General features: G+C 37.3%; 100 protein-coding genes and 3 pseudogenes (2 of these 103 only partly in view). 70 read left to right on the top strand and 33 right to left on the bottom strand.

What is annotated here, in order from left to right; all coding sequences use genetic code 11:
* Nucleotides 1-165, top strand: partial view of an ABC transporter transmembrane domain-containing protein gene (locus NXS11_RS04520; protein WP_259199334.1) — the end only. 1,626 nt of this gene lie to the left of the window's left edge; the window shows 165 of its 1,791 coding nt (coding positions 1,627-1,791); its start codon lies beyond the left edge, outside the window; its stop codon occupies nucleotides 163-165.
* Nucleotides 149-1,939 (top strand): ABC transporter ATP-binding protein, encoded by a 1,791-nt coding sequence (locus NXS11_RS04515; protein WP_373319376.1) that lies wholly within the window; start codon nucleotides 149-151, stop codon nucleotides 1,937-1,939. Before NXS11_RS04520 ends, NXS11_RS04515 begins: the two co-directional genes overlap by 17 nt.
* A gap of 57 nt (nucleotides 1,940-1,996) precedes the next feature.
* Here the strand turns inward: NXS11_RS04515 and NXS11_RS04510 are convergent, their stop codons facing one another.
* Together NXS11_RS04510 and NXS11_RS04505 are read right to left on the bottom strand one after the other, a co-directional pair.
* Nucleotides 1,997-3,379 carry an alanine/glycine:cation symporter family protein gene (locus tag NXS11_RS04510; protein WP_259199332.1) on the bottom strand — a complete coding sequence of 461 codons (1,383 nt, stop codon included), beginning with the start codon at nucleotides 3,377-3,379 and terminating at the stop codon, nucleotides 1,997-1,999.
* A 658-nt stretch (nucleotides 3,380-4,037) separates the two neighbouring features.
* A complete protein-coding gene (locus NXS11_RS04505; RefSeq protein ID WP_259199329.1) occupies nucleotides 4,038-5,993 on the bottom strand; it encodes a fructose-1,6-bisphosphatase in 1,956 nt (651 codons plus the stop codon).
* Nucleotides 5,994-6,459: 466 nt separating this feature from the next.
* Between NXS11_RS04505 and NXS11_RS04500 the strand changes: the two genes are divergently transcribed.
* From NXS11_RS04500 to NXS11_RS04485, 4 genes are all read left to right on the top strand, one after another.
* The gene (locus NXS11_RS04500) at nucleotides 6,460-7,731 is read left to right on the top strand and encodes a pyruvate MFS transporter (protein WP_259199326.1); all 1,272 of its coding nucleotides are present in this window, start codon (nucleotides 6,460-6,462) and stop codon (nucleotides 7,729-7,731) included.
* A 287-nt stretch (nucleotides 7,732-8,018) separates the two neighbouring features.
* Entirely contained in the window at nucleotides 8,019-8,603 is a 585-nt protein-coding gene (locus NXS11_RS04495; protein WP_259199325.1) for a class A sortase SrtA, read from the top strand.
* 443 nt (nucleotides 8,604-9,046) lie between these two features.
* Nucleotides 9,047-10,192: a glycerate kinase family protein gene (locus NXS11_RS04490; RefSeq protein ID WP_259199324.1), complete on the top strand. Its 1,146-nt coding sequence runs from the start codon at nucleotides 9,047-9,049 to the stop codon at nucleotides 10,190-10,192.
* A 5-nt stretch (nucleotides 10,193-10,197) separates the two neighbouring features.
* Nucleotides 10,198-10,752 (top strand): LURP-one-related/scramblase family protein, encoded by a 555-nt coding sequence (locus NXS11_RS04485; protein WP_259199322.1) that lies wholly within the window; start codon nucleotides 10,198-10,200, stop codon nucleotides 10,750-10,752.
* Nucleotides 10,753-10,832: 80 nt separating this feature from the next.
* Here NXS11_RS04485 and NXS11_RS11170 read toward each other — a convergent pair whose 3' ends face one another.
* Nucleotides 10,833-10,910 (bottom strand): IS3 family transposase, encoded by a 78-nt coding sequence (locus tag NXS11_RS11170; RefSeq protein WP_506005048.1) that lies wholly within the window; start codon nucleotides 10,908-10,910, stop codon nucleotides 10,833-10,835.
* 473 nt (nucleotides 10,911-11,383) lie between these two features.
* Here NXS11_RS11170 and NXS11_RS04480 point away from each other — a divergent pair, with 473 nt between their 5' ends.
* Nucleotides 11,384-12,454 carry a PTS sugar transporter subunit IIC gene (locus NXS11_RS04480; protein WP_259199320.1) on the top strand — a complete coding sequence of 357 codons (1,071 nt, stop codon included), beginning with the start codon at nucleotides 11,384-11,386 and terminating at the stop codon, nucleotides 12,452-12,454.
* 96 nt (nucleotides 12,455-12,550) lie between these two features.
* On the opposite strand, the gene pflA is transcribed toward NXS11_RS04480, so the two are convergent.
* Complete coding sequence (pflA, locus tag NXS11_RS04475; protein WP_259199319.1) at nucleotides 12,551-13,312, bottom strand: pyruvate formate-lyase-activating protein; 762 nt, start codon at nucleotides 13,310-13,312, stop codon at nucleotides 12,551-12,553.
* Between the two features lie 123 nt (nucleotides 13,313-13,435).
* Nucleotides 13,436-15,685: a formate C-acetyltransferase gene (gene pflB, locus NXS11_RS04470; RefSeq protein ID WP_259199318.1), complete on the bottom strand. Its 2,250-nt coding sequence runs from the start codon at nucleotides 15,683-15,685 to the stop codon at nucleotides 13,436-13,438.
* A gap of 317 nt (nucleotides 15,686-16,002) precedes the next feature.
* Between pflB and NXS11_RS04465 the strand changes: the two genes are divergently transcribed.
* On the top strand, nucleotides 16,003-17,145 hold the full coding sequence (locus NXS11_RS04465) for a Rho termination factor N-terminal domain-containing protein (RefSeq protein ID WP_259199317.1): 1,143 nt from the start codon (nucleotides 16,003-16,005) through the stop codon (nucleotides 17,143-17,145).
* 951 nt (nucleotides 17,146-18,096) lie between these two features.
* Nucleotides 18,097-19,200: a hypothetical protein gene (locus NXS11_RS04460; protein WP_259199315.1), complete on the top strand. Its 1,104-nt coding sequence runs from the start codon at nucleotides 18,097-18,099 to the stop codon at nucleotides 19,198-19,200.
* Nucleotides 19,201-19,486: 286 nt separating this feature from the next.
* On the opposite strand, the gene NXS11_RS04455 is transcribed toward NXS11_RS04460, so the two are convergent.
* From NXS11_RS04455 to NXS11_RS04435, 5 genes are all read right to left on the bottom strand, one after another.
* Nucleotides 19,487-19,744 (bottom strand): hypothetical protein, encoded by a 258-nt coding sequence (locus tag NXS11_RS04455; protein ID WP_259199314.1) that lies wholly within the window; start codon nucleotides 19,742-19,744, stop codon nucleotides 19,487-19,489.
* Nucleotides 19,745-20,031: 287 nt separating this feature from the next.
* A complete protein-coding gene (gene sdaAA, locus NXS11_RS04450; RefSeq protein ID WP_259199313.1) occupies nucleotides 20,032-20,931 on the bottom strand; it encodes an L-serine ammonia-lyase, iron-sulfur-dependent, subunit alpha in 900 nt (299 codons plus the stop codon).
* 18 nt (nucleotides 20,932-20,949) lie between these two features.
* Nucleotides 20,950-21,627, bottom strand: coding sequence for an L-serine ammonia-lyase, iron-sulfur-dependent subunit beta (sdaAB, locus tag NXS11_RS04445; RefSeq protein WP_259199312.1), 678 nt, complete (start codon nucleotides 21,625-21,627; stop codon nucleotides 20,950-20,952).
* Nucleotides 21,628-21,641: 14 nt separating this feature from the next.
* Entirely contained in the window at nucleotides 21,642-22,673 is a 1,032-nt protein-coding gene (locus NXS11_RS04440; RefSeq protein ID WP_259199310.1) for a PTS sugar transporter subunit IIC, read from the bottom strand.
* Between the two features lie 1,006 nt (nucleotides 22,674-23,679).
* On the bottom strand, nucleotides 23,680-25,206 hold the full coding sequence (locus NXS11_RS04435) for an SLC13 family permease (protein WP_259199309.1): 1,527 nt from the start codon (nucleotides 25,204-25,206) through the stop codon (nucleotides 23,680-23,682).
* A gap of 329 nt (nucleotides 25,207-25,535) precedes the next feature.
* On the opposite strand from NXS11_RS04435, the gene NXS11_RS04430 reads away from it, so the two are divergent.
* Nucleotides 25,536-25,718, top strand: coding sequence for a hypothetical protein (locus NXS11_RS04430; RefSeq protein WP_259199308.1), 183 nt, complete (start codon nucleotides 25,536-25,538; stop codon nucleotides 25,716-25,718).
* Between the two features lie 49 nt (nucleotides 25,719-25,767).
* Here the strand turns inward: NXS11_RS04430 and NXS11_RS04425 are convergent, their stop codons facing one another.
* Nucleotides 25,768-26,583 carry a formate/nitrite transporter family protein gene (locus NXS11_RS04425; RefSeq protein WP_259199307.1) on the bottom strand — a complete coding sequence of 272 codons (816 nt, stop codon included), beginning with the start codon at nucleotides 26,581-26,583 and terminating at the stop codon, nucleotides 25,768-25,770.
* Between the two features lie 315 nt (nucleotides 26,584-26,898).
* Between NXS11_RS04425 and NXS11_RS04420 the strand changes: the two genes are divergently transcribed.
* The 8 genes from NXS11_RS04420 to NXS11_RS04390 all read left to right on the top strand — a co-directional run bounded on the left by NXS11_RS04420 (nucleotide 26,899) and on the right by NXS11_RS04390 (nucleotide 34,902).
* Nucleotides 26,899-27,441 (top strand): GNAT family N-acetyltransferase, encoded by a 543-nt coding sequence (locus tag NXS11_RS04420; protein ID WP_263009907.1) that lies wholly within the window; start codon nucleotides 26,899-26,901, stop codon nucleotides 27,439-27,441.
* 163 nt (nucleotides 27,442-27,604) lie between these two features.
* On the top strand, nucleotides 27,605-28,354 hold the full coding sequence (locus tag NXS11_RS04415) for a sirohydrochlorin chelatase (protein WP_259199306.1): 750 nt from the start codon (nucleotides 27,605-27,607) through the stop codon (nucleotides 28,352-28,354).
* Nucleotides 28,326-28,787 carry a precorrin-2 dehydrogenase/sirohydrochlorin ferrochelatase family protein gene (locus tag NXS11_RS04410; protein WP_259199304.1) on the top strand — a complete coding sequence of 154 codons (462 nt, stop codon included), beginning with the start codon at nucleotides 28,326-28,328 and terminating at the stop codon, nucleotides 28,785-28,787. Before NXS11_RS04415 ends, NXS11_RS04410 begins: the two co-directional genes overlap by 29 nt.
* A complete protein-coding gene (gene nirB / locus NXS11_RS04405) occupies nucleotides 28,780-31,185 on the top strand; it encodes a nitrite reductase large subunit NirB (RefSeq protein WP_259199302.1) in 2,406 nt (801 codons plus the stop codon). The genes NXS11_RS04410 and nirB overlap by 8 nt, the downstream gene beginning before the upstream one ends.
* A complete protein-coding gene (nirD, locus tag NXS11_RS04400; protein WP_259199301.1) occupies nucleotides 31,185-31,499 on the top strand; it encodes a nitrite reductase small subunit NirD in 315 nt (104 codons plus the stop codon). Before nirB ends, nirD begins: the two co-directional genes overlap by 1 nt.
* Nucleotides 31,490-32,434 (top strand): uroporphyrinogen-III C-methyltransferase, encoded by a 945-nt coding sequence (gene cobA / locus NXS11_RS04395; protein ID WP_259199299.1) that lies wholly within the window; start codon nucleotides 31,490-31,492, stop codon nucleotides 32,432-32,434. Before nirD ends, cobA begins: the two co-directional genes overlap by 10 nt.
* Nucleotides 32,435-32,698: 264 nt before the next feature.
* On the top strand, nucleotides 32,699-33,109 hold the full coding sequence (locus NXS11_RS11065; protein WP_373319375.1) for a hypothetical protein: 411 nt from the start codon (nucleotides 32,699-32,701) through the stop codon (nucleotides 33,107-33,109).
* A 23-nt stretch (nucleotides 33,110-33,132) separates the two neighbouring features.
* On the top strand, nucleotides 33,133-34,902 hold the full coding sequence (locus tag NXS11_RS04390; protein WP_373319374.1) for a 5'-nucleotidase C-terminal domain-containing protein: 1,770 nt from the start codon (nucleotides 33,133-33,135) through the stop codon (nucleotides 34,900-34,902).
* Between the two features lie 342 nt (nucleotides 34,903-35,244).
* On the opposite strand, the pseudogene NXS11_RS04385 reads toward NXS11_RS04390, so the two are convergent.
* Nucleotides 35,245-35,688: pseudogene (locus NXS11_RS04385) on the bottom strand (oxidoreductase); the annotation flags it as partial.
* 238 nt (nucleotides 35,689-35,926) lie between these two features.
* Nucleotides 35,927-36,481, bottom strand: coding sequence for a TetR/AcrR family transcriptional regulator (locus NXS11_RS04380; protein WP_259199297.1), 555 nt, complete (start codon nucleotides 36,479-36,481; stop codon nucleotides 35,927-35,929).
* A gap of 250 nt (nucleotides 36,482-36,731) precedes the next feature.
* On the opposite strand from NXS11_RS04380, the gene NXS11_RS04375 reads away from it, so the two are divergent.
* From NXS11_RS04375 to nreC, 7 genes are read left to right on the top strand one after another with little or no spacing between them, the layout of a single operon-like run.
* Nucleotides 36,732-40,403, top strand: a complete 3,672-nt coding sequence (locus NXS11_RS04375; protein ID WP_259199296.1) for a nitrate reductase subunit alpha — start codon at nucleotides 36,732-36,734, stop codon at nucleotides 40,401-40,403.
* The gene (gene narH / locus NXS11_RS04370) at nucleotides 40,393-41,946 is read left to right on the top strand and encodes a nitrate reductase subunit beta (protein WP_259199293.1); all 1,554 of its coding nucleotides are present in this window, start codon (nucleotides 40,393-40,395) and stop codon (nucleotides 41,944-41,946) included. The genes NXS11_RS04375 and narH overlap by 11 nt, the downstream gene beginning before the upstream one ends.
* Nucleotides 41,939-42,514 carry a nitrate reductase molybdenum cofactor assembly chaperone gene (gene narJ / locus NXS11_RS04365; protein ID WP_259199291.1) on the top strand — a complete coding sequence of 192 codons (576 nt, stop codon included), beginning with the start codon at nucleotides 41,939-41,941 and terminating at the stop codon, nucleotides 42,512-42,514. Before narH ends, narJ begins: the two co-directional genes overlap by 8 nt.
* A complete protein-coding gene (gene narI, locus NXS11_RS04360; RefSeq protein WP_259199289.1) occupies nucleotides 42,507-43,184 on the top strand; it encodes a respiratory nitrate reductase subunit gamma in 678 nt (225 codons plus the stop codon). The genes narJ and narI overlap by 8 nt, the downstream gene beginning before the upstream one ends.
* A 15-nt stretch (nucleotides 43,185-43,199) precedes the next feature.
* Nucleotides 43,200-43,664 (top strand): nitrate respiration regulation accessory nitrate sensor NreA, encoded by a 465-nt coding sequence (nreA, locus tag NXS11_RS04355; protein ID WP_259199288.1) that lies wholly within the window; start codon nucleotides 43,200-43,202, stop codon nucleotides 43,662-43,664.
* Nucleotides 43,661-44,701 carry a sensor histidine kinase gene (locus NXS11_RS04350; RefSeq protein ID WP_259199287.1) on the top strand — a complete coding sequence of 347 codons (1,041 nt, stop codon included), beginning with the start codon at nucleotides 43,661-43,663 and terminating at the stop codon, nucleotides 44,699-44,701. The genes nreA and NXS11_RS04350 overlap by 4 nt, the downstream gene beginning before the upstream one ends.
* A gap of 13 nt (nucleotides 44,702-44,714) precedes the next feature.
* Nucleotides 44,715-45,365, top strand: coding sequence for a nitrate respiration regulation response regulator NreC (gene nreC / locus NXS11_RS04345; protein ID WP_259199286.1), 651 nt, complete (start codon nucleotides 44,715-44,717; stop codon nucleotides 45,363-45,365).
* Between the two features lie 116 nt (nucleotides 45,366-45,481).
* On the opposite strand, the gene NXS11_RS04340 is transcribed toward nreC, so the two are convergent.
* Entirely contained in the window at nucleotides 45,482-46,054 is a 573-nt protein-coding gene (locus tag NXS11_RS04340) for an LPXTG cell wall anchor domain-containing protein (protein WP_259199285.1), read from the bottom strand.
* Nucleotides 46,055-46,068: 14 nt separating this feature from the next.
* Nucleotides 46,069-47,556 (bottom strand): trypsin-like serine peptidase, encoded by a 1,488-nt coding sequence (locus NXS11_RS04335; RefSeq protein ID WP_259199284.1) that lies wholly within the window; start codon nucleotides 47,554-47,556, stop codon nucleotides 46,069-46,071.
* 510 nt (nucleotides 47,557-48,066) lie between these two features.
* Between NXS11_RS04335 and NXS11_RS04330 the strand changes: the two genes are divergently transcribed.
* Nucleotides 48,067-49,227 (top strand): nitrate/nitrite transporter, encoded by a 1,161-nt coding sequence (locus NXS11_RS04330; RefSeq protein WP_259199283.1) that lies wholly within the window; start codon nucleotides 48,067-48,069, stop codon nucleotides 49,225-49,227.
* A 66-nt stretch (nucleotides 49,228-49,293) separates the two neighbouring features.
* Here the strand turns inward: NXS11_RS04330 and NXS11_RS04325 are convergent, their stop codons facing one another.
* Complete coding sequence (locus NXS11_RS04325) at nucleotides 49,294-50,889, bottom strand: M20/M25/M40 family metallo-hydrolase (RefSeq protein WP_259199281.1); 1,596 nt, start codon at nucleotides 50,887-50,889, stop codon at nucleotides 49,294-49,296.
* Between the two features lie 191 nt (nucleotides 50,890-51,080).
* Here NXS11_RS04325 and NXS11_RS04320 point away from each other — a divergent pair, with 191 nt between their 5' ends.
* The 3 genes from NXS11_RS04320 to NXS11_RS04310 all read left to right on the top strand — a co-directional run bounded on the left by NXS11_RS04320 (nucleotide 51,081) and on the right by NXS11_RS04310 (nucleotide 53,834).
* The gene (locus NXS11_RS04320) at nucleotides 51,081-51,437 is read left to right on the top strand and encodes a DUF3139 domain-containing protein (RefSeq protein WP_259199280.1); all 357 of its coding nucleotides are present in this window, start codon (nucleotides 51,081-51,083) and stop codon (nucleotides 51,435-51,437) included.
* A 284-nt stretch (nucleotides 51,438-51,721) separates the two neighbouring features.
* A complete protein-coding gene (locus NXS11_RS04315) occupies nucleotides 51,722-52,792 on the top strand; it encodes a M42 family metallopeptidase (RefSeq protein WP_259199279.1) in 1,071 nt (356 codons plus the stop codon).
* Between the two features lie 139 nt (nucleotides 52,793-52,931).
* Complete coding sequence (locus NXS11_RS04310) at nucleotides 52,932-53,834, top strand: EamA family transporter (protein ID WP_259199278.1); 903 nt, start codon at nucleotides 52,932-52,934, stop codon at nucleotides 53,832-53,834.
* Between the two features lie 62 nt (nucleotides 53,835-53,896).
* On the opposite strand, the gene NXS11_RS04305 is transcribed toward NXS11_RS04310, so the two are convergent.
* Nucleotides 53,897-54,244, bottom strand: a complete 348-nt coding sequence (locus tag NXS11_RS04305; RefSeq protein ID WP_259199276.1) for a DUF4889 domain-containing protein — start codon at nucleotides 54,242-54,244, stop codon at nucleotides 53,897-53,899.
* Between the two features lie 310 nt (nucleotides 54,245-54,554).
* Between NXS11_RS04305 and NXS11_RS04300 the strand changes: the two genes are divergently transcribed.
* Nucleotides 54,555-55,757 (top strand): CynX/NimT family MFS transporter, encoded by a 1,203-nt coding sequence (locus tag NXS11_RS04300; RefSeq protein WP_259199274.1) that lies wholly within the window; start codon nucleotides 54,555-54,557, stop codon nucleotides 55,755-55,757.
* A gap of 31 nt (nucleotides 55,758-55,788) precedes the next feature.
* On the opposite strand, the gene NXS11_RS04295 is transcribed toward NXS11_RS04300, so the two are convergent.
* Complete coding sequence (locus NXS11_RS04295; protein WP_259199271.1) at nucleotides 55,789-57,912, bottom strand: helix-turn-helix transcriptional regulator; 2,124 nt, start codon at nucleotides 57,910-57,912, stop codon at nucleotides 55,789-55,791.
* A gap of 592 nt (nucleotides 57,913-58,504) precedes the next feature.
* Here NXS11_RS04295 and NXS11_RS04290 point away from each other — a divergent pair.
* Nucleotides 58,505-59,953, top strand: coding sequence for a sucrose-specific PTS transporter subunit IIBC (locus NXS11_RS04290; RefSeq protein ID WP_259199269.1), 1,449 nt, complete (start codon nucleotides 58,505-58,507; stop codon nucleotides 59,951-59,953).
* Between the two features lie 66 nt (nucleotides 59,954-60,019).
* Here NXS11_RS04290 and NXS11_RS04285 read toward each other — a convergent pair whose 3' ends face one another.
* On the bottom strand, nucleotides 60,020-60,958 hold the full coding sequence (locus tag NXS11_RS04285) for a magnesium transporter CorA family protein (protein ID WP_259199266.1): 939 nt from the start codon (nucleotides 60,956-60,958) through the stop codon (nucleotides 60,020-60,022).
* 370 nt (nucleotides 60,959-61,328) lie between these two features.
* On the opposite strand from NXS11_RS04285, the pseudogene NXS11_RS04280 reads away from it, so the two are divergent.
* The 4 genes and pseudogenes from NXS11_RS04280 to NXS11_RS04265 all read left to right on the top strand — a co-directional run bounded on the left by NXS11_RS04280 (nucleotide 61,329) and on the right by NXS11_RS04265 (nucleotide 65,565).
* Nucleotides 61,329-62,984 (top strand): annotated as a pseudogene (locus NXS11_RS04280) (Na/Pi cotransporter family protein).
* A 147-nt stretch (nucleotides 62,985-63,131) separates the two neighbouring features.
* Nucleotides 63,132-64,379 (top strand): copper resistance CopC/CopD family protein, encoded by a 1,248-nt coding sequence (locus tag NXS11_RS04275; RefSeq protein WP_259199264.1) that lies wholly within the window; start codon nucleotides 63,132-63,134, stop codon nucleotides 64,377-64,379.
* A gap of 20 nt (nucleotides 64,380-64,399) precedes the next feature.
* Complete coding sequence (locus NXS11_RS04270; RefSeq protein ID WP_259199262.1) at nucleotides 64,400-65,011, top strand: YcnI family copper-binding membrane protein; 612 nt, start codon at nucleotides 64,400-64,402, stop codon at nucleotides 65,009-65,011.
* A 131-nt stretch (nucleotides 65,012-65,142) separates the two neighbouring features.
* Entirely contained in the window at nucleotides 65,143-65,565 is a 423-nt protein-coding gene (locus NXS11_RS04265) for a DUF2871 domain-containing protein (protein ID WP_259199260.1), read from the top strand.
* Nucleotides 65,566-65,846: 281 nt separating this feature from the next.
* On the opposite strand, the gene NXS11_RS04260 is transcribed toward NXS11_RS04265, so the two are convergent.
* Nucleotides 65,847-66,872, bottom strand: coding sequence for an NAD(P)/FAD-dependent oxidoreductase (locus tag NXS11_RS04260; RefSeq protein WP_259199259.1), 1,026 nt, complete (start codon nucleotides 66,870-66,872; stop codon nucleotides 65,847-65,849).
* A 151-nt stretch (nucleotides 66,873-67,023) separates the two neighbouring features.
* A complete protein-coding gene (locus tag NXS11_RS04255; RefSeq protein ID WP_259199256.1) occupies nucleotides 67,024-68,016 on the bottom strand; it encodes an oxidoreductase in 993 nt (330 codons plus the stop codon).
* Nucleotides 68,017-68,146: 130 nt separating this feature from the next.
* On the opposite strand from NXS11_RS04255, the gene NXS11_RS04250 reads away from it, so the two are divergent.
* The 3 genes from NXS11_RS04250 (at nucleotide 68,147) to NXS11_RS04240 (ending at nucleotide 71,309) form a co-directional block, all read left to right on the top strand.
* On the top strand, nucleotides 68,147-68,692 hold the full coding sequence (locus tag NXS11_RS04250; RefSeq protein WP_259199254.1) for a GNAT family N-acetyltransferase: 546 nt from the start codon (nucleotides 68,147-68,149) through the stop codon (nucleotides 68,690-68,692).
* An 84-nt stretch (nucleotides 68,693-68,776) separates the two neighbouring features.
* Nucleotides 68,777-69,409, top strand: coding sequence for a hypothetical protein (locus tag NXS11_RS04245; RefSeq protein ID WP_259199250.1), 633 nt, complete (start codon nucleotides 68,777-68,779; stop codon nucleotides 69,407-69,409).
* A gap of 295 nt (nucleotides 69,410-69,704) precedes the next feature.
* On the top strand, nucleotides 69,705-71,309 hold the full coding sequence (locus tag NXS11_RS04240; RefSeq protein ID WP_259199248.1) for an L-lactate permease: 1,605 nt from the start codon (nucleotides 69,705-69,707) through the stop codon (nucleotides 71,307-71,309).
* Nucleotides 71,310-71,716: 407 nt separating this feature from the next.
* Here NXS11_RS04240 and NXS11_RS04235 read toward each other — a convergent pair whose 3' ends face one another.
* Both NXS11_RS04235 and NXS11_RS04230 read right to left on the bottom strand, forming a co-directional pair.
* The gene (locus tag NXS11_RS04235; protein ID WP_259199246.1) at nucleotides 71,717-72,142 is read right to left on the bottom strand and encodes a hypothetical protein; all 426 of its coding nucleotides are present in this window, start codon (nucleotides 72,140-72,142) and stop codon (nucleotides 71,717-71,719) included.
* Nucleotides 72,143-72,750: 608 nt separating this feature from the next.
* Entirely contained in the window at nucleotides 72,751-73,926 is a 1,176-nt protein-coding gene (locus tag NXS11_RS04230; RefSeq protein ID WP_259199243.1) for a glycosyltransferase family 4 protein, read from the bottom strand.
* Between the two features lie 445 nt (nucleotides 73,927-74,371).
* Here NXS11_RS04230 and mqo point away from each other — a divergent pair, with 445 nt between their 5' ends.
* Nucleotides 74,372-75,865: a malate dehydrogenase (quinone) gene (gene mqo, locus NXS11_RS04225; protein ID WP_259199241.1), complete on the top strand. Its 1,494-nt coding sequence runs from the start codon at nucleotides 74,372-74,374 to the stop codon at nucleotides 75,863-75,865.
* 76 nt (nucleotides 75,866-75,941) lie between these two features.
* On the opposite strand, the gene NXS11_RS04220 is transcribed toward mqo, so the two are convergent.
* Both NXS11_RS04220 and NXS11_RS04215 read right to left on the bottom strand, forming a co-directional pair.
* Nucleotides 75,942-77,312, bottom strand: a complete 1,371-nt coding sequence (locus NXS11_RS04220) for a sensor histidine kinase (RefSeq protein ID WP_259199238.1) — start codon at nucleotides 77,310-77,312, stop codon at nucleotides 75,942-75,944.
* Complete coding sequence (locus NXS11_RS04215; protein ID WP_259199234.1) at nucleotides 77,305-77,982, bottom strand: response regulator transcription factor; 678 nt, start codon at nucleotides 77,980-77,982, stop codon at nucleotides 77,305-77,307. Before NXS11_RS04215 ends, NXS11_RS04220 begins: the two co-directional genes overlap by 8 nt.
* Before the next feature lie 174 nt (nucleotides 77,983-78,156).
* Between NXS11_RS04215 and NXS11_RS04210 the strand changes: the two genes are divergently transcribed.
* The 5 genes from NXS11_RS04210 to tenA all read left to right on the top strand — a co-directional run bounded on the left by NXS11_RS04210 (nucleotide 78,157) and on the right by tenA (nucleotide 83,049).
* Entirely contained in the window at nucleotides 78,157-79,221 is a 1,065-nt protein-coding gene (locus tag NXS11_RS04210) for an ABC transporter permease (protein WP_259199230.1), read from the top strand.
* The gene (locus NXS11_RS04205; RefSeq protein WP_259199229.1) at nucleotides 79,218-79,889 is read left to right on the top strand and encodes an ABC transporter ATP-binding protein; all 672 of its coding nucleotides are present in this window, start codon (nucleotides 79,218-79,220) and stop codon (nucleotides 79,887-79,889) included. Before NXS11_RS04210 ends, NXS11_RS04205 begins: the two co-directional genes overlap by 4 nt.
* Before the next feature lie 425 nt (nucleotides 79,890-80,314).
* A complete protein-coding gene (gene tcaR / locus NXS11_RS04200) occupies nucleotides 80,315-80,797 on the top strand; it encodes a MarR family transcriptional regulator TcaR (RefSeq protein WP_259199227.1) in 483 nt (160 codons plus the stop codon).
* A gap of 72 nt (nucleotides 80,798-80,869) precedes the next feature.
* Nucleotides 80,870-82,267 (top strand): membrane-associated protein TcaA, encoded by a 1,398-nt coding sequence (gene tcaA / locus NXS11_RS04195; protein WP_506005046.1) that lies wholly within the window; start codon nucleotides 80,870-80,872, stop codon nucleotides 82,265-82,267.
* A 95-nt stretch (nucleotides 82,268-82,362) separates the two neighbouring features.
* Nucleotides 82,363-83,049 (top strand): thiaminase II, encoded by a 687-nt coding sequence (gene tenA, locus NXS11_RS04190; RefSeq protein ID WP_259199223.1) that lies wholly within the window; start codon nucleotides 82,363-82,365, stop codon nucleotides 83,047-83,049.
* Between the two features lie 166 nt (nucleotides 83,050-83,215).
* Here the strand turns inward: tenA and NXS11_RS04185 are convergent, their stop codons facing one another.
* Nucleotides 83,216-83,866: a hypothetical protein gene (locus NXS11_RS04185; RefSeq protein ID WP_259199221.1), complete on the bottom strand. Its 651-nt coding sequence runs from the start codon at nucleotides 83,864-83,866 to the stop codon at nucleotides 83,216-83,218.
* Between the two features lie 264 nt (nucleotides 83,867-84,130).
* Between NXS11_RS04185 and NXS11_RS04180 the strand changes: the two genes are divergently transcribed.
* Both NXS11_RS04180 and NXS11_RS04175 read left to right on the top strand, forming a co-directional pair.
* A complete protein-coding gene (locus tag NXS11_RS04180; RefSeq protein WP_259199219.1) occupies nucleotides 84,131-85,033 on the top strand; it encodes an alpha/beta hydrolase fold domain-containing protein in 903 nt (300 codons plus the stop codon).
* A 687-nt stretch (nucleotides 85,034-85,720) separates the two neighbouring features.
* Complete coding sequence (locus NXS11_RS04175) at nucleotides 85,721-86,866, top strand: MFS transporter (RefSeq protein WP_373319377.1); 1,146 nt, start codon at nucleotides 85,721-85,723, stop codon at nucleotides 86,864-86,866.
* A gap of 630 nt (nucleotides 86,867-87,496) precedes the next feature.
* Here the strand turns inward: NXS11_RS04175 and NXS11_RS11035 are convergent.
* Nucleotides 87,497-87,589, bottom strand: a pseudogene (locus tag NXS11_RS11035) (hypothetical protein); the annotation flags it as partial.
* Here NXS11_RS11035 and NXS11_RS04165 point away from each other — a divergent pair.
* Both NXS11_RS04165 and NXS11_RS04160 read left to right on the top strand, forming a co-directional pair.
* On the top strand, nucleotides 87,579-88,529 hold the full coding sequence (locus NXS11_RS04165) for a PTS sugar transporter subunit IIC (protein WP_308445702.1): 951 nt from the start codon (nucleotides 87,579-87,581) through the stop codon (nucleotides 88,527-88,529). The pseudogene NXS11_RS11035 and the gene NXS11_RS04165 sit on opposite strands and share 11 nt — an antisense overlap.
* Nucleotides 88,530-88,805: 276 nt before the next feature.
* Nucleotides 88,806-89,735: a lactate/malate family dehydrogenase gene (locus tag NXS11_RS04160; RefSeq protein WP_259199214.1), complete on the top strand. Its 930-nt coding sequence runs from the start codon at nucleotides 88,806-88,808 to the stop codon at nucleotides 89,733-89,735.
* 58 nt (nucleotides 89,736-89,793) lie between these two features.
* On the opposite strand, the gene NXS11_RS04155 is transcribed toward NXS11_RS04160, so the two are convergent.
* Entirely contained in the window at nucleotides 89,794-90,270 is a 477-nt protein-coding gene (locus tag NXS11_RS04155) for a thioesterase family protein (protein WP_259199212.1), read from the bottom strand.
* A gap of 122 nt (nucleotides 90,271-90,392) precedes the next feature.
* Here NXS11_RS04155 and NXS11_RS04150 point away from each other — a divergent pair, with 122 nt between their 5' ends.
* On the top strand, nucleotides 90,393-91,589 hold the full coding sequence (locus NXS11_RS04150; RefSeq protein WP_259199208.1) for a GTP-binding protein: 1,197 nt from the start codon (nucleotides 90,393-90,395) through the stop codon (nucleotides 91,587-91,589).
* Nucleotides 91,590-91,650: 61 nt separating this feature from the next.
* Here NXS11_RS04150 and gltS read toward each other — a convergent pair whose 3' ends face one another.
* Nucleotides 91,651-92,862, bottom strand: coding sequence for a sodium/glutamate symporter (gene gltS, locus NXS11_RS04145; RefSeq protein ID WP_259199206.1), 1,212 nt, complete (start codon nucleotides 92,860-92,862; stop codon nucleotides 91,651-91,653).
* Nucleotides 92,863-93,299: 437 nt separating this feature from the next.
* A complete protein-coding gene (locus NXS11_RS04140; protein ID WP_259199203.1) occupies nucleotides 93,300-94,148 on the bottom strand; it encodes an AraC family transcriptional regulator in 849 nt (282 codons plus the stop codon).
* 137 nt (nucleotides 94,149-94,285) lie between these two features.
* Between NXS11_RS04140 and NXS11_RS04135 the strand changes: the two genes are divergently transcribed.
* The 4 genes from NXS11_RS04135 to NXS11_RS04120 all read left to right on the top strand — a co-directional run bounded on the left by NXS11_RS04135 (nucleotide 94,286) and on the right by NXS11_RS04120 (nucleotide 96,839).
* Nucleotides 94,286-95,017: a hypothetical protein gene (locus NXS11_RS04135; RefSeq protein WP_259199200.1), complete on the top strand. Its 732-nt coding sequence runs from the start codon at nucleotides 94,286-94,288 to the stop codon at nucleotides 95,015-95,017.
* A gap of 132 nt (nucleotides 95,018-95,149) precedes the next feature.
* Nucleotides 95,150-95,470 carry a PadR family transcriptional regulator gene (locus NXS11_RS04130; RefSeq protein ID WP_259199197.1) on the top strand — a complete coding sequence of 107 codons (321 nt, stop codon included), beginning with the start codon at nucleotides 95,150-95,152 and terminating at the stop codon, nucleotides 95,468-95,470.
* Nucleotides 95,467-96,027, top strand: coding sequence for an HAAS signaling domain-containing protein (locus tag NXS11_RS04125; RefSeq protein WP_259199196.1), 561 nt, complete (start codon nucleotides 95,467-95,469; stop codon nucleotides 96,025-96,027). Before NXS11_RS04130 ends, NXS11_RS04125 begins: the two co-directional genes overlap by 4 nt.
* The gene (locus NXS11_RS04120) at nucleotides 96,024-96,839 is read left to right on the top strand and encodes a DUF4097 family beta strand repeat-containing protein (RefSeq protein WP_259199194.1); all 816 of its coding nucleotides are present in this window, start codon (nucleotides 96,024-96,026) and stop codon (nucleotides 96,837-96,839) included. The genes NXS11_RS04125 and NXS11_RS04120 overlap by 4 nt, the downstream gene beginning before the upstream one ends.
* Before the next feature lie 42 nt (nucleotides 96,840-96,881).
* Here the strand turns inward: NXS11_RS04120 and NXS11_RS04115 are convergent, their stop codons facing one another.
* Entirely contained in the window at nucleotides 96,882-97,490 is a 609-nt protein-coding gene (locus tag NXS11_RS04115) for a DNA-3-methyladenine glycosylase (protein ID WP_259199191.1), read from the bottom strand.
* A 140-nt stretch (nucleotides 97,491-97,630) separates the two neighbouring features.
* Here NXS11_RS04115 and NXS11_RS04110 point away from each other — a divergent pair, with 140 nt between their 5' ends.
* The 10 genes from NXS11_RS04110 to rpiA all read left to right on the top strand — a co-directional run bounded on the left by NXS11_RS04110 (nucleotide 97,631) and on the right by rpiA (nucleotide 104,439).
* Entirely contained in the window at nucleotides 97,631-98,344 is a 714-nt protein-coding gene (locus NXS11_RS04110; RefSeq protein ID WP_259199189.1) for a DUF805 domain-containing protein, read from the top strand.
* Between the two features lie 176 nt (nucleotides 98,345-98,520).
* Nucleotides 98,521-98,724 (top strand): helix-turn-helix transcriptional regulator, encoded by a 204-nt coding sequence (locus tag NXS11_RS04105; RefSeq protein ID WP_259199187.1) that lies wholly within the window; start codon nucleotides 98,521-98,523, stop codon nucleotides 98,722-98,724.
* Between the two features lies 1 nt (nucleotide 98,725).
* Nucleotides 98,726-99,229, top strand: coding sequence for a hypothetical protein (locus tag NXS11_RS04100; protein ID WP_259199185.1), 504 nt, complete (start codon nucleotides 98,726-98,728; stop codon nucleotides 99,227-99,229).
* Nucleotides 99,219-99,734, top strand: a complete 516-nt coding sequence (locus tag NXS11_RS04095) for a hypothetical protein (protein WP_259199182.1) — start codon at nucleotides 99,219-99,221, stop codon at nucleotides 99,732-99,734. Before NXS11_RS04100 ends, NXS11_RS04095 begins: the two co-directional genes overlap by 11 nt.
* 80 nt (nucleotides 99,735-99,814) lie before the next feature.
* On the top strand, nucleotides 99,815-100,714 hold the full coding sequence (locus NXS11_RS04090; RefSeq protein WP_259199180.1) for an ABC transporter ATP-binding protein: 900 nt from the start codon (nucleotides 99,815-99,817) through the stop codon (nucleotides 100,712-100,714).
* Nucleotides 100,707-101,969: an ABC transporter permease gene (locus NXS11_RS04085; protein ID WP_259199179.1), complete on the top strand. Its 1,263-nt coding sequence runs from the start codon at nucleotides 100,707-100,709 to the stop codon at nucleotides 101,967-101,969. The genes NXS11_RS04090 and NXS11_RS04085 overlap by 8 nt, the downstream gene beginning before the upstream one ends.
* 134 nt (nucleotides 101,970-102,103) lie before the next feature.
* Nucleotides 102,104-102,436, top strand: coding sequence for a YnfA family protein (locus NXS11_RS04080; protein ID WP_259199178.1), 333 nt, complete (start codon nucleotides 102,104-102,106; stop codon nucleotides 102,434-102,436).
* A gap of 25 nt (nucleotides 102,437-102,461) precedes the next feature.
* Nucleotides 102,462-103,469 carry an aldose epimerase family protein gene (locus NXS11_RS04075; protein WP_259199177.1) on the top strand — a complete coding sequence of 336 codons (1,008 nt, stop codon included), beginning with the start codon at nucleotides 102,462-102,464 and terminating at the stop codon, nucleotides 103,467-103,469.
* Nucleotides 103,470-103,540: 71 nt separating this feature from the next.
* Nucleotides 103,541-103,744, top strand: coding sequence for a helix-turn-helix transcriptional regulator (locus NXS11_RS04070; protein WP_259199176.1), 204 nt, complete (start codon nucleotides 103,541-103,543; stop codon nucleotides 103,742-103,744).
* A gap of 11 nt (nucleotides 103,745-103,755) precedes the next feature.
* A complete protein-coding gene (gene rpiA / locus NXS11_RS04065; protein WP_259199175.1) occupies nucleotides 103,756-104,439 on the top strand; it encodes a ribose 5-phosphate isomerase A in 684 nt (227 codons plus the stop codon).
* A 63-nt stretch (nucleotides 104,440-104,502) separates the two neighbouring features.
* Here the strand turns inward: rpiA and sdpC are convergent, their stop codons facing one another.
* On the bottom strand, nucleotides 104,503-105,537 hold the full coding sequence (gene sdpC / locus NXS11_RS04060; protein WP_259199173.1) for a peptidoglycan release complex CPBP-like subunit SdpC: 1,035 nt from the start codon (nucleotides 105,535-105,537) through the stop codon (nucleotides 104,503-104,505).
* 438 nt (nucleotides 105,538-105,975) lie between these two features.
* Here sdpC and hutG point away from each other — a divergent pair, with 438 nt between their 5' ends.
* The gene (gene hutG, locus NXS11_RS04055; RefSeq protein ID WP_259199172.1) at nucleotides 105,976-106,905 is read left to right on the top strand and encodes a formimidoylglutamase; all 930 of its coding nucleotides are present in this window, start codon (nucleotides 105,976-105,978) and stop codon (nucleotides 106,903-106,905) included.
* Nucleotides 106,906-107,104: 199 nt separating this feature from the next.
* Here the strand turns inward: hutG and NXS11_RS04050 are convergent, their stop codons facing one another.
* Nucleotides 107,105-108,016, bottom strand: a complete 912-nt coding sequence (locus NXS11_RS04050; protein WP_259199170.1) for a LysR family transcriptional regulator — start codon at nucleotides 108,014-108,016, stop codon at nucleotides 107,105-107,107.
* Nucleotides 108,017-108,244: 228 nt separating this feature from the next.
* Here NXS11_RS04050 and NXS11_RS04045 point away from each other — a divergent pair, with 228 nt between their 5' ends.
* The 6 genes from NXS11_RS04045 to NXS11_RS04020 form a co-directional block, all read left to right on the top strand.
* Complete coding sequence (locus tag NXS11_RS04045; RefSeq protein ID WP_259199168.1) at nucleotides 108,245-109,570, top strand: YjiH family protein; 1,326 nt, start codon at nucleotides 108,245-108,247, stop codon at nucleotides 109,568-109,570.
* Nucleotides 109,571-109,589: 19 nt separating this feature from the next.
* Complete coding sequence (hutU, locus tag NXS11_RS04040) at nucleotides 109,590-111,257, top strand: urocanate hydratase (RefSeq protein ID WP_308445701.1); 1,668 nt, start codon at nucleotides 109,590-109,592, stop codon at nucleotides 111,255-111,257.
* A complete protein-coding gene (hutI, locus tag NXS11_RS04035) occupies nucleotides 111,257-112,492 on the top strand; it encodes an imidazolonepropionase (RefSeq protein ID WP_259199166.1) in 1,236 nt (411 codons plus the stop codon). Before hutU ends, hutI begins: the two co-directional genes overlap by 1 nt.
* 263 nt (nucleotides 112,493-112,755) lie before the next feature.
* A complete protein-coding gene (locus NXS11_RS04030; RefSeq protein WP_259199165.1) occupies nucleotides 112,756-112,986 on the top strand; it encodes a hypothetical protein in 231 nt (76 codons plus the stop codon).
* 149 nt (nucleotides 112,987-113,135) lie between these two features.
* On the top strand, nucleotides 113,136-114,269 hold the full coding sequence (locus NXS11_RS04025; RefSeq protein ID WP_259199163.1) for an amidohydrolase: 1,134 nt from the start codon (nucleotides 113,136-113,138) through the stop codon (nucleotides 114,267-114,269).
* 99 nt (nucleotides 114,270-114,368) lie between these two features.
* Nucleotides 114,369-115,343 carry the 5' portion of a Na+/H+ antiporter NhaC family protein gene (locus NXS11_RS04020; RefSeq protein ID WP_259199161.1) on the top strand. Its footprint extends 324 nt past the window's final position, so 975 of the gene's 1,299 nt are visible here — the first part of the coding sequence; it begins with the start codon at nucleotides 114,369-114,371; the stop codon falls past the right edge of the window.

Raw genomic sequence — 115,343 nt, 5'->3', positions numbered from 1 at the left:
GTTATGCGTGATGGTACGATTATTGAACGTGGCACACATGATGTGTTGCTTGACCAGGGTGGTTGGTATGCAGAGACTTTCCATGCCCAAGCGATGCAAGCCCGTCTGAGGGAAGATTTAACACAGCAAGTAGAGAGGGGTGAGCATGATGGCAAGACTTTCTAATGAAACAGCGAAGCAACTATCTGCAAAGGAACAGCTGCAAGTCTTATTGCGATTGTTACGCTATACATTGCCATTTAAAAAGCTCATTGCCTTTGCATTTATCAGTCTTGGTATCTCAATTGCTGCGAGTATGAGTATTCCGTATATGGTGAAGATTTTTATTGATGATTATTTGTTGAATGGTACGATGACGAGGCAACAAGTTATTTGGCTGTTCATGGGTTTTATTGTCATTCAAATGATAGGTGCCATTACGACTTATTTGAGTGTATATTATTTACAACATCTTGCTTTGAAAGTTATTCAACAATTGCGTATTGATGCTTTTCATGACATTACACGTTTGGGCATGGCATTTTTTGATGAAACACCGAGTGGCAGTATTGTTTCAAGATTAACGAATGATACCGAGGCGATTATCGAGATGTTTACCGGTGTGTTAACATCCTTTTTACAAGCCTTTTTCATGATTATTGCTAGCTTTATTATGATGTTTATTTTAGATATTCGCATGGCGTTCTTTGCGATGATCTTTGTACCGTTAATCGTGGGCGTATTAGCGTTATATCGTCGGCTTGCGTCAGTATACTTTAATGCAACACGTCAACGCTTGTCAGATTTGAATGCCAAGTTAGCAGAATCGATTGAAGGCATGAAGATTATTCAAGTGTTCAATCAACAGCAACGATTAAGACGTGAATTCGGTAAGATCAATGATGAACATTATGAGCAGACAATCAAGACAGTGCGTTTGGATAGTTTAATGTTACGGCCTGCAATGACCATGCTTTCGACTTTTGCGACGGTTATGATTTTAGCGTATTTTGGTATATTGAGTTTTAGTGAAACTGTTACAGCCGGTGTGATTTACGCTTTTATCCAATATATGCAACGCTTTTTTGAGCCCGTCAATCAAGTGAGTCAAAACTTAAATATTTTCCAACAAGCGATTGTATCGGCAAGTCGTGTATTTAATATGATGGATAACGAAACAGCAGCGCCACGCCAACAAGCCGATCAAACAGCAACGATTCAACAAGGACGTATCGAATTTAAAAATGTTAGTTTTAGTTATGACGGTAAGAATGATGTGTTACATGATATTTCATTTACAGTCGAACCTGGGCAAACGGTGGCACTTGTAGGACATACAGGTTCGGGTAAAAGTACGATTGCCAATCTCTTTATGCGCTTTTATGAGTTCGAGCGCGGAGATATCTTTATTGATGGCGTATCGATTAAGCAGTATTCACACCAAATACTGAAACAGAATATTGGACTCGTGCTACAAGACCCTTTTATTTTCTATGGGACTGTCGCATCTAATATTCGTTTGTATCATCCAACCATGACCTTTGAACAAGTTGAAGCGGCAGCAAAGTTTGTACATGCGCATGACTTCATTATGCATTTACCAGATGGTTATGAGCATGAAGTGATTGAACAAGGACGTGCTTTTTCAAGTGGACAACGTCAGTTAATTGCTTTTGCACGTACGATGGCAATGGATCCGAAAATCCTCTTACTTGATGAAGCGACCGCCAATATTGATTCCGAGACAGAAGAAGCAATTCAGCAATCATTAACAAAAATGCGTCATGGTCGTACAACATTGGCAATTGCACATCGCTTATCGACCATTCAAGATGCCGATCAAATCCTCGTATTGAACAAAGGCGTTATTACAGAACGTGGCACACATGATGAATTGCTCGCACAACGTGGCATCTACTATAACTTGTATCAGTTACAGTTGCGAGGAGAGTTAATGTAATAAGAATGCGTACACAAAAACGACCACACATTTAGCGGTGGTCGTTTTTGTATATGCCTATGCTTGATGAATAGACGGTCTGAAATAATCATCTGTTTCTTGCTTAATAACTTTGTATAACAATAAGATACCAATTAAGTTAGGAATCATCATTAATGCGTTTGCGACGTCAGCAAAAAGCCAAACTGTACGTAAATCTGCAACTGTTCCTAAAAATGTTGCGCCAACATAAACAACGCCATATAACATTACGTATTTTACGCCGAATAAGTATTCGAAACATTTTGCCCCGTATACAAACCAAGCAATGATTGTGGAGAATCCGAAAAAGATAACAGATAATGAAACCACATATTCACCTAATACGCCTAAACTAGAACCAAAAGCAACACTTGTTAAGGCACCTGCTTCTAGTTTTGGATCATGTGGGACACCAGACAGTAAGCCACCGCTTGGATCCCAGAAACCTGTTACGAGTAAAACAAGCGCAGTCATTGTACATACAACAATCGTTACAATGAAAGTACCTGTCATCGCAACGAGTGCTTGAATCGCAGGATGCCCTGATTTCGCATTACCTGAGATTAAAGCAACAGTTCCTAAACCAGCTTCGTTTGAGAAAATTCCTTTTGATACACCGTTTTGAACGGCTTGCATAACCATAATACCTGTGAAGCCCCCTGCAGCTGATACAGGTGTAAAAGCATATTGGAAGATTAAACCAAAAGCTGGGATAATCTTGTCATAATTAATAATGATAATTGTTACGGATGCGCCAATATAGAAAATAGCCATCATTGGAACAAAAACACCAGCAACATTACTAATGCGTTTCAAACCACCAAAGATAATCAATGAAATCAAAATGGCTAAAATAATTCCTGTAATAAAGCCATTAATATTGAATGAGTTAGTCATAACATCAGCAATCGTGTTAGACTGTACACTGTTTCCGATACCTAGAGCAGCAAAAGCGCCAAACATCGCAAAAGCGACTGCTAGAAATTTGAAACGAGATCCTAGCCCTTTTTCTATGTAGTACATTGGACCACTTGAGAATTCACCGTTGGCATTTTGTTCACGATATTTCATCGCTAACAGTGCCTCGGCATATTTTGTTGTCATCCCAAGTAAACCAACAACCCACATCCAGAAGACCGCACCAGGACCACCTAGCGTTACTGCAGTCGCTACCCCTGCGATGTTCCCGTTACCAATCATTCCGGCAAGTGAAGTCATCAAAGCTTTAAAGTTACTAATATCGCCTTCGCTTTCGGCATCTTTTTTATCTGGGACGAAAGCAAGTTTGAAAGCATGAAATAGTTTAGTAAATTGCATGCCTTTTAACACAAAGGTCAAAAAGAGACCTGTCCCAGATAACAAAATTAAACTTGGGGCACCCCATAAGAGCCCGTTAATTTTTTCTAGGATTTCTATCACATATAACCCCTCCAGTATATTCACTTCATAAGTAAACGCTTTCGTTATTATAGTACAAATTAAAATAAAATGTAAAATATCATTTCTGTCACACTATTTTCATATAATGATAAATAGTGATTGCCCTTTAAGATGATTACTTTAAGTAGATATATAACATAAAAATAGCAAGCATACGTTTGTTTATGAAATGGTACGATTGATATAGTTTAGAATCGCACTATAAAATTTTACATCTTTTGCTTACAAAAATCTACTCGAATTAAAAAAATACAACAAAAAACAATAAGAAATTCAAAGTAAATGATTTATAAAGTTTTTAAATAAGAAACAAAAAATAGAATAGATGATGATGCTGTTTGATATTTTATAATAGCTTTTGTGTGGAAGGGTTACAAGTGTAGTAAAGAAAAGGGGGGATTATAGATATTTTATTCAAAGTGAGAAAAAGATGTGAAGATAGTCAGTATTCAACAAGCAATATTTTCTCTCCTAGACTTTCGTTAAAATTTTAGGAGCACTATAGAATATTATGCGTTAGCAAATACTTCTATAGTGCTCCAATAAGGCTGCCTTGACGTATGAGAAGTTCACATTAACAATAGCTTTTGGTTTTACGCTATTTTGTGTGAATCTCTCTGCCATTTTTAAACTTTAATTACTTCATATAACGATAAGTCATGAGTTCCTTGAGCATATCAATTTCTTTCTGTAATTCCATTCCTTTATTGGTATCTTTGATGAGTTTGCGTTCTAGTTCTTCATCTACCACGCGGCGAATGGACAATTCATCTTCACCAGTTTTTAAGACGTTTTCTTTAGAATTGAATTCTTGGTGAGCTACAAGCTGCATCCCAAATGAATTATAAAGTAAAGTATAACCAGCGATACCAGTTGTGGACTGGTAAGCTTTTGAAAATCCACCGTCAATAACAAGCATCTTGCCATTGGCTTTAATAGGATCTTCACCATCGCGTTCTTTGACAGGTGTATGACCATTAATAATACGCCCTTGTTCTGGATCCATGTCAAACTCTTTAAGCATAGCTTTTACATAAGATTCTTGTTCACGTAGATGGTAGTATGGATTTTTCTCTTCTTTATGCGTTGCTTTATCTTTAATGAAATAGCGTTCAAAAGTAGTCATCGCACGTTTTCCAAATAAAGATGAGTATTTACCCGTCCATAAATACCATACTAAGTCTGTTGATATATCATCTTGTTCATCTAAATGTTCATATGCGTGACGAACATGTTCTTCAAAAGCATCTACTAATGCACGTCCGGAAGCATACTCTCCATCAATTACCATGCCTTCCATTGCGCCTGTTTCATCAACAGGAATACAGCCATGGATGAGTAGGTTACCATTATAGCGTAAATATAAAGTGCCTTTTTTCATTAAGAAATCTATATGACGACGTAGTTTTTCAGATTCTTGGAATGCGATGAGTAGTCGATCGATGACTTCTTGTTCTTCTTCCAGTAAAGCAGTAGGGTTTCTTGGATCAACCGTTTTGAAACACGTATTTTCTAATGGATAAACAGTTCCGTTGATTTCGAGTGTTTTTTCACGGTAATTAACGCGATCTAATAATAGACGCGCATCCATATCGAACTCTGGGCGGCGTTTAATAATGGGTGCTTCGAGTTTGAATTGAATCATCGCAATTGCCTGATGGATTTTTGTGATTTGAAGTTGTTCTAATGGAGAAGGAGCCTTCTCTGGATGTTTCTTTGGACGAAAAGCAGGATTATCATCATAATATTTCTCTGCCAATGTCAATAACGGACGTAAATTAATGCCATAAGCATCTTCAATAATATCTAAGTTATCGTAACGGGCACAAATGCGTAGTAAGTTGGCGAGACAGACTTTAGAACCCGAGTAAGCACCCATCCATAGCGCATCGTGGTTGCCCCATTGGATATCGACAGAATGATAATCGATCAAAGTGTCAATAATTTTATCAGGATGTGGGCCACGATCATAGATATCACCGACAACATGTAAGTGATCGACAACTAAACGTTGAATTGTATTTGATAAGCCCGTAATTAGCTTGTCGGCCTGATTCAGATCAATTATTTGACGAATAATTGTAGAATAATAGTCGCTTTTGTTGTTGTAGCGATTCGATTTATACAGCAATTCTTCAATGATAAACACATACTGCTCAGGTAAAGCTTTTCTTAACTTTGATCGTGTATACTTCGATGATGTGTAAGTAACTAATTCTAATAATTGCTTAATTGTATCTTCATACCATTGATTGCGTGTGTCTTTTGAGTCAAAGTTTGATTTGATGAGTTTAATTTTGTCTTCTGGATAATATACTAAGGCAATCAATTCATTAATATCCTCTTCAGAGAGGCGATTGTCAAAAATATCATGAATTTTAGATTGGATATTACCAGAACCATTACGCAATACGTGTTGGAAGGCGTGATATTCGCCGTGTAAGTCACTGACAAAATGCTCAGTCCCTTTAGGTAACTCCAAAATTGACGCCAAACTAATCAGCTCTGTTGCCACTTTTTCTTCTGAATCGTATTTTTCAGCGAGCAAGTCAAGGTACTGTCTCTTAAGCTCTGTTTCTTTTGCTGAATGCATTGAATTGCCACCTCTTATAAGTCATATTTTTATTTTTAAGCGCTTCCATATTCTATTAAACCATATTATACACAAGACGTTAATTAACAACATTTATGAATGGTAGAAATTTTATTAACTTTCACGAGAGATGAAGAGAAATATTTAGAAAACAAGTAGCATTGGTAAATGGAATTTCTGTATCACCATGAAGTGATCTCTCATTCCTAAAAGGCGGCATCTATGTATATTATCAAAGTAATTACTATTATAAAATAGTAATTAAACATAAGAGTTCATTACACTATTTGACTTTTAAAAATGATAAAAGATTATGATGACACTATTTTAATTGTGATAAAATGCACAAATAAATATTTGTATTTAAACGTTAAAAATTTTCTTGTAAACGTTTTCCACCTGTGGTATATTCAAATTGCTAATTTTAATGGTCATCAGATGACCTAATGAAAGCGGGGGCAAAATAATGAGCAAGAAAAGAACAAATGTCCGTTGGATGTTTGCAGGGATTTTCTTCTTGATCGGGGTTATTGCATATATGGACAGAGCAAACATCTCATATATCGCAGTACCAATGATGGAAGATTTACATTTAACAAAGACGCAATTCGGATTTTTAGCGTCGTTCTTCTCACTAGGATACGCACTTATGCAAGTGCCTGCAGGTTTCTTGGCAGAGAAGTTTGGACCTAAGAAAATGATTTCGATTGCATTAGTTTGGTGGAGTGCTTTCACAATCTTAACTGGATTAGTGAAAAACCACGGCTTACTGTACTTAGTACGTTTCTTATTCGGTGTTGGGGAAGCACCGATGTATCCGTCACATGCAGTATTTAATACACATTGGTTTAGCAAAAATGAAAAAGGGCGTGCATCAAGTGCGTTATTAGCTGGATCATATTTTGGACCAGTATTAGCACCATTCATTACAGTTGCTATTTATAATACATTTGGCTGGCAAGCAGTATTCTATATTTTCGGTGCGATTGGTTTTATGATTGCATTGTTATGGATCATTATTGCGAAAGACTTACCTGAACACCACAAAATGGTCAATGAAGCAGAGAAACAATTTATTATGGAGAATCGCGATGTGGTTTCAACAGAAAAATCATCAGCGCCATGGGGTATCTTCTTCAGCCGTTTCAGTTTTTATGCCATTGCAGCACAATACTTTATTGTACAGTTTGCGATTACACTATTTTTAATATGGTTACCATCATACTTGATGGAGACATTCCATATTGATAACTTAACAATGAGTAAAATCGCTGGGATTCCATGGTTTATGATGTTCATCGTAATCATGTTAGGTGGCGCAATTTCAGACAAGATTTTAAGTTCTGGAAAATCACGTTTCATCGCACGTGCATCTATCGCTATTGTAGGTTTCGTTGTGTTCGGTATTGCATTGAACTTTGCCGTATCAGCACAAACACTAACAATGAACATTTTCTGGATGTCATTCTGTTTAAGTGGTATCGGCTTATCAATGGTTATGAGCTGGGCATCTGCGACAGATTTAGGACGTAACTTTGCAGGTACAGTATCAGGTTGGATGAACTTATGGGGTAATATCGGTGCGATGTTAAGTCCAATCCTTGCAGGTTACCTTGCAACGATGATAGGTTGGTCAACAACTTTACGCTTAATGTTAATTTTAGTTGTAATTGCGATTGTATTATGGTTCTTCGTTAAACCTGACGAGCCATTAATCAAAGACGAATCAAAAGCATAATAGAGATGTAAGAGCTAGGATACGTGCAATGTCCTAGCTTTTTTTGGTGCGCCCGGCATGGGTAATAACTTGACGGTGAAAGCCCATTTGACGAATTAAAATAATATGATTAGGAAGCGCTACAAAGCCTGATAAAGTTGAGATTGCTGTTATTATTATTTGAGTAGAGCTTTTCGACAAGGCTTGCCTTCTTTTCTTATATATTGTGCAAGGCTTATTTATATAGGTATTTTACATATTGTATGGTAGAATGGTGCTACATATTAAAGAACGGAAGAGGAAAAATCATGGAGCAAGTGAAAAAATTTTTAATTCCATTCATTGGATTGGTGTTAATTCTTGGTGGCCTATATTTAGTGTTTAAGCCAAAGATTGATAGTTATTTTGCGCAGCGTGAGACAGATCAAAAGATTGAACAGTATGAGTCTAAAAAAGAAGTGACTCAAGAAATACCGAAAGATAAGTCAAAAGTGGTGGGTGTGCTGCGTGTGCCATCTGTAAATATTAAAGAAGCGGTATATCCTGGACCGGCTACAAGAGAACAGTTAAGTCGTGGCGTGGCATTTGCTGAGGAAGACGAATCGTTGTCTGATCAAAACATTGCTATCGCAGGACATACGGATTATAGTTTATACAATCAGTTTACAGACTTACATAAAGCTAAAAAAGGTGATGAAGTAACATTTACTGTTGGTAAAGATGTAAGAAAATATAAGATTACATCGATTAAAAATGTAGATCCAAGCGAAGTGCAAGTATTAGATGAGATGAAAAAAGATAAAGACCAGCTTACATTGATTACATGTGATGACTATGATTCGAACACAGGTCAATGGTTGAAACGTAGTATTTACGTCGCTGAAGCAGCATAATGAATAGTCAAGACTTGTGAGCATTAACGTGTTCATAAGTCTTTTTTATTAGCAATTGTTGTAAAATATTACATTTTGTATGTATAACGTTTTAATATGTGATGGAGCAAGGAGATAATAAATCTTAAACTTATGAAAGAAGCTGCATTTTTGATAGGTTTTTGTACTTTGGTAAATTTTTGGTGTACTACAGAAACTTTATACGTTAGTAAAAGTTTATACTGTTTCGCTTAGCTATCGTTAATAGTACTTACAATGATGTTCAATTCCTTCGAGCTCTAACTATGTTTGTCTTGATTGTCAAAATATGCATGTTATGTGAATCAACAACTATCAAATCTAGATGCATATAAGCGATAAAAGTTTTTCATATACAAATTAACTGTAATTTATAATTTTCAACGATATAATTAAAGTAATAAACAACAAAGAGGTGTTGGCTTATGAAACGATTATTAATTGCACCTGATTCATTTAAAGGTTGTATGACAGCGATGGAAGCGGCGGAAGCTATTGAATGTGGCTGGCGTTCGGTTATGGGAGATACTTGGTCTTATCATAAAGTGCCCATGGCAGATGGTGGTGAAGGAACTACACAATCTTTACATGATGCGTTACATGGGACGTGGATTACTACAACAGTAACAGGTCCATTAGGAGAAAGCGTAGATGCTGCGTACAGCTTGGCATTTGGTGGAACAACGGCAATTATTGAAATGGCAGCAGCGTCGGGGTTGAATTTACTGACTCCTGAAACATTAAATCCGCTTGTAGCCACTACATATGGTACGGGAGAGCTTGTACGTGATGCATTGGATCGTGGCGTAACTCGTTTGATTATCGGCATTGGTGGTAGCGCAACGAATGATGGTGGTGCGGGTTTTTTACAAGCACTGGGGGTTAAGTTATGTGATGCACAAGGGCATGAGTTGCCATTCGGTGGTGCGGCGTTACAACAGCTTGCCTACATTGATATGACGCATCTAGATCCCCGTTTAGCGCAAATTGACATTGAGGTTGCATGTGACGTGACGAATCCGTTACTCGGGTCATCGGGTGCAACAGCAGTTTATGGTGCGCAAAAGGGGGTAACCGAAGAAATGTTCCCAATACTCGAGCAAGCACTGACACACTATCATGCAATGATCCAACGTGATGTAGGAAAAGATGTTGCAATGATACCGGGAGCAGGTGCTGCGGGAGGTTTGGGAACGGCATTATTGGCATGCTTACCTGTCACATTACGTAGCGGTGTTGATATTGTGCTAGATGTGACGAACTTTCAACACTATGCGTTAAATTGTGATTTGGTCGTGACAGGTGAGGGACGCATTGACGGGCAGACGGCATTCGGTAAGACGCCTGTGGGTGTAGCTCAGGCGGCGAAACATTATCATAAGCCGGTCATTGCGGTGGCAGGAACGATCGGTGACGGTTATGAGGCAGTATTCGATCATGGTATCGATGCGGTTTACAGTTTGTCATCTGGACCGATGTCATTAGCAGAAGCGCTTGCACAAGGACAGGATGCGCTAACGAGATGGTCAGAAAATATGGCGCGTTTTTATCAAATAACAAGTAAGAGGTGATGGTTATGAAGACGTATCATTATAAGGACAATTTTTGGGATGCATCATCGAAAGAGATGCCTATTTATAACGAACAAGGTGAGCATGTGATGATGTTACGTGTATTACATAAAAAGAATGCACGTAATGTAAAGAAGTTTTTAAGTTCGATAAAGCAAGAGTATGAAGTTACAGATGGGAAAGACCTTTATTACGTTCATCGTCAAAAATCATTCCGTTCGTACTTCTGTCCTATTTGGGAAGTGTATCATAATCACCAATTAATTGGTGAATTTAAAGTGAAGATGAGTTTTTGGCGTCAAAGATTATGTTATATCCCATCACAAGGGGAAACATTGTCGTGGCAGATGGGCGTCTTATCACATAGCATGACGGTAACAGATGAACGTGATGTTGAAGTGCTGAAGTCAAAATCAAGTTACTTTAAAATCAGAACGGAACATACACTCTCTTTAAATCCTGAATCTTATCCAGCAATGTTACTGATTCTCTTATTCCATGTGGCATTTGAATATCATGAAATGACACAAAATGCAGCTGCTTCTGGTGGGGCTACATGATAAAAAATCGTACCTGTAAAAGAAAAAATGAGGTGCACCCAAAAGCTGTACTTTAGTATATTACATTAAAGGTTTGTTTTCTAAGTTTTTTTAGGAGACGAACCTTTAATTTTTTCGTTATTATAAAAATCAATATAATGATGAATTCTTGTTCTAATTGGTTGAAATGTTTAAATTTCGATGTAAAACATTGCTTGTGTGCGTAATCTAAAAAAGTCTTTCATCAATGCGTTATTCAAATAATTGCCCTCTCAGGATATATTTTAGATAGTGCCCTGACAAGACTCAATAGAAGTGTGGAGAGTTTGTTCAGCACATACACATTTCAATCAGCTACTGCCAATATCATTAACAACGCGTGTTCAAAATCTAAACATACTTACTTTTTGGAGCGTACATGGTTTTCAAGTTACACATGTGCGTGTGTTTCTAAAAATTATATACAGTATGCTTCCATTGGCATTTGAAAATCATTGGTTTAATAGCGCAGCCTTTTCTTGAACAATAAATCGTAATTAAAAAATTACTGCGTGAAATTCAGAAATAAATATTTGTTTTGTCAAAATAATCGTAAAAAATAGCGATGAATAGCGTATAATAACGATAAGTAAAAAATTAGGGAGGCGTATTTATGGAAGGTAAAACAAATGAAAAAATGACATTCAAGAAATTTACGTTTAATGTATTAAATGGTTTGGCAGTTGCCATCGTCGTAGGTCTTATTCCGAATGCGGTGTTAGGTGGACTATTTCAATACTTAGGCAAGGATATTGCATTTTTTGGTACATTGCATCATGTCGTACTAGGAATACAGTTTGCCTTGCCATTAATGGTAGGAGTCCTAATCGCATTTCAATTTAAGCTTAATCCAATGGAAACAGCGATTGTTGGTGCAGCAGCTTATGTGGGTTCAGGAGCGGCACAAGCAACCGAAACAGGCTGGCAAATTGTTGGGATTGGTGACTTAATTAATACAATGCTAACAGCTTCTATAGCAGTGTTGATGGTCTTTGCTTTAAAAGGTCGTTTGGGTAGTTTGACGATTATATTGTTGCCGATTATTGTCGGGGGTGTTCCAGGTCTTATTGGTACATTGACGTTACCTTATGTGAGTAAGATTACTTTGGCGATTGGTAACTTAGTAAATACATTGACGACACTACAACCTGTGCTTATGTGCATCTTAATTGCCATTCTGTTCTCTTTTATTATCGTCTCTCCTGTATCAACGATTGCTGTTGGTCTAGCGATTGGTATTTCAGGATTGGCAGCAGGTGCGGCAGCGATTGGTGTTGCTGCAGCGGCAGTTGTATTGTTTATTGGGACATTGCGTGTGAATAAGTTGGGTGTGCCTATTGCTATTATTTTGGGTGGTATGAAGATGATGATGCCTAATATTATTCGCTATCCTATTCTGTTATTACCTATAGGACTGACAGCTGGTATAACGGGTGCAGTAGGTGCGCTTGTTGGTATCCAAGGAACGAAGGAAACAGCAGGGTTTGGTATTGTAGGATTGGTTGGCCCAATCAAGTCATTGGAATTTTTACCGCATGATACACTGACGAATGTATTATTGGCAGGGTTTGTCTTTATCATTATTCCATTAATTGTTGGCTTCATCGTCAATACATTATTCTGCAAAGTACTTAAACTGTACAAACCAGACATTTATCGATTTACTGCGAATGAGGAAGTTTAAAAATAACAACTAAAAACCGCTACACGCACAGGGGATTTGCGTATAGCGGTTTATTGTATTTATAACATAAGTAGGAGTGTATCAATTATGACAGTGTTAGCTGAGAGGTGTTAAGGGGGTAACACCTTTAAAGTTTACCAAACGATATGCTGACTCTACCTCTTCATCTGTTGGAGGGTTGACATCTTCAAGTTCATATGGAATGCCGAGTGCTTCCCATTTATGAACACCGAGTTGATGGTAAGGCAGAAGCTCGAACTTTTCTACATTGCCGAGCTGGTTAATAAATTCGCCGAGTGTACGTAGGTCTTCTGGGGCATCAGTGAGACCTGGCACAAGGACATGGCGTATCCAGATTGGCTGCTTTTTATCAGCTAAGTACTGAATATATTTTAAAATATGGGTGTTAGGTCTTCCAGTTAAGCGTTTATGCTTTTCATTATCAATATGTTTAATATCGACCATTAATAGATCTGTATATGGGAGCAATTGGTCGAAATGTTTTCTAAAAGCTTCTGAGTCATTCGCGCAGCCAAGTGATGTATCAATACATGTATGAATACCTTTGGCTTGTAACTTCTGGAACAACTCTTCAATAAATGGCATTTGGAGGAGGGGTTCACCACCGCTGACTGTAACACCACCTCCAGATGCTTGGAAATAAGGGAGGTACGGTGTAATTTCAGCTACGAGTTCATCAGATGTTGCAGTTCTTGACGGCTCATTTACTTTCCATGTATCAGGATTATGACAGTATAAGCAGCGCAATAAGCAACCTTGTGTAAAGATGATATAACGTAGACCAGGGCCGTCTACAGTACCCAAACTCTCTATTGAATGAATGTGCCCCTTTTGCATAGTAAATCCCTCTATTTCCTATCATTATTAATTATTATCAGTGTTCGAAAAGCAGTAGTGTTCATAGTAAAACACTTTTCTAGTTCTATACAAACACTAACCGCTTTTCTCACAACCTTGTTACTACATTGATTCGTGGAATGTACGAGAAATAACGTCTAGTTGTTGTTCGCGTGTTAACTTGATGAAGTTTACAGCGTAACCAGATACACGAACTGTTAACTGTGGATATTCTTCCGGATGTTCCATTGCATCTAATAATGTTTCACGATTGAATACGTTAATGTTTAGGTGGTGACCATGTTGTAATGCATAACCATCTAAAATACTTACTAAGTTTTGTTCTTGTGTATGTGCCTCTTTACCTAATGATTTTGGTACGATACTGAATGTGTTTGAGATACCGTCTTTACAGCAGTCATAAGGTAATTTAGCTACAGATGATAATGATGCTAATGCACCGTTTGCGTCGCGACCGTGCATTGGGTTAGCACCTGGTGCAAATGGTTCGCCTGCTTTACGTCCATCTGGTGTGTTACCTGTTTTCTTACCGTATACAACGTTTGAAGTGATTGTTAAGACACTCATTGTATGTTCAGAATCACGGTAAGTTTTGTGCTTACGTAATTTTCTCATAAAGCTTTCAACTAATTGAACAGCGATGTCATCAACACGTGGATCATTGTTACCATATTTAGGGAAATCACCAGTTGTTTCAAAATCTACGACAAGACCATTTTCGTCACGGATTGGACGTACTTTTGCATATTTGATAGCAGATAATGAGTCAGCTGCAACAGATAAACCAGCGATACCAGTTGCCATTGTACGATGAACATCTGTATCATGTAATGCCATTTCAATACGTTCGTAACTGTATTTATCATGCATGTAGTGGATAACGTTCAATGAGTTAACGTATACACCAGCAAGCCATTCCATCATTTCATCAAATTGTGCATATACTTCATCGTAATCTAATACGTCAGATTCGATTGGTGCAAATTTTGGTGCGACTTGGTTGCCAGACTTTTCATCTTTACCACCATTGATTGCGTATAATAATGTTTTCGCTAGGTTAGCACGTGCGCCGAAGAATTGCATTTGTTTACCAATCTTCATAGCAGATACACAACATGCGATACCGTAGTCGTCGCCATAGCTTTCACGCATTAAGTCATCGTTTTCGTATTGGATAGAGCTAGTTTTGATACTCATCTTCGTACAATAACGTTTGAAGTTTTCAGGTAAGCGTGTAGACCATAATACTGTTAAGTTTGGTTCTGGCGCAGGACCTAAGTTATCTAAAGAGTGCAAGAAGCGGAATGAGTTTTTCGTTACCATTGGACGTCCGTCGATACCTACACCACCGATAGATTCTGTTACCCAAGTAGGGTCACCAGAGAATAATGCATTGTAGTCAGGTGTACGCGCAAATTTTACAAGGCGTAGTTTCATGATAAAGTGGTCAATGATTTCTTGTACTTCAGATTCAGTAATTGTACCAGCTTGTAAGTCACGTTCAGCATAGATGTCTAAGAACGTAGAAGTACGACCTAAACTCATTGCAGCACCATTTTGTTCTTTGATTGCTGCAAGGTATGCTAAGTATAACCATTGAACAGCTTCTTTAAAGTTTTCAGCTGGACGGCTAAGGTCGAAGCCATAACGTTCACCAAGTTCTTTTAATTCTTTTAATGAACGGTATTGTTCAGATACTTCTTCACGTAGACGAATGACATCTTCAGACATTGTAGAAGAAATAGAATTGAAGTCACGTTGTTTTTCTGCCATTAAGAAGTCTACACCGTATAATGCAACACGACGATAGTCACCGATAATACGGCCACGACCGTATGCATCAGGAAGACCTGTGATGATACCTGCTTTACGGCATGCTAACATTTCTTTAGAGTACGCATCGAATACACCTTGGTTGTGTGTTTTACGATATTCTGTGAAGATATGTTCTGTTTCTTTGTCTAGCTCATAACCATATGCTTCACATGCAGCTTTCGCCATACGGATACCACCAAATGGTTGCATCGAACGTTTGAATGGTTTGTCTGTTTGAACGCCGACAATTTGTTCTAATTCTTGGTTAAGATAACCAGCATCGTGAGAAAGGATTGTTGAAGGGACTTTTGTATCCATATCCCACATACCGCCACGTTCACGTTCTTCTTTCGATAGTTGCATGACTTGATCCCATAATTTTGTTGTTGCTTCAGTAGGACCAGCTAAGAAACTATCATCACCTTGATACCCTGTGAAGTTAAGTTGAATGAATTCACGCACATCTACATTACGTGTCCAACGACCAGTTTTAAAACCAGCCCATGCGTTAGTTTGTTTCTTTGGTTCTTTAATCATATGTTATACCTCCATTTAGTTTTGTTCATCATTTCACAATACAGTATAACAACCTTTGTGAACAAAATCACGCAAACATTGAAAACGTTTTACATTTGTCGAAAATTGTCTTTTATTTAGATATAATTTCGACAAAATTTAATTATTCAATCACATGTATTTATTTGACAAATGATAAAATTTTAGGAATGAATTTTAATATGTGTATAGTATTTGGATATATGCCATCATTCTTTGTGTAATTCACTAAAAATATTTCACAAAAGATAAGCAACTTTGTACAATGAAGATATTATGATAAATGAATAGGTGAGGATATGGATAAAGATTACGATTTCCTAGAAGGCTTATTAGAAGGGCTAGTTGATGAAGAAAGCGCACAGTTTGAACAAGCACTGATGGAACGGGGGATTTTCCCTGAACAACCCGATTCGATTATTGAATTGATGTCAGAGAATACTGTGAATGATATCAAGGAATTGTGTAAAGCACATGGCATTAAAGGTTATTCTGGCATGAAAAAAGATGAAATGCTCATTCATTTTATTGATGAGTTGGTAACAGACACATATATTAAGGAACAAATTGACAAAATGAGTCATGATCAACGCTTAGCATTTGTGTTGGCATATCATTATCGGGAAGAGATATTACCGCTTTTTTCATCAATCACATTCCCAGATTGTTATTTGGTATTTGATGTAGATGAAGATGATGACGGGCTACCTGTGTTAGAAATACCTGTAGAGGTTGCTGAGCGTGTTGGTACTTATATTGAACAAAAAGACACAACGTTACAAGCTTTAATTCGCAAGTATCGAGTGTTTGAAGCGGCAACGAATCTGTACGGCTTATATTCTTACACACAACTTCAAAAGGTCTTTAAAACTTACTTAGATGAAGATAATACATTGATGGACATTGAGCGTTTTGTGAAGCGCTGTGAACGCGTTGCGCCCGAAAATGTTAATTGCCGTATCGTTAATGGTGCAATTGTGTCTTTAGGATTACAATTAGAAGAAGATGAGTTTGTGTATTTCTTAAAAGAGGCGGATTACTATATGCCTGAAACAGTAGAAGATATGTTGTACTTCGAGAAGAACGTTTTCAGCTTAGCAGATGAAGATATGATCGATTTCTTATCTTGGCTAGACCAAAATGTGATTAAAGATAATAAATTTGACGTAACGCCAGAACAATTAAATGTTGAGTTGCTGACGATGATGAAACATGCTATTTCATATGATATGATTACCGATTTGTTGTTGTTGCTTGTAAATGATGGTATTTTACGCAAAGATGTAACATCGACACATCAAAAGAACGTGAAGCCAATCTTTATGAAAATGCGTAACTGGGTCTTCCACGGTCATACATTTGATGAATACATGAAAAAATTAGATAAAGTATATAAACATGATCGTTCAAAAATTATCGATATTAACGATCATAGAAGTTAATAATATATGAAATAGGTAAGTAATACTTGAGAAATATGGATCCTACGTAAGCCTATTAATTTAATAATTCTCCCTCTATGATTGATATAGGAGAAATTAAGGTAATCCAAGCCTGTACTCAAAACTAAGAGTATGGGCTTTTGTTTTATAATTCTTGAATTTACACTTTAAGTACAACAATTAAATAATGACTCATAGTCTTGGTATAATGGTGTTTGCGAAGACTCCAATACCCAAAGAGGAACTATGAGCCATTACAAACACCTTACACCAATGGAGAGAGAAAAGATAGTTCTTCTTTTAGTGTCATTTCTGATAATCTAGGTCTTCCAGAATTTCTTTTCTCATGTTCTGCAATCTTTCAGGTAAGTTTTTCATCACTAGTACACGTTTCTTGAAACTTGGAATATGTGCTCCTAAGATAATTGTATCCAGAATAAGTTAATTTAATGTCCTTGCTTCTATATATTATTCCGAATAATAAAAAAAGATAGATTTTTCAGTTATTTTTTGGTAAATTTGTAACGTTCAATATATAATAAAGTGGCAATACTATGATGGTAGTTAAAGAGATTGAGAAAAACAACGAGAAAATGGCACATGATACTTGTTATGATTAATTTCGAAAAGCGTGCATTTATTTTGGGCGCTTCTTTCTATTTATTCTGACATAATTAATTACTGTGATAGTAAATAAAATGAAAATATATGATAAGTTTTTGCTGGCATTTGAGATATAGCTACCTATAGTCAAAATCAATTGAAAATATTACATAGTATATGTGAGTTGATTTTAGCTCGTTACAGCCATATGAATGATCAATCAGTTTTAAAGATGTAGATAGTGATAATTATTATTTGTATTTATCTGTACAAAAATATGGCAAAGTATATTTATTTGAGAGAGTAAATGAAACACGAATTTATTTAAAAGACTTAGAGGATGTAATGATGAACTTAAAAAAAGTAAAAGGTATTTATCTACTAACAATTTTATCTTCAAGCTTGTTTTATGCTTTTAGTACAACTAAAATAATTTCGTATACTAATCTATCACCATTTACAGTTGTTTTATTAAATGCGCTAATAGAACTCTTTATCTATTTAGATATTAATTATATAAGAAGACTCACAAGAATGAGCACAAAAAATATTAGTGTAATGGGAATGATTTCATTTTTGATAACACAATTATTGTTTGTTATTAAATTTAATGATTATGTTATCTTATTGATAGCTTACGTATTATGTAGTTTTATTTTTAACCTTTATTTATTGTGTTTAGAAAATGTAATAGTTGATTTTGAAAAGAATGCACGAAATGGTCTTGTAAGTATCACATTATTAAGAATTTCATCAAAAGTTGTAGGATTTGGGCTAGGAGCATTTTTCCAATATGTATCTATTTGGCACTATACATTTATACTTTTATTCACATTTTTAATATTATCTACAGTGAATATCGAAAATAAAGGTGCTAATATAGATTCTATTGTATCTATAAAAAGATTAAATAGTAAATATCTAATTTTAACACTATTATTTTTAGGCAGTGTATCTGTATTTACCATTCCTAAGTTGATAAAAGATTTGAATGAACAAGGTATGTCATCATACAGTAGTATAACTTTTATGCTACCAGGTATTTTCGCGATATTATATTTAAAATATTTAAAAGATTCAAAGTTCAACAATAATTTTAAACTTAAAAATATTGCATATATATTATTGATATCTATTTATTTGATTGTTCAGCATTATGAAACTTTATTTTTCTTAAGAATATTTATGATTTCAATGATTATAACAATAAGTATTTCAATTACAATTGATATTAGAGCGTGGTTTATTCAGAGAAATGGGCAAGCAGAACTTAAAAATTTATTGCAATTGATGAACTTAATCTACGTATTGTCAATATTATTTTTTTCCATAACATCATTTTTTATAGTAGATATTACTGTGATAATATTTATGATCAATATCATCTCATCTTTATTTTTATTGTTTGATAAACGGAGAGGAGAAAATTATGAAAATAGGATTATGTTATAGGGATTATATCTATGGGAATGAATTGAAGCAATAGGTGGATTTTATAATCAACTTAGCCATCTATAAACAGAAAAACGCCATGTGAAGTTCATGTCATTATTGAGGTTACCACATCAAATCAATAAAGGACTGAATTTACATGACAAAATCTAAAGGAACACACTTAAGTTATAAAGAACGTATATAAACAAATACAGTCATTTGATATATTTTGATTGATATAAAACAAAAAAGCATGAGGATAGGCGGCTTAATAGTCAGTCTCATGCTTAATGAAATATATCATCTATTGAATAGTTTTATTTTTTTCAAGTATGCCTTTGTGGAAAGGTTCTTCATCGACTTCTTGTTGAACGGTAGCTGATGAGGATGCCTTGTTCTCTTCTAGACGAAATACGACATAGTTATAAATGAAAAAACCAATGATACTGAGTGAAAATGATTGCATGAGCAGATATTGCCATGTGCCTGCAATTAAATATGTCTCAGAGATGGTCGTTGTAATGACGAGTGCCAAAAACAATAGCGCCAACTTTTTAAGCATCTTTCTCAGCTCCTTTTACCAATATTTTAAGTTGATTGAAAAGTCTTAAATCAGTTATAACATTTTTTGAATTAAAAAGATATATTTTTTCAGAAAATTCTGCGCTGAATTTATTTTATGTATGCAGAAGATTATACAATATTTTATAGAAGAAAAGGGGAGAGAACTGACGTAAACAAAATGTAGTTCTTTAAAATTTGTGAGATAGGGAAGGTTCATAGGCATAAAAAAAAGAAGTTTGAGATAGGCTCGATATCTCAAACTTCAATATATGTGACTTGTGTTGTTTATGAGAATACTTCGTCTTTGTTAGAAGTACCAAAGATTTTTTCTTTAATCGCTTGACCTGTTGGTGTACCTGCAAGACCACCGATACCTGTTTCACGTAATGATGCAGGTAAGTTACGACCTACAGTATCCATTGCCATAATGACTTCATCTACTGGGATACGGCTTTCAACACCTGCAAGAGCAAGGTCAGCTGAAATTAAGCCATTACCTGAACCGATTGCGTTACGCATAACACAAGGAATCTCTACTAAACCTGCCACTGGGTCACATACAAGACCTAGTAGGTTGGCTAAGCTGATTGCGATTGCGTGACCTGCTTGAGTTGGTGTACCACCGAATGTTTCAACGGCTGCAGCTGCTGCGATGGCAGATGCTGTGCCAACTTCTGCTTGGCAACCACCAATGGCACCAGCAACTGAAGCGTTATTTGCGATAATCATACCGCACATAGATGCTGAGAATAAGAACTTAATCATTTGTTCATTATCTAAGTCATGTGATTGTTCTAATTTGAATAATACGCCTGGAATCGTACCTGATGAACCTGCTGTTGGTGTTGCACAGATAATGCCCATTGCTGCGTTTACTTCGTTTGTCGCGATTGCACCTTGTACGGCAGTGACCATATCGCTACCAGAAAGGGCTTTATGTGTTTCATTGTATTTACGTACTTTAATAGCGTCTTGACCCGTATAACCTGTTACACTTTTAACACCTTCACCAGTTGATCCTTTTTCAACAGCGTCGCGCATTGTATCTAAGTTTTGTTGCATTAAACCATAGACTTCTTCACGTGTCATTCCACGTGTTTCCATCTCATGTGCAATCATAATTTCGGAAAAAGTTGTGTCGTTTTGTTCTGCATATTCTATTAATTCTTTCATTGAATCAAACATGATTGTTCTTCCCCCTGATTATTCGATGTAAGAGAAATTAAGGCTCGAATATTTCTCTCTTAATGATTCTAATAGTGATGTGTTCATAGATTTATTTAAATGTAATGCAAGCAGGCAACGTTCGCCGCTCATTGTTTTGATTTCTTCGTTAATATCAACGCCATTTTCAACAAGCTCATTGATTAAGTGGTTGACTTCTGAGATACCACATTCACCGTCGATAACGAGTAGATTTGGCGTGTGAGATAATAAGATACACATACCGTTTACGTGAATGCTTTTTACTTTGAAAGCACCACCACCGATTGAGATACCATTTAATTCAACATGGCGTCCGTCTTTTTCAAGAATGATGAGTGCACAGTTTGGATGTTCGCCTAAGCTTGTGCCTTTTTCTTCTATAAATTCATAAGGAATACCTTGTTCTTTGGCGATTTTAGTTGAGGTTTTAATGCGCTCATCAAATGTACTAAACCCGAGTAGACCACCGACAATCGCTAAATCTGTACCATGTCCTTTATGTGTTTCAGCAAATGATTCATAATAATGAACTTCGATAGACTCAGGTGTACCACCTAAGACTGCACGTGCGGCTTTAGCGATTTTAACCGCGCCTGCTGTATGTGAACTAGAAGGTCCCATCATAACTGGACCGATAATATCGAATGCACTTTGAAAGTCTTTCGTACGTGCCATAATGAATTCGCTCCTTAGTTTGTTTGATTGTTTAATTTATTTGATTTGAAGTTAAAGTTAAAATTACGTTTGCTCATAAATGTACCAATGATATAGCTTAAGATAATGCTGATGATTGCAACAACGACGATAGTGATTACTGTTGGAACAGCTTCGTTAAAGCCGAGTGCAACGATTGGTCCAGCAATTGGTGTTGCCATACCTGGTTGGTTTACAACAATACCCATATAAGTGATGAATAAACCATTGATTGCACCTACAATTGCATTTGTTCCATACAATTGAATAGGGTATTTAGCGATGATGTCAATTTGTGTTAATGGCTCGATTGCAACTGCGAAAGCTTTACCTGAGTTACCAATTTTAAGCTTTCTGAATAACACGAAGTTGGCGAATGAGCTACCCATACAACCGAATGCACCGATTGCCATTGGAATACCTGTTAAGCCAAGTAGACTTGTGAATACCATTGAGCTAAGTGGTGTCATACCAACTACTGGTACGATAGCTCCGATAACTAATGCTAATGCGTAAGGGTTATTGTCACCCACAGCTGTTACGGCTGTACCGATTTGCTTCAATACGGCAATAACAGTTGGTGATACGATAGATGCAATACCATATGCAACGGCTGGTGATACTAAAATAACAACGATTAAGTCTAAGCCTTCAGGTACGTGTTTTTCAACTTGTTTTAAACCAAAGGCAACAAAATATGCTGCGATAAATGCTGGTAATAATTTGAAGTCGAATAATACAAGACCTGTTAAAACTGCGAATACAGGGTTAACACCGAATTTTAGACAAGTTAAGATACCAACTGCAACCCCGCTTAAGCTTCCTGCGATTTCACCAATTTTGACGAAGTAATCGATGTGAAAAACGCCCCCAATTGCGTATTTTAAGAAAGCTTCTGGTAAGAATGTGGCACAAGCTGCTCCGGAAAGTGCTTGTAAGCTAACCTTACCATTTGGTGCAAACTTTAAGAATAAAGTCATTGCCAATAAAACTACTAGTAAAGTACCAATACCTAAAATGAAATCCATAAACATTTCCTTCTCTCTCTAAATCTATTTTATTTTTTTACTCTCTCTCGAATGCAACCCCATCATAAAGGGTTTTGAAAGCGTGTGCAATAGGGTTTCAATGAGAATGAATCTCATTGTTCTATAAATAAATTAATTATATAAGTCAATTATATAGATTGTGAAATTATGAACTTTATAAAACACTGATGTGCCGTGCTGCGTTGATGCTGTTTCACATTAAAGTATAAAAGTGATTAAGTAAACAAATATTTTTGTCATAATTGTGAACACAACAAAGTTCTAAGATTGATAATTTTCAGATAGAAACTTTTGATAATTTTATTTAATTAATACACAGTTGTTTGTAAAAAATATTTGTTACCTTGTCATAGAAAACAAAGTGAATTTATAGGGGAGGCTGAAATGTTTAATAGAAAATTATCAGTAAAAGAGAGAAAATATTGTAGGAGATAATATCTATACAACATCGTTCGCTTTTGTTCAAGTCTGTAGTTCACCATATGAAAATGATTATAATTGTGGTAGATTACGACAAAAAGAGTCAGATATGAAGATATATATAGACTGATAAATGTTCAATAGACGGAGAAGTTTATCAGACGGAAGATGTATAAAAAGTTCAAACTCATGTCTGATGTTAAATGATTAAAATCGCGTTATGATGTTATTAGAGATTGAGACACTAAGTTGTCCTCTCTCAAAAATATATGATTTTAGCTGTAACAGATGTATGATGAATAGACGCTTTCTTAATAATAGATTAATACATTTGTTATAAGCTAGGAGACGATCTATTCCCATATGGATCAAGTGAAAGCAGATATAACAATCCCTAAAATTTATACCCAAAACACCTCCTTAACTGGGGACGGGGCATGATTGATGTATAATTTGGAAAATCTATAAATGATATTCCCAAAGCAAGATTTTGTCCCGACCTCGAGATATGAAAAAGCACTAGAATGCTTCCCCCATTCTAGTGCTTTTTTCAATATATTTATTTCTATAGTAGACCCATCCACTGCCAGTACGTCATACTGAAAATAATGACGAGTAAATAACCTATAATTGTGAGTGGTAGACCAATTTTTAAGTAGTCTTTAGCTGTGAATGTTTCGGTACCATATGCCAACATTCCTTGAGGAGAGCTTACAGGTAATAAAAATCCAAAGCTAATGACGAATTGTTGTATTAACACGAAACCAATTGAATGATCACCGAGACTTAATGTTGAAGCCAGTGAAATAAAGACTGGAATCAATGCGGATGACAAGCTTGTTGCACTTGCAAAACCGAGGTGAATCAAAATATTGAAAAGTGAAATCAGCGCAATTGTTGCAATGATAGGCATATGTTCTAAGCCCATTAAACCGAACGTTTTATCACTTAACCATTGTGCTGCTGTCGTTTGTAGCAGTACATTACCTAAAGAAATTCCTACACCAAAGACAATAATAGTCCCCCATGGAATCTTACTTTCTGCTTCTTTCCAACTCATGATACCAATTTTTGGTGTTAGCATGACAGCTAAAGCCAATAAAGTGATAGATGATGAGTCGATAGGGTGAAGAACCTTTTCAGTTGACCATAACACGAGTAGTGCAATAGAAATAATAATTAAGCGCCATTCTTTTGGGGATATTGGGCCCAATTCAGCGAGTTGTTGTTTAACAAGGTTGCTACCGCCTTCGATACTGTCTTGTTCGGGCGGAATAACCTTTAATGCAATGAAGTAAAGAACAATAGACATCAAGATTGACCAAGGAGCTGCATATAAGAACCATTCACCCCATGAGATATCTTGACCAAGCTGATTATTAATAAAATTAATTGCAACAATGTTTTGTGCTGCAGCTGTTTTAATACCAACATTCCATATATTTACGGCTTGAACAGCAGTGATGACAAGTAGTGCGGCTAAGCGACTGTTTTTACTCGCACCAAATGCAGCAACCATTCCTAATAGAATTGGAACTACGGCACCTGTTCTTGCTGTAGCGGACGGTACGAAAAATGCCAAAATAATTGCAACGATAATTGCACCAATAACGATGCGTTTTGTTTTGTTACCTACGAGTGATAGAACATAAAGAGCTAAACGTTTATGCAAGTTTGTAATTTGCATAGCAGTTGCCAAAAATAACGCTGCTGCTACTAACGCTACGGCACTAGATGAAAAACCACTGAAAGCTAACTTGAGTGCATTGCTTGTACCAAAAGCAGCTTCTCCAGTTATTGGTTTGCCACCAGCCTGAGGATTACCAAGTGACTCTGCCAAATTTTGAACTGGGCTAAAACCAAGTAGCAAAATGATTAAACCGATAATAATAGCTGCTGATACAGGGTAACTAACTGCTTCAGTCACCCATAGAATGACAGCGAATGCCAGAATTGCCAGTGCAGCTTTTCCCATGACAGGTAAACTAGCAGGCGCAGGTATTAGCAATATCGTAATCAGTGCCACAAATGCTAGGATAAACCAGACTGGCTTAAATGTAATAGTAGATTGTTTCTTTTGAGTTGTTCCCATTGTTTAACGCCCTTTCTGTTTTGTAAGTGTTTACATTGTATCAGTCAATAAATGAAAAAATAATAAGTTTATATATTGTTCATAAAATGGACACAATTAATTAGAAGTATGCAATTGTTTAGAAAAATATATAATATCATAATGAAGTTATTTATTAGGGTGGAACGATAATAAATATACTATTAGCTTAAGCAAAACAGACTAAATATTATAGTGTTTAGCAAGAATAGTACCACAAAGTAGGCTATTGGGATTCAATGAATTGTCAGAAATAGGGTGAACAGTGAGTGATACAATAATTTTAGTACGCATAATAAGGAGAGGTTGAAATGAACAAACGTTACGTTAAAGTATTAGGTCTATATGTTCTAAGTACAGCAGTGCCTATGTTATTAAATAAATGTTGCAAGTTAGAGGGGTTCTTAAAGTGGGTGGTGCAAACAGCGGTAGGTTATAGTGTTTTTGCATACGGCTTAAAAGTAATGAAACGTCGCAAAAAAGCAGCACAATAAGCACAACAAAAAATCCGACTGAACAATGCGTTCAGCGGATTTTTTGCGCCTATTGTTTTGGTGAGCCGTTCAAGTATGCATATAATAAACCAACCATAATACCGCCGCCGATATAGTTACCGATAAATGCAAAGACGATATTTTTAAGTACAGCTAACCAGTTGAGTGCATCTATATTGTTGAAAAGCATACCAACAAAGAGACCTGCATTGTAGACAACATGTTCATACCCCATGAAGACGAAGATAACAACACCAGCAGCAATAAAGAATGTTTTTGTCATGCCCTCTTTAAACATTAATGATACATAAATACCGATGTTGATAAAGAAGTTCGCAAAGATGGCTTTTACTAAGATGGCATACCATGTAGGTTCGACTGTTTTGGCTGCGACTGTTTTTGAGAGTGCTGCAACCATCTCCGGTGTCATGATGTGTGTGAAGTATAAGAGGCCGAATAATACAAAAGCACCAAGAATATTTCCCAGGAAACATACTGCAAAGAGCCATAATGCTTTGCTAACACTAATTGCACGATAGTACATTCCAACAGTCATATACATAAAGTTACTTGTTAAGAGTTCTGAGTGTGTTAATACAATTAAGACTAAGGCAATACTGAATGCAATGGCGCCCATCAAGTTTACAACCCCTGGTAGTGCACCTGCCATTTGTGTTTTCATGGCTAACATGAAAACTGTGACAATGGCGAGTAAGAAACCAGACATCATAGATTTCAAAATGTAACGTAGTATCGTACGATCAAGCATAGTTTCTTTCATCGCAACACTGCTGATAATCCCTTCCACGATTCCGCGCGATGCATACGTGTCTTCAATTGACTTAGTCGGTTTTTCAATCGACATAGTTAAATCCCTCCACTAAAGCATTTTGTTTGACACTCTAATTGTACTTTATTCTGTATTGGTTACATAGTATTATTTTATATTATTTTTAAATGGACTTGAGGTAGAACAGGTAGCTCGTAAGATAACGTTAGCTTTCTCCAGAATGTTTGACATGAGGCTATAAAAGAGGCGTCTAGAGTTTGTAACAGAATCAAATAATGTTGTTAAGACTATGGTCTTCTGTATCATTTTCGATACTATTTTTTACTAGTGTTCCATACTTATTTGGTAAAATAAGCGTTATGTGAAACAAAGAAGAAAGGGTGTATTATAATGGCAGAACAGTTTCGATTGGCAACACTGGAAGATACAGCGACGTTACATCAATTAATGTATCGCTCATTTACACCGTTGCGTGAAGTGGGAATTGATTGGCCCTCAGTGAATGCTACGCCAGAGATGGTAGAGGATAATATTCGAGAAAATGCATGCTATGTTTTGGAAATAGACGGACAGATTGTCTCAACGTTATCGATTCGTTTTCCTTGGGAGAGTGAAGTGCCAATTTCTAAATATCCATTTATCTGGTGGTTGGCTACAGATCCAGATTACAACAAAAAAGGTTATGGTAGTAAAATGATGCGCTACGTGGAAGAAGATATATTGAGAGATACATTGAAAGCCCCAGCTGTTGTACTTGGGACATCTGCGCGCAAGATGGGATGGTTAGCGGATGTATATGCACGTCGTGGCTATGAAACTTTTTTTGAGATGGAAGATGAAACAGGTGATAAAGGTATTATGATGGTCAAAGTACTAATTCCTGAGCGTTACAACGCTGACCTGCTAACATTGCCGCCATGGTCAGAACAATAGCAACTAAGGCTGTAGAGAAAGTGATAATTTATAAAGTACGATAACAAACTAGGGAATCCCCTTGCGAATTGCATAGGGGGTTCCCTAATTTTATTTGAAGTTGTGAATGTAATCACAAAATCTGTATGAATTAGATTACAATAAATAGTGAGGGGTGAGTGGGTTGCAAAAGACGATTTTAATTGTACATGGCATGCGAAAAGGTAAGTTGAATGAGCTGCTGGAAGATTTTATATATGCATTGTTCGATGAGACGCAGATTGACTATGATGTGGCGTTTTTGGAATCGGAAGCGCGTTCTTTAGAGACGGTTGTAGCTACAACGGTGAGACAAGGTTATCGTGTAGTGAATCTCGTACCATTACTCCTATTTACAGCTTCACATTATTACGAAGATATTGCTGACCAAGTGCAGATGTGGAAAACACAGTATGCACAAGTTCATTTTTTATTGGCAGAACCACTTGGCACACATCCAGCCATGGCTGATTGGGTGTCGCATCAAATGGCACGCTATGCACATGAAATTGATGACGCAACGGGTGTTGTCATTTTGGCACATGGGAATGCACGTTTTAATGAACCGGATATCGCATTGACATATTTGGCACAGCAACAGACAAGTGAACAGTTACAATGTTATCCGAGCATGGTATATGGCAAGTTGAATTTTCAAGAAACATTGCCACCACTTGCAGCAAAATATCAAAAGTTACTAATCGTTCCGTTTTTCTTCTATGATGGTTACTTGGTTAATAAGACGAAACGACAAATTGAAGAATTAAACTTACCAGTGGAAATAACGTATACCACAGCAATTAACTTTGACCCAGTATTAAAAAATATTATTTTAGCGCGTATTGCAGCATGTGAGGAGGCGCATCATGTATCCGATACAGTTGAACTTGTGTAATAAACACGTGGTAATTGTTGGTGGGGGGAAGATTGCTTGGCGAAAGTTTCAAGCGCTTATACATGAAGGATGCACGATTGATGTTGTCAGCCTAGAATTTCATGAAGGCTTTAGCACAACGGCATGGCCAGCAACAGTTCGCTTGTTACAAAAAGCATACGAAGCGGCAGATATTGAAGCGGCAACGCTAGTGATTGTGGCAACGGATGATGCAGCTGTTAATGATCGTGTGGCACGTGATGCCCGTGAGACACAGTGGGTAAACCATACGGGAGATAGAGAACAGTCCGACTTTTTTAACATGTTAACGATTAACTGCGACGATATGATGATCAGTGTGGGGTCATCAGGTCAGTCCATTCATAAAACACAAGCATACGCGAAAAAAATAAAGGCATATTTAGAAACATTAGAGGAGGATATCCATGAGTAAAACAAGATTATTAATGATTGGTAATGGTATGGCAGGGGTCCGTACAATCGAAGAAATCTTAGAACGTGATCCAGATAAATTTGAGATTACAATTATTGGTAAAGAGCCATATCCTAACTACAACCGTATTATGTTATCAAACATCTTACAAAATAAAATGACAGTTGATGAGACAATTATGAATCCGTATGAGTGGTATGAGGAGAACGGTATTCAGCTAATTACAGGCGATAAAGTTGTCACAATTAATCGTGATGCACAAAATGTGGAAACAGAAAGCGGTCGTGTTGTTGAATACGATCAAATGATTATCGCAACAGGTTCGGATTCGTTTATTTTACCAATCGACGGTTCACGTTTGGACGGCGTAGTGGGGTTCCGTACAATTGATGATACTGAAAAAATGATTGAAACAGCAAAAACCAAGGAAAAAGCGATTGTTATTGGTGGTGGATTATTAGGTCTTGAATGTGCGCGTGGTCTTGTCGATCAAGGTATGGACGTAACGATTGTACACTTGGCTGAATGGTTGATGGAAGTACAACTTGACCGTAAAGCGGGTGGCTTACTTAAAGCTGACTTAGAAAAACAAGGCATTAAGTTTGAATTACAAGCAAACACTCAAGAAATTTTAGGGGAAGATCATGTAGAAGGTATTCGTTTATCTGATGGGCGTGTACTTGATGCAGATATGGTTGTTATGGCGGTAGGTATCCGCCCAGTTACAAAAGAAGCACGTGCAGCAGGCTTGGAAATCGGTCGCGGTATCGTTGTAGATGATTTTATGAAGACAAGTGACCCAAACATTTATGCGGTCGGTGAATGTGCGGAACATCGTTCTAAAGTATACGGTCTTGTAGCGCCACTTTATGATCAAGGTAAAGTATTGGCGGATCATATCACAGGACGTCCAACTGATGGTTATCAAGGTTCTACAACCTTTACATCATTAAAAGTATCAGGCTGTGACCTTTTCAGCGCCGGTCGTATTACAGAAAATGAAAATGTACGTGGCATTGAAACATTCAACGGTGTGGATAATATCTACAAAAAAATATTTGTACAAGATAAGAAAATTGTCGGTGCGGTTCTTTATGGTGATACAGAAGAAGGTAACCGTTTCTACAATATGATGAAAAAAGGTGACACAACTGATGAGTACACATTAGTGTCTATTTTGCATAAAGCAGGTGAAGTAGATGCAATTAGTGTTGCAGACATGGATGATGACGAAACAATCTGTGGCTGTAACGGTATCTCTAAAGGTGTCATCGTTAAAGCAATTAAAGAACAAGGTTTAACATCTGTTGCGGATGTAACAAGAGTGACAAAAGCAGGGAACTCTTGTGGTAAGTGTAAGGGGCAAATTGGTGAGCTGTTAGAGTATGCATTAGGTGATGACTTTGTTGAAAGTGCACCAACAGGTATTTGTGCATGTACGGACTTATCACGTGATCAAATCGTGACACAAATTCGTGCGAAAGGTCTTAAAACATCGAAAGAAGTGCGCCACGTCTTAGATTTTAAAGACAAAGGCGGCTGTCCGAAGTGTCGTCCAGCCATCAACTACTATTTAAATATGGTATACCCACACGACCACGAAGATGAGAGATCATCACGATTTGCTAACGAGCGTTATCATGCCAATATTCAAAATGATGGGACGTTCTCTGTAATCCCACAAATGCGTGGTGGTGTGACAGATGCAGACCAATTAATCCGTCTTGGTGAAGTGGCTAAGAAATACGATGTACCGCTCGTGAAAGTAACAGGTTCACAACGTATCGGTTTATACGGTGTGAAAAAAGAAGAATTACCAAAAGTATGGGACGACTTAGGTATGCGTTCGGCATCTGCCTATGCGAAGAAAACACGTTCAGTTAAGAGTTGTGTAGGTAAAGAATTCTGTCGGTTCGGTACACAATATACAACGAAACTCGGTATTCGTCTTGAAAAAACATTTGAATATATCGATACACCACACAAATTCAAAATGGGTGTTTCTGGTTGTCCACGTAGCTGTGTAGAATCAGGTGTGAAAGACTTCGGTATTATTGGTGTTGAAAATGGATTCCAAATCTATATTGGTGGTAACGGCGGTACAGATGTTGTGAAAGCAGAATTTTTAGCAACTGTTCCAACTGAAGATGACGTGGTGAAATTATGTGGTGCGTATATGCAATATTACCGTGAAACAGGTATTTATGCGGAACGTACAGCGCCGTGGTTAAAACGCATGGGCTTTGATCAAGTGAAGTCAGTCGTGTTAGACCCTGAAAAGCAAGAAGCACTTTATGCACGTATTATGGATGCTAAAGCAGCAGTTGCTGAAGAGCCATGGAACGATATCGTAAGTGATGCGCATAAACGTAAAATTTTTGAAGTGGAGAAGGTGTAATGCACATGGCACAAAAAGTAAAAGTGGCACATATGTCAGATTTAGAACCATTAATCGGTAAAAAAGTATTTGTGGAAGATAAACAAATTGGTCTTTTCTTAATGGAAGATGGTGTTATTAAAGCAGTAAACAATGTTTGTCCACATAAACAAGGGCCTTTATCGGAAGGAACTGTCAGCGGGCATTACGTCTATTGTCCACTACACGATCAAAAAGTTGACTTAAACACAGGGGTTGTTCAAGAACCTGACGAAGGTTGTGTTGAAACGTACGAAGTGGAAGTTATTGATAATGAGGTTTATGTATGTCTGTAATAGACAATAAGACCAAAGTGTATTTAGTTGGAGCCGGTCCAGGTAACCCATGCCTGCTCTCAAAAAAAGCAGAACGTTGTATTCAGCAGGCAGATGTTATTTTGTATGATCAACTCGTACATCCATTTATTTTACAATTGTCACGACCAGATGCTGAATGGATACATGTTGGTAAAACGCCTTATACCAAGTACATCAGACAAGAACGCATCAATGAATTGCTTGTGGAAAAGTCACAAATGTATCGTCATGTGGTACGTCTTAAAGGTGGTGACCCTGCCATTTTTGGAAGGGTGGCTGAAGAAGTGGAAACATTGCGTGCACATGGTATTGATTTTGAAATTGTGCCAGGTATTACAGCAGCAAGTGCAGCGATTAGTCAGCTTGGTCGAGGTTTGACAGAACGCCAAATCTCAACGAATATTACTTTTACAACAGGTCATTTTAAAGATGGTGTTGAAAATGATATTGATATTACTACGTTGGAAAATGGGGGAACACTAGCAATCTATATGGGTGTGAAGCGTCTGCCATTTTTGATGGAGGAAATTATCAAAAAAGTTGGGATTGATTACCCTGTTGCAGTTATTTTTAATGCGACACGTCCCAACCAACAAATTATCGGTGGTACGGTAACAACAATTGCTGAGAAGATTGCACAATTGTCAGAGAGACCGGGACCGGGTGTGACTATTGTTGGAGAAGTCGTACGTGATGTTGAAGCAATCAAACCGGTGATGAATCCAGAACCACAAATGTTATTGTTAACTGGAAATCGTACACGATGTATTGATGTCGCTTATGAGATTTTTGAAGCAGGTGGTGCAGCATTGATTGATGATCGTGCAACATCGGACTTACACCCAAGCCAACACGAGATTTTAACATCATGGTTGGAACAATATACATTCACGGAACAGCGCATAATTGAATAACGTGAAGAAACATCGTACAAGGAGAGAAGCAGGCAGTAACTCTTTATATGATGTTTTTTTGCACTTATTATCATAACGCTTACAATTTTTACTATTTGTTAATAAAATTATTGGAAAAATTGATAAAACACACGATTTATTTATGCTACGATATAAGTGTTAGACATATTTAAAACGTTGTGAGAAAGGCACTTTGGATTTGAGTAAAGCTGTATGTAATGACAAGAATCCTGCATTTCTAGCACGAATAAAAGGAGATTTCAAATGAAGCAGACAGTTTTTCGATGGGTTGCAGTATTTGCATTAATTTTAGGTTTTTGTGGTATGATCAGCCTTGGCAATGTTCAGGCGGAAACAACTGATGTGTCGTCAACTGAGCCGAGCCAAGCAACGGGAAAGGCGACTGCTACAACAGAATCAGCACCAACTGTGGACAAACAAACCGTCCCAGCAGATGTTACAACGTCAGAAGCTAATGTTGCTACAGAACAATCGGGAGACAAGATGGATGAAGTAGTAACTGAGGCCACAACTGGACAAGATGAAGCGAAAGCTACTGAAGCACCAAAGACCATAACATCGACCCAACATACGATTTTACACACGAACGATATGCACGGACGTATGATTGAAGAAAATAATCGTGTGATTGGTATGGCGAAGTTAAAACGTTAAAAGAACAGCAACAACCAGATTTAATGGTGGATGCTGGGGATGCATTTCAAGGTTTGCCAGTTTCTAACTTGTCAAAAGGTGAAGAAATGGCGAAAGCGATGAATGAAGTAGGCTATGATGCGATGACGATTGGTAACCATGAATTTGATTTTGGTTATAATCAACTGAAAAAATTAGAAGGTATTTTAAACTTTCCGTTACTAAGTGCCAATGTATACAAAGATGGCAAGTTAGCATTCCTACCTTCTGTTATCGTTAATAAAAACGGTATAAACTACGGTATTATCGGAGTGACAACGCCTGAAACGAAAACAAAAACAAGCCCAGAAGGTATCGTTGGTGTCACTTTTGCAGATCCTCTGGAAACAGTGACACGTGAGATGACAAAGTTAAATAATCAAGTTGATGCATTTGTCATCCTTTCTCATCTCGGTATCGATCCGTCAACGCAACAAAAATGGCGTGGTGATTATTTAACACAACAATTGAGTACGATGACAGCGTATAAACATCCGATTATCATGATTGATGGTCATTCTCATACAGTCTTAGAACAAGGTCAAATGTTCGGCACAGATATTTTAGCGCAAACAGGCACAGCGTTAGCGAACGTAGGTAAAGTAACGTTTGAAGAGAAAGATGGCAAGTTAAGCAATGCAAAAGCGTCATTAATTAACGTAAAAGATGTTGCAGACGTAACACCGAATGCAACTTTAAAAGCACAATTAGACAAAGCAAACGAAGCCTATTTGAATGCAACATCTGAGGTGATTATTCCGAATAATACAGTGGACCTCAAAGGTGAACGTGATGATGTGCGCACACGAGAAACAAACTTGGGAGATGCCATTGCTGATGCGATTGAAGCATACGGACAACATGGTTTTAGCACACCATCAGACTTCGCAGTGACAAATTCTGGTGGTATTCGTGCGTCAATCACACAAGGGACAGTGAAATTAAGCGATGTTATCACGGTATTGCCGTTTGGTAACACGATTGCACAAATTAAAGTGTCAGGTGAAAATGTGTTGAAAGCATTTGAACATAGCTTAAGTGCCCCAACACAAATGGTAGATGGCAAAAAGCAATTCACAGCGAATGGTGGTTTGCTACAAATTTCAAAAGGTGTGCGTGTTTATTACGACATCAACAAAGCACCGGGACAACGCGTGAATGAAATACAAATATTGAATAAACAGACAGGTCAATATGAACCACTAGACTTAACACGTATTTATAACGTTGCGACGAATGATTTCACAGCGTCAGGCGGCGATGGATTTGATATGTTTGGTGGATCACGTGAAGAAGGTGTGTCACTCGATAAAGTCATGGCGGATTACTTAAAAACGGCTGACTTAATGCAATATGACACAACGGAACCACAACGTATGATTATGGGGCAACCTGCTAAAGGGGAGGATACAGTAACAGTGCCACCTGCAGCGAAGCCACAGGGTCAACAGCTAACACCACAGCCAGCGACAACAGGCAAAGTCGTTCAATTCCCAGTGCCGCATCAACCGGCTGCAACGGGTAACAACAGTGCCACGATGGTTGGACATGCGGGTACGATGGCAGGAAGTCATGTGACAACAATGTCAACGACTGCAGTGATGTCAACTGTGGCAATGCAAGGTACATCTGCAGCGACGAATGGACAAGTGGCAGATGGAAATGAAAAAGGAACGTTGCCTGCGACAGGTGGAACGTCAGCAGGGGCGATTGCACTTGGTTACGTATGCGTCGGCGCAGGTCTGTATATGATGCGACGTAGACGTGCGGCGTAAGCGTGACAAAATAGATTTAAGTTATAAAAGTAAAAGCCCGAATAGAATGTTGATGTCATTCTGTTTGGGCTTTTTTCTAGCCGTTTATTTTTTCTTTAAGTGCAACAATTCTATCCTTTCTTACACTTTGGTTTTTAGCCGGGAAACCCCCGAAATAAGAACGCCTTCTTAGAGGTTCTTATTTTGAGGGTGTAACATAAAAAGTGGGCAGTGTTTCCTTAAAACGAGGAAAGCTGTCCACTTTTTTTCGTGGTGCGCCCGGCATAGGCAATGATTTGGCGGTAACACCTTGCTAGTAGGAGCTTTTAGCAAAAGGCAAGGGTGTCCATTGTCAAATTTATTCTATTGTAAACCATGTACCTGAATTTTGAATAACGGTCCAAAGTTTTGTAATAAAAAGCCGTGAACACCGTGGAGTTCGATACCGTCAAAACCTGCTTCAATCGCACGTCGAGTTGCTTCTCCAAAAGCATGAATCACATCTTCAATCTCTGTTTCAGATAATGCTTTAGGTGTGACAGAAGGTGCAAAAGTTGTTGCTTGTGTTGGTACAGCACTTGAACTTACCACGGGTCTATCAATTAAATCAGGACGTGCTTTGTTACCTGCGTGATTTATTTGTAAAATTGCTTTTGCGCCATTTGCTTTTAAAGTAGACGCTAATTTTGTAAGACCTGGTAAATACTTATCGTCAGAAACGCTGAATTCATTTGTAAAGCTTATGCCGTTGTCTTGGATGTGTGCACACCCTGTAATAATCATACCTGCACCACTATTACGGTATTGATAATAAGTTAATTCTTCCTAAGAGACACTGTAATCATCGTTGCTCGACCAAGTCGTCATCGGTGACATGACAATGCTGTTTTTTAAAGTTACACCATTATTTAAAGTTGTTGTTTTTAGTATATTTGACATATTCATTCCATCTTTTTTTATCATTTTATTAACGAACGTTCATTCATCTAATTCTCAAAATAAAAGCCTCTGCATGAAGAAGCTCCTATTTCAAAGCGATAGCATCTCAACATATTGACACTACTTCATTTATTTCCTCATCAGTACCTGTTACGAGCTCTTTATGAAACAACTTAACATATTCCATTGCAATGCTAGACGTTGCTGTTGACAAAGCAATTAAGCTGACTGGTTTAAGCAATTTTTGATCAATACCTTCTTGATATAAGTTAGATAGTGTCGAAAATAATTCGTCTGATGCTTGTAATGTTTCGTCATCAAGTACAGGTGCATTGTGGAGTTGTTCTAAAAATAAGAATGCCTTCTTGTTTTGCATAATGAACGTAATAAAGTTCGTTAGTATTTGATAATATTGTATTTTTAAATCTTGTTGAGAGTCAATCGAATCAAATACTGCTGTACTCATCGTTTCTTTTGTACTGAGATAGAGTTTGTTAATCAAATCCTCCTTGTTCTCGAAGTAAATGTAGATTGTTGCAGGAGATACATCAGCTGTTTTTGCTATTTTAGACATGGATAACTTGGATAATCCTTGTGTATATACGAGATCTAACGTAGCATTTAATATTTTTAACTTTTTATTGCTGTCCTTTTCTCTCATAGTGTGATTATAAATGAATGTTCATTCACTGTAAGGAAAAAAGTTTCTAGCATCAATTGTTATCATTCTAACTCGATGTCATTGAGAGGCGTTATCAACTAGGTAAAGCATGGATTACAGTAGTTTGTGATTTTATGAACAAATAGGGAATATGACGCTATAAATAGGCGATTCCCTAGTATCGTGAAAAATTGAACAAAAGTAAAATGAGGATAATAAGGAAAGTCTATGTCTATTGAGGAGGATGAATATGGCAAAATTTGGATTAAACTTTTTTAAGCCGACTGAAAAGTTTAACGGTAACTGGTCAGTTTTGGAACATAAAAGCCGTGAATGGGAAAAAATGTACAGAGAAAGATGGAGTCATGACAAAGTTGTGCGAACGACACATGGTGTTAACTGTACAGGGTCATGCTCATGGAAAGTATTTGTTAAGAATGGTGTTATTACTTGGGAAAACCAACAAATAGACTATCCAAGCTGTGGACCAGATATGCCAGAATTCGAACCTCGTGGTTGTCCACGTGGTGCATCATTTTCTTGGTATGAATACAGTCCATTACGCATTAAATATCCATATATTAGAGGAAAATTGTGGGATCTTTGGACACAAGCTTTAGCAGAGCATCAAGATCCAATTAAAGCGTGGGCTTCTATTGTTGAAGATGATGAAAAAGCACGCATTTATAAATCAGCTCGTGGTAAAGGTGGGCATGTGCGTGCGAAATGGAAAGATGTTGCGCAGTTAATTTCAGCACAGTTAATCTACACAATCAAAAAAGACGGTCCAGACCGTATTGCAGGTTTTACGCCAATCCCAGCGATGTCTATGATCAGCTATGCAGCGGGTGCGCGTTTTATTTCATTACTTGGTGGAGAAATGTTAAGTTTCTACGACTGGTATGCTGACTTACCGCCAGCGTCACCACAAATATGGGGCGAACAAACAGACGTACCTGAATCAAGTGACTGGTATAACGCATCTTACATTATGATGTGGGGTTCTAACGTGCCATTAACGCGTACACCAGATGCGCACTTTATGACAGAAGTACGTTATAAAGGGGCTAAGGTTGTCTCTGTTGCACCAGATTACGCAGAAAATGTTAAGTTTGCAGATAATTGGTTAGCACCAAATCCAGGTACTGACGCTGCGATTGCACAAGCGATGACGCACGTTATTTTACAAGAGTTTTATGAGGACGAACCTTCTGAAATGTTCATCAACTATGCGAAACAATATTCAGACATGCCTTTCGTAATTCGTTTAGACAAAGATGCGAACGGTTATAAAGCTGGTCGCTTCTTACGTTCAAGTGACTTCGGTAGTACATCGGAAAATAGCGAATGGAAACCAGTCGTATTCGATACGTTAACGGATACGATTCAAGTACCCAACGGAACAATGGGGCAACGCTGGGAAGAAGGTAAGAAGTGGAACCTTAAGTTAGAAAACGAACAAGGTGAAACAATCGACCCAGCAATGACAGTGGCAACTGGTGAATACGCACTTGTGACAATTCAATTTCCATACTTCGATAATAAAGGTAATGGCGTATTTGAACGTCCAATTCCAGTGCGTAAAATGACATTGGCAAATGGCGAAGAAACACTTGTTACAACAATTTATGACTTAATGACATCACAATATGGTGTGAAACGTTTCGATCACGAATTAGAAGCAAAAGGCTTTGAAGATGCAGCATCATTCTATACACCTGCATGGCAAGAAAAAGTGACAGGTGTGAAAGCGAATGTTGTAACACAAGTCGCACGTGAGTTTGCACAAAATGCGATTGATACAGGTGGACGCTCAATGATTATCATGGGGGCAGGTATCAACCACTGGTTCAACTCTGATACAATCTACCGCTCAATCTTAAACCTTGTTGTGTTATGTGGTTGCCAAGGTGTTAATGGTGGCGGTTGGGCACATTACGTTGGTCAAGAAAAATGTCGTCCTATTGAAGGATGGAGCACAATTGCTTTTGCGAAAGACTGGCAAGGGCCGCCACGTTTACAAAATGGTACAAGCTGGTTCTACTTTGCAACTGATCAGTGGAAATATGAAGAGTCTGGTGTAGATCGTCTTGCGTCACCACTTGCCGAAAATATTAAATTACAACATCCTGCAGACTACAATGTTCTTGCAGCACGTAATGGTTGGTTACCATCATATCCACAATTCGACCGCAACAGCTTGTTATGGGGCGAAGAAGCGCGCGATGCTGGAGAGTTTACAAACGAAGCGGTATTAGCACGTGCATTAAAAGATGTGAAATCACGTAAAACAAAATTTGCAGTTGAAAACCCTGGCTTGCGCCGAAACCATCCGAAATCATTATTTGTATGGCGTTCAAACTTAATCTCAAGTTCTGCCAAAGGACAAGAGTACTTCATGAAACATTTATTAGGTACAAAGTCTGCATTGATGGCTGAACCGAACGAACGTGAAAAACCAAGAGAAATTGAGTGGAGCGAAGACACAGTGGGCAAGTTAGACTTACTCGTATCTTTAGACTTCCGTATGACAGCAACACCGTTGTACTCAGATATCGTGTTACCAGCAGCAACTTGGTACGAAAAGCATGATATCTCATCAACAGATATGCACCCATTCATTCACCCATTTAATCCGGCAATCGACCCGTTATGGGAATCACGCTCTGACTGGGATATTTTCAAAACATTGAGTAAGACATTCTCTGAGATGTCACGTGTTCATTTGAATGGGACATTCAAAGATATTGTGACAGCGCCATTAGCACATGACTCAAAACAAGAAATTTCATTATCTTATGGTGAAATTAAAGACTGGACAAAAGGTGAAGTTGAAGCCATTCCTGGTAAAACAATGCCAGGATTTGCAGTAGTAGATCGTACGTATACAGATGTACATGATAAATTCATTTCTGTAGGGCCATTATTAGAAAATGGCAAAGTTGGCGCCCACGGTGTTAGCTTCTCCGTTAAAGAAGAATATGATGAATTACGCAGCATGGTTGGTAAATGGGAAGATGATACAGTGAAAAATAATAAACCACGTATCGATACAGCACGTAAAGTAGCAGACGTTATCTTAAACGTATCTTCTGCATCAAACGGTCGCGTGTCTCAAAAATCATATGAAGATCTCGAGCGACAAACAGGCATGGAGCTGAAAGATATCTCTGCAGAACGGGCATCTGAAAAGATTACATTCTTGAACATTACATCACAACCACGTGAAGTCATCCCAACAGCGGTATTCCCAGGTTCTAACAAACAAGGTCGCCGTTACTCACCATTTACAACAAACATTGAACGTCTCGTACCATTTAGAACATTGACAGGTCGTCAAAGTTACTACATTGACCATGAAGTATTCCAGCAGTTTGGTGAGTCGTTACCAGTCTATAAACCAACATTACCGCCAATGGTATTCGGTACGAAAGATAAAGAAGTTAAAGGTGGCGTAGATGCACTTGTATTACGTTACTTAACACCACACGGTAAATGGAATATTCATTCAACTTACCAAGATAACCAACACATGTTGACATTATTCCGTGGTGGGCCAACAGTTTGGATTTCTAATGAAGATGCAGCACAACACGATATTAACGATAACGACTGGTTAGAAGTTTATAACCGAAATGGTGTTGTCACAGCACGTGCGGTTGTCTCACACCGTATGCCACGTGGCACGATGTTTATGTACCATGCACAAGATAAACATATTGAAACGCCAGGATCAGAAATTTCTGGTACACGCGGTGGTTCACACAACGCACCGACACGTATTCACCTAAAACCAACACAACTTATGGGTGGTTATGCACAAATCAGTTACTCATTTAACTACTACGGACCAATCGGTAACCAACGTGACGTATACGTTGCCGTGAGAAAGATGAAAGAGGTGGATTGGCTTGAAGATTAAAGCACAAGTAGCTATGGTATTAAATCTAGATAAATGTATTGGATGTCATACATGTAGTGTGACATGTAAAAGCACGTGGACGAATCGACCTGGTGCGGAATATATGTGGTTCAACAACGTAGAAACCAAACCAGGTATTGGCTATCCGAAACGTTGGGAAGATCAAGAACAATACAAGGGTGGTTGGACGCTCAATAAAAATAGTAAGTTAGAATTGAAATCGGGGACACGTATTAACAAGATTGCATTAGGTAAAATCTTCTACAACCCAGATATGCCAATCATCAAAGATTACTATGAGCCATGGACATACAACTATGAGCATTTAACAACAGCTAAAGATTCTAAACATACGCCAGTTGCCAAAGCGCATTCAGTGATGACAGGTCAACGTATGGATATCGACTGGGGACCAAACTGGGAAGATGACTTAGCGGGTGGTCATATTACAGGACCACAAGACCCTAATATTCAAAAAATTGAAGAAGACATCAAGTTCAACTTCGATCAAACATTTATGATGTATTTACCACGCCTATGTGAACACTGTTTGAATCCGAGCTGCGTGGCATCATGTCCATCAGGTGCAATGTATAAGCGTGATGAAGATGGTATCGTACTTGTTGACCAAGAAGCATGTCGTGGATGGCGCTACTGTATGACAGGTTGCCCGTACAAAAAAGTATACTTCAACTGGAAAACAAACAAAGCTGAAAAATGTACATTTTGCTTCCCACGTGTTGAAGCGGGTCTGCCGACAGTATGCTCTGAAACATGTACAGGTCGTATGCGTTACTTAGGCGTATTGCTTTATGACGCAGACCGAGTACAAGAAGCAGCAACAGCTGAAAACGAACAAGATTTGTACGAAAAACAATTAGATTTATTCTTGAACCCATTTGATCAAGAGGTCATTGAACAAGCTGAAAAAGATGGTATTGCACAAGAGTGGATTGAAGCCGCACAAAACTCACCAATCTATAAATTGGCTATTGAATATAAATTGGCATTCCCATTACACCCAGAATATCGCACAATGCCAATGGTATGGTATTGTCCACCACTCAGTCCAATCATGAATTACTTTGAGGGGAAAAACACTGCGAATAATCCAGACGCTATTTTCCCAGCAATTGAAGAAATGCGCTTACCAGTTCAATACTTGGCTGAATTATTTACAGCAGGGGACACAACAGCGGTTAAAGGTTCATTACAACGTATGGCAATGATGAGAAGTTACATGCGTGCACAAAATACAGGGCGTGCGTTCGATGTATCACGCTTAGAACGCGTTGGTTTAACGGAGCGTCAAGCGAAAGATATGTATCGCCTACTTGCCATTGCAAAACACGAAGATCGTTTCGTAATTCCAACATCTCACAAAGAACAATATATGGATACGTATGTGGCACAAGGTAGTCAAGGTTATGGAGGCGAGTATTTCGGTTCTAACTGTGACGGTTGTAGCGTATCAGTAGGCGCAGGTAAATCAGGTCAAGAAATTTATAATGAAAGTTTCTATGGAGGGATTTTCCGTGATTAATCTTGAAATGCTGAAATACTATAAAGACACATTAGGATTTATGAGTCAGCAATTAAGTTTTCCGGAGAAGTTAACGTTCCATCCAAAGACATTTGAAGAAGTCTTCACTGAGGATCACCCAGCGTATCCTCATGTGAAAACTTATCGTGAATTGATGTATGAAAGAAGCTTGTCAGACATTCAAGCATTGTATACTGATACATTTGATTTCAACAAAAAAACAACGCTCTATATGACGTTTAATAAGTTTGATACGCAAAAAGAGCGCGGTCAAATGTTGGCAAAACTCAAGGTCTTATATGAAATGTTCGGTCTTGAGATGCCATCTAATGAGTTATCGGATTATCTCCCATTAATGTTGGAGTTTTTATATGCAGCCAATATGGATGGTGATGATCGTGCGCAAGAAAATATGCAACTGCTCATTATGATTATTGAAGATGGTACGTACCCAATCATGAAATATTTAGAAGAAAAAGGTAATCCATACAGCCATTTAATCCGTGGTCTTCGCGAAACATTAAAACGCTGTATAGTAGAAGATGATGAGGTGAAACAACATGTTTAATCAGTTTTTATGGGTAATCTTCCCATATCTTTGCCTTGCAATCTTTGTCATTGGTCACATCGCACGTTATAAGTTTGATCAATTTTCGTGGACGGCAAAGTCGAGTGAGTTTATTGAAAAAAAGCAGCTGAAATGGGGAAGTCTCTTATTTCACTTAGGGATTATTCCCGTATTTTTCGGGCATGTCGTTGGATTGTTAATCCCAGCACATTGGTTGGAAAGTGTAGGGGTCAATAACCACCTCTATCATATCGGTGCAGTGTATATTGGTAGCATTTTTGGTATAATGACATTGATAGGGATGTTGCTATTAACGGCAAGACGTGTAACAAAACAAAATGTTCGTCGTCTAAGTTCAGCATCAGATATTTTTGTGAACTTTTTACTATTAGCCATTGTATTTGTTGGCTGTTACGCCACATTAGTTACGAATGCAACAGTGCCAGATTTTGATTATCGTCAAACGATTTCTATTTGGTTCAGAGGGGTATTTACACTTAGCCCTGATTCAAGTTTAATGATGAACGTACCACTTGCATTTAAATTGCACATCTTACTTGGCTTTACGATTATGGCTTGTTGGCCATTCACTCGTTTGGTACATGTATGGAGTGTGCCGTTGACTTATGCCAGCCGTAGTTATATCATTTATCGTAAACATAAAATTTAATATGGAGTGATGACCGTGAACCAGATTGATTTTTCACAACATGATTATCAAAGAGAGTTGGATGGATTACGTCAAAAATATCAATTTGACTTTGCTGGTATCGCATTATCTACAGAAAATCATGTTGGCACGAAGATCAAATGGAGATACGTGTCAGGCAACTTGAATGAAAGATATCGACGCATCGAGCTACGTTATGGACGCGGTGTCGCGGGTAATGTTATGAAAACAGGGAAGCCAATGATGATTCATGATGCGAGTGAACAGCAAATTCAAAGCACGTTGTTTAATTATCCAATACTGATTAGTGAACAGCTTACTTCGATAATTGCAATACCACTTTGGCATCATCACCGTGTCAAAGGTGTGTTGTTATTCGGTCAACGTGATGGAACCCCGTTACCCAAGATTGCGAGAGACATCTCTCAAATTAGAGGAATTGGTAGTTTAACAAGTGAGGATAAGGTGATGCCATCATGACACAACAACTAAGTGAGCTTTCAACATTTTTAAATGCATATTACCATCAAACATCTGAAATGATTATTTTTATAGATGCTGATGGTAAGGTGATTTATATGAATGAAGCTGCCGAACGTGTCATATCACCGGAGAATGATTTAAGTGGTATTTCGAACACGATTTGTGGACATTGTGAAGGTTATACGAATGAGCATGCGTTACAGACGTGTAATAACTGCTTTCTAAAATCAGAGGATATTGATAGTACAGCATTTCAAGTATTTATGAAAACAACAAGTAATAAGGTAGAACCATTCACTGCGACATATCAAACGATTGATGAAGAGAATCAGATCAAGGCGTTTACCTTGCAAAATGTGACACCGCAATTACAGCGACAAGAGAAGTTATATCAGCGCAATATGATACAAAAAACAATTGCTGCACAAGAGAATGAACGCAAACGCATTTCACGAGAGTTACATGACGGCGTCGTTCAAGAATTGATTAATGTAAATGTGGAGTTGCGTCTACTAAAGTACCAACAAGAGATGGGGACATTGCTCGATGGTGCGAAAAACATCGAAAGACTAATGACGAAACTGATTGATGATATTCGTAACTTATCGTTAGAACTTAGACCCTCGTCACTTGATGATTTGGGGTTAGATGCAGCGTTTAAGTCTTATTTCAAGCAACTCGAACTGAACTATGGATTGGTCGTGAACTATCACTTTGATATGCTGCCACAGCGTTTCGACAGTGAGATTGAAACAGTTGTGTATCGTGTTGTACAAGAAGCGGTATTCAATGCGATGAAATATGCAGGTGTGGACGCTGTGGATGTTTCCGTCAGAAGAACAGCAGATACTTTATATGCTGAAGTGTCTGATCAAGGGTGTGGATTCGAGCCAAGCGATTCACCAAAAGGTTCTGGACTAGGTCTTTATGGCATGAACGAACGAGCTGAACTGGTTAATGGGCACCTAGATATCGAAACACAAAAAGGCAAAGGTACAATTGTGTCACTTGATGTACCGATTAACCAAAAGTGAGGAGAATAAGCGCATGAAAATTGTAATTGCAGATGATCACGCGGTAGTACGCACAGGTTTTTCGATGATTTTGAACTTTCAAGAGGATATGGAAGTCGTTGGAACGGCTGCAGATGGGGTAGAAGCATATCAGAAAGTGATGGAGCATGAACCTGACGTACTGATTATGGACTTGAGTATGCCGCCGGGAGAATCAGGATTAATTGCAACGAGTAAAATACGGGATAGCTTTCCTGATACCAAAATATTAATTCTCACGATGTTTGACGATGAAGAATATCTGTTTCATGTCTTGAGAAGTGGAGCGAATGGTTATATTTTAAAAAATGCACCGGATGAACAGTTATTATTGGCAATCAGAACTGTCTATAAAGGGCAAACATATATTGATCCAAAAATGACGACATCATTGGTGAAAGAATTTGTACAGTCTTCTAGTGACGATGCTTACTCAAATGATCCCTTTAAAATACTGTCTAAGAGAGAACTAGAAATTCTCCCATTGATTGCGAAGGGTTATGGTAATAAGGATATTGCTGAAAAACTTTTTGTATCTGTTAAGACTGTCGAAGCGCATAAAACACGTATCATGGATAAGCTTGATTTGAAATCTAAACCAGAGCTTGTCGAATATGCGTTGAAAAAGAAATTACTTGATTTTTAAATAGATAAAAGCGATTTTGGGAGTGGTCACACAAGCGAGATTGCTTTTTTATTTACGCAAAAACACCCCGACATAACAAGTAGAAAGCATCGACTTGCAACATTGGGGTGATGATATTATTTTGATTTTGATAAGGATGTAACTGGACGATAAGCTAAAAGTGCGCCGCCCAATAGAATGAAACCAAAGATAGCAAGTGGTGATGTCTGTGTATCAGTTCCTGTATTTGGTAATTCTTTTAATTTTGTGTGTGATGACGAAGGTGATTGAGTAGGTTCTTGTTGAGATATATTATTATCTGTTGCAGGTGTCACTTGTTGTGCAGGTGTCTGAACGGGTGTCTTTGGTACAACATGATTGGTTGCTGAATTTTGTGGGCTATTAGAATCGGTAAAATCTGTTGGTGGATTCATAGACCATTTTTTAGGAGTTGTTTTAAAAACAAATCCATTACAATGATCGAATGGAACACCTTGAACAGTTGTAGTGTCATTTTGTGTAGAAGAAGGTAATTGCGTGTTTGCTATATTATCTGTTTGTAATTCATCCTCGCTTTCAATAATACAAGCGCCATTAGCGTCTGTTGGTAGATTTGATAAAGGATCAAAATTATCAGCAAAAGTATTACTTGCTATTCCGGCAAAAGTAGCTGTTGCTAATAAAGAGACAGCAATTGTTTTTTTGAACATCATTTTCACTCCTTTTATTTAGTAGCTTGACTATTAACATAACCAATCCACTTGTTGTTTCTGTCATACAAAGAATAATACTTAGCACCATTTCCAAGTGTGTATACGTATTTTGCTTTTAGCGTCTGGTTGTAGTATTTTGAGGTAAGCCCTAGATTCTTATTCCAGAAAAAGTTTCCCCAGACTGCATAATTTTTTGAAACGATTCGTACATCTTTGTCTAACTTTACAGCGATTAAGTCTGTTGTATCGACTTTATTAAAATAGCCGAGGAAGTTATCACGATGATCGAATAAAGATAAATATCTTTGCCCATTTGGATGAATGTATTCATTTTTAGCAATACATACTCTACCTAATGTGAGACTTTTATCGTTAACTCGGTCATGGATTTTTAAGTCTTTCCATACGATAATTTTAGATTTTGAAATAGTGACCTTTTTATCGTACTTTAACTCTTGTATCTCACCAATCCATTGTTTGATAAGTGCTAATTTTTCTTTATTTATACGTGTGCCCAAGTTGTATTCATCAGGTCCAGCAGACCCAGCAGTGTGAACACCTATAATCAAATTTTGATCATTTAAAATAGGGCTGCCACTTTCACCATTAAATGTATCCACATCATAATAAAGGTTATGTTGTGTGGTTTTTAATAGCCTGCCTTTTCCGGAATATAGTGTATTAGATTCTTTATCACCAGGATAACCGGCAATTTGTAGTGTCTGATTGAGTGAGGTATCTTGAGAAAAAGAAAAAAATCCAGTTTTATTCCCCAAATCATTATTTAACTTTAATACAGCAAAATCATATTCTTTAGACGCAGAATTTATCCACTCTTTTGGAACAAACTTTTGAATAACTGTTGCTGTTCCTAAAGGGAGTTTTCCTTGAGCACCAGCAATGACAGTTATTTGTTCAGCAAAACTCTTAGTTGCAAAATCATAAACATTATGTGCCGCTGTTAAAACTGTATTTTTATTAATCATTGCCCCGGTACCCTTTGCAGAGAAGTTATTAAAATGCATTTTTAGAAGTACGATTTTTTTGTAGGGATCAGCTAAGTAATTTTTAACAGCTATTCGACTGTCTTGACCAATAACTTTTTCATCAGATAAAGAAGAGTCATTTGTTGTAAAGATAGGTTGTACTTCAGAATTTTCCGTCGCTACAGATGAGTCACTAACAGTATATATTTCTGAATTTTCTGTATTTTCGATTATATTAATTGCTGATGTAGTACTGTCAGTAGCTTCAACTACTTCAGGGATATCATCATTTGTTTCAGTGTCTTTTTCTGCTACTTCTTCAGGAATATTATAATTTGTTTCGCTGTCTTCTTCCGTGGCTTCAGGAATGTCATGATTTGTTGGTGTTGCAATAACTGTTGTTTCAGTTGATTCTAAAATAGTATCATCTTGCTCTGCATAAGTGATATGTCCAGTATTGAATAAGTAAAGTGTTGTAAGAATGCTCAATGTCGTAAATACTTTTTTGAACATGGTTAATCCTCCTTTCTTGAATATTACTCATCTCTCTATGTAATTGAGTTGTTAACAATAAAATAGCATGTTTTATCTGAAATGTACATTTCTTTTATAGAATATTTTTTACAGCTAAGCGTGCTATTGAAAAAATAACGGTAAAAATTGATGTGAAAAGATATATAACTTATTATCTCTAGTGATTTATAGTTTTAGAGTATAACGATTTTATTTCAATGAATTATATGGCGTTGTGTTTACAATTGTTTGCATGCACATGAATAAGCAAAACATCTCGTTGTCCATGACATAGCGCATGGATAGACTTTTCCATTTTGAAATAGCCTAAAAATGTTCTATTTGTGTCTGTTTTGTGTTAGGGGATACTCCTTTAGCGGTATAGGGTAAGTCCTTATGTTATGTATTTCACAATCACGTTACACTGAGAATGAACAAACGTATCAAAAGTAAATAGTAGAATAATTCTTTTGATATCAGAGATCTATTAAAGAAAAAGGTGAATCAATTATGGATAAATCAAAGGCTGGTTTACAGTTGGGACTTCAAACACTCAGCTTAGTTGCTGGATTCATGGCATGGACAATTATTGCACCGTTAATGCCGTTTATTTCCCAGGACATTGATATAACAAGTGGTCAATTATCAATTATTTTAGCAATTCCGGTTATTTTAGGTTCGGTATTGCGTGTGCCGTTTGGTTATTTAACAAATATCGTCGGTGCGAAATGGGTGTTTTTCACAAGCTTTATCGTATTGCTTGTGCCAATCTTCTTATTAAGTCAAGCAGCGACACCAGGTAACTTGATGTTTGCTGGGTTCTTCCTAGGTGTCGGCGGTGCAATTTTCTCAGTGGGTGTAACGTCTATTCCTAAATACTTTGCAAAAGATAAAGTGGGGCTTGCAAATGGTATTTATGGCATGGGGAACTTAGGAACAGCTGTATCAGCGTTTTTAGCACCACCAATTGCTGGTATTATCGGTTGGCAAAACACTGTTAGAAGTTATTTGGTCGTGATGGCCGTATTTGCAGTTATTATGTTCTTACTTGGTGACGGTAATGAACCCAAATTAAAAGTACCATTAGTAGAACAATCACGTAAACTATTAGGTAACTACAAGTTGTACTACACAAGTTTCTGGTATTTTATTACATTCGGTGCGTTTGTAGCATTCGGTCTATTCTTACCTAACTTCTTAGTAGAACACTTCGGCGTAGACAAAGTAGATGCTGGTATTCGCACGGGTGTATTTATCGCATTAGCAACGTTCTTACGTCCAGTCGGTGGTATGTTAGGTGATAAATTCGACGCTGTTACAATGTTAAAAGTATTCTTCTCATTAATGATTGTCGGTGCTTTAATTATTGGTCTATCTAATGGTATGGTATTATTCACAGTTGGCTGTTTGACAGTAAGTGTTTGTGCCGGTATCGGGAATGGCTTAATCTTTAAGCTTGTACCACACTATTTTGCGAAAGAAGCAGGTGTGGCAAACGGTATTGTTTCAATGATGGGAGGTCTCGGCGGATTCTTTCCACCACTTGTTATTTCAGCAGTGACCTCAATGACAGGAAGCAGTAACATGGCATTTATCTTCCTAGCTGTCTTCGGTGTCATTGCCTTATTCACAATGTTTAATTTATCAAAACGTGAAAAAACAGTAGCATAAAATAATAGAATGTAAAAAGACATTGTATTGGTCAAAATTGTAGTCAATACAATGTCTTTTTGATACTTATAAAAAGTGCTGTTTAATGATAGTTGACAAAATAACAGGTAGTTCTTCAAAAGCACTTTTTGTATGAATGCGTTCTGTCACTTTGTGTGCGTCTTTACCAATAGGACCACAGTTCATCATTGGTGCCTGAATAGCTTCAATCGCTTCGAATGGAATTGTGTATGTTTTATTAAAAACAGGGGTATTATCTGCATAAGCTTCAAAGCCCGATCCATTAGGTGATGGTGCGACATAGCTTAGATCACTAATACCATTGAAGTAATGAATGCGCTTTGATTTACGATTGAACTGCGCTTGTAATGTAGCATCAATGGTCTCACTAATGCGCTCAGTTAAAGGATGATAAGAGGCATTAGTCGCCGGATAATATGGGGGTGCAAAGAATGTTACAACTGTTGGACCTAACTCACGGCATAAACGCATTAAAGCATCGACCACTACGATAGATTGCATATGTGGTTCCGCTTCAATCTGAATATGTGTATGAATGATTTCATTCACTTTCTCTTGACCATAATGTTCAATGGCATATTGCAACAGCTTATCATAGGTTATTAACTGCATATCAAATGCTGTACCACCTGTTGTTGCAATACGTTGTTGATAGGTGGATAGACCTTTATTCATACCGTCAGTCACCGCATTATTGAAGTTAGCGAAAAGTTCGTTCGCATTACGTTTAAACAAGAACATATTGAAAAGTGCAACCGAGCGGAAGGGTGTTTGCACATCATAGTGTTGCTTAATATCTGTAACTCGTAAACTGACGGGCAGAGGTGTTTCCTCTATTTCAAAATACTCTTGAAAACGTGTGTGATATTCTATTTCCTGTTGAATATAACTTAAAATAAAATTTGAACTCAATCCATTAGCAGGCGTACCTACATGTGTTTCGCATCCATAAACGAGTACGCCCGGCATAATCTTACCGATAGATCCTGTATAGTGATAATGATTCGTATCATGATGTGCTTGTTGGAAAGTTGGCTCACTGTTCAGATGTAAAGCGATAGACAAGTCATATCGGTCACAGAGTTGAGCTAAATACGTAACAGCAGCATGCATGCCTTTTGAAGTGACTTCCTCGTCTGGGACTGTCATCAAAATAAGGTTGACTTCCCATTGTTCAATGATAGCTTGTTCGATAAGTGACATATGTAACATGAGACCTGGCTTCATGTCCATAGAGCCACGACCAAATAAATAGTCACCTGAATGCAAATCATCTTGACTCATTTGATCTAAATAACGCATATCTTGTTGAAATTTTGTAGTGAGTTGATCCATATCAAATGCGTAGGGTTGAAAGGGACCGTAGTCCTCAATTCCAACAGTATCATAATGGCTAATCAATGTAATTGTTTGAGTGGCTTGTGGTGAATGGTAAAATGCCATGACTGCATGACGGGCATCATCTGTTTCCACAAGAGATATGTATTCGGAATGTTGTTGAAAGTATGGGAGTTGCATCAGTAAGTCACGAACCATCATTGGAAAAGTTGTTTCACCATGAGAATGTGTGACGCTAGGATGTGCTACAAGTTGTTTAAGTAAAGCTGCGCGACTATCAGGTGTCTGCCAAAATGTGTGCATCAGCAGTCCCCCTTTCTTAAATGTAGTAAAATAATTACTATCATTATTGTAAAGGTTTTCATCATTGTTGCACAAATGATTTGATAACATGATTGAGTTCTGACGATTATGTGACGTGGAGAAGAGTTAATACTGAAAACGTTTGAATTATGGTAAGATGTATCATATATATCAAGTTGGAGGCGTGCGCCATGTTTAAAAAAATTATGGGGTTTATATTAGCAGCTATTGTATTATTTATTCTCGTTGGGGCAGGATTTTTTGGTTACAAAGGCTATCAAAAGAGTCAAAATTTAAAGTTAATCGACCAATATTTAACAGAGCAACATTTAGATAAGAAAATAATTAAGGAAAAAGAAGAATATGATCCGCGTAAAGGTATTTTCTATAAAGAACTTACATTAGAAGGTGATGAGAAAAACACATATATTGCCCAACCGATTCATTTAAAGCGAGGGCTTTTCTTACAAGGATTCAATACAGAGACGAAAAAGCACGATAAGAAGGCAAAATATAACTTCTTTGATGATAACTATAAAATGAAATAAACATCAGAAAATCTTAACGAGACATTTGTTCGGCATGTTTTGTTGAGATTTTTTGTATCTATTAGACAGTGGGGCATTAAATAGAAAATACTGTTCAAAGTGTGGGGAATGACGTAGTAGCAGAAGTTGTCGTAAAATATGTTTTTTTCATAACTGCTCAGCTTTGTTGAGGTGGGACAACGGTATTTTTTAGCAACATGAGATTTCTGTTTCACTCCCTAATATACAAAATATTATGTCTTTTGGTATCATAAAAAGAAAAGAATATAAGGGGTGTATAAATGATGACAGAAACAAAGAAATTATTAAAGCACTTAACCGATCTTGATGGTATTGCTGGCCATGAATATGATGTCAAAAAGGCAATGATTGCGTTGCTTGAGCCAAATAGTGATGAGATGATTTATGATAATCTTGGCGGTGTCTTTGGGAAAAAAGCTTCTCAAAAAGGGCAACGTACGATTATGATTGCAGGTCATTTAGATGAAATTGGTTTTATGGTGACAAAGATTGACGATAACGGTTTTATTAAATTCACGCCGATTGGTGGTTGGTGGAATCAAGTAATGTTGTCGCAAAAGGTGACGATTACAACGGATGAGGGTAAAAAAATTCGTGGTATTATCGGTTCCAAACCACCACACGTGTTAGGGGTGGAAGAGCGCAACAAACCTGTCGATATCAAAAATATGTTTATTGATGTTGGTGCGCACGATAAGGCAGAAGTCGAAGCGGCAGGTATCGAGATTGGTAATATGATTACACCGTATTCTGAATTTGAAACATTATTAAATGATGATTATATGACAGCGAAAGCATTCGACAATCGTTTCGGCTGTGCACTTGCAGTTGATGTGATGGCAGCATTGAAAGAGGACACATTAGATGTCAACTTAGTGGCAGGTGCCAATGTTCAAGAAGAAGTCGGTTTGCGTGGTGCACAAGTTGCTACACATAAAATTAAACCTGACCTTGCCATTGCTGTTGATGTTGGTGTTGCATATGATACACCGGGTATGACAGATGGCGATGTAAAGTTAGGTGAAGGCCCATTAGTATTAAATATGGATGCAAGTAACATTGGTCATGTTGGATTGATACGACATATCAAAAAGGTTGCTAAAGCACACGGCATTCAATTGCAATGGGATTCATTACCAGGCGGAGGCACAGATGCAGGCAATATTCATAAATCACTAGACGGCGTCCCATCTGTTGCATTATCCGTGCCACTTCGTTATATGCACTCAAACGTTTCAGTTATGAGCCAATCAGACTATCAACAAGCAGTCAAACTTGTAGCTGAAGTCGTTAAATCTTTAACGGATGAAGTAGTTGAAAATATTATTTGGTAAGTTATTGCTGGGAAAACTTTGTTGTGTGGTTAAAAGACACAGCAAGGTTTTTCTATTTATGATAGCAGAAAATAAAGATTGTATGATATAGAAAAAACATGTTAGATTGATAAAAATGGCGTAGAACGGGAGGAAACATATGACGTTACAACATCAAAAGCGCTGGATTGGTTATATACTCGTGATTATTAGTGCTACATTTTGGGGTGTAGGTGGGACTGTGTCACAATGGTTATTTCAACAGGAAAACATCGACGTCACCTGGTTTGTAGCGGTAAGGTTAGCTATATCTGGCTTGTTGTTAATAATGGTGTCCTTTATAACGCAAGGTAAGAAAGTCTTGTTGATTTGGAGGGATAAGCGTGCAGCGATACAAATCATTATTTATGGTATTTTTGGTATGCTAGCTGTTCAATATACCTTTATGTCAGCAATCAATTATGGAAATGCGGCAGTAGCGACATTGTTACAATACATAGGCCCTATTTTTATTATTGCTTATTTAGTTATAAGGAAAGTAACAAATTTTGGTGTCAAAGAGGCATTAGCTATTCTATTCGCATTATTAGGCACATACTTATTGTTAACCAACGGGCATGTTGAAAACTTGCAAGTCCCAAAGCGTGCTATTATTTGGGGATTATTATCAGCCATTGCATTGGCGTTTTACACAGTTTATCCAGTTAGATTACTTGCACGCTGGGGGTCATTGAATGTCGTTGGTTGGGGAATGTTTATTGGTGGGAGTGCATTGAGTTTTATTCACCCGCCATGGCAAGTTTCATTAGCAGAATGGTCATTTCAGACACATGCACTTTTTTGGTTTGCGATAGTTTTTGGAACGATGATTGCCTTTTGGTTTTACATTGATAGTTTGCATTATTTATTTCCACATGAAGCGAGCTTGTTAGGCACGATTGAGCCACTGATGGCATTACTTACATCAATCGTGTGGCTAGATGTATCTTTTGGCGCGTGGCAACTCTTAGGTGTCGTATTTATCATTCTCATGGTTATCGTCTTGTCCGTAGTAAAAAAATAACAAGAATCGGTTAAGTAATCGATTCTTGTATAAAATATTAATATTTGTTATTTACGTATGTTTTAGTGATTATGCATATGCATTTCATGAATTTTCATCATGAGACCATGTGGAACATCATCGTGTTCTACAATTTCTTGTTTGACGAATTCATGATCTCCACCTTTTTTAGCAGTGAGCATCACGAAGTCTCCTTTATGTGGTTTGAAATGCTCGTCTGGTGTAAGTGTTACATGCTCTTCAACTTCGCCTGTTGAAGCGTTAACGATCTTCTCAGCTGTTGTATCATCCATCATGTAGCCATAGTAAGTTTCTTTTTGGCTAGACACCATAATAGCGATAACAATGCCGACTGTTACAACTAACATCACTACAATAATAGCAATACCCAATGTTTGTTTTTGTTTCATCTATTTATAGACTCCTTTATGTAAAGATACCTTTATTGTAACTAAAGAAAACGGATACAGAAAGTAGAAAATCAAATGAATTCGTGACAAAATTGTGACGAAAGATAGAAGATTAGCAGAAAAATAGACATAAAGTGAGAAAAATAAGGTGGAAAACAATACCTGTCTTAGGTGGCATAAGGACATATTATTGGGTAGTTATCTTCGTATATTATAGGAATTATAGTGGATAGATTGTATGTAACTTATGCGTAAAAGTGACGATTGATTATGATAAGATAAAGCTATATATGAACTGGAGGATTTGTTAATGACCAACCAATTGCAAGGAAGACGTATTCAAGATCAATGGCTGTTAGTAATTGGTATTGTGCTTATTGCAGGAACGTTGCGTGCCCCCTTAACAGCCGTTGGGCCCGTTATCGATAATATTAAAGCAGATTTACATATTAATAATGGTGTGGCAGGGTTAATCACGACGATACCGTTGATTATTTTTGGCATTTTTTCACCATTGGCTTCCAAAGTATTGGAGCGCTATGCGATGCCGCACGTCTTGTTCTATGCTGTATTGCTGACGATTGTTGGACTTGTCTTACGTGTGAGTGGTGGCGTTGTAACCTTTTTTATTGGAACAGTCGTCTTAGGTATTGCGATTGCATTTGGCAATGTGACGTTGCCCGCATATGCCAAGTGGCGTTTTCCATTACAGATTGGTTTGATTACAGGAATTTATAGTGCAACGATGAACTTTACAGCAGGACTGGGTGGTGGCTTGAGCTATCCATTATCAACATTATCTTCCTTATCTTATCGGTTGTCGTTAGCATTTTGGGTCGTGATAGCTGTAAGTGCGGTGTTGGTATGGTTACCACAACTTAAGAAAACGGATGAGAGTATGGAGACTATAAGTTCCGATACAGAAGTCAATCAGAAATCTGTAAAAATCTATCGTTCTAAGATGGCGTGGGCAGTTGCATTAATGATGGCTTTCCAATCTATGATGTTTTACAGTATTGTTGCATGGTATCCATCTATTTTAGTGGGTAAAGGGATTGCGCCTGAGTCAGCAGGATATTTTTTAATGCTGAATCAATTTGCACAATTGCCTATGACGTTTACATTCCCAATTATTGCGGCGCGCATGCAGAGCCAACGTGTGCTGGTCTATATTATTGTAGCGTTGATGGGGATAGGATTTAGTTTACTTTTTACGGAGCAATACTGGTTGCTAATCTTTGCGATGGTTTTCACTGGGATGGGTATTGGCGCATGTTTTAGTGTGTGTATGACATTGTTTTCAATTCGTGCTAAGACAACGCAGGTTAGTATGGCACTCTCTGGATTTGGTCAATCTGTAGGTTACTGGATTGCAGCTGTCGGTCCATTTTTAATTGGTATTGTTTACGATCTATGTCATACATGGTCTGTTGTGATTATGATGATGTTGACAATGAATGCCATGGTCTTAATATTCGGCTGGTATGCAACAAAAAATGAATATATCGAGTAAATAAAGGTGGCTTGCACGAGTGAGCCACCTTTTATAATATATGAGTCTTTTTCGTTGCTTTATGTTTATAGATTTTAATCAATTTAATTTGTTGAGGCGGTAATGAGATATGCAATATTTTGTTGAAAAAATTATGCACAGTTACATGCGGTTGTAGTTGGAATGTTTGGTGAATGAGTTCAACATCTTTTGACGGTAAATAATATAATTCCATGTCTTGGGAAATGCCATTTGTTACATTGGAGTGAACCTCATCATAAGTATATGTCACAACTAGTTGTGTTGAGAGTGTATAGGCACTTAGCACTTGATAGTTGTATGTCTGTGGTGCATAGGATGTGATATTGCTTTGAGAGAAATAAGGGTCAAATAATAACAATAAGTATGCATCGTCTGTATCATGCAATAAGTAATGTTCCGTTTGACTATTTAGCCTGCCAGCGAAGTGCTGATAGAGTTGATTGATATAGCCATAAGGTAGTTGATGACTATATTGATTGTAATATGCAATGGCATTCTTAGGTGATGATGTCAGTGCAAAACCAATGCCTGAGACGATACTAGGAAGTGCTAATAATAGACTTAAAAACTTATTTGGATAAGAGATGGTGGATATACGCCACAAATTTGCCATTGTTGTTTCATCTAAGTCAGTAAGTACAATCGGTGTGTAGCTATCATCCATGCTCAGCTGAAATCTGTTCAACACATTGTCGATAAGTGATGGTGTAATTAGTGTTGAAGTTGATTCGATAAGTGCAGCAAAGGGGATACAATAATAGTCGAATGAAACGCCTTGTTGACACATTGTATGGATTGTTCTTTGATGCTTGGAAGAGAATGGTGTTTGAACAAACAATGCAACTTGACAATGTGGTAGGTATTTGCACATGTGTTGTTTAATATAGATCATCTCTTGAGCCGAAAAATAATGAGACATGAGAATGAGAGACACCTTGAAGTCTTCAGGTTGGATAATGTATGGATTTATAGACATGACACGCAACATCGGCTTCAAAACGAACTGATCAAATGCTTCAAATTGCTTCATATTATGAATTCGAAAGGCATATGAAAGGTTGATTGACTTGATACACTGACAAAAGTGATTGAGTTCGATAGTGTTATTAAAACGCATCTCTTTGGCGGACAAGTCTTGAAAGTAAAGTGTTAAGTTGGCTGGTGCTGTCGAATCAACCAACTGTGTATGCATCTGTTGTATTGCATCGTATATATGAATGTTCGATACTTCGAGATAGAGTTGCCGATTGTGGGTATAGCTCGGTTGTTCTAATTCATTGAAATCAATTGTAATGTTCATGGCTGAATGGGATAGATTGTCTGGTGTAAGGTAACCAATGAAATGTTCATAATCAAAAGGTTGTACGGTCAACATAACATCCATATTACCTGCTTGTGTGCGATAATCTGCAGGACTTATCTCAATATAGGACTTGAATATTTTTGAGTAATTGCTATAGTTCGAAAAACCATATTGTGCAGCAATACTCTGAATTGTATCGTTGGTGGTTAAAAGTGAATGTAAAGAATATCCTACTTTTAAAGTAAGAAAGAATGTTTTAAAACTATAATTCAAATACTTATTGAACAGTATAGAAATGTAAGATTGTGAAACATAAAAGTGTTCGCTTAAAACTTTAAGTGAAACGCGTGTATCTAGATGGTCATACATATACTGCAAAATGTTGTTTAACAACTTGTTATTAACACATATATCAGGTGTATAAAAATCTTTTATTTGAACATATGATTCTTCAAATAAAATCTTCAAGATATCATACATAAGTGCTTGACTATGCTTGTTTTGGTCATCCTTAATAATACGTTTTAACAAAGAAATGACTTTGGTATGCGAAGAGAAGCGATCTTGGCTGAAGTAGCCCGTATGATTATTTGCATGATATTTTGAGAAAAAATGCATTGGAATACATACTTTTAGCATTGATTGTGCGTTCGAAATTTGAACGATATCCAAGTTGTTAATAATCGCGATATGGTTATAGCAATGACGACTTCTGCCATTGTGTTGTATATCAAGAATGCCATCTAATGACACTAGTAATTGTATCTCGTCAAGTACGCGATACGTTTCGGACTGGCACTGTGTCAACAATTCAATTGTAATTCCTCGCATAGCTAACCTCTTCCATTCTCAAAATACGTAATAAACAACAATAAATATGATTAATTATATAGTTGTCGAAATGGCAGTAACAATGTGTTTGAGGTAATTGTATATTTCTGTCTTATATAGAAAAGTTTTGACATATTGGTAGGGTGAAAAACATTAAAAAAATGCTAAATAAGTATAAAAATGAAGTAAAAAACTAAAAAAATAAGACCAAAGCATAAAAAATGTGTAAAAAAATGACGCATTAAGTTAAAAAATCAGGAGAGCTGGAGGAAGTGTCAAAGATAGTACGATCGATGTGCATTGCATAACGAATAAGACTGCATAAGTTCTTGAAGAGAGGAAATCAATTAAAAGATAAGTGTTATTAATATAGCACATATGTTCGTATTTTTGAATCGAGAATATGTTTTTTTAATGACTTTAAAATGAACTTTGAGAAAAAATTGTGAGAAATTTTATAAATGCCATTGATTCTACAACACAAAGTAAGTAAAATATAATCAAGTAGTTTTGGTACCGGTTCCATTTGCGTTATTTAGGCATTAAACAATATAAATAAAAGTAGTTTTAAGGGTTATTGAGGAGGGATTATATGGCGTTTGAAAAAGAGTCAAAGGTAATTTTGGAGGCGATTGGTGGCAAAGAGAACATTGAAGAGATGGGACACTGTGCTACACGTTTAAGATTATCTTTAAAGGACGAAAGTATTGTAGATGAGAAAGCATTAAATGATTTGGATGTTGTAAAGGGAACTTTTTCGACAGCAGATCAATATCAGGTTATTATCGGTTCAGGTACGGTCAATCAAGTATATGCGCAGATCGATCAACTGATTGGTGGTACTTCACAATCGGAAGCACAGACAGAAGCAATTGAAAAGAAAACGAAGAAAAAAGGGAATCCATTGCAACGCTTTGTGAAGATGTTGTCGGATATCTTTGTACCAATTATTCCAGCAATCGTAGCTGGTGGTCTGTTAATGGGACTCAACAACATTTTTACGGCCAAAGGTATTTTTGCTGAAGGTCAATCATTAGTTGATATGTATCCACACTTTGCACAATTTGCTAATATGATTAATATTTTTGCAAGTGCACCATTTGCCTTATTACCTATTCTCATTGGATTTAGTGCAGCCAAACGCTTTGGTGGTAATGCTTTCTTAGGTGCAGCATTAGGTGCGATTATGGTGCATCCAGATCTTATGAATGGCTATGCTTATCCTGAAGCACTTGCGAATGGCGACCCGATTCCTAAATGGGAGTTTTTAGGTCTATCCGTTGCGCAAGTTGGGTACCAAGGTCAAGTGTTACCAATTTTAGTATCATCTTATATTTTGGCAATGATAGAACGAGGGTTACGACGTATTATTCCAACAGTTTTGGATAACTTATTAACACCATTATTTTCAATCTTCATTACATCATTTTTAACATTTTTGTTTGTAGGTCCTTTAACGCGTACGATGGGGTACTGGTTGACTGATGGCTTAACATACTTGTACGAAGCGGGTGGCGCAATCGGAGGTTTAATCTTTGGTCTATTCTATGCGCCGATTGTTATTACAGGTATGCATCATAGTTTTATTGCCATCGAGACATCTCTCATTGCGGAACATGCAACAACAGGCGGTTCATTTATTTTCCCTATCGCAGCAATGTCAAATATGGCACAAGGTGGGGCAGCACTGGCAGCATTTATGTTAATTAAACAAAACAAAAAACTAAAAGGTGTAGCGTCTGCAGCAGGGGTGTCTGCCGTATTAGGTATTACAGAACCAGCAATGTTCGGGGTTAACTTGAAGTTACGTTACCCATTTATTGGTGCAATGATTGGTTCAGGTCTTGGAGCAGCCTATGTGTCATTTTTCCAAGTTAAAGCAACAGCATTAGGAGCAGCAGGGATTCCTGGTGTCATCTCAATTGCAGCCGGTTCTTGGACACACTACATTATCGGTATGTGTATTGCATTTGTAACGAGTATTGTTGTGACATTTGTACTATCAAAACAGAAAAAATATCGTAACGCTGAAGAATTATAAATATAAGTAAAAAGTGAGTCGACTTCTATTTGAGAAGCGCGACTCACTTTTTTGACGTCTATATGGTCACAACTTGTTACTACGCCATAATACAGTAAACATAACGACAACAAGTGCAAAGGAAATTACGATAATGATAACCCATGACAATGCACTATTTGTATCAATTGGCAATGGTACATTCATGCCGAAAAAGCTAAAGACAAGTGTCGGTAGAGTAAGCAACACAGTAAAAATCGTCAAAGTTTTCATTGTAGTATTGAGCTGGTTTGATAATAAGGATGCATAAGAGTTAGACATGCTTTCAATAATCCGTAAATATAATTCAGTGGTTTCCACGGCTTGTTGATGTTCATTCTGCAAGTCTTCCAATAACTCTTCATCTTCGTCAAAACGTTTAATGGCAGGTAAACGAAATAAATGCCGTATTGTTGAAGCATTCGTTTTGAGTGATGCCAAGAAATAAACTAAGCTTTTTTCAATCTCGCTTAATAAATAAAGGTGTGTATTTGTGACACGCTGTTGTAAGTTCTGTTCAACTTGTCGTCTTTCTTTATTTAGGAGACGTAAGCTTCTATTATATTGTGCTGCCATATCATACATCAGCTTTACAGCAAATTGACTTTTATAACTAAGATTTACAGGCTTCTGTGTGATATGTTCTAAATATGGAAAGGATTTTGCACATACTGTTACGATAATATTTTTCCCGAGGATAATGCCAAGAGGTAAAGTTGTAAAGCTTTTGAGTTTGTATTTTCCAGACTTTGTAATCGGTAAGTCACTGATAATCAATGAATAGCCACTATCATCGTCATATTCAATACGTGAGCTTTCTTCACTATCTAAAGCATCTTCTAGAAAGTCTTTGGGAAAACCATAAGTGTGAATCAAAGCTTGAATCTCTTCTTGCGTTGGTTTTACAACATTCAACCATTGAGCTGATTCCCAGTTTTCAGTTGTTTCTACATGCAGGGAGGCATTGTTTTTGTAAGCTGTAATCATACATAGTCTCCTTTAGTTCATAAATTAGCGTCAGATTTTATAGTTATATCATACCCGTTTTCTTGAAATAACGTTACCTATTGTATGAATTTTTTTGTTATTAACGATATGAGAATAGTGTTTGAGATATTGTTTATCGTTTTTTAAGTGTTGTCGCCAGTGCTGCTCCTTGAACACGCCAGGCAACAAATGTCTTTTATAAAACTTTTCTCATATTTGACAGTGCTTTCTATCAATATCCTAGCTTTTTGTTAATTAAAGTAAAATTCACCTCAGATTAACATTAAATTTACAATGATGCTTCATACTTTGAAGTACGTACGATACGAAATACATAATAAAAATTATTGTTAGAGGTGAAGTCATGGAAGTGTCTATTACACAAATCATCTTCTCATTTTTGGGTGGTTTAGGTATATTCCTATACGGATTGAAAGTTATGGGTGATGGTCTGCAAGCTTCTGCAGGTGAACGTCTGCGTGATATTTTGAACAAGTTTACATCGAATCCACTTCTAGGTGTTTTGGCGGGGATGATCGTGACAATTCTGATTCAAAGTAGTTCGGGAACAACGGTCATTACAATTGGTTTGGTTACAGCAGGATTTATGACGTTGAAACAAGCAATTGGTGTAATTATGGGTGCCAACATTGGTACAACAGTCACTGCATTTATTATTGGGATTGATCTCGGTGAATATGCGATGCCGATACTAGCAGTTGGTGCGTTCCTTATTTTCTTTTTTTAAAAGTCTCAGATTAATAATATTGGACGTATTCTTTTTGGATTTGGTTCGCTCTTTTTTGGTTTAGAATTCATGGGTGGTGCGGTAAAGCCACTTGCAGAACTTGAAGGTTTTAGACAATTAATGTTAGATATGTCGGAAAATCCACTTTATGGCATCTTAGCAGGTGTTGGTTTGACTGCACTCGTACAAAGTTCAAGCGCAACAATTGGTATTTTACAAGAGTTCTATGGACAAGGCTTAATTGAATTGCATGGTGCGATTCCTGTATTGTTAGGTGATAACATCGGAACTACTATCACAGCTGTTTTAGCAAGTTTGGCGGGTTCATTAGCAGCGAAACGTGCCGCTTTTGTTCACGTTATCTTCAATGTTATTGGTGTCATTATTTTTTCAATCTTCTTACCAGTAGTTGTACATTTAGTTGGCATGTTACAAGCATCATGGCATTTAAAGCCAGAGATGGCGATTGCATTTGCACACGGTGCGTTTAATGTGACGAATACAATCATTCAATTGCCATTTGTAGGGGCACTCGCATGGTTAGTCACAAAAATTGTGCCGGGTAAAGATGTGACAGAAGATTATAAGCCACAGCATTTGAATAAAGATCTTGTGTATCATGCGCCTAGTGTAGCATTACAAGAGACACAAAAAGAATTGCAAAATGTAGGTCAAATTGTCCAATCTATGTTAGAAGATGTTCGTGGTGCAGAACAATTTGATAAGAAGTTATTAAAGAAAATTGACCAGAAACATCAGGCAGTTAAAACGATTAATGACGGTATCCGAAGTTATCTGGTGCGGATATCTACGAAAGATGTGAATCAAAAGGATGCTGAACGCTTAGCTGTTATGCTTGATGTCAATCGTAATATCTTAAAAGTATCGAACCGCGTTAGAGAATATATTGAATTGATTGAGCGACAAAAACGTAAAGAGATTGCGATTACGGAAGATGCACATCATGGAATTGAGAAACTCTTTAACTTTGTGATGGAATCATTTGATAAATCTTTGGAAACGTTAGATGTTTATGATACGACGAAGAAAGATGAAGTCGCACAGCGCAGCCAAGAGGCATTTACGATTGAACATAAATTGCGAAAAGCACATATCAAACGTTTGAACAAAGGTAAATGTTCAACAGATGGCGGTTTGTTGTATGTCGATATGATTGCTGTATTAGAGCGAATCGGCTACAATTCCCGTAATATTTCAGAGTCTATGGTGGGCTTGAACGATGATGTTATCCATGATGAAGAACTGATAACAACTTAACAAAGGAAATCTAGGGCACCTTTTGTGGCGACTATAATCGTCATAAAAGGTGTTTTTAAGTGTCTGATAATTTTTGTTGTATTTCTGTTGGGTTTTGATAGAATATTATAGTATATGGGAGAATATACAATATATGGGAGTGGGGATATGGGGATTTCAAAACGTATCATTTCGTTTTGGGTGTTTTTGCTTATATGCAGCGTAGTCATCGGAGGTCAATTTAATAAAGCATCTGCACATGTTTCTTTAGAAGGACAACGACCTCAAGCAGAGGAAGTATTGTCGACAGCACCTAATGAACTGGAATTGGCATTCAGTGAACCAGTGAATGTTCGATACGTTGAGGTGAAGCTTTACAATGATCAGGGACAACAAGTTGAAGTATTACGTTCACAAGAGACGGGCTATTCTAACACTGTGACATTCAAGACACAACAACATCACGAAGGAACGTATGCAGTCGTTTGGCAAGCAGTGTCACCAGATGGGCACGAGGTGTCAGGACAATATCATTTTTCAATTGGTCATCAGACTGTTACAAAGATAGAAACGACGAAGCCTTTTTATACCAATTCTTTTTGGTGGCTGGGTGTCATGCGTTTTTTTATGCAAGGAAGCGTACTGATATTAACTGGATTATATATGGTGAATCGTTTGATGGCACGTCAAGATATCCCGACATATGACGTTATTCCGAAATGTCGTCGTGTGATATGGTTGCTCATAATACTTGTTGGACTCACTGGTATATTGTACTTAATGACATTACCTAAAACTGTGATGAAGGATCTTTTACATCTCGATATAACGACATGGTTGGCATTTCCATTTATGTTATCAACAGTTGCTTTGATTACAACATTGATATTATTTTCGCTTAAAAATATGGAACGTATCTGGTATCATGCTATGCCACTGTGCATTTTTATCAGTTTGGCAATATCAGGGCATGTATGGGCGCAAGATGTACCGTTATATGCTTTGACCATCAGAACGTTACATTTAGCAGCGATTGCTTTATGGTTAGGTAGCTTCGTATATCTTATCTGTTACTTAAGGGCTCGTGAACGTCATTCCTATGTTTTAATACTGCGGGATGTCTTGCTGAAGTCTAACTTGAGTGCTGTGTTTGTGATTGTTCTAACCGGGATTTTAATGACTATTGATGCGACTTCAATTCAAGCGTTGGTGACACAACAAACGATTTATAGTGGGCTATGGTTCGGTAAGCTGTTATTTACAATCGTTCTTGTTGTGTTAGGTGGCGTACAGTCAATATGGGCGATGCAGAAAAAGAGACATATTAGTCAATCATTGTTATACATTGAATTGTTAATCGGTCTATTTCTTATATTAGCGGGTGTGACGATGAGTCAAATAGTAATTCCTTTATAAGCAGAAAAGGTGGTAAAAAAATGAAATTCAATAAATTATTCGCAAGTTTGGCTTTGTTAATCGTAATATCACTTGGTGCAGTAACTGTAGCAGAAGCACATGTAACTTTGAATCCACGGGTTAGTGAGCCGGGCTCATATGAGGAATATAATGTGCGCGTGCCGGTAGAGCGTAATGATCAAACAGTGAAGTTAGAATTAGAGGTGCCTAAAGGCGTTTCATTGTCTACAGTTCAGCCTGTTTCCGGATTTAAGCATACTTTTCAAAAGGATAGTAAGGGAAATATAGAGAAAGTAACATGGACAGCGACAGATAAAGGAATCGGACCAAATGAACATATGGATTTTCCGATAGTTGTAGCGAATCCAAAAGAAGAGGGTACCTTTATATGGAAAGCAACACAGACATATAAAGATGGAACCGTTGTAAGTTGGACAGCTGAAGATGAGCAGAGTGAAACGCCTGCCCCGCGCACTAAGGTGAAGTCGAGTCAAGTGAATGAGGAGCAGACAGAGGGCGCTTCAAAAGCACCAGTAGGTCAGACAGTGTTATGGATTGTGTCAATTTTGGCGTTAATCGTATCAGCAATTGCCTTGTTCAAGCGCAACGATTTTACGAAATCTGACAAGTAATGGTTATTGACACTACTCGTGTAAAAAAGGATAATGAGGGGTGGAATAATGTAGAAACGGGCAGGATGATTTTGCAGAGAAAGTAAGTTGTCTTTTGCAAATATGTCCAATTCGAGGAGTGTACGTAATACATGAAAAGAATTTTATATGCATTTATGTTTTATACGGCGCTAGGTTTGTTTAGTGGGTTTACATACCGAGAACTAACACTGCATTACAACTTTACAGGAGAAACGCAAATGAGTGTGATGCATACGCATCTGTTGACACTCGGAATGTTTGTCTTTCTGATATTAATCTCTATTGAAAAACTTTTTAAGATTAGTAGTTACTATTTGTTTAATTGGTTTTTTATCATTTACAATATCGGTGTTCTTCTAACTGTTGGTATGCAGTTTGCGAAAGGGTTTATGCAGGTTTCAGGTCAAGAAGTCCCAGCGTCGTTCTCAGGATTTGCAGGAATGGGTCATGTGACTGTTACAGCAGGATTTATTCTATTGTTCTTCTTGTTGAGACAAGCTATTATTAAAGAACCGAGAGATACAGAAAAATAAGTGTAACGCAAGGGAATGGATAGGACTCTCGATTTTCTAAAAAGGTTCTATTGTCCCAGACTTTGTTCTGAATGCTAAAGTAAGTTGAGATATACTATACTTTTTATGAATATAAAGCACTCCTATTTATTGTTTTTGTCGTTATTAACAATGATACGGGAGTGCTTTATTTAAAAAACTAATATCTGTTAAAAACCTTGATTAGATGTTTTTCTACATTTAATCAAGGTTTTTTAAGTGGGGAGCTGGATAGTTGTGTCCTAGCTTCTTTTTCTACATTTTTATGGCAAATATTTTTTGTTTGCTTCTCTGAATATGTCGTTATGGCTCGAAACAAAGCCATTCTTTGGTGCTTCTGGTTCAATATATTGCTTTGCGCTGTTGGCCGCATGAGCGCCATCGCTAATGGCACTGGCAATAAGGTGGACTTTAGCTGGATGTTGCACAACATCACCGCAAGCATAAACACCAGGAACCGTAGTATGTGAATTGCCTTGACCAGCAATAAAATAGTCGTTAGCTAAATCAATGTCTAAGTCAACCTTTTTAAGCAGACTAAGATCACGTTCGAAGCCATGGCCAATAACGACTTCATCTACATTGACATGTGTCAGTTCACCTGTTTCGGTATGCTCAAGGATGACCTCGTCAATTGTATTAGGATCATTATCTGTATTTTTAAGTTGGATAATTTTGTTATTAGGCATTTTTTGAACGTTTAATTCATTAAGCACTTTTTCCATTGCTTCATGCCCTGAAATATCTTTTTTACGATAAACAAGCGTAACACTTTTGGCATAGTCAGATAAGTCACGTGCCCAGTCTAGAGCAGCATTTCCAGCCCCTGAAATGAGCACATTTTTCCCTTTGAAGCGTTCATATTTTTGGACGACATAATGAAGGTTAGTCAGTTCGAAACGTTCTGCACCTTCAATGTTTAGCGTTTGTGGTTTAATAATGCCGCCACCAATTGCAATGATGACTGATCGTGAACGATAAGATGTACCATCTTCAGCAATGACTTCGAAGTTCTGTTCTGCATGTTTTTTAATATCAACTACTTTAGTATTCAGACATACTTTTGGATTGAAATGCATACCTTGTTGAATCATGTCTTGAATAATTTCATAGCTTGTTTTAGGCGCAACACCACCAATATCCCATACAATTTTTTCTGGGTATAGTTGCATCTTACCGCCTAAAATAGGTTGAACATCAATGAGTCGTACAGACATTCCTCTTAAACCCGCATAAAAACTAGCAAAAAGCCCAGCTGGGCCACCGCCGATGATTGTTAAATCTTGCATTCTCAGACACCTCTCCCAAAATTGATAACTCTATTATCTAATAAATGATAATGAATATCAATATCGTTGTTATATTATACGACAAAAATATTTTTAATTTGGGAAACGATGAAATATGCGTATTCAATGATAAGTGGAATAACGCTTAATATTACATTTCGGCTTGCATATCAATAACAATACGTCCGTGATGTGTTGCTTGTTGCATTGCATCGAGCTCTTTAGGTAACTCATCAAAAGAAACGACTTTCTTAACCGTATGTAAGTGAAGCGGTTTGAGATCTGTAGCAAGGCGCTTCCAGATATATTGACGGTATGACATAGGTGTATAAACGGAGTCAATACCGATGAGTTTTACACCGCGAAGAATGAACGGGAATACCGTACTATGAAAGTCAGCGCCACCCGTATTGCCACTTAATGCCATCGTTCCAAATGGTTGGATGTGTTTCAACACTTCTTCAACTGAATCACCACCAACCGGATCAATCACTGCTTGCCATTGTGGTTTGTGCAAGGCTTTGGGAGTGATGTCATCTATTCGTGGGATCACGTCTTTAGCACCAATTTGTGTAAGGATGTCTGCATAAGCGGTATTACCAGAGCTTGCAACGACAGAATAACCTAATGCATGTAACATCATGGTTGCCATCGTCCCAACACCTCCTGAAGCGCCGCGGACGAGTATAGGGGTTTCGTTACGGGAGAGACCATTGCGCTCTAAGGCGTCTACGGATAAAGCAGCTGTATAACCTGCCGTACCGATAATCATTGCTTCTTCTAATGTTAGATTGTCGGGTAACGGTACAAGCCATTCTCCTGGTAGGCGTGTAAGTTCACTAAAACCGCCATCATGTGCTACGCCTAAGTCATAGCCTGTTGCAATGACTTTATCGCCGGTATGAAAGTCAGGGTGTTGCGAGTGGATAACAGTCCCAGCAAGGTCTATGCCAGGGATACATGGATAGTGCCGAATAATTTTATTGTTAGGCTGGGTGGCAAGCATATCTTTAAAGTTAACACTAGAGTAATGAATGCGGACAGTAACGTCTCCGTCTGGTAAATCTGTAGTTGTCAATGTTTGAAAGGTCTTTGTGAAAGTACCGTCTTTTTCTGATACAACAAAGGCTTTGAATGACTGCATTAAAATACCTCCTCAATAGGTGTGTTTTTGTGAAGCAATCAATTTAAATATAACAAGGTCAGAAAGTATGTTGCAAACAACACGGTGCCTGCGTTATAACTAAGGTGATAGGGCAAGGAGGGAAAATGAGATGGATTACCGTTTTGAGCGAGTGACACCAGATCAAGTACATCTTTTACGTCGTGTGAGTATGGAAACATTTGAAGATGCGTATCGTGAAAATGGCGAAGAAGACCAACATTTTCAACAATATTTTGAAACTGCTTTTAGTGAGGAGACGCTGACTAAAGAGATTGAGAATAAAGAGTCACAGTTTTATCTATTAGTAGTGGAAGGAAGGCTTGCTGGTTATTTCAAGTTGAATATTGGCAACGCACAAACAATTGATAAAGGGAATAACTATGCTGAGATACAGCGCTTTTATCTGTATGAAACTTACCATGGTCAACGCTTAGGCCAGACGATGTTTAATCAGGCTTTGACAATAGCTCGGACGTGGGGGAAAACAGATGTTTGGTTAGGTGTATGGTCGGAAAATCGTCAAGCATTGCACTTTTATCGCAAACAAGGAATGAAGAAAACAGGCACATTAGATTTTATTATGGGTGGGATAGTTGATGTAGATGATTTAATGGAGATGCCGATTGATGCACATGCTTCTCAAAATCATAATTAGTTAACTGGAAGATAATTGGTTATACTTGTAAAAAAGTGTAATATAAAGATAAGTAGTGCATTTTAAAATTTGGAGGTAATAATGATGAAAAAATTATTGGCCGGTCTTTTTGCATTAGTACTTGTATTAGCAGCATGTTCTAACGATGAAAGTTCTAAAAATGCTGACAAAGAGAAACAAGCTGAGACGAAGACAGAACAGACGAAACAAAAAACATCATCGGACAAAGTGACGACTGCGAAGAACGATAACAAAAAGGAAAATACTCAGCAAGATAAGACAGGTAATAATACTGATAATGCGGCACAGAAAGATACAACGCAACAGCATCATACGTCTGCACAGGTAACGCATAATACAGCACAACAAAATAACACACAGCCAGATCAGCAAACTGCAGGAACAAATAGTACAGAACCATATCAAGGACAAAATGTTGTACCTGTTGCTCAAAATTTAGTACGTCAACCAATTAGTGCACAACAAGCACAGCAAGTATTACCAGATTTCCAAGTGGCATTAGAACGGGCAAATGCTGAAGTCAATCAGTTTAACGGTTATCAGAACCCATACAATGACTATGCGATTGAAGGGGAAGACGGATATAATATGTACGTCTTTAGTTTCTTGAATCAAGCGAATCCAGGAACATATACGATAGTAACAGTAGATGCAACAGGACAGTCTAAAATCGTAGACCCTGCATATCGTCAATAATAAGGAAAAGGATTGAGGCAATAGAGTCTCAATCCTTTTTGGCGTGTCATTTTTATGTTAAAAGTATTTTGATTTTTTTAGAAATAAATGTTAGTTTATTAAAAGGAATATAGGCTTTTATATGTTTAAATGTAGTTTGATTCAATGTGTAATTTTATCTTTTATCTATTAATAAAAAAATTACGATAACATATTGATTTACTAAAGGATACATGGTATATTCTTCATGTGAAATAAATCACAAATAAATTTGTTTCATAAGTAAGTAAATAAATATTAAAGGTAGATGAAAGAGATGTTAGTACATTCATTTGATCCATTCCAAAATCTTGCACTATCTGCATTAGTAGCAAGTATTCCAATCATTTTATTTTTACTTTGTCTAACAGTTTTTAAAATGAAAGGAATTTATGCAGCGCTGACAACTTTAGGTGTTACTATTGTAATTGCGCTGTTCGTATTTAAGTTACCAGTAGGAATTGCAACTGGTGGCGTTGTAGAAGGTTTTTATCAAGGTATTTTACCAATTGGCTTTATCGTAATGATGGCTGTTTGGTTATATAAAGTAACAGTTGCAACAGGTCAATTTTCAGTGATACAAGATAGTATTACAACAATTTCTGAAGATCAACGTATTCAACTGTTATTAATCGGTTTTTGTTTCAACTGTTTCTTAGAAGGTGTTGCTGGTTTCGGTGTACCAATTGCTATCTGTGCTGTGTTATTAATTCAATTAGGCTTTGAACCATTAAAAGCTGCGATGCTTTGCTTAGTAGCGAACGGTGCCGCTGGTGCATATGGTGCAATCGGCTTACCAGTAGCAGTTATCGATACATTGAACTTACACGGTAACATTACAGCATTGGAAGTTGCGCGTTCATTAAACTATAGCTTACCAATCTTAACAATTTTTATCCCATTTTTATTAATCTTTATTTTAGATGGATTTAAAGGGATTCGTGAAACATTACCAGCGATTTTAGCAACAATTATTCCTTATGTAGTATTACAAATTTTATTTAGTTATATTCAAGGTCCAGAGCTAATCGATATTTTACCACCATTGGCATCAATGGGTACGTTAGCACTTGTATCTAAACGTTTCCAACCAAAAAATATCTTCCGCTTAAACGCTGAAGAGCCAAAAATAGAAGTAACACGTCACAGTGTCAAAGAAGTGATTTATGCGTGGAGTCCGTTCGGTATCTTGACAGTCCTTGTGTTAATCTGGAGTACTAAAGCATTCAAAGGATTATTCATGGAAGGTGGCGCTTTAGAGTTCTTAACGGTTAAAATTCCACTTCCAGGCACAATGAATGATGTATCGGGTCAACCAATTACATTATTATTTAACTTATTGAATCAAACGGGTACTGCATTATTAATTGCCGGTGTGATTACAGTTATCTTATCTAAGAAAGTAGATTTCAAACGTGCAGGTCAATTACTTGCAGAAGCATTTAAAGAATTATGGTTACCAATTTTAACAATTTGTATGATTTTAGCAATCGCAAAATTAACAACTTATGGAGGCTTAACAGCTGCTATGGGTGAAGGTATTGCTAAAACAGGTAAAGTATTCCCATTCTTATCACCTATTTTAGGTTGGATTGGTGTATTTATGACAGGATCTGTTGTAAATAACAACGCATTATTTGCGCCAATTCAAGCGTCTGTTGCCCCTCAAGTTGGAACAAGCGGTGCGCTTCTAGTCGGGGCGAATACAGCAGGTGGTGCCATTGCAAAACTTATCTCACCACAATCTATCGCTATCGCAACAGCAGCTGTTAAACAAGTAGGTAAAGAATCAGAACTCTTGAAGATGACATTGAAATATAGTGCAGGATTGCTAGTCATCTGGTGTATCTGGACATTTGTCTTGTCATTAATTATTAGTTAGAATAGCTTAATAAAGCGTGCATATGTTCATTAGTTTGAGCACAATGCACGCTTTTTGTTGTTTACTGTTCAGTTTTTATGGTGGAAAGATAATAACAAGTCCCTAGTTTTATTTATAATGTCGTTCCAGTTGAGTTGTCTAGTTCGTTGGGATTGTTAAACGTTCAGAGATTCAACGTCAATAAAGTAATTGGAATAAAATTAGGTGTTTTGTTTCTTATTATATTTAATGAATTTAATTAAATATAATATATAAGCGATAAATATAAATGAATTAGCTATTAAGACTTGAGTCGTGCTAATATTACTAAACTTTATACTAACTATTGTCCATGATGCTATTATTAAAGACAATAACAAACATATTCTTATATTAAAGATTGTTTTCATGGAATCACTCCTAGATTATTAGCAGAAAGTTGCACCTCCAGTTAGTCCACCACCAACGGCACCACCAACAGCACCAACGGCACCACCAACAGCACCAACGACTCCACCACTAACTGTTCCAACGATTGGTAAAGTAACCGTTCCAACGCCTGCCCCTGCAAGACCTAAAGTAGTACCTCCTGTTATTGCACCACCTGCTATACCAGATACGCATTTTCCGACTCCTCTAGTTTGTACAGAGCTTTGAGCATGTACTCCTAAATTTCCATCATCTTCAAAGTATATCAAAGAAACATCATTTCCATTTTTATCTTTTGCATGATTTGGCAAAACTTCTGTTTTATTTGTATTTTTGTCTTTTAAGGTTGCTTGTCCGTTTTTATCGATACTATAATTCACATTTTCACGTAAATCGATTCTAGCAGTATTATCATTAATTTTCACTATTTTACCTGATTCTTGTTGTGTTGATGATACTTCATTATTATCAGCTGCATTTGCATAATAATCAGTAACTCCTGAACTTATTGTAATACGACTTACGATTGCTATTGCTGCTAACCCCTTAGTAAGTTTTGTTGTATGTTTTTTTTATTTCCCCCTAAAAATAAGGAATTAAACATTTTTTGAATACTTTTTCTCATATTGATAATAAGGATAGCTATTATAGAGTGGAATGGTTATTCTTAAAATATAAAAGGTTACTTTTCGGGTTGTTTATCTTTTGGATTAACAAGTCCCTAGTTTGATTCATAATGTCGTTCCAGTTGAGTTGTCTTCATTTAGCGTACAGTCCATAGTGATTGTGTGTTCTTTACATACTAAAAAGGCGGAAAGGCTCATCATGCCATTCCACCATAAAAGATAATATTTTGTCTATTATTGTTATGAAATAGACGGGGTAATAACAGTGTTCAAGTATCAGGAATTTCGATAGAATCTAGATGTTGAAACATGGTTGATTTATGTACTTGGATTGGGATGGGAATCTCATTTTTAAAAGATTCCGTTGCCCATTCTCTGTAAAATTGTCTAAAAGTATGCCCCATTCGTTATGAGCGACGTTGCGCCAATGTTGCCAACATGTGATTAAATTGCTGGTAGATTTGTTCGGGTGCATGAGCCATCACTGTGTTATATCCAGCCTGTTGAATCGTCTTGAGTCGTTGTCCATGTATGTTTTGTATCACTTCTAGTAATTGCAAACCAAGTTGTTTGACATCACCGTATGGGGCGAGAAAGCCATTTTTTCCATGGTGAATTAACGTTGAGGGTCCCACGTTATCATCAAAGCTTACTACGACGCTGCCCTGATTCATAGCTTCTAATATGGTCATGCCAAAACCTTCATTGCGTGATGGGATACACGTTATTTTACTTTCCGCAATGTAACTATTGAGTTGTTGTGTTGTTGGGTGGAGGAAGATTAAATCTTGTAAACGCAAATAGTTAATCGCTTGTGACAGCGCTTCTTTTTCTTGACCATCTCCAAAAATATGTACTGTATAGTCTTCTTCTCTCAGATCTTCTTGAATATAATAAACAGCTTCTATTAACAAATCGAATCCTTTTTCATATTCAAAGCGCCCAGCTGCGATAATTTGATGTTTCTTCATCATATTGTAGCGCTTTTCGGCAATCATATTCGTAACAATAAAAACAGGTGTTTGTGGCAACACTTGTCGATAATGCATTTGGTCTACAGACGTGAGTGTTGTTATGGCATCTAATTGCGCATAATACTGTACGATTTCATTGCGGTACGCTTCAGAGTGTGCTGTAAAATTCATATGCTCCATACCAATACGCCATTGTTGTGGCTTCGCATAACGTGCAATTAAAATATTGTGGCTTGCGCGAGTTCCTATAAGAACATCAGATGTATCTTGTTGTATCGCGCGCAAAAGCTTACGTTCTACATAGCTTGAGTATTGACGATATCCTGGTTCATGTTGAGATAAGTACTTAGGTTGTAATAGTGGGGTGAACTTACGAATACGGTTAGCCAACAGCGAGACAATATTACCCACTTTCAATCGATAATCTATAAGAGATACGACTTTTACTCGAGAATCCAGTTTGAAATATGGTTGGTTTTGTGATTGGAATACAGAAATAATTTTAACAGGGTGGCCTTGTCTTACAAGTTCATTAGCTAAGTTGCTGATTGTTTTGACTGTGCCCCCCATTGCATAGATGTTATGTATTAAGAATGTGATTGATTTCATGGTGCATCCCTCAATTTGTTTCTTTTAGCTTATTATAGCACTGTTAGTAATGAGAGAGAACTGGGGTTTACGTGATTCATATATGTTTATGAGTTTTCTAGTTATATCAGAGAATAGAAAGAAATAAGGTGAGTTATTTTATCAGTCAGCTGAAATTTTAGACGAACTTGATAGATTAACTGAATTTTTATGAGGGAAGCGCTTTTTTCTTAATCTTTTTAGCGTTATAATTAATGTGTTAAGATGTTTTACAATCGATTAGCACAAAGGGTTATACAGAGACGCATAAATAACGCTACGTTTCATAGCGTATCACGTGCAGCAGTAGCAAAAATAGTATGTTATAAACGTTATTTTTGTCGGGGAGACAGCGAAATTTTTAAACGGGCGCATTTTTTGTGTCAATACTAAATATGAACAAACGAAAAGGGGGGACTGGATTGTTATGAATAACTTGCATAACAAGACAGATGTAGTGCTCATTGGTGGCGGTATTATGAGTGCAACGCTAGGTATGTTGTTGAAGGAAGTACAACCTGATTGGGAGATTAGTATTTTTGAACGTCTTGGAAAGTGTGCGGAAGAAAGTTCGAATGCTTGGAACAATGCAGGAACGGGGCACTCAGCATTGTGTGAGTTGAACTATACGAAAGAACAAGCGGACGGTTCAATAGATATTACGAAAGCAATTCACATTAACGAACAATTCCAAGTATCAAAGCAGTTTTGGGCGCATTTAGTTAAAACGGGTCAACTAACTGAGCCAGAAAAATTTATTCGTTCTGTACCGCATATGAGTTTTGTGATGGGGACAGATAATGTGCGATTTTTAAAGGCGCGTGTGGAAGCGTTAAAGGATAATAATCTCTTTAAAAATATGACGATTTCAGATGAGCCAGACACATTAAAAAAATGGGTGCCGTTGATTATGGAAGGACGCCAAAATTTATCGACACCTATTGCAGCAACGCGTGATTATTCAGGTACAGATGTGAACTTTGGTGCGTTAACAAAACAGCTACTTAAGCGCATAGAAGAACGTAAAGGTGCTGTTTATTATGAGCATGAAGTGCTGGATTTAAAGCAAAATAAAGACAAGACATGGACAGTTAAGATACGTGATATTCGGGAAGACAAAGTATTTACAGTGGTTTCTAAATTTGTGTTCATTGGTGCAGGAGGCGCGAGTTTACCATTATTACAAAAGACAGGTATTCCGGAATCAAAACATATCGGTGGTTTCCCGGTAAGCGGTTTGTTCTTAGTCTGTAAAAATCCTGATGTCGTACAGCAACACCATGCGAAAGTATATGGCAAAGCGAAAGTAGGGGCACCACCGATGTCTGTGCCACACTTAGATACCCGCTATATTGATGGTGAACGTACATTATTGTTCGGTCCATTTGCAGGATTTTCACCTAAGTTTTTGAAGCAAGGCTCGTATTTTGATCTTATCAAGTCCGTGAAACCAAACAATGTCTTGACGATGCTTGCGGCAGGTGCGAAAGAAATACCACTTACAAAATATTTGATCCAGCAATTGATGTTATCAAATGATGAACGCATGGACGATTTACGTGAGTTCGTACCTAATGCTAAAAATGAAGATTGGCGTGTCGTTGTAGCAGGTCAACGGGTACAAGTCATTAAAGATACTGATAAAGGTAAAGGGACATTGCAATTTGGTACGGAAGTCATCACGTCTCAAGATGGTACGTTAGCTGCACTCCTCGGCGCATCTCCTGGTGCATCGACAGCTGTACCTGTTATGTTGGACGTGTTACAACGTGCATTTGGCGAAGAATTCCCACAATGGGAGCAAAGCATTAAAAAGATGATTCCGTCGTTCGGCAAAAAATTGAGTGATGAAGATGCGTTATATGACAAAGTAAATGAAGAAGTTGTCAAATACTTGCAGCTTAATCCAGAAAATAAGTAACAGTAAAAGCCATTGGCAAGAAAGGTTTGTAATACCTATTATGAGTAGGTGTTCTTCCTTAATGCCAATGGCTTTTTTATGATGCAAGAGGCAATCTAATCGTGAATATTGTTCCGACATCAGGTGTGCTATGTACGCTGATTTGTCCATTATGGCGTTCAATGATTGATTCTGTAATCGCCAAGCCCAACCCGTTACTATCAGTATGAGATGTTGCTTTGTAAAAACGCTCAAAGATATGTGAGACTGTTTCAGCGTCCATGCCAGGACCATCATCTTCTACAGTAATCAATAGCTGATTGTCTTGTTCATATAAGTTAATGTCAATTGTTCCGTACATGGGTGTATATTTAATTGCATTGCGAATGATATTGCCAATTGCTTGTGTGAGTAGACGTTGGTTACCAGTGTATGGAGTTTTTGGTAAGTCATAGATAATGCTCAGTGATTTCTGTTCAATCGTATAGCCTTCATTGGCAAGAATATCTTGGATGAGTTGATCGACTTTGAAAGTCTCATCGAATTGTAAGTGGTCACCATTGTCCATTTCTGATAACAGTAACAGTTGTTGTGTAAGATGACTCAAACGATGTGTTTCATTGTAAATGCGTTGAATATAGTGCGTTTGTTGGCTTGAATCTTGTTCGTTTTGCAGTTGATTTAGTAAATGGTGAATATGTGTCAATGGTGTTTTGATTTCATGTGAGACATTTTGTACAAAGTGCTGACGCATATCATCCAATTGTTTTAATGCAACACGCATTGTATCAAAATGATATTGCAAAGTACCAATCTCGTCAGAACGTGTAACAGCGATAGGCGTATTAAAGTTCCCTTTCATCATCTGTTCTGTCGCTTTTTTCAATTGTTGTACAGGCTTTACAAGTGCGTATGTAGACCAAATGACTAAAAGAATTGAGAAAATGACGAGTAGCCCAATCAATACAATCAAGAAATAGCGAAATTCTGCTAATAAGTAGTTGATATCTGGACGCATAAAAACAGCGTAATTACCAGATGTTGTTTGGAAGCGTGTGCCTACCGTATTGCGTGATTCATTATCAAAAAAACCGGTGATGAGGGGATTGAATGGTCGATTACGAATACCGTGGTAATCTTTACCATCGAGCACTTGGTCAATAGCCCGCTGACTTAGATTATATTTACGGAAGGATGCGCCATAGTGATGTACTTTGTGCTGTTCGTCAATCGCAATCACTTGATAATTCAGATTGCCTAATAACTTTAGATATTCCGTGAGTGTTTCATCATTATGAACAGATTTGTATGTGTCTGCACGTTTTAGTGTCGTCATGACTTTAGTATCATTCTGTTCTTTCAAGGTGAAGTGATAGTAGACATTGGTAATTAAAAAACTGGTAATAGCACTAATCAACATAACAGTAAGCGTATAAACAGCGAGGCGTGTGTATAATGATTTAAACATCGGCACTCACCCGATAGCCTACGCCACGCATTGTCTCAATATGAACATTTGCACCAAGTTTTTTTAATCGCGCGCGCAAACGCTTGATATGCACATCAACAGTGCGCGAATCCCCCTCATAATCAAAACCCCAAATTTTAGTGATTAATGTTTCACGTTCAAATACTTGTTGAGGATAAGCAACGAGCAAGTTTAGTAGCTCGAATTCTTTATTAGGAAGCATGAGTACTTTAGATCCCACTTTCGTTGTCCGCTCTGCTTGATTGATGGTGAGGTTGCCTAATTCAAGTAGGATGTCAGTTTGAACTTGATAACGGCGCAGCACCGCTTTGATACGAAATATTAACTCAGCTACTTCAAAAGGTTTGGTCACATAATCGTCAGTACCTGCCAAAAAAGCACGTTCTTTGTCACTGAGTGCATCGCGTGCTGTCAACATAATCACTGGATAATTATAGTCATATTTCAGTGTTTGACATAGTTCAAAACCATCCATACCATCCATCATGACATCTACAATTGCAATATCAATGGCATGATCCGCTACATAATCAAGTGCGTCCTCTGCATTGGGATATGTAATAGCTTGGTAACCTTCTTTTGTAATATGCGTAGCAACATAGGTCAAGATTTCGGGATCATCATCGACAATTAAACAAGAAACGGTCATAAGCTTTCCTCTTTTCAAAATAAGATACGTCCATTTTATCATAGTCCATATTGTCGTGAATTGTAGTGGCAAAAATATCATATAAAACGATCAAAAAGTATTTGCGTTCATATTCTGTTCATATAAGCACTATATATTATAGGTACGATATGAAGCAGAAAGGAGTTTGCGACGATGAAGTTGGCAATATCAGAATTAAAATTTTATAAATTTCGTTATGCATTGATTTTATTTATCGTTATATTATTAGCGAGTATGGTGCTATTTATTACTGGATTAGCACAAGGGCTAGCACGCGAAAATGTGTCGATGTTAGATGGTTTTAAAGCAGAGCAGTATGTTATACAGAAAGATGCAGAAGAAGTACTGGAAAAGTCGAGATTTTCTCCGGCTACACAAAAAGAAATTGAAGGGGTTATTACAGATAAGCCTGTAGAAATAGCCAAAGTTTCAACGCAATTCGACAATACGAAAGAAGATATGTTATTCGTGAATTTGCCAGATAATGAACGTCCGAAATTGAAAGAAGGGCATTATCCGCAAAGCGCACAAGAAGTCGTTTTGAACAGTAAAGTCGCTGCTAAAGGCGTTAAAGTAGGCGATAAGATTAACATTCAAGAGCAAAATCAAAAATTACAAGTCGTTGGTTTTTTTGAGCACACGATGCATTCTCATGCTAACGTGGCATTGATGACAGAACAAGGATTGAAACAGGTGGCTGCTCAACACGTTGCGACAGCACTTTACCCATTACATGATGTGAGTGATAGTCAAATTCATGACTTAGAGCATATTGATGGAATAGAAGTGACAACCAAAGATGCATTAAAAGCAGCTATTCCAAGTTATCAAGCAGAACAAATGCCATTGAATATGATGGTAATTAGCTTGTTTGTTATAACTGCTATCGTTTTAACTGCGTTTTTCTATGTTATGACGATTCAAAAAACATCTGAAATCGGTATTTTAAAAGCAGTAGGTGTTAAAACAATTCATTTGTTATCCGCATTAATATTTCAAATTTTGTTCGTTACAATGTTAGGCGTATTGATAGGTATTGGGATAGTTATTACACTTTCTATGTTCTTGCCTGGAACGATGCCTTTTGTTGTAACACCGATGATTATTGTACTGACAATTGTTATTTTTATTATTGTTGCATTAGTTGGTGCATTATTATCGTTTATACGTGTCTATAAAATTGATCCGATAGAAGCGATTGGAGGTGGCTTTGCATGAGTTTGAAGGTAGAAAATTTAGTGAAAACATTTGGGCAAGGGGAAGCAGCCACAGATGTATTGAAAGGTTTGAATTTTGAAGTACAGCCAGGAGAATTCGTTATATTAAATGGCGCATCTGGTTCTGGTAAATCAACACTCTTAACAATTCTAGGTGGTTTATTGACACCGAGTCAGGGCAAAGTGCTATTAGATGGACAAGACTTTACACAATTGTCAGCTAAAGAACGAACAGAGAAGCGCTTAAAAGACATTGGATTTATTTTCCAAGCCTCTCATCTATTACCGTATCTAAAAGTGAAGGAACAGTTGATGGCAGTGGGGCAAGAAGCGGGAATGTCAAAGAACGAGGCTTCAGCACGTGCGATTACTTTGCTTGAACAGATAGGTCTTGGACATCGTCTGGACGCCTATCCGCATATGTTGTCAGGCGGCGAAAAACAGCGTGTAGCAATAATGCGTGCTTGGATGAATCAACCCACATTATTGTTAGCCGATGAGCCGACAGCAAGCTTGGATGCTAAGCGTGCTACAGATGTGGTAGAAATGATTAAAGCGCAAGTGCGCGATGAAAATGCAATCGGTATGATGGTTACGCATGATGAGCGCTTATTTGATTATGCAGATCGCATGCTATATCTTGATGGTGGACAATTGACACAAAAATAACATGTGAAAAAGACGATGCAAATGTGTGATGTAAACATTTGTATCGTCTTTTTCGCGAATAGATGTTAGAAGTTGTAATACAATTAAGATGACTGTTTATATAATAGGTAGTACATAAGACTTATTGTTTGTTATGGCACGCTATGCATATGTTTACTGATTAATAACGTTATTAAGTGACAAAACAACCTGAAATATTTAGGAGATGTTTTTTCACCACGCTATATATTTCGCTATAATTATAAGAATAAGATATAATAATGGAATAATTGAGAGTAATCCTCCCATATTTATTCTCCTTTATCAAATAATATACTTCACGATACTAGATTTTTTTAGTATTTGAGGAATCCCAAGTTTCTTTACAAAAGAAAAGTTGGTAGGATAGTAAAGTATATGTGATGAAAAATAAAGAGGTGCAGAGCATGTCGAAAAATGACACAATGAATCAACACATTCGTTTTATGGGTGAATTTATAACGAATATGAATGCGTTAACGGCTGGTTTATTAAGAGATTTACGTACACAATATGGTATTTCTAATGAGCAATCAAGTGTACTCTTAATGTTATCACACGAAAAAGCATTAACACTCACTGAGATTACGATACGACAAGGCGTGAACAAAGCAGCAGTAAGTAGACGTGTCAAGAAGTTATTTGATTTAGAACTTGTTCAATGTGCATATGCTAATTCTGATTCAGATAAACGATTAAAATATATCGAATTGACAGAACGAGGTATGGCTTATGTGAATGATTCACGGAGTCTGATTGCAGACTTAGCAACAGAAGTACTGTCTGATATTCCACATGATGAGATAGAAGAAACACGATTTGTCTTAGAAAAGATTAATAGTCGCTTAAAAGGATCGGGTCAAAAATCAACAGCAGTGATACAGCTATAGTCATTGACCTACACTAAGCACGCTGTTGACGGCTTAAAAGCGTTAGCGAGATGTCTTAAAGGAGATGAAGTTATGAAACGGTGCCCATATTGCCATAAACATTTAACACAAAATAATCATTGTTCAAATTGCTGTCTGCAAGTGCATTATTCTGTGGATCCGTCTCACAAAAGAATGTCGTCTCAAAAAAATACAGATTTACAAGATGAGACATCAGCGGCTTCCATGAACGTCTTAAAAAAATGGGTACCTGTCATCATTGTTAGCTTTATTATAGTATTGTTGCTTATTTTATTTTTATTATTACGCAATTTTAACTCTCCGGAAGCACAGGCTAAAATTTTTGTGAATGCAGTGCAAAATGATGATGCTTCCAAAGTAGCTACTTTGATTAGTACGAAACAAAATAAAGTAGGACGCAAAGATGCAGAACGGTATATCCAATTTATTAAGAATGAAATGGGTTTTAAAGTATTAAAAAAAGAAGTTTACACACATGTTGAGAAGTTAAATGAAGATTCGCCAGTTGCTTATGAGATTAAAACAGCTGATAATCAAACAATTCTACGTATCAGTAAAAATGGACGACGTTATTTCATTTTTGATAACTTAGGGTTTCAAGCACCAACTAAAAATGCAGTCCTCAAACTTGATACAGATGCAACATATGAATTTTCTTCTGATGGTAATAAGAAGAAAATTGTCGGAAGTAAGGGGGAAATGATGACGTTAGGTCAATTCATTCCTGGTGATTATACAATAGATGCGACAAAAACGACTTCACGTGGGACATATGAAGGGCAATTGAAATTTAATACTGGTTCAACAGAGCATGATAGCGTTAAAGTAACAGAAGCTTTTAAAGAAGCACGTGTCAAAGTGGATTTAAAAAATAGTAGTCAGCTAAGTCAAGATTCTGTGAAAGTGATAATTAATGGTGAAAAATTTGATGTAGCAGATAGTAAGATTTATGGCCCATTTCCTCTTAACAAAGATTTGACAATATCAGCGGAAGGTACATTGCAAGGCAAAACATTCCAAGCAGAAGAAAAGAAAATTTCACAATCTGATGTGACTGAAACAAATGAAGTAACTGTGTCATTTAATCAGCAAGCCATTGAAAAATATCAAGAAGAGCAAAAGCAAAATCTTACTAAAAAAATTAGTGAGTTTGTTAAAAAGTATACATCTGCATTAAATGAAGCTTATCAATCACATAATATGTCGGCGATTGAATCTTATTTGTTGAAAGACACAGAGTTTTATAAAACGATGATAACGGATGTTAAGAAACAGGAAGCAACGCAATATCAAACATCACAAGTGACTAATGTTGATCGAACAAATGACTTCTATTCAGTCCTTGTTCAAACTGAAACAGAGGATGGTCAAACCATTCAGGCACATTATTTGTTACAAGGTGATGAAGCAGCGAAGAACTTAAAAATCGTTAACTACCAATCTTATTAAGTGGGTAGTTGGCGATTTTTTGCTGTCACTTGCAATTTGTCGTTATCTTTGAGATGTTTGCAGTGATATATACAAAGAAGGGAATGGGAATCATGATGACATTTTCTGAAAGATTGTTTCGACGTGTCGAGCCGATATGGCAAAGTTATTTGGAACATCCGTTTGTTCAAGGTATTGGTGATGGTACGCTAGATAAAGATAAATTTAAACATTGGATGAAGCAAGACTATTTGTATTTGATTGATTACACACGGTTATTTGCATTAGGAGTTGTGAAAGCACACGACCTTGAGACAATGGGATTATTTGGCACACTTGTTCATGAAACATTACAGACTGAGATGCAATTGCATAGAGATTACGCGGCTCAGTTCGGCATTTCTGAGCAAGAGCTAACAATGACAGAACCGGCAAGTACAACGACAAGCTACACAAGTTATATGTTAGATCATGCGCAACGTGGTGGTATCGAATATGTCGTTGCAGCTGTACTCACTTGTACTTGGAGTTATAATTTTATTGGACGTGCTTTAAATGAAATAGAGGGAGCGGCTGCACATCTATTTTATGGAGAATGGGTGCGAATGTATAGTTCTGATGAATTTAGTGCATTGACGAATCAGCTTATTGAGATGATGAATACTGTAACAGCAGGTAAAAATGAAGTAGAGTTACAGGCATTGGAGGATATCGTTGTCCGAACAAGTTACTATGAATACATGTTTTGGGATATGGCTGAACATAAAGAGATGTGGTCTATACCAGTAGGAGAGGGACGTTAAGAGAAAACTTTATTTAAAAATTTGGGAGCATGATAGAGAATTTTGTGCGTCATTAAGATTTTTTAGTGATTTGCAAGGTTGGCTAGAAGTGTGAAACGTTGTTTAAATATGTCCACACCTCTAGTCAGCTATTAACAACAGTATTTAATTTTGCTCAAATTCTAATCTATTTTGCCAGAATCTGTTGTGTTTTTCTCTGTTTTGAGCCCGATATGCTATAAATATTTTTGACTTTGCGATTGCGGAAGAATAGACTGATGAAGTATAGAAATGTTGCAATACCTGTAAAAATGATAGCATTATGAACAGCGTTAGATTCTGCAAGTAAAGATGTCGTCTCAATTGTACCTACTAGTGATTGAAGAGGTGCTAATGCATCAGATAATTGTGTTGCTATATCACGAATAATTAATAGCAGTCCAACCGGTATGAAGAAAATACCTAACGATACAAGAAAATTGAGTACTTTGAGTAATGTTCGATTAAAGACAAGTGTTAATATCGCTAAAATCACATTAACAATGCACAATATAAAAAAGGTATTAATCACCCATAACAAACGTGTTAATGACTGTTCGAAATCAGATAAGTCGACGAAGGTCTGGCTACGCAATTGTTGTGTGAATTGTTGAAACTGATGATAGTTCACTTCTTGATTCAAAAAATTAGAACTAAACAAAGGCTCATGATACATGCCGTATGCAGCCATAATTGTCATGACCATTGCAATAAGTGTTAAAATAAGGCTTACCCAAGAACGACGTTTTTTTATTTGACGGTAGACCATATGTGTTTCTTGCTGAGTAGGTTGATTCATAAAGTGCCTCTTTTCTGTTTATATGAGAGTTTAACTTAATTGTTCATTATATTATAAGATGTTTATCTTTTAAAGTATGTATGTTAGAAATATTCAATAATAAGAGGTGTAGGTATTAACAGAAAACGTTATTCGAAGTGGGGAGGAATCTTGTTAGAGAAATGAGAAGTCTGTGCTGTATTCTAAAACGATAAAATCTTTCAATTATAACATTGTGTCATTATAATAGATTTATGTTAAAAAGTTAAAAAGTGAGGGATCGTATTGAAACGAAATATTATGAGTAAGTTAATGGGGCGTTACTTGTCTCATCAACGACATATGAAGTTTAAGACAGAGCCAGAAATACAAGCTTTTTTAGATAAACGTCGTGTACTGAACGAAGAAAAGCATAAACAACCAGATCAAATTAATGTTAAGTCAAATCTTGTTAAAGACATGTTCGATGAGATGCAAGTATTTCGTTTTAACTTCGGTCATCATATCAAGAATAAAATTTTATATATTTACGGCGGGACGTTTGTCTTGCAACCATCTGCATTCCATTGGCGTTTTATGGACAAATTAGCATATGAGACGTTACATGAAGTAGTTATGCCAATCTATCCGAAAGCACCCGCACATACGTATCGTGATACACATGCAGCTATTGAAGAAGCATACCGTCGTCTGTTAAAAGAAACAGAGCCAGAAAATATCGTTTTAATGGGCGATGCATCAGGCGGTAATATGGTATTAAGTTTTGTTCAAAATTTACTAAAACAAGATGAGTTGCCATTACCTGGGAAATTATATTTGATTTCGCCATGGTTAGATTTATCACTTTCTAATCCAGACATTACAGAACAAGTACAAAAACAAGATCCGATTCAAAATATCTTCACGTTACAACAAATTGCCAAAGTGTGGGCAGATGATTTAGAACGCAAAGACCCACGTATTTCGCCAATGTACGGGAGTGTTCGCGGCTTACCACCTGTGTACATGTTTGGTGGAACGAGTGAAATCTTCTATCCCGATATGTGCGAATTGAGCAATTATTTCGATGCAGAACAACAGCCGTTGCATTTTTATACATACAAAGATATGGTGACGGCATTTCCGATTTATCCAATTGTTGAATCACATAAAGTATTGAAACAAATTCGTAAAACGATTGATCAATAGTGCTAATATAGAGCTGACAACAGTGTACATGCTGTTGCGGCTCTATTATTTATGCGCTCGGCATGGGGAATCATTTGACGATAAAAGTTCGTTATACGATTGGTAGTAGGGACTATTAGCGAATGGAAAGGGTGTCCATTGTAAAGTGGGAGACGAAGGAAGTCAGACGCAAATACTCGCACTGACGAATAGAAATATATATAGAATGGACGATACGACAAAGTTTAATACTATCCGAATTCTAGATAGTAAATGATGCTAGTGATGTGAGGAGCAAGTAATTGGGATTCATCAGTGGTAGAAATCATAGCAGGTAGAAATGCTGATTATAGATTTACAATGTAAAGAATACGGAGCGACATCTTATAGAAAGATGAGTAGTGGAAGGTTAAAAATACATAATGATAAAACAGAAGAAAATATATTTCTATTATTCAAGTGTTCAAAATAAACGAATTAAAATATTTTGAAAATATTGATTATTAAAAATCTGGTTGGTATAATAACTTCAAAAAAGGGTAGATTTTTATGAAGTTGATTAAAAAGTCAAAAGTTAAACATATTAATTTCTCAGTAATGTATAGGTGAAAAGCTAATAGAGGTATTTTCCAAAGCTAGAAAGGGGTTATTAAAATTTTTAAAGCATTGAATAAATATAAATCCGCTAGAACTTTTTTGATATTCAGTGTGTTTTTCTATGTATCCATGTATATTTCTAAGACGGTGCATGCACTATGGTTTGATGAGAATAATTCGCTTGTTTTATTTGGTGTTTCGTATACGATGATGGCTATAGCAGGTACGTTTTCTTTTTTTACTGGTAAGATAGGAGATATTGTATCACCGGGTTTTGCATTAAAATTAGGTGTTATGGTTTACTCAGTAGGTATGTTTTTAAGGATCTTTACGCAATCTATGTTAATAGCGGGTACTTCGGGATTCATTGCGGGATTAGGCGCGTCATTAGTTATTATTTCAATGCGCTATTGGATATTATCTATTGGAACAGAAGAAGATAGACCCGCGATTGTGGCTGTTAAAGAGATGGGCTCTAATGTAGGTAGGACAATTGGGACAGCTGTTTCGGGGCTCCTTATTGTAGTTTTTGCATATTTTTTTAATTCTCCATTATTAAGTGTATTAGTATTTTCAGCAGCGTTATGTTTTTTATCAATATTACTTATTCCCAATTTTCCTAAAGTGAATAATGAAAGTATTGATAAGAAGTCAAATTCCCAAAATAGACCTGCTAATAAATATAAATCACTTATTGTTGGAATTATTGTATTTGGAATGGTTGCAGGATTATCGGTTAGTTTAATTAATCCTTTTATTCCAATCATTTTAAAAAATCAAGGTGTATCTGTATCTTTAATTGGTATTTTTATGACCGTAACAAGTTTGACAGGGATAATAGTAACCCCCTTATTTGGTAAACAAAGCGTAAACAAACATAAGCATTGGATTTTCTTAATATGTGAATTGATGACAGGTGTGGTTATTTTACTTTTTATAAAATCATACGTGGTTTTTATTGTACTTGCAATTTTGATTTTAAGAGCGATACTCCAAACAGGCTCTGTTATCATGCAAGAACTGATGGAGTTAGAAATTTACCCCAAGGAATATTTAGGCTTTTTATTCGGTCTTTCTCAGTCAGCTTTTTTTGTAGGAGATGCACTAGGAGGAGTCATGGGAGGATATATATACAATTTAAATATTAACTATGCTTTGATTATTTGTGCTTCCTTTTTTATATGTAATTCTTTAGCTTTTCCATGCTTCTTTAAATATATTTTAGCTAAAAATAAGAAGGAGAGTAATGCTTTATAGTGGCGCTCATAATTATTTTAATGGAGGAAGTTTTGGTGCTACTTTATCTTTACTCATATCCGAGCACTTAAATATTAAGATAGGTAAAGTGATAGCTATTGCGCCACTAATGGGTCTAGAAAATCACATAAAAAAAGTGTCAATTGATGCGTTGAATTGATTTAAAGAGAGGTTTATCAATCGTATAGATTCAGAGGTTCATATGATTCAAGGAGATAAGGATGAAGTATTAAATTTTAATGACACATTATTAGCAATGAACTATGCATAAACATTGGTATCTATATAAAGCGTTGGATGGGAACCATGTACCTCACACATACTATCAAAGAAAAAGAAGGTATCATTTAATTTTGAAATGAATGATTATTTGAGAGTTGACAGGTAAAAACTGGACTCTCTTTTTTTTACGCTTATATTAAAAAATCAAAAAAAATACCGTGCAATCAATTAATGTTTTTAGTAGAATACTTGTTATATATAATTTTGAATTTTGAAGTAAGGGAATAAACAGTGAAAAGATTGTCAAAGGATATTTTCACTTTAGTTGATGGTTGCGAAGTCGTCTTGATATACAGGTTATGTAGGGAATAGACTGCAATCTCAGTTGATTACTAAAAGGAGAGGTTCCATGGATTTATTGGTTGGTACACTATTTTTGATTTTAGTCCTCGTTATTTTCACATTATTTACTTACAAAGCGCCGAATGGTATGCGTGCGATGGGGGCATTAGCAAATGCAGCAATTGCGACGTTTTTAGTGGAAGCATTTAACAAATACGTTGGCGGTGAAGTATTAGGCATTAAGTTTTTAGGTGAGCTTGGTGATGCTGCAGGTGGCCTAGGCGGTGTGGCAGCTGCTGGATTAACAGCACTTGCGATTGGTGTGTCACCGGTCTATGCATTAGTTATCGCAGCAGCTTGTGGTGGTATGGATTTATTACCTGGCTTTTTTGCGGGTTATATTATTGGTTATTTAATGAAATATACGGAAAAATATGTGCCAGATGGTGTGGATTTAATAGGTGCAGTGATCGTCGTTGCACCACTTGCCCGTTTAATTGCAGCAGGTTTAACGCCAGTGGTTAATAACACACTATTAAAAATTGGTGATATTATCCAAAGTTCTACAGATGCAAATCCAATTTTCATGGGAATTATATTAGGCGGTATCATTACAGTAGTAGGTACAGCCCCATTAAGTTCAATGGCACTGACTGCATTGCTTGGACTAACCGGTGTTCCTATGGCAATTGGTGCAATGGCAGCCTTTAGCTCAGCGTTTATGAATGGCGCATTGTTCCATCGTTTACGTCTTGGTGATCGCAAAGCAACGATCTCAGTGAGTATTGAGCCATTATCACAGGCAGATATTGTATCAGCGAACCCGATTCCTGTGTATTTAACGAACTTTGTTGGTGGTGCGGCAGCAGGTCTAGTTATCGCACTATCTGGATTAATTAATGATGCGACAGGCACAGCAACACCAATTGCAGGGTTTCTCGTAATGTTCGGCTTTAATGATTGGTTAACAGTTGTATTATATGGTGTTGCAATGGCGGTGATTGGCTTGATTGCTGGTGTATTAGGTTCAATGGTTTTCAAAAATTATCCGGTTGTCACAAAGCAGGATATGATTGCACGTGGGGCAACAGATGCATAATATAACCAAAAAAACGATTGGGAGTGGGGCAGGAATCTCAGTTTTCTAAAAAGATTCTGTTGTTCCACCCCGGCAAGGCTGATCAGGGGTGAAAAAACTTGGGAAAGCGTATTTTCACTCCGGTCAGCTACTGTTTTTTACAACATTTTCTTACTTTGGATAGCGTTTTTGAATCATTTTATAAAAGTCTTGTACTTGATATAGCTTAATAGATAAGATGAACGTACAAAGATAATTTTTAGAATTTTCTTAAATATAATAGATGGGGAGATGACAATGATGAAACTAGGTTTAATAGGTGTTGGTAAAGTAGGAAGTCAGATTTTGACAGATATTCAATATTTGAATCTTTTTTCAGATATTGTGGTCATCGATACGAATGAAGCATTAGCAAGAGGGGAAATTTTGGATCATCAACATGCACAGGGCTTGAAAGCGACAAGTCATATTCGCATCAATTGTGGTGATTATCAAGATTTAGTCGATGCGGATGTAGTTGTAGTGACAGCGAGTATTGCGACAGATCCTAATTTACCTGATCGAACGGCATTAACAAAAGGAAATGTGGAAGTCGTGACAGATGTGATGAATCGTATTAACGCAGTGACTCAACAACCACTTATCGTTATTGTATCGAATCCAGTGGACACGATGACGTATGTAGCAACACAAGTGAATGATTATCCGAATGAGAAAATTATGGGGACTGGAACGTTACTGGAAAGCGCACGTTTCAGAACACTGATTGCGAACCATTATGATATTGATCCGAAAAGTGTAGAAGCTTTTGTAATTGGAGAACATGGACAACATGCGGTACCTGTATGGAGTAAGGTAACAATTGCTGGTATGCTGTTGGATGAGTTTGAAGTATTGTCAGGGAAGCCACAAATTGACCGTAAAGTGATTACGCAACAAATTGACAAAGTATCCTTTGATGTGTTCCGAGACAAAGGGTGGACGAATGTTGCAATAGCAAAGACGACAGTCGAATTAGTGAAAAGTCTTGTGTTGAATGAAAAATCCATTTTACCACTTACATCGCTTACTACAGATGGACGTTTGGCAATTAGTCTGCCAACATTGGTTACACGACAAGGTATTGGTCAAGTATACAATATTTCTTTGGATACGACCGAGTTCCAGCAATTTGAACAAGCACAAGCATATATTCAAAAGACGATTGATACGTATTATCACAAATAATAATCAAACACCGTATAGATGGGAAGTATGTCCGTTAAATACGGTGTTTTGTGTGTTGTTATTTTTGAGGTATGCTCATGCGATGACCGAGTTGTTCTGGCCATTGTTGTTGACCTTGTGATGTAAAGTAATGTGCGAGTTGTCTATAAATATCATCTGGATAGGGGGCAGAACGGCGTGTATTGCGGTCAATGCCCATCATCATTGTTTCACCAGTGGCGCACAATGTGTTTGTTTTTGTATCGAATAATTCCATAAAAAAATGTGTACGCTTGGCATCATAATCATAAATACGGACTTTGATACTGATTGTATGTCCACGTTCAATTTCCTGCAAATACGTGATATGAGTCTCTAGTGTGAAGACGGTATAATTGCGCACCTCACGTTCTGCAGTTGTCAATCCAATCTGGTCATGAAAATGATCGATTGCTAGACTAAAAACACGTGCGTAAGCAGCATCATTCATATGCCCATTTCGGTCAATCCAAGCATTGTCTACTATAGTATGATCACTAAAAGGGTAGCTAAGCATTGTCATCACTCCTCGCAAGTCAATCTCTTTCTAATATAGCATAAAATGTTGCGACATGACCTAAGGGTATTATATACTTTAAAACGTAATTGTTACGATTTGAGAAAAGCGAGGAATTTTATATGACGAATAAGATACCAGTTACTGTGCTCAGTGGCTATTTAGGTTCAGGAAAAACGACGCTATTGAATCATATATTGAATCATCGTGAAGGGCGCCGGATTGCAGTGATTGTGAATGATATGAGTGAAGTGAATATCGATAAAGACCTTATTGCAGAGGGTGGGGGTCTGTCACATACAGATGAAAAGTTAGTAGAGTTATCTAATGGCTGTATTTGCTGTACGTTGCGTGAAGACTTACTACGAGAAGTAAAAGCGATTGCTGAACGTGGTGGTATTGATCAAATTGTTATTGAATCGACGGGAATTTCAGAACCTGTTCCAGTTGCACAGACTTTCTCCTATATTGATGAAGAGATTGGTATTGATCTAACTGAATTATGTCGGCTGGATACAATGGTTACGGTAGTAGATGCGCATCGATTTATGAGAGATTATTGCTCAGAAGAGTTATTAGTAGATAGAAACCAAGGTGTGAGCGATGAAGACGAACGTACGATTGCAGACTTGTTAATTGAGCAAATTGAATTTTGTGATGTGCTAGTGTTAAATAAAGTGGATTTGGTTACTGAAGATGAAATGAATCGATTAGAAGCGATGTTAAGAAAGCTACAACCCTCTGCCAAAATAATCAGAGCGCATCAAGGACAGGTTGACTTGAATGAGGTATTAAATACAGGCTTATTTAATTTTGAACAAGCTAGTCAATCTGCGGGGTGGTTACAAGAGTTAGAGGCAGGTGGCCATGTGACACATACGCCAGAAACAGAAGAATATGGCTTTTCGGCGTTTGTCTATAAACGTCGACGCCCTTTTCATGCGCAACGTTTCAATGACTGGCTAGAAAATATGCCACAAAGTATTGTACGTGCCAAAGGGATTGCTTGGCTTGCACAGTATAATGAGGTGGCGTGTCTGGTGTCTCAAGCAGGGAGTGTAGTTGCTATTCATCCTGCTACTTATTGGATAGCGACAATGCCTAAAGCAGAACGTGCGGCGATTCTTCAAGCACGTGAGGATGTACGCGAAGATTGGGATCCAGAGCATGGAGATCGTCAAACACAACTTGTGGTGATTGGCATAGATTTGGATGAAGAAGCGATGACACGCGAATTAGATGCATGTTTAGTGAATGAGACAGAAATAGAGGCAAATTGGTCTCAGCTAGAAGATCCCTATGGTTGGCAGATTAGATAACAAACTAAAAAGAGTACAAAAACACGGTACGCATATGGTTACGGTACCGTGTTTTTCTGTATTATGGTCTGAAAATTTCTATAAATGTTGTAATGATCGGCACACCAAGTAGGTCAACAAGGAAGGCACCTACTATTGGCACAACTAAATATGCACGTGGTGAGTCACCAAATTTTTTCGTTATAGCATCTAAGTTCGCCATTGCATTTGGTGTAGCCCCGAGTCCATGACCGATAAAGCCACCAATCATAACTGCAGCATCATAGTCTTTGCCGAGTAAGCGGAAGACTACAAATATTGAGAAGAGCGATACAAACACAATTTGGAATAAGACGATAATAACGAGAGGTAAAGCAAGATTGTAAATTTCTGTTAATTCGATACTCATTAATGCGATAGATAGGAAGACGCTTAATGAAATATCGCCAATTTCATTTGTTAATTTTAAATCAATAATATTTAAATTCAGTAATTCTGATATGTTACGAATAATTACAGCTACAAACATTGAGGCAACGTAAAGCGGAATGTTAAAGCCTGTTGCTGAGCTGAATTGTTCCCCAAGATAAGTTCCTACTGCCATACAAAATAGGATGATTGCCATTTGAATAAAGAAGACTTCATTAAGTGTGAAATGTTTATGAAGACGCTTGTTTAAGTCTACTTCAGAATAGTCTTTTTGCATCATATCAGTATTGTTAGGTGCTAAATCATAGCGTTTAATAAGGTAGCGCACGATAGGTCCCCCTAATAGACCACCAGCTACGAGTCCTAATGTTGCTGCAGCAAGTGCGGCTGCAACAGCTGAATCCACACCATAGTCTTGGATAGTTTGTCCATACGCAGCTGCATTACCATGTCCACCTTCCATGGACATAGCGCCAGCTGTCAAGCCGAGCAATGGATCAATGTGTAGAAGTTTGGCTACGGAGACACCAATCACGTTTTGGAATGTCGCTAAAACACCACAGAGTAACCAATAAATGATTAAAATTTTGCCACCCATTTTTAATAATTTGAAAGATGCGCCAAGCCCGATTGTTGTGAAGAATGCTAACATGAAAAAGTTTTGGAAAAATTTACCATCTAATTTAATCGTTACGACACCTGTTGAGGCTAAAATGGCTGAGATAATTGCAAAAATTAAGCCACCGATTACAGGTGCTGGAATACTTAAACGATTGAAAATTTCGACCTTATTGATAATTGCTTGTCCGATAATGAGTAGGAGACATGCAAGGAATAATGTTGTAATACTACTAAGTTCAATCATATTTTGTTCCCCCTTATTAATTGATTGAGAAAAGTTTTATACGCCCACATTATATAATTATACTTTTTATTTATAAAAAATTCTATATTGTAATGAAGATTTTTTGCTAGTATGTTATTTATTGATCGAAATTTATACTTTTTACACAAAATATCATTATTAACACATATGTGTTTTGAAATATAAATGTTATACATAGGGAAAGGAGAAACAATGATAGATACATTAAGTTGAATGAGATTAGACTGGAGAATAGGGAGCTCATGTTTCTAAAAAGACTTCTATGTTTCACCACAACAAGCCTGAATAGGATTGAAAAAGCTCAGAAAAGCCATTTCCAATCCAGTCAACTATTGCTTTTTATAACATTTGCTTACTTTAGGTAGTATTTTCTATCCATGCTTGAGATTTGTTAAAAAGTGATGATGTAATGTGGCTCAATCCCTAAGTGCATCTCTGACAACTTCATTTTTACGACGATATGTTGTAGGGCTATCACCAAAGAATTTCTTGAAAGCTTTTGAAAACATCAAGGGATCTTTGTAGCCCACACAAGCAGAGATTTCTTGGCTTTGTAAAGAGGTTTCTTTGAGTAGTTTTGCTGCTTGAAACATGCGCAATTGTATCAAATAACTCTGTGGTGATTGATCAATATTTTGTTTGAACAGCTTATACAGATAGTTTCTACTCATATTGACATGGCGAGCAACTTGTTCAATTGTAATTGGCTGCATATAGTTTCGATTCATAAAACGAAGCGCCTCTCTGATATTTGAATAGCTTTCATTCTCCCGTGGTTGGAAATACTTAGGTGCAACCTGACATAGCGCAAATAATAAGTGGTATAAATCACGCATATGTTGAATGTCATCAGCATTTTTAAGGTTATAGTTTTGAGCGGTGATGCACATCTGTTCAACGAGTTGTGAGACAGCGTGTGTATCAGTATTTTGTACAACTGGGACATCGATAAGTTGTGTGCGCTGTAAATAATCGTTGGCGACGTGTCCGCTGAATCCAACCCAATAGTATATCCATGGGTCGTCTAATGAGGATTGATAGCTAACTTCCATACCACGTTGCAGTAAGAAAAGGTCACCTGTTTGTAAATGATAACTTTCACCATTGTACGAAAAAGTCCCACTACCAGACATCACAACATGGAGTACGGCGGATTTCGTTACTTTATATTGATAACCTGTGTGAGGAGAGCCAATCTCTATACCACATTCATCAATATTTGCTTCTATATAACGCTTTTTAAATTTTTTCCATAACAATTGCATAATGTTTTTCATCCTAAAATGTTCATAATATGGAAACATTTTAACATGTTTTTTCATGATAATTGAATATGTCTTTTAATTGATATGTGCTAAATTTCTAAAGTAAAAAAATAAATTATAGAGCAGGAGATAATTTGATGTTTACAAAAAATATTAAAGAAGAAATAAATCGATTTAATAAAAGAATGACGTGTGTAGAATATGCGCTCCCTTTTAGTAGCTATGAAGAGTATAAGGTGGCACCGTCCATCATGTATCGACATGCGATTACAATGCTGAGAGATGGATGGGATTGCGATTATGATCAGCTATCACAATCCATCTTTTATACGAAAAATTTTGAGATAACTGATTATGATGGAAGTAAAGATTATCTGATTGATATGCGTCAATTAGATGTATCTGGAACATTATTAATAAATAATAGGGCAGTAATGATATCTAAATGTTTAACTGGTGTGCATGATCTCACACAGTACATATCTGAGTCAGAGAATACACTAATAATGATTGTAAAACATGATGATATGAGCGAACAGCTAAAAAGACAACTGAATACGCTCTATATTGTTGAACGTGCGAATGATCGTATTGTAAGTTATGATGTCGCGACTGATTACAATGTGAACAGTGAAAGACTAGAGGTACAATTGAAAATTACAGATATCGAAGGGGCGCCCATTCCAACATATATTCTTATGGATTCACTCGGTCAGACAGTGGCTACAGGGGATATATGTGTGGATCAGCTCAATCATTTTAGTTGTACGCATTCTAATAATTCGTTATTGAATCGTAGTTATTATCAATTGTTAATCGATACGGAAGATGAAACGCTTGTTCAAAATTTATATATAGATAATGACTAGAAAGTTTTATGGATAGAAATATAAAAAATTATAGTATAGTACCTTGTAATGTTTAGTACTCGGTGATATACTATAAACGAATCAACTACTATATATTATTTAGTACTAATCCATGTATACTGAGGTGAAGATATGAATGTACAATTTAAAAAAGGTGCTTTAGAAATGATTGTGTTGCTTATTATTAAGCGTGAAGCACAATATGGTTATTCATTAGTGCAGAATATTTCAAGACACATGACCATAGCAGAGGGAACGGTATATCCTATTTTGAGAAGACTTGTCAAAGAAGGAAGCCTATCTACGTATTACCAACCGTCGAATGAAGGACCGGCACGTAAGTATTATCAAATGACTGAGGTTGGAAATGAGCGCTTAAAAGAATTGCGTCAACAGTGGGAACAATTTTCGGACATTGTATCAATATTTATTAAGGAGAGTGAGGCACAGTGACGAAGAAAGATTACTTAAATACGCTATACTACCACTTGAAATATATACCAGAACAAGAGAAACAAGATATCGTAGCGGAGTATGATAATCATTTTATCGAAGGCTTAAGGGATGGTAAAACAGAATCGGAAATTATTGAGACACTTGGAGACCCTAAAATCATTGCTAAAGAGCTTGTAGCTGATTCGGCAGTTAATCAAGCGGAAGAAACAAAAAGCTTTCGTAATTTGCTAGCGGCGATTTTCGCTGTGGTGGCTTTAAGTTTTCTCAATATCATGCTTGTTTTAGGTCCTGTCTTCATCGTATTGGGTATATTATTTGGTCTTGCCATTTCAAGTATTGTGATGATCGGTGCCCCGTTATTGTTGTTGTGGGTACATTTCTTCTATGACAATATTCAATTGGTTACGCCTGATTGGTATGCGGCATTTGGATATTTCGGGTTAGGACTTGTACTGTATGTCATATGTTTTTATCTGACAAAATGGACTTTTATCTTGTTAGTAAAATACCTAAAATTCAATGTTCAATTGATTAAAAGGAGTGCAAATGTATGAAAAAAATCAATATTATCATATTAGTTGCAGGACTTGTCTTTGCATTAGTCGGTATGACAGGCGCTTTCTATTACTCAAAGATAGACAACAAATATCAAAAACAAGAAATCAAAATTTCTCAGACGTTTGATGCAAATCGTATCAAAAACATTGAACTTAGTCTGAAAAAAGCACAGCTAAATGTGGTTGTAGGAGACACATTTAAATTAGAAGGAAAGGGTAACGCCGAACAACCTAAAATCACAACACAAGGTGATACTTTAAAGCTTCAATTAGAAGGAAGAGAGAATGAACAAACAGTGATTAATGTGAATCCGTTCTATTATAAAAAGAATGTTCGATATACATTGACTGTGCCTAAGTCTGAGCTTTCTCGCCTTAATATTAATAGCAACTGGAGTAGTGTAGATGTTCATGATGTTAAGGTCAAAGATATGATAATCAAAATGGAAAAAGGTGCTTTAGATATGGAAGGGGCTCATATTGGTTCATTGGAAGGTAGTATGCGATATGGCGCATTCGATGTCGAAAAAACACAATTTAGTCAGGTCGCAATGACTGTTCGTAAAGGAGGCGCAACTTTTGAAGACGTGCCTGCTGATATTCCGATGATGTTAGATAATCACTTAGGTACCATCGATGTCTCATTTGCTCAACCGCTTCAAAATGTTAGTCTTAAAACAGATAATAGTAATGGATTTATTGATATGGAAGACTTAAAGAATTATGTGCAAATTGAGCAACGTGATATCACAACAGATTCAGTTATCAACATTAAGAATCGTGAAGGTACGATAACTTTAGAAGATTAATTGAAACCCCATGGAGGCTAAAAGACCTTCATGGGGTTTAAGTTAGCACCATGTTTCGTCGGGGTGTTGACAATCACGCACGCGCATATGTGAAACGAAAGGGTTGCCTTTGACTGTGAAACGCAAAGGTGCTTCCGTCCATTTACCTTTATTTGGAATGCCAATACGTGGACTAGAGACAATCGCCCTTGGATATTTACGATGTAGCGTATCAATTTTCAGTCGTCCTTCATTAAGGCGTGTACCATCAATGGTTCTTGGGATATCCATAGCGATAGTAAGCTTACCCGGACCATTGGTTACGTCATAACCGGCTTTACCACGATTGCGAACCATGGCGTCTAAACCTTCATTAGGTTCTATAGCACGAATTAAGACGCCTTCTGGAATGCCTTCCGGTTGTGTCACAACATTGATAAGCAAATATCGATGCATCATATGAGCGTAAATGGTTCCCCCTTCGCAATAAAGAGAGTTAACCCGTGGTGTATGTTTGCCGCGATAACTATGTGCTGCTTGATCCATTGTACCAAGATAAGCTTCAGTTTCAACGATATAGCCTGAGTAGGTGTGTTCAGGTGCTTCATAGATTAGTTTCGCTCCGAGTAATGACTTGGCGATGTCTGTTGTTTTCCATGTAATAAAATCCATAGCTATCTCCTTTCATAACGTTAACATTGTATCGAAAAGGTCAATATTTGCCAATGTAAAGATTCTCATTGATTATAGTTTTAATAAGAAGAAATATGATAGAATTTGAACTGTACTCGTTATAAAGGAGGAAATAGCATATGTATGAATATCCACAAGTAGGTTTTGTAGAGGCATTCAAACTGTTTTGGATCAACTATGTGAACTTTAAAGGGCGTAGTCGACGTAGTGAATATTGGTGGGTGGTACTATGGCATACGATCATTTCACTTTCAGCTACATTGATATCAATCATGTTTATTTTTATCCCTCTAGTCGGCCCATTTATCGCAATCATTTTATGGATTTTAATAGGGTTATATGGTTTAGCGACTGTTATTCCAAACTTGGCATTACTTGTACGCCGTTTTCATGATCGAAACATGACGATGTTCTTGCCGGTTTTTTCATTTGTATTATCGTTTATTTATAATATTGTTTATTTCATTGGTATCTGGCAATCAGGTGAGTTGATGTCAACAGATCAGTTTAATGAAACAGCACCTGTATTCAATGATGCATCATCAGGTTGGTTGATTGCATCGGGCATTTTAGGTATTGTCATTTTAATCATACAAATTATCATATTTATTATCACTCTATTAGATAGTAAAGAAATGGCAAATAAATATGGGCCATCACCAAAATATACGTCACATTCAGTACAAGGGAATAATCAACAGGGACAGTCGACAATGTCTCAGGATGTCCCAACAGAAGATGACACACCTGTACAAGATGATTCACATCTGACGGATTTGGATGCATTGGAGACACAAGAGCGCAAACCACAAGACGACCCGTATAAATATTAATAAGCATTCAAAAGAGCAAGTTTGCAAACAGTATCGTTTGACTTGCTCTTTTTTGCGATGTGACATGTCATGTATATTTGACACGTTAGGGGTATGTCGTGTATATTTGACATAAGGGATGATAGTAATTATGTATTTGATATGGCGACAGTTTGTCGTTAGATTGGGAGGCTGCGATGACAATACCAGTAAACAAAGTAAAAGTATACCGTGTAGTAAAAGGTGTATCACAATTGGAACTTGCACGGCGCGTGGGCGTTTCGCGTCAAACGATTAATATGATAGAGAATGACAAATATAATCCAACACTTAATTTATGTATTCGTATTGCGCAGACATTAGGTGTTACACTCAATGATTTATTTTGGGAGGGAGATTAATATGCGTATGTATAAACGATTTGTAGGGATTAAAGAGCCTGATGAATATCAGCAAAGTAAAATTGATGAAACATTGGCATTGGTGAGTATTATCGGTGTGATTGGCTTGTTTGCACTGACACCACTATCTTGGATGATTGATTTAGAATCTGAACAACTTTCTGTATTTTCGATTGGTGCTCTAATCTTATTATTTGTTATAGGAGCACGTACTGTCACATTGACGAACGATAATTCGATGCGTAAGTTCTATGTGGAAACAGAAGAAGCAGCACATCAATTACGTCGTAAGCTGACATTCAAGTATATCGTATGGATGTTATTAGGGAACGGATACTTATTACTTGTTACCAATGTGTTAGCGCCGCTGTTCAGTGGGAAGTCTCCTTATTGGTATGGTTCAGAAAGCGTAAATTTCTTCTTATTGTCCATTCCAATGATTATTTTTGTTTTATGGTTGAGAAAACAAGTACAAGTGAGAAAGGATGAGGACAATGGGTATTAAACAAGAATTGTTGGATACATTCAATGGTGAACGACTGAAGGATGAATATGAAATTCAGCAGTCAAGACATGTCTTGGCAGGCAACTGTGTCTGGTTGTTTTGGGGATTGATTATACTACTGAATCTTTCAATCTGGCCTAAAATTTTCTTGCATCAAAACTTTATTGTTGAGGCATTCGGAATCGTATTGTTTCTTGGTATGGCTATGACAATAGAAATTAGATTGTACAAGTATCGTGTCAATCAAACAGAAGTGGATGATCAACAGAGTTACGCCCAAATGATAAAGCAGTTGCGTCGAGGGGCTGTTAAATTTGGAAGTGTTATGTTCATTGTGATGGTATTAGTGAATGGTGTTTTATCTTTTGCATTAGCTAGCGATAAGTCCGTTATCGAATTCATTGTTGTGAATGTTAGCGTTGTAATGGGGACAGCACTATTAAGCGGATTCGCAATTTATTTTATCGGTAAAAGGAAAATTGAACGTACTTATAAAGATAAATAATATACTTTTTGAAAAGTATATTTGTCAAAAGGTCGCCTTTTGGTTATAATGAGAATGACTAAACAAATGGAGGTAACAATATGTCATTGAATATTGAGCACGTATCTAAAAAATTTCAAGACTTTACAGCTGTTGATGACATCAACCTAACATTAGAAAAGGGGAAAATGCTAGGATTCCTTGGGCGTAATGGTGCAGGAAAAACGACAAGCTTCCGTATGATTTTGGGTTTGATGGAACCTACAGAAGGACGTATTACATACAATGGACAGCCGATTACATCGGAATTGTATGATGTTATTGGATATTTACCTGAAGAGCGTGGTTTACATCCAAAACTTACTGTCAATGAAGAATTGACATATCTTGCCACTTTAAAGGGAATGAAACCGAAAGCGATTAAGGCAGCGATTGATGAATGGCTTGCCCGTTTTGAAGTGACTGAAAATAAAGATAAAAAGATTGAGTCACTTTCAAAAGGGAATCAACAGAAGATTCAGCTATTGGCAAGTATTATACATGAACCGAAACTGTTAATTTTAGACGAGCCGTTTAGTGGTTTAGATCCAGTCAATGTTGAGTTGCTGAAAAGTGCTGTTAAAGAATTGAATGCAAAGGGTGCTACAATCATCTTCAGTTCACATCGCATGGAACATATAGAAGAACTTTGTGATGATATATGTATTTTGAATGCGGGTAAAATGGTCGTTCAAGGTGCAATTCAAGAAGTTAAAGAAGCGTTTGGTTATAAACGAGTAGCAATTGAAGCGGACTATGATGTATCTGAGCTTGCGACATTACCAGGTGTTGTGAAGTATGATCAACAGGGGGCAACAACGATATTGACGATCGATGATGTGGCAGTTGCATCTACAATATTTGAATACATCCAACAAAAAGGTTTTGTCCGTCGTTTCCAAGTTCTAGAACCGACTATTAATGAGATTTTTATTCAAAAGGTAGGTGAGCAACATGTCTAAGTTTTGGGCAACATTTCGACTGACATATTTAAAGAAGGTTAAAACTAAGTCTTTTCTAATTACTACGCTTTTAATGATATTGTTAATTGTTGGTATGGCAAATATAGATAAAATTGTCGATTTATTCAATGGCGACGATGATGATAGTCATCAAGTAGCAATTGTCACTAAAAATGATACATTGTATGACACGATTAAAGCACAAGGGCAAGCCATTGATAAAAAAGTCAAATATCAACATTTGTCTAAGGAACAAGCAGAGCAAGCACTGAAAAAAGATAAAGTTGATTATTTTGTGGAAGTGACACAGAATCAACAACAGCAGCTAAAAGGGACATTGGTAGATAATAAGCATGTGTCAGATAAAGATAAAATGGCTTGGCAAACATTGTTATCACAAGTACAAAAAGGGATGATTGCGCAAAGTCTTGATTTATCACCAACAGAATTACAACAGCTACAAGCTGAGAGCCAAGTGACAGATAAACTAATTGGCAATAAGAATAAAGATGGTGATAGTGATGAGTCTGAGATGGAAGACTTCTTGGCAAACATTATGGTATCAGCTGTTAATGTTATAATGTTCTTTATCGTGATTAATTATGCGAACCAAGTGGCGATGGAAGTGGCAACAGAAAAGACATCACGTGTTTCTGAAATGATTATTACCAGCGTTAAACCCGTTACACACATCGCATCTAAGGTGTTAAGTGTTATCGCTGTTGCTTTCACACAGTTGGTAATTTTAGGGGTGGCGATAATTGCAAGTTTCTACGTATTTGATTTACATCAAAAGCTTGAGCAAATCGACTTTGAATGGACGCCCCTCTTAATGCGTTTATTGATATTCAGTCTTGTTTTCTTCGTGTTAAGTATTGTTGCATATATTATTTTAGCTGCGATACTTGGTAACATGACAACACGTATTGAAGATATTTCGCAATCAATTATGCCTATGACGATTCTAATGCTTGCGGCATTTTACTGTAGTATCTTTGGTGCAGCGAATCCAGATCATATCATTGTACGCGTAATGAGTTATGTGCCATTCTTTTCACCGTTTGTGACAGTGACACGCTTGTCACTAGAAAGTACACCAACGATGGAAGGTGTCATAGCCGTTATTATTCATATTGTTTTAATCTTTGTATTAGCTTGGTTAGCTGCGAAAACATACAAAAATGCGGTATTGACTTTTGAAAAAGGTATTGTTGCTTCATTCAAGCGAGCTTTTCAAAAAGAACGTCACAATTAATAAGTAATAAATAAGTTGAAGTATCGACACTCGTGATTGCCTAACAAGAGGCATTTTCGAGTGTCTTGTTATTTCAGGATATTCCAAATACGCAGAAGCTGATATAATAAAAGTAAATAATATGAGGTGATTGAATGACTTTTGTGTATGCGACAGTGATATTTGTGTTAGCTGGTCTGTGCGAAATCGGTGGTGGTTACCTCATATGGTTATGGCTGCGAGATGATCAATCGATGTGGCTAGGTTTCTTGGGGGGCGCTGTATTAATCCTATATGGTATCGTTGCAACGCTGCAAACCTTCCCAACATTTGGTCGTGTCTATGCAGCATATGGTGGTGTGTTTATTGTAATGAGTCTGTTGTGGGCGTATTGGGTAGACAAAGAGCCACCAGATAAGTTTGACATTATTGGCGCAGTTATTTGTGTAATAGGTGTGTTAGTGATGATTCTACCATCGAGGGGTTGAGGAGCGAAAAGGAGTACGATGCTGAATGCATGTCATTATTGAACAACAAACCAATGGTATTGAATTGATTAAGATTAGTACAAAGCAAGGGAAAATTGTTTTTACAAATTATGCTGCGAGTATTATTAGTTGGCAAGTCGATGATAATAATATTGTACTGGGTAATGCGGTAGAAGCAGATGAGTTTTATCCCACACATCCATTCTTTTTTGGTGCAGCGATAGGGCGTTATGCAGGGCGTATTGCGGACGGACAGTTCACAATAAATGGTCGAGCATATCAAGTTGAACAAAATGATACGCCACATCATTTGCATGGTGGATGCAATGGTATGTGGCAAAGGCTATTTGATTATGAAGTAGTCGAGGGAGACGATCAAGTTCAAGTGGTATTTACAACGCAAATGTGCAGTGCAGAGGATGATTTCCCGGGTAATATGGATGTGAAGGTTGTTTATACGTATGATGTGACGAATACATGGACGATAGAGTATTTTGCTGAAGCGACAGCAGATACCCTATTCAATCCAACCAATCATGTATATTTCAATTTGAATCGTGACAATAAAGTGGTAGACAACCATCAAATTATGAGTGATAAGCTACAAATGTTTCCGTTAGATGAGTCAGGAATGCCTGAGTTGGAAACTATCGACTTGGTGGAAATGTTTGGTACAAAGGCAGTTACACTTGATACACTCTTCACATCAACAGAACCAGACATAGCGCAACAAATTGCCAAGGTGGGGGGCTTGGATCATCCATTTGAAGTTGCAGAAGGTAAACTGATTGTATCGAATCGTGATTATGAACTTCATGTGACAACTGACATGCCCCAAATGGTTTTATATACTTTTAACACACCAGGAGATTGGGAACATCAAATGAATATTTATAAACCACATTCAGGCATTACGATTGAAACGCAAAGTTTGCCGAATGATATTAATATTTTTGGAGATAAGGCTGCATCTATTTTACGAGCGAATACGCCTTTCTATTCAAAAACAACGTATCAGCTTAAAGTAAAATAAATAGGTGTGGTTGCAATCAAGGCGTTGGGTAGTTTGAGATGAAGTTGGATAAGAATGAAAGAGGTGACAAGATGCGCAATCGACTGAAAGAATTGAGAGCAAGAGATGGTTATAATCAAACACAGCTTGCACAAAAAATAGGGGTTTCACGTCAGACTATTTCATTAATAGAGCGTAAGGAATTAGTGCCATCTGTTGTGACAGCTATGAAAATTGCGCGTGTTTTTAATGTGCCTGTAGAAAGTGTTTTTATTTTTGAGGAAGACTTGGAATAAAGGAGGATGACATGGACACAAAACAATTAAAGCTGATGACTTTAGACGAAGCCGTTTCACGAATTAAAGATGGTATGGTATTGGGAATAGGGACAGGGAGTACCATTGAATTACTGGTACCAGAGATTGGAAAGCTTGTGAATGACCAAAATTATCAAATCATTGGTGTTTGTACATCTGAACGTACAGAAGCGCAAGCCAAAGCTTTACATATTCCAGTGATACATGTGAATGATGCGACACATATTGATTTGGCGATTGATGGTGCAGATGAGATTGATCCACAGTTGAATTTGATTAAAGGCGGTGGCGCAGCATTATTCCGTGAAAAGGTCATTGATGAAATGGCGACAGAATTCGTTGTGTTAGCAGATGAGACGAAGTTAGTTGACTATTTAGGTCAGACTTTTAAACTTCCCGTTGAGGTGGATTGTTTTAACTGGCGATTAGTGATGAAGCGTATTGCCGCACATATCGAAGGTGAAGTAACACGACGTATGGTTGATGGGGAGCCGCTTGTGACAGATAATGGCAATTATATTTTGGATGTTCATTTAGCACAGCAGACAGATCCATATGCGTTTCATGAATTTTTGATTCATTTAACAGGTGTTCTAGAAACAGGATACTTTTTAGATTTAGCAACGGAAGCAATTGTAGGGACACAGCAAGGCGTCAAAGTATTACATCACTAAAAAGAGGGAGTGTGACAGGAATCTCATTTTTCTAAAAAGATTCTTGTCACACTCCTTTTTAAACTAGGTTCTATGGATATTTCGGTTAATTGGCTGTTTGTTAGTTGTGTCAGAGTCAGGTTCAACCTTATCAGTTGAATTTTCAGATGTTGGGGATATGACATTTTCACCGTCTACCATTTTATCAGATGTTACTTCATTGTTAGTTTCATCAGGCTTAGTCGGTGTATCCGTTACTTTTTCTTCGGTATCTGTAATCGGCTGGTCGGTTGACACAACTTTTGTTTCAGTCGTAGCTGTAGACTTCTCTTGGCGTTTACGCTGGAAGTAATGAATGATACTAGCAAAGAGGCCGAGTGTTACAACAACTACTGCAACGGCTGCAGTTGAATACGCAAGTACCTTCATTGAGAAGACATCCCCCAGCTCTTCACTAAAGAAGAAGACTTTGGCGAAAGTCATAGTTGCATGGAATACCGTGACAATGTAGATAGCACGCCCACCTGTGCCACGAATAAGTTCGCCTATAATCATAGAGAATGCAAAGACATAAATCGCACTGTACATGGTGTATGGCATACCGAAAGATGTATTAATATCCCAGATGAGGTACAAAAAGCTCACAAAGATATTGGCAAAGAAGTGTGGGATTTTAGACTCAACAAGGTTAAATAAATACAAACGGAAGCCAAATTCAATGAAGAAGGCCATCAATAAATGACCAATCAAAATAGTCCAGATTGTTTCAGATAAATCTTTTGATTGTAATAGAATAAAGCTATCAGCATATGTATTGAACATATACATACCGCCGATAAAAATAATCATTGGTAACGTCACTGCAAGCAATAGGCGTTCGATGACTTTAAGATTTATTGTCAGTTTCAGACCTGAGAGTTGCTCACGCTTATGTTTGAAGATAAGCAAACAGATTAATGCAGCAATAAAAGGTCCTAAGCTATTAAGCATAAAGACAAAAGGTTTGAGCCCGGAAGCTTTTTGGAAATCTTGTAAAATCAAAGGGCTTGCATAGGCGATGACAAAGAAAACAAAAATCGATATCGCCCATTGAAAGCCTGATATACGCGATTGTTTCATATTTAATCCTCCGTTTAAAGTTCGCTAATAGTAATCAATACGAATCAGTATATTTTTAGCATATCAACTGAGAAGCTAAAGATAGTGTGTCTTGAAATATTAAAATCATTATTCTAAAAAAGAACCACAATGAAGCATTAGAACTATTGATAAAGAAGACAAGCACACGATGCATATGTTTCCCAATCGTAATCTACGCCTCATTATACCTATAACGATATGAGAAATAAATTGTTTCATAATATTTATCATCTAATTGTAATAAAATAGTAGTGCACTTGATATACAAAAGATGTATCGATAAATAATGTATGTGCATGAATAAGGAGTAGATGTGAAAAAATTAAACATGATGTGCCTGTCTCACTTTCCATGAAATATTGAAATGAATAGATGAAGAAACGTATACTAGAGAAAAAGAAGAAGGAGTGAGTAGACATGTATCAACAACCAGAGAAGTCGTTGTGGACAGGGCGCTTAGATAGTGAAACAGACCGTTCGGCGTTTCGTCATTTTCAAACGATTGTTTTCGGCAACTTAGCAGAGGATGTCGATGTGCATGACAGTGTTGCGCTACTTGGCTATGCGGTTGATGAAGGTGTTGCCTTAAACAAAGGACGTATTGGTGCACAAGAAGGACCTGATGCGATTCGCGGCGCATTTGCGGCAGTACCTACTATGTCAGAGCAAGTGATTATAGACTATGGTAATGTACGACATTGTGCATCGACCTTATACGAAACGCAACAGGAATTTGGACAATATGTCACACAATTATTACAGAGACACCAACGTACGTTTTTATTAGGTGGTGGTCATGATATTGCATATGCACAATATTTAGGTGTACGTGCAGCAAATCCAGGGAAGTCTATTGGCGTGATTAATATCGACGCACATTTTGACAATCGCTGTGCAGCGTCTTCTACATCAGGGACGAGTTTTCGTCAAATGTTAGAGGAAGATGATCGCTTGGATTATTTAGTTTTGGGCATTCAACGAGCGAGCAATACGCAAAGCTTGTTTGATTATGCTGATAAGACACGCACAGAATATGTTCTTGCTGATGAGTTAAAAGGGCGTATTGATCCACGAATTAAAAATAAAGTAGAGAACTTTATACATGCGCATGATGTGATCCTTTTTACGATATGTATGGATGTGATTGATAGTGCCTATGCACCTGGTGTGAGTGCACCAGCTGTATTAGGTTTAACACCGACAATCGTATTGTCTTTGGCCGAGCGTATCTTGCAATCGGATAAAGTAACGTCATTGAGCATTGCTGAGATGAATCCGAATTACGATATAGATCAGCGCACGGCTAAACTCATTGCGCATATGCTGACGTATTTAATTCATGACTAAAAAAGCATTTTCCTTTTAAAGAATAAGATTGATTCCTAGACAAAGTTGAACAAGGAGCAGTCAATGGCTAACTGAAGGGGCGACAACAAAATATTCTTTACAAATTTTACTGAAATCATGGGCGTTCTGCGGAAACGATGCGCGCCCAACACTGACCGGCGTGAAATCTCCATTTCACGCCGGTCAGTTACTTTCTCCTTTATTGATAAATCATATTATGTGCTTTTCCATCTTGATCTGTAGCCCAATATTTTTGGCAAGTTGCAACGAGATTACGCACATGTTTGCTGTATTGACGGTTTCGTGCGAAGTTAATGTAGATGTGTCGCTTAATGGTTGGTTTGATTGAAAGCGCACTTAGCTGTAGATGTTGTTGCTGAAGTGACTGATAGTATACGTGTGGGATAACAGCATATCCCATACCTTGTTGAACGAAATTAGCCGCTGTCCCGAAGCGCTCGACTTCCATGACGATATTCGGAGGCTCTTCTAGATGGGTAAAATAGTCATCGATATGTTTGCGCACTTGATAGGGTCTATTCGGTAATATAATGGGTAAACCTTTGATTGAAATGGGTGTTTGTTGTTCAAAAGCATCATCAGGTGCAAGCAACACGTAATCCTCTTCATATAAAGGAATGGAAACAACATCTTCATGACGAATTGGGTCGTTAGAGATACCGAGATGAAGCTCGAAACTTGTCAGCTTTTGTGCTAGTATTTCTGGGTTTAATATTTCAGTAATCTGATAATGTTGATCAGGGTGTTGCTGATGGTGTTGACGAATTACATCGGATACCCAGTAAGCTGTTGATTCAATAATTGACATCTTAATCTTAGGTGTTTGACTGAGTTTTAGGTCATACATTTGTTCAATGGTTTGGTGATATTGTTGGACGAGGTAAAGCGCATGATTATAAAACTGAATGCCTTTTTCTGTAATAGTGATTTCTTTAGTGCTTCGCTGTAACAACTGATAGCCTAGGTCATGTTCCATTTTTTTAATAGTTGTAGTGAGTGAAGGTTGACTGATGTGCAACGCTTGGGCAGCTTTAGTAAAACTATTGTGGTTGACGACAGCGATAAAGTATTCAAGTTGTAAAATCTTCATAGCAACAGCCTCCTATACTTATAGTTTAAAGTTATAAATAATTAGTTTATTTATATTTGTTGCCAATATAGTAACATATTATAATAAGTGCAAGGGCGCTTAAAATGTAATATAACAACAAAAAGATAGGTTTATTTACTTTTATCTAAATATTCTGAATGATAATACTGTTGTGATTTTTAGAGTTCAGAATCTAGGTAGATGCCTCGCAAAAAAAGGGGTGATGTGATGAAAACAAAAAGGGCAATACAAAGCAGTCAGAAAGTGCAGGGCAAGCAGATGTGGAGGTTCTGGTTATACAGTACGATAGGGATTATTTGTTTTTTTATTCCAGTCAGATTGAATCATAATGAAACGATTCTTGTCGACCACGTACATTTAGGGTTTAGGTCATTGATAGGAGATGGGATGCCATATCTTGCTTTATTGATGATTTTACTTGGAGCTATTTTACCACTCAAAAGGCAAGACTATCGTAAATCTATAACAGATGCGATACTGGTTCTGTTCAAGGTGTTAGGTGCGATAATGGGTGTGATGTATGTATTGAAGATAGGTCCTGCTATCTTATTTCGTGACAATTATGGGCCGTTCTTATTTGACAAATTAATGATGCCTTTAAGTGTCTTGATTCCGATTGGTGCAGTTGCGCTATCGTTGCTTGTCGGATATGGACTGTTGGAATTCATTGGTGTACTCATGCAGCCGATTATGCGACCTATTTTTAAAACACCTGGTAAATCAGCTATTGATGCCGTTGCGTCGTTTGTTGGTAGTTATTCATTGGGCTTGTTGATTACGAATCGTGTATATAAGGATGGTATGTATAACAAGAAAGAAGCAGTGATCATCGCAACTGGATTTTCGACAGTATCTGCAACATTCATGGTCATTGTTGCTAGAACGTTAGATTTAATGGATTATTGGAACCTGTACTTTTGGCTTTGTTTGATCATTACTTTTATCGTAACGGCAATTTCAGCACATTTGCCACCGATTTCGACTGAATCAGTGGAATACTATGGAGGGCAGCAAGGTGAACAAGAAGTAAAGGTTGTCGGCAGTCGAGTTGCTGCAGCATGGCAAGAAGCCAAAAAGCAGTCGCATCAAGCAATGCCATTAATCCAAAACATCTGGGTGAATATTAAAGAAGGTTTAGAGATGACAGTTGCCATTTTACCATCTATTTTATCCATTGGTTTTATAGGTTTGTTATTGGCGGACTATACACCTATTATTGATTGGCTCAGTTATATTTTTTATCCAGTTGTTTATCTATTTCCCATTGCAGATCAAGCATTATTAGCGAAAGCATCAGCGATATCCATCGTTGAGATGTTCTTACCATCATTATTGGTAACCAAAGCGGCAATTGAAGTGCGATTTGTAGTGGCTATTACGAGTGTTTCAGCGATTATTTTCTTCTCAGCTTTAGTACCGTGTATTTTAGCGACTGAGATTAAAATACCAGTGTGGAAGCTTGTTGCTATCTGGTTCATTCGTGTCGTACTTACGTTGTTAATTGTAATTCCAATCAGCTTATTTATTTTTTAAAACAAAGGAGAGATGTGGCATGTCTAGAATTGTCAAAGCTAAAAAGGGTATGGATATAGAATGTAAGGGATGGGAACAAGAAGCGGTATTACGCATGTTATACAACAACTTGGATCCCGAAGTAGCAGAGCACCCAGATAAATTGGTTGTTTATGGAGGCATTGGTAAAGCAGCACGTAACTGGGAGGCATTCGATGCGATTGTTGAGACTTTACGTCGATTAGAAAACGATGAAACAATGCTTGTACAATCAGGTAAACCAGTGGCGGTATTTAAAACACATGAAGAAGCACCACGTGTTTTATTATCTAATTCCGTATTAGTACCTAAATGGGCGAATTGGGAACATTTTCATGAACTGGATCGTAAAGGTTTAATGATGTATGGGCAGATGACTGCGGGGAGTTGGATATATATTGGATCACAAGGTATTGTCCAAGGAACGTATGAAACATTTGCAGCACTTGCCAATCAACATTTTGGTGGCACATTGAAAGGGACAATTACATTGACAGCTGGTCTCGGTGGCATGGGAGGTGCACAACCTTTAGCCGTGACGATGAATGAAGGTGTGGTTATCGGTGTAGATGTCGATCCAACACGTATTGAAAAACGAATTGAGACTCGTTATTGCGATATGATTACGTATTCATTAGACGAGGCGCTTGAACGTGCACAGTCTGCCAAAGAGAATGGAGAAGCGCTAGCGATTGGATTAGTAGGTAATGCAGCAGAAGTACATCATGAAATTTTAAAACGGGGATTTAAAATTGATATTGTGACAGATCAGACGTCTGCACACGACCCATTGAATGGTTATGTGCCTGAGGGATATACGTTATCAGAAGCGGCATCATTGCGTGAAACTGAGCCAGATCGCTATGTAAAGTTATCTAAACAGTCGATGAAAAAGCATGTTGAAGCCATGTTAGCTTTTCAACAACAAGGTGCGATTGCCTTTGATTATGGCAATAATATTCGTCAAGTTGCTTTTGATGAAGGATTGGCAGATGCGTTTGATTTTCCAGGTTTTGTGCCAGCATATATTCGTCCTTTATTCTGTGAAGGTAAAGGTCCTTTCCGTTTTGCGGCGCTGTCAGGAGATCCAAAAGACATTGAACGTGCTGATGAATTGATGCGTGAATTGTTTCCTGAAGATGAAAAATTAATGCGTTGGTTAGATATGGCAGCTGAGAAGATTGCCTTTCAAGGATTACCGTCACGCATTGCTTGGCTAGGCTATGGTGATCGCGCCAAAATGGGGGTAGCACTTAATGAATTGGTGCGCAAAGGAGAAATATCTGCACCTATTGTTATTGGACGTGACCATTTAGACGCAGGTTCTGTTGCATCGCCGAACCGTGAAACGGAATCAATGCAAGATGGCTCGGATGCAGTTGGCGATTGGGCAATCTTAAATGCACTTATCAATACAGCAGCAGGAGGTTCTTGGATTTCTGTGCATCATGGTGGCGGTGTAGGCATGGGTTATTCATTACATGCTGGTATGGTAGTTGTGGCAGATGGGACAGAACGCGCTGAACGTAGATTACAACGTGTTTTAACGACTGACCCAGGTATGGGTGTTGTTAGACACGCAGACGCTGGGTATGATATTGCAATTGATACAGCACAACACAAAGGTGTAGATATTCCAATGATTACGAATAAAGGTGAGGATAAATAATGAACGACTTAATCATTCAAAATATTAAGCAGTTAGTACTACCAAAATCAACGGAACGCCCATTAAAAGGAGCAGAACTTGATGAATTAACAATTATTGAAAATGGCACAGTCGTTGTAAAAGATGGCAAAATTGTCTACTCGGGACCTTTTACAGATGCTTATCATGCGACAGAAGTTATTGATGCCTCGCATAATGTTGTCTCACCAGCGCTAGTTGATGCGCATACTCATCTGGTGCATGGGGGATCTCGTGAACATGAGATGGCATTGAAACGTCAGGGGTTATCATATCTTGAAATTTTAGAACGAGGTGGCGGTATCTTATCAACAGTCGAAGCAACAAGAACTGCGACAGAAGACGAACTATTCTATAAAGCAGAGCGTGACTTGTTGACGATGATTCATCATGGTGTATTAGCGGTGGAGAGTAAGAGTGGTTATGGTTTGGATAGAGACAATGAACTGAAACAATTGAAAGTATCGCATCGCCTTCAAGAAAAATATGGTCTTGAAATGCGTCATACGTTTTTAGGACCTCACGCTGTACCGAAAGAAGCAGCGTCGAATGAAGCGTTCTTACAAGAAATGATTGACTTACTGCCTGAAGTTAAGCAATTTGCTGACTTTGCGGATATATTTTGTGAAACAGGTGTATTTTCTATTGAGGCATCGAAACGATATATGCAAGCAGCAAAAGCACAAGGATTCCGTGTGAAAATTCATGCTGATGAGATAGATCCGCTTGGTGGATTGGGGTTAGCAATCGAGGAAGATGCGATATCAGCAGATCATCTTGTTGCAGCAAGTGAGAAAGATAAAGCAAAATTGTCTGATTCGGACACGGTAGCAGTATTATTGCCAGGAACAACGTTTTATCTTGGGAAAAATGATTATGCAGATGCGCGTGGCATGTTAGAGCATAACGGTGCTATAGCGATAGCAACAGACTTTAATCCAGGGAGCTGTGTGACAAACAACTTGCAAATGGTAATGGCAATTGCAGCACTAAAATTAAAATTGTCACCAAATGAGATTTGGAATGCGGTAACAGTTAATGCAGCGAAAGCAATGGCTGTTGAAGCTGGTACAATTAACAAAGGAGATAAGGCGAATATTGTCATCTGGCATGCACCAAATCATGCGTATATACCGTATCATTATGGCGTTAACCATGTAGATACGGTCATTCATGAAGGCAACATTATTGTGAAAAAAGATTTAGCATTAAAATAAATAACTGAAGCACGTATGTACTATGATAGGCATGCGTGTTTTATTTTTTTGAATAGTTATATGACTTCTTTTGAATTTGTTTGCTAGAATAGAATATAACCAACATAGATAAAAGCGTACGGGTCTATACAAGAATGGTGGCAAGCTTATTATGAGGACTACTATGGCAATATTGTCTGTGTGGCTTGTGGCATTAACAATGTTGTCAGGTGCCATAGCATATAGTTTTACTGCTGGTGTAAGTCCAATCATGAGCTTTGTTGTTGCACGGACACTTAGCAGTTGTATATTTGCTGATAGGTCTGTTCGGTAGTCTTGCAGGTTGTGTGCTGATAGGTCAGCTGAAATTCATGTGTTTAAATGGCACAACAAGCCGTTTGGCGATGTGGGTTGTTGATGTTATCATAGGATTATTCGTCAGAGTCAATGGTTGGACAACGTCCGATGATCGTACGAGCAACAGTATGTATCCAAGTGGTATTCAGGGCATTTGAATCAAACACTAAAACATTAAAACACAATACTAGCACGATTTGGTGATTATGCGATTAACACTCGAGTTGACAATTATAACGAGCGATTAGCATTAGGCGTGTTGATTGAAACAGTATGCTATTACTTAATTAAAAGGGGTTGAACGAATATGGAGACATTAACTGAACGATTGATAACATGGCGACGCGCCTTTCATCGTACGCCGGAATGTGCAAATACAGAATTCGAAACAACAAAACAATTGCGTCAAATTTTACAAAATTATGAGATTACTGTTTTAGATACCCCCTTGAAAACAGGTCTGATTGCAGAGATTGGACACGGCGATACAATTATTGCTGTGCGCTCAGATATCGATGCATTACCGATTATTGAGCAGACGAACTTACCGTATGCCTCTGAGAAAAGAGGAGCGATGCATGCTTGTGGTCATGATATTCATATGGCTGCAGTGCTCGGTACTGCCATTTTATTGAAGGAACGTGAGTCACAGTTATCAGGGCGTGTACGTTTGATTTTTCAAGCAGCTGAAGAAGTGAGCCAAGGGGCTGATGCAGTGGTAGAAACGGGTATTTTAGAAGGCGCACAGGCAATTGTCGGCTTCCATAATGACCCGACATTACCTGTTGGGACATGGCGTGCTAAAGCAGGTTATATGACTGCCAACGTTGATTGCTTCAAGATTGAGATTAATGGTGTTGGTGCGCATGCTGCAATGCCACAAGATGGCGTTGATCCTCAAATTATATTGAGCCAACTGATTAGTGGTATTCAAACAATTGTAAGCCGAAATGTTGCGCCGTATGAAGAAGCAGTTGTGACGATTGGACAAGTACATAGCGGTGAGACGTGGAACGTTATTCCGAGTGAAGGGATGATTGAAGGTACAGTGCGCACGCTAACACCTGAAGTGCGTGATTTAGTTGAAGTACGCATGCAGAAGTTATGTGAAGGTCTAGCGTTACAATACGATGCATCTGTTGTGCTCGACTATCAGCGTCTAACAGATGGGGTTCATAACGACAATACATTGCAAGATATGGCTTGGCAGGTTGCTAAAGAGACGGGTTATGACGTACAACAACAACCACGTGCACAGATGATTGGTGAAGATTTTGCTGCTTACCGACAGATTGCGCCTATTCATTTTGCGATGATAGGATCTGATAGTGAATATCCATTACATCATCCAAAATATGCACCCAATGAAGCAATACTCGACAAAGCCCCATTGTATTTTGTAAACTTTGTAGAGCGTCTATTAAAAGAATACGAGTCATGAGATATAACATTTGTGATGGATAATGTAACAGCAAGCATGTTGTAAATATGTGTTTGCCGTTGTTATAACCGTCATTTAATTTATAAAGGAGTATTAACAATGCAAAAAACAGAGAGAGAAAACGCATGGGCACTTATACCGTTAATTGTTTTTATCGGGTTGTTTTTAGGTGCAGGCATTATAACCAAAGATTTTAGCTTTTTACCACTTAACGTAGCTGCGTTAATCGGTGTTATCGTTGCGTTAGTGATGAATCCTAAAGAAAAATTCACACATAAAGTAGAAGTATTTGCGCGTAAAGCAGGACATCCCAATATCATCTTAATGATGTTGGTATTCGTGCTAGCCGGCGCTTTTTCACAAACTGCGAAAGCAATGGGTGGTGTATCATCTATTGTGAGCTTAGGATTATCTCTGATTCCACAACATTATTTAATTGTCGGTATTTTTATTATATGTATGTTTATTTCCATATCAATGGGAACATCCGTTGGTACAGTAGCTGCGATTGCGCCAGTTGGTTTTGGGATTAGTGAAGCTACCGATATTTCAGCTGCATTAGCGATGGCAACTGTTGTTGGTGGCGCCATGTTTGGCGATAATTTGTCCATGATTTCTGATACTACGATTGCGGCAGTACGCACTCAAAATACGCGCATGGCAGATAAATTTAAAGTCAATTTTCGGATTGTCGTTCCTGGCGCATTAGCGACGCTTGTTATTTTGTGGTGGCTCACACAGGGTAACCAAATCAATGAAGCCGCAAGCTATGATTACAATATGATCAAAGTCATTCCGTATTTATTTGTATTGATTTTGGCGTTGTTAGGCGTGAATGTCGTTATCGTTTTGATGGGGGGCATTGCATTAACAGGCGTGATTGGTGGTCTGGATGGGTCATTCGGTATGAAAGGCTTTTTAACTGCTGCATCAGAAGGTGTCATTGCGATGGAAGATATTGCGATGATTGCATTATTGATTGGTGGAATGATCGGTTTAGTAGAACACTATGGTGGTGTAACATGGCTATTGAATTTTATCAAACAACGCATTCATTCACGTCGCGGTGCGGAA

This window comes from Staphylococcus americanisciuri, assembly GCF_024814435.1.
In the GTDB taxonomy this organism is placed as follows: Bacteria; Bacillota; Bacilli; order Staphylococcales; family Staphylococcaceae; genus Staphylococcus; species Staphylococcus americanisciuri.
The sequence above is the reverse complement of the archived record's forward strand: the minus strand, read 5'-3'. Positions and strand labels throughout refer to the sequence as shown.

Bases quoted from the DNA above. Each gene is read 5' to 3' on its own strand.
- NXS11_RS04515 (WP_373319376.1), top strand. From the start codon at position 149: ATGGCAAGACTTTCTAATGAAACAGCGAAGCAACTATCTGCAAAGGAA.
- NXS11_RS04505 (WP_259199329.1), bottom strand. From the start codon at position 5,993: ATGCATTCAGCAAAAGAAACAGAGCTTAAGAGACAGTACCTTGACTTG.
- NXS11_RS04500 (WP_259199326.1), top strand. From the start codon at position 6,460: ATGAGCAAGAAAAGAACAAATGTCCGTTGGATGTTTGCAGGGATTTTC.
- NXS11_RS04495 (WP_259199325.1), top strand. From the start codon at position 8,019: ATGGAGCAAGTGAAAAAATTTTTAATTCCATTCATTGGATTGGTGTTA.
- NXS11_RS04490 (WP_259199324.1), top strand. From the start codon at position 9,047: ATGAAACGATTATTAATTGCACCTGATTCATTTAAAGGTTGTATGACA.
- NXS11_RS04485 (WP_259199322.1), top strand. From the start codon at position 10,198: ATGAAGACGTATCATTATAAGGACAATTTTTGGGATGCATCATCGAAA.
- NXS11_RS04480 (WP_259199320.1), top strand. From the start codon at position 11,384: ATGGAAGGTAAAACAAATGAAAAAATGACATTCAAGAAATTTACGTTT.
- pflA (WP_259199319.1), bottom strand. From the start codon at position 13,312: ATGCAAAAGGGGCACATTCATTCAATAGAGAGTTTGGGTACTGTAGAC.
- pflB (WP_259199318.1), bottom strand. From the start codon at position 15,685: ATGATTAAAGAACCAAAGAAACAAACTAACGCATGGGCTGGTTTTAAA.
- NXS11_RS04465 (WP_259199317.1), top strand. From the start codon at position 16,003: ATGGATAAAGATTACGATTTCCTAGAAGGCTTATTAGAAGGGCTAGTT.
- NXS11_RS04460 (WP_259199315.1), top strand. From the start codon at position 18,097: ATGAACTTAAAAAAAGTAAAAGGTATTTATCTACTAACAATTTTATCT.
- NXS11_RS04455 (WP_259199314.1), bottom strand. From the start codon at position 19,744: ATGCTTAAAAAGTTGGCGCTATTGTTTTTGGCACTCGTCATTACAACG.
- sdaAA (WP_259199313.1), bottom strand. From the start codon at position 20,931: ATGTTTGATTCAATGAAAGAATTAATAGAATATGCAGAACAAAACGAC.
- sdaAB (WP_259199312.1), bottom strand. From the start codon at position 21,627: ATGGCACGTACGAAAGACTTTCAAAGTGCATTCGATATTATCGGTCCA.
- NXS11_RS04440 (WP_259199310.1), bottom strand. From the start codon at position 22,673: ATGGATTTCATTTTAGGTATTGGTACTTTACTAGTAGTTTTATTGGCA.
- NXS11_RS04435 (WP_259199309.1), bottom strand. From the start codon at position 25,206: ATGGGAACAACTCAAAAGAAACAATCTACTATTACATTTAAGCCAGTC.
- NXS11_RS04430 (WP_259199308.1), top strand. From the start codon at position 25,536: ATGAACAAACGTTACGTTAAAGTATTAGGTCTATATGTTCTAAGTACA.
- NXS11_RS04425 (WP_259199307.1), bottom strand. From the start codon at position 26,583: ATGTCGATTGAAAAACCGACTAAGTCAATTGAAGACACGTATGCATCG.
- NXS11_RS04420 (WP_263009907.1), top strand. From the start codon at position 26,899: ATGGCAGAACAGTTTCGATTGGCAACACTGGAAGATACAGCGACGTTA.
- NXS11_RS04410 (WP_259199304.1), top strand. From the start codon at position 28,326: ATGTATCCGATACAGTTGAACTTGTGTAATAAACACGTGGTAATTGTT.
- nirB (WP_259199302.1), top strand. From the start codon at position 28,780: ATGAGTAAAACAAGATTATTAATGATTGGTAATGGTATGGCAGGGGTC.
- nirD (WP_259199301.1), top strand. From the start codon at position 31,185: ATGCACATGGCACAAAAAGTAAAAGTGGCACATATGTCAGATTTAGAA.
- cobA (WP_259199299.1), top strand. From the start codon at position 31,490: ATGTCTGTAATAGACAATAAGACCAAAGTGTATTTAGTTGGAGCCGGT.
- NXS11_RS11065 (WP_373319375.1), top strand. From the start codon at position 32,699: ATGAAGCAGACAGTTTTTCGATGGGTTGCAGTATTTGCATTAATTTTA.
- NXS11_RS04390 (WP_373319374.1), top strand. From the start codon at position 33,133: ATGGTGGATGCTGGGGATGCATTTCAAGGTTTGCCAGTTTCTAACTTG.
- NXS11_RS04380 (WP_259199297.1), bottom strand. From the start codon at position 36,481: ATGAGAGAAAAGGACAGCAATAAAAAGTTAAAAATATTAAATGCTACG.
- NXS11_RS04375 (WP_259199296.1), top strand. From the start codon at position 36,732: ATGGCAAAATTTGGATTAAACTTTTTTAAGCCGACTGAAAAGTTTAAC.
- narI (WP_259199289.1), top strand. From the start codon at position 42,507: ATGTTTAATCAGTTTTTATGGGTAATCTTCCCATATCTTTGCCTTGCA.
- NXS11_RS04350 (WP_259199287.1), top strand. From the start codon at position 43,661: ATGACACAACAACTAAGTGAGCTTTCAACATTTTTAAATGCATATTAC.
- nreC (WP_259199286.1), top strand. From the start codon at position 44,715: ATGAAAATTGTAATTGCAGATGATCACGCGGTAGTACGCACAGGTTTT.
- NXS11_RS04340 (WP_259199285.1), bottom strand. From the start codon at position 46,054: ATGTTCAAAAAAACAATTGCTGTCTCTTTATTAGCAACAGCTACTTTT.
- NXS11_RS04335 (WP_259199284.1), bottom strand. From the start codon at position 47,556: ATGTTCAAAAAAGTATTTACGACATTGAGCATTCTTACAACACTTTAC.
- NXS11_RS04330 (WP_259199283.1), top strand. From the start codon at position 48,067: ATGGATAAATCAAAGGCTGGTTTACAGTTGGGACTTCAAACACTCAGC.
- NXS11_RS04325 (WP_259199281.1), bottom strand. From the start codon at position 50,889: ATGCACACATTTTGGCAGACACCTGATAGTCGCGCAGCTTTACTTAAA.
- NXS11_RS04320 (WP_259199280.1), top strand. From the start codon at position 51,081: ATGTTTAAAAAAATTATGGGGTTTATATTAGCAGCTATTGTATTATTT.
- NXS11_RS04315 (WP_259199279.1), top strand. From the start codon at position 51,722: ATGACAGAAACAAAGAAATTATTAAAGCACTTAACCGATCTTGATGGT.
- NXS11_RS04310 (WP_259199278.1), top strand. From the start codon at position 52,932: ATGACGTTACAACATCAAAAGCGCTGGATTGGTTATATACTCGTGATT.
- NXS11_RS04305 (WP_259199276.1), bottom strand. From the start codon at position 54,244: ATGAAACAAAAACAAACATTGGGTATTGCTATTATTGTAGTGATGTTA.
- NXS11_RS04300 (WP_259199274.1), top strand. From the start codon at position 54,555: ATGACCAACCAATTGCAAGGAAGACGTATTCAAGATCAATGGCTGTTA.
- NXS11_RS04295 (WP_259199271.1), bottom strand. From the start codon at position 57,912: ATGCGAGGAATTACAATTGAATTGTTGACACAGTGCCAGTCCGAAACG.
- NXS11_RS04290 (WP_259199269.1), top strand. From the start codon at position 58,505: ATGGCGTTTGAAAAAGAGTCAAAGGTAATTTTGGAGGCGATTGGTGGC.
- NXS11_RS04285 (WP_259199266.1), bottom strand. From the start codon at position 60,958: ATGATTACAGCTTACAAAAACAATGCCTCCCTGCATGTAGAAACAACT.
- NXS11_RS04275 (WP_259199264.1), top strand. From the start codon at position 63,132: ATGGGGATTTCAAAACGTATCATTTCGTTTTGGGTGTTTTTGCTTATA.
- NXS11_RS04270 (WP_259199262.1), top strand. From the start codon at position 64,400: ATGAAATTCAATAAATTATTCGCAAGTTTGGCTTTGTTAATCGTAATA.
- NXS11_RS04265 (WP_259199260.1), top strand. From the start codon at position 65,143: ATGAAAAGAATTTTATATGCATTTATGTTTTATACGGCGCTAGGTTTG.
- NXS11_RS04260 (WP_259199259.1), bottom strand. From the start codon at position 66,872: ATGCAAGATTTAACAATCATCGGCGGTGGCCCAGCTGGGCTTTTTGCT.
- NXS11_RS04255 (WP_259199256.1), bottom strand. From the start codon at position 68,016: ATGCAGTCATTCAAAGCCTTTGTTGTATCAGAAAAAGACGGTACTTTC.
- NXS11_RS04250 (WP_259199254.1), top strand. From the start codon at position 68,147: ATGGATTACCGTTTTGAGCGAGTGACACCAGATCAAGTACATCTTTTA.
- NXS11_RS04245 (WP_259199250.1), top strand. From the start codon at position 68,777: ATGAAAAAATTATTGGCCGGTCTTTTTGCATTAGTACTTGTATTAGCA.
- NXS11_RS04240 (WP_259199248.1), top strand. From the start codon at position 69,705: ATGTTAGTACATTCATTTGATCCATTCCAAAATCTTGCACTATCTGCA.
- NXS11_RS04230 (WP_259199243.1), bottom strand. From the start codon at position 73,926: ATGAAATCAATCACATTCTTAATACATAACATCTATGCAATGGGGGGC.
- mqo (WP_259199241.1), top strand. From the start codon at position 74,372: ATGAATAACTTGCATAACAAGACAGATGTAGTGCTCATTGGTGGCGGT.
- NXS11_RS04220 (WP_259199238.1), bottom strand. From the start codon at position 77,312: ATGTTTAAATCATTATACACACGCCTCGCTGTTTATACGCTTACTGTT.
- NXS11_RS04215 (WP_259199234.1), bottom strand. From the start codon at position 77,982: ATGACCGTTTCTTGTTTAATTGTCGATGATGATCCCGAAATCTTGACC.
- NXS11_RS04210 (WP_259199230.1), top strand. From the start codon at position 78,157: ATGAAGTTGGCAATATCAGAATTAAAATTTTATAAATTTCGTTATGCA.
- NXS11_RS04205 (WP_259199229.1), top strand. From the start codon at position 79,218: ATGAGTTTGAAGGTAGAAAATTTAGTGAAAACATTTGGGCAAGGGGAA.
- tcaR (WP_259199227.1), top strand. From the start codon at position 80,315: ATGTCGAAAAATGACACAATGAATCAACACATTCGTTTTATGGGTGAA.
- tcaA (WP_506005046.1), top strand. From the start codon at position 80,870: ATGAAACGGTGCCCATATTGCCATAAACATTTAACACAAAATAATCAT.
- tenA (WP_259199223.1), top strand. From the start codon at position 82,363: ATGACATTTTCTGAAAGATTGTTTCGACGTGTCGAGCCGATATGGCAA.
- NXS11_RS04185 (WP_259199221.1), bottom strand. From the start codon at position 83,866: ATGAATCAACCTACTCAGCAAGAAACACATATGGTCTACCGTCAAATA.
- NXS11_RS04165 (WP_308445702.1), top strand. From the start codon at position 87,579: ATGCGTGCGATGGGGGCATTAGCAAATGCAGCAATTGCGACGTTTTTA.
- NXS11_RS04160 (WP_259199214.1), top strand. From the start codon at position 88,806: ATGATGAAACTAGGTTTAATAGGTGTTGGTAAAGTAGGAAGTCAGATT.
- NXS11_RS04155 (WP_259199212.1), bottom strand. From the start codon at position 90,270: ATGCTTAGCTACCCTTTTAGTGATCATACTATAGTAGACAATGCTTGG.
- NXS11_RS04150 (WP_259199208.1), top strand. From the start codon at position 90,393: ATGACGAATAAGATACCAGTTACTGTGCTCAGTGGCTATTTAGGTTCA.
- gltS (WP_259199206.1), bottom strand. From the start codon at position 92,862: ATGATTGAACTTAGTAGTATTACAACATTATTCCTTGCATGTCTCCTA.
- NXS11_RS04140 (WP_259199203.1), bottom strand. From the start codon at position 94,148: ATGCAATTGTTATGGAAAAAATTTAAAAAGCGTTATATAGAAGCAAAT.
- NXS11_RS04135 (WP_259199200.1), top strand. From the start codon at position 94,286: ATGTTTACAAAAAATATTAAAGAAGAAATAAATCGATTTAATAAAAGA.
- NXS11_RS04130 (WP_259199197.1), top strand. From the start codon at position 95,150: ATGAATGTACAATTTAAAAAAGGTGCTTTAGAAATGATTGTGTTGCTT.
- NXS11_RS04120 (WP_259199194.1), top strand. From the start codon at position 96,024: ATGAAAAAAATCAATATTATCATATTAGTTGCAGGACTTGTCTTTGCA.
- NXS11_RS04115 (WP_259199191.1), bottom strand. From the start codon at position 97,490: ATGGATTTTATTACATGGAAAACAACAGACATCGCCAAGTCATTACTC.
- NXS11_RS04110 (WP_259199189.1), top strand. From the start codon at position 97,631: ATGTATGAATATCCACAAGTAGGTTTTGTAGAGGCATTCAAACTGTTT.
- NXS11_RS04105 (WP_259199187.1), top strand. From the start codon at position 98,521: ATGACAATACCAGTAAACAAAGTAAAAGTATACCGTGTAGTAAAAGGT.
- NXS11_RS04100 (WP_259199185.1), top strand. From the start codon at position 98,726: ATGCGTATGTATAAACGATTTGTAGGGATTAAAGAGCCTGATGAATAT.
- NXS11_RS04095 (WP_259199182.1), top strand. From the start codon at position 99,219: ATGGGTATTAAACAAGAATTGTTGGATACATTCAATGGTGAACGACTG.
- NXS11_RS04090 (WP_259199180.1), top strand. From the start codon at position 99,815: ATGTCATTGAATATTGAGCACGTATCTAAAAAATTTCAAGACTTTACA.
- NXS11_RS04085 (WP_259199179.1), top strand. From the start codon at position 100,707: ATGTCTAAGTTTTGGGCAACATTTCGACTGACATATTTAAAGAAGGTT.
- NXS11_RS04080 (WP_259199178.1), top strand. From the start codon at position 102,104: ATGACTTTTGTGTATGCGACAGTGATATTTGTGTTAGCTGGTCTGTGC.
- NXS11_RS04075 (WP_259199177.1), top strand. From the start codon at position 102,462: ATGCATGTCATTATTGAACAACAAACCAATGGTATTGAATTGATTAAG.
- NXS11_RS04070 (WP_259199176.1), top strand. From the start codon at position 103,541: ATGCGCAATCGACTGAAAGAATTGAGAGCAAGAGATGGTTATAATCAA.
- rpiA (WP_259199175.1), top strand. From the start codon at position 103,756: ATGGACACAAAACAATTAAAGCTGATGACTTTAGACGAAGCCGTTTCA.
- sdpC (WP_259199173.1), bottom strand. From the start codon at position 105,537: ATGAAACAATCGCGTATATCAGGCTTTCAATGGGCGATATCGATTTTT.
- hutG (WP_259199172.1), top strand. From the start codon at position 105,976: ATGTATCAACAACCAGAGAAGTCGTTGTGGACAGGGCGCTTAGATAGT.
- NXS11_RS04050 (WP_259199170.1), bottom strand. From the start codon at position 108,016: ATGAAGATTTTACAACTTGAATACTTTATCGCTGTCGTCAACCACAAT.
- NXS11_RS04045 (WP_259199168.1), top strand. From the start codon at position 108,245: ATGAAAACAAAAAGGGCAATACAAAGCAGTCAGAAAGTGCAGGGCAAG.
- hutU (WP_308445701.1), top strand. From the start codon at position 109,590: ATGTCTAGAATTGTCAAAGCTAAAAAGGGTATGGATATAGAATGTAAG.
- hutI (WP_259199166.1), top strand. From the start codon at position 111,257: ATGAACGACTTAATCATTCAAAATATTAAGCAGTTAGTACTACCAAAA.
- NXS11_RS04025 (WP_259199163.1), top strand. From the start codon at position 113,136: ATGGAGACATTAACTGAACGATTGATAACATGGCGACGCGCCTTTCAT.